We start from the raw sequence: 115,343 nt of genomic DNA, 5'->3' as shown, positions 1-115,343 counted from the left end.
ACGCGTCTGACCCGGTTGAAACGCCCGAGAACCACAGACCGAACGCATCGTCGTCGTCACGCGAGCCAGTCTTCGACATCGCGGACTCTGCGTCGAGTCGCCACTGCCCGACTCGCTGTGACGGTTCGTCCTCGACCTGCTCACACGCGATACGACGCGTTTCCTCGTGTGGACAGGGCAATCGTGAGAGTGCGGCCACCACCCGTGTGACTTCACCCTTGCTGACGGAACCTCTCACGGATGGACACTGCTTCGACGAAAACTCGGACGCCACCTGTTCGCTACTGCGGTCCAACTACTCGTGGCCATGCGCGCTGCGCTTTCGGAACTGGACGTTGAGCACCGTCGCCCGGCCTCTCTGGTCCTGGTTCGTCGGCAACGTACTCCGTCACGAGGCTGCGAGTCGCTGCCAAGCTCGACAACCCCGATACGTGGCGCCGACGTTGCCCTCGTCGAAACCGACGACGACGGGCAGCGGTCCGGACAGTCGAGCTACTGTGAGAACAGAATCGATGGTCGCTGGTTCGAAAAGCGAGAAAAGAGCGCCAACCGCGCGGACGAGGGGATGTACGCGCGGTCGTCAGAAGAACGGACGAGAGCCTTCGGGTTCGTCCTCGGGGAGCGTGATGAGGTTCTCGCGGCCGACACTGATCTTGCGGATCTGGTCGTCCTTCTCCATCTTCGAGAGCAGACGGCTCACCTTGGACTTCGACCAGTCGGTCTCCTCGATGATCTCCTTCTGCTGGAGTCTACCGCCGTTATCGCGGAGTATCTGCTTGACGCGGCCTTCGTCGGTCATCACCGCCATCGGGTCGTCGGTGCCCGACGGCGGGACCGGTTCTGGTTCGTGGTCGGGAACCGGTTCCGTGTCCGTCGCCGACATCGAGGAGGAGTCGTCGACGTCTGCCGACGCCGTCACCGCGCCGTCGTCGGTGCGACGCCGGTCGAGTAACCGGTCGACGGTCGACTGGAGACCAGACGTCTCGAACCGACCACCCATCGAGAGCGCAGCGACGGCCAGCACGAGCAAGCCGACCAGGAGGAAGCCCCACGGTGAGAGCGCACTCGTCGGGCTGGTCCCGATATCTGACTCTAACTTGTCAGAGAGCAAATCGCCATCCGTGTCGCTCTCGATCGGGCTCGTCCCGAGTTCCTCGAGTTCGGTGCTGTCGTTGAGGCCGTCGCCGTCGGTGTCCGCGAGCGTCGCGTTCGTCTTGCCTTTCAGCTCTTCGAGGTCTTCCAGTCCGTCGCCGTCCGTGTCCGCTTTCGCGGGGTCGGTTCTGACCTCGTTCACCTCGTCGGCGTCGGTGATACCGTCGTTGTCGGTGTCGGGCGAGGTCGCGTTGAGGCCCATCTCGAGTTCGACGCTGTCGTTGAGGCCGTCGTCGTCGGTGTCGGACTTGTTCACGTTCGTGTCGCCGGACACCTCCTGCGGGTCTTTGAGGCCGTCGTCGTCGGTGTCTTTCGACAGCGGCGAACTTCCGTAGTTCTTGACCTCTTCACCGTCCGGCAGCGTGTCTTCGTCGGTATCGGAGACGGTCAGATTGGTACCGGCCTCGATCTCTTCCGCGTTCGTGAGTCCATCCGGCTCGATGTCGCCATCCTTCGAGATGACGTACACGTCGAGCGTCGTCCAGTCGAACACGGTGCCGTTGTTCTTGGCGACGACCGTAACGTTCTGCGCTCCAGTAGTGTTGAACGGCCACTGTTGAGTGGTGAGTTCCACCGTAGTCTCGTTGCCTTCGAGCGTCGCCTCCGTACAAGGCGCACGGTCGGAGCTAGTGCCGGGGTCGCCACTCGGTCGTTGCAGGCACACCGTGACCGGTTGCGAGGCGTTCTCACTCGCGTTAGCAGCTAGTCGAACGTTGAGCGTCTGGTTGGCGGACTGCCACAGGAACGTCCGGTCGCCGCTCGTGTTGTAGTCGACAACGGCGTCACCAGTGAAGTACGCATCTGCGACGGAGACCGACGCAGGGGTCCGCTCGCTGGCAGTGCTACTGGCTGCCGTTTCGGCCCCAACTGGAACCGCTGCCCCAGCGACGACGAGTAACAGGCAGACGAATATTCGACCGATGGTAGTGTACGAACTCATACTCCTACGTGGGTGTCGACCGCGCGCGGTGGTCTAATGTCATCTCTCACGTCTCGTGGTCTCGACTCAGTTGGCCGTCTCGCGGCCTGCGAGGACCATCGTGCCCGTGAGGAGCGCGAACAGTGCGACGACGCTGAGCGCCGCGACACTGCTCGAGAGACCGGTGATGCCGAACTCGGTGCCCGCGAGTAGTGCGACACCGAAGCCGGTCGCTGCGAGGTTGTAACGCGTCCAGTTCTGGGTGGTCTCTGCGAGCTCGACTTCCTCGTGTTCGTCGTCGGTCGACGGCGTGCCGAGGTACGGGTCGAGTTCGTCGGCGAGCTCACAGCGCTCGACGATGCCACGGTCCTGGTTGTAGTCGATGACGCCCTGTTCGTCCAGCGCAGGCAAGTGAGACTGATAGAGAGCGATGTACACGCGCTGGCGTTCTTTGGAGGTGAGTCGCTGGACCGTGGTGTCGTGTTCCCACGCGGCGACCTGTTCTGCGATGTCGCGCATGCGTACGGGGTCGTCGACGCCCTGGAGGTAGCGGAGGACGTCACGGCGGCGGCGGTTCTGGAGCAGATGGAACATATCGTCCTTCGTAAAGTCGTCCGCGTCGTCAGAGAGAAGCTCTTCGGGGACCTCGGTGGTTCGTTCCCCCTCGTCTACTGTGGCGCTCATTGGTTCATCCGATACATTTGAGACAGCGATAATAAACCCGGTAAGCCATCCCACCAAACAACCGATATGTTGTCTGTTTCAGACTGTTGCAAACAATCGGAACTGACTGGTTATAGTCTAAAAATTGCTTCGCTGGGCGCTCTAAACGATGTTTGGGATTTCGACAGCGTTCGTGTTCCTAAACCAGACTGTTCCGACGTTATCGCTGTTTTCAGCCCCTAAGGACACCATTTTATTTCTTTTTACGCGCGGCAAATTTTTCTTCCCAAATCGGTTTGGCATCTAGAGGGGGGTGGATTATAGTCGGCGGTAGGCGATACCGGCTGCTCCCAACGTGTCTTGGTCGAAGACCCCGGGTACGTCCACGACGAAACCATCACCGTTGAGACCACCCAGATCGGCGACGTCGATGTCGTCGAACGCGTCGTGGCCCGTCCCGACGATAACGCCGTCGTAGCCCTCGAAGGAGACGTCTTCCTGGACCTCGACGCCGAAGTTCGTTCGGACCGCGTCGTCGTCGGCGTGGGGGTCGTGTGCGACGATTTCGACGCCGTACCCCTGCAGGTCCTCGATGATCTTGTCGACCTTCGAGGTCCGAATATCGCCGACGTTACCCTTGTAGGCGACGCCGAGGAGCAACACACGGCTGTCCTTCGGGACGTTACCGGTGTCGTTCATCGCCTTGCGGACGAGTTCGGCGACGTGGCTGGGGACGTACTCGTTGATGTCGCGCGCTTGCTCGACGAGTTCGGGGACGAAGCCGGCCTGCTCGGAACCGTAGGCGAACAGGTGCGGGTCGACCGGGATACAGTGGCCACCGACGAGGCCGGGGCGATACTCGTCGTGGAAGTTCCACTTCGTGCCCGCCGCCTTGAGGACCTCGCGTGCGTCGAGTCCCATGTGTTCGCTGGCGATGGCGAGTTCGTTGACCAGTGCGATGTTAATGTCACGCTGGACGTTCTCGATTGCCTTGGCAGCCTCTGCGGTCTTGATGTCGGGTGCGCAGTAGACGCCCGCGTCGACGACCGTCTCGTACAGCCCGGCGATCTGTTCGCGGGCGGCCGTGGTGTTGCCGCTGACGATCTTCTGGACGTCGCGCAGGCCGCGACCGGCGTCGCCGGGCGAGACGCGCTCCGGCGAGTAGCCGACTTCGAATTCCTCGCCGAGCGTGAAGCCGGAGGCCTTCTCGATGGCGGGGACGAGTTCTTCGCGCGTGACCCCGGGGTAGACGGTCGATTCGAGGACGACCGTCGTTCGCGGGCTCATGTGTTCGCCGACCGTCTCGCCCGCGCCCGTGATGTAGTCGAGGTTCGGCGTCCCGTGGCCGTCGACGGGGGTCGGAACCGCGATGATGACCACGTCGGCCTCGCCGATGGCCGTCGGGTCGACGGTGAACGTCGCCTCGGTCGCGGCGATCTTGTCCGCGCCGAAGTCGCCGGTCGGGTCTTCGCCGTTCTGGAACTGCTCGACTTTCTCCGCGGAGACGTCGAAGCCGATGACGTCGCGACCTTCCTCGGCGAACGCGAGTGCGAGCGGCAGCCCGACGTAGCCGAGCCCGACGACGCAGATGGTTCCCTCGGTCGCGAGGTCCGTGTCGGTGGCGCTGGTCGCGTGACTCATCGCGTCGCACCTCCGGCGGTATCTCGTTCGGTCGTACCCGCGTGCGCGTACTGTCTTTCCGTCGACGTGACCCGCCGCGGAGCGGGGGTGGTGTGGCGTGCTGTCGGTTGCATCCGTACGAAATACACTGGTTCCCACCCCTTTCATTATACGTCGCCATAGCTTCGCTTACACCTTCTGTAACGCCGATTCTCACCGTCCCGCCGCGTTCGGAACGGCTGAAACAATCGGTCTTTCACTTATCCAATCTATAATAATGGGCCTATGGTGCCGGTGTTCAAACGAAGCCAGACCAGGGTTGGGCCAGTCTCCCCACCCGGAGGCACGCAAACGATGATACCAGGTTCACGAAACGGCGAAAGCTCGGTCGTCCCGAACGCCACGACCCGGCTCGACGAAGCGGCGAGCGAACACCTCGTGACACTACTCACGGATGGGCTCGAGCGCCAGGGCCGTCGAGAGGACGCACGCGTGCTGATCCTCGGCATGGAACAGGGTCTCGGTTCGAACACCCCCGAACTCGTCTTGCAGGTCGTGATGGACCTGCAGGCACGTAGTATCGACGCGACCGCGTACTCGACCGACGAGGCCGCGCAGACGCTCGCGCCGGGTGACGACGCACCGACGGATTGTTACGACGCTATCGTCCTCTTCGCGCCGCTGAGCGCTATCGAGGGCGTCGGACTCGACGACCTGCTCTCCTCGGAAACGGAGGGACAGCTCCTCGTCGACGTCGTCGGCTCGGTCGAGCCGGCGGCAGTCGCACAGCGTGGTGGCATCAGCGTCACCTACGGAGGGCTCTGATGTACGGGGATAGTTCGGTCGCCGTGGTCGTCCCGGCGTACAACGAGGAGAATCACGTGGCCGACGTGCTACAGGATATCCCGGCGTTCGTGGACAGAGTGTACGCCATCGACGACCAGTCGAGCGACGGTACCTGGGACGAAATTCTCCGTGTCGCGGACGAGGAGGCGGACGAGCAGACCGTCACCGACGGTGGGACGGCCTCCGAAGGCTACCCGACCGCTGACGACACCGACCATCCGACGATTCCCTCCCCGGACCTGGACGGGGTGGAGACACCGACCGATGGACGAATCGTCCCCATCAAGCACGAAGTGAACCGCGGCGCGGGCGGTGCGCTCAAGACCGGCTTCGAGCGCGCGATGGAAGACGAGATGGACGTGACGGTGACGCTCGACGCCGACGGCCAGATGGACCCCGGCCTGATGGACGGTTTCGTCGAACCCATCGCCGAGGGCGAGGCCGACTACACGAAGGGCAACCGACTCGCACGCGCGGAACACCGTGCGAAGATGCCGACGTTCCGCCTCGTCGGCAACTGGATGCTCTCGGTCCTCACGAAGGTCGCCAGCGGCTACTGGCACGTGATGGACCCACAGAACGGCTACACCGCCATCTCGCTGGACGCGCTCGAAGCTATCGACCTCGACGCGGTCGGCAACGACCACGAGTACACGAACGACATGCTCGTCCAGCTGAACGTCGAGGAGATGCGCGTCGTCGACGTCCCCATGGAGGCGAAGTACGGCGACGAGGAGAGTACTATCTCGCTCACCGGTTTCGTCCCGATGACCTCGATGACGCTGCTCCGCGGGTTCTTCCGCCGACTGTACGAGCGCTACGTCGCCCGGAACTTCCACCCGCTGTCGCTGTTCTACGGCATCGGCGTGGTGGCCATCGTCGCTGGTGTCATCCGAAAACTGCTCTCGGACGACGACGACACCTCGCTGCTCGTCGCGCTACAGGGCGTCTTCTTCGTCCTCGTGGGGATGGCGCTCGACCACTACGAGAACGCGACCAACGGAGGTGACGACCGATGAAGGTCGTCGTCACGATTCAGCATCCGGGTCACGTGCACTTCTTCAAGCACGCCATCGAGGAACTGAAAGAGAGCGGCCACGAGGTCCACGTCTTCGCTCGCGAGATGGGCGTCAACGTCGAACTGCTCGAAGCGTACGACATCGACTACGAGTTGCTGGCCGGTGAGTCCGACTCGCTCACCTCGCTCGCGTTCGTCCAGGCCGTCTACGAGGGCAAACTGCTCAAGCGCGCCCGCAAGATCAAGCCGGACGTGATGATGGCCATCGGCGGCGTCGCTATCTCGCACGTCGCGAAGCTCGTCGGCGCGGAGAGCATCGTGTTCTACGACACGGAACACGCGAAGCTCATCACGTCGCTCGCGTACCCCTTCGCCGACCGCATCGTCACGCCGGACTGTTACGACGGTCGCCACGGCGACAAGCAGTTCACCTACCCCGGCTACCACGAACTCGCGTACCTGCACCCGGACCGCTTCGAGCCGGACCCGTCCGTGCTCGACGAGGCCGGACTGGACCCCGACGACACGTTCGTCGTCGGCCGATTCAACGGCTGGGGCGCCTCCCACGACATCGGCGAGGGTGGCTTCAGCGACGTGCGCGAGGTGTTTGAGCGCATCGAAGACGCCGGCGCGGAGATGGTGTTCACCTCCGAGAAGCCGCTCCCGGACGACCTCGAAGAACACCGGATGACGGTCGACCCCGACAAGATGCACGACCTGCTCTACTACGCCGACATGTTCGTCGGCGAAGGGGCGACGAGTGCAGTCGAGGCGGCCGTCATGGGCACGCCCGCAGTGTACGTGAACACCTTGACGATGGGCTACACCCGCGAACTCGAAGACGAGTACGGGCTGCTGTACAACTTCGACGGGCCGAACCGCCACGAGGAGGCGCTTCGCAAGGCGGAGTTCGTGCTGGAGAATCACGATCCAGCGCGCTACAATCGCCGCCGCCAGCACCTCCTCTCGGAGAAGGTCGACGTGACGAACGTCATCTTAGACGAAGTGGTCGACGGCTGGTCGAAGACGGACAAACCCGACCAGAAGGCGGTCGGCGCACACGTCTGAGGGGTCGCCCATGAAGGTTCTCAACCTCATCACGTCCACTCGGACGTTCTTCGAGACGCAAGTCGAGACGCTCGAAGACCGCGGGATCGAGTGTACGACCATCGCGGTCCCCGGGAGCTACTCGGCGGACGACCCGCGGACGGTCGAAGACTACCTTCGGTTCGCGCCCCGGGTACTGAAGTCGTCGCTCGACGACTACGACGTGATTCACGCGAACTACGGCCTCGTCGGCCCGTACGCCGTCTGTCAACCTCACCGCCCCATCGTCGTCACGTTCTGGGGAACCGACCTGATGAGCGAGATGACCTGGCTACGCAAACTCAGTCAGTTCAGCGCGCGCATGGCCGACGAGGTCGTCCTCCCGAGTCACGCGATGGCCGACGCCATCCCGACGAACTACACCCACATCCCCTTCGGCGTCGATACGGACATGTTCCGTCCCATCGACCGCACCGAGGCGCGTGAGCACATCGGCTGGGACCCCGACGAGCGAATCGCGCTGTTCCCCTACGACACGGACCGCGCCGAGAAGGACTTCGACCGCGCGGAGCGCCTCGTCGCGCAGGCCGAATCCGACCTGACGCTCAAACCGCTCCACGGGGTCGACTATGCCGACATGCCCTACTACATGAACGCGAGCGACCTGCTGTTGCTCACGTCGAAGCGCGAGAGTGGCCCGATGACCGTGAAAGAGGCCGCCGCCTGCAACCTCCCCGTCGTCTCCACTGACGTGGGCTTCGTCTCACAGGTTCTCGACGATGTGGACAACTGCTACATCTCCGACGCCGACGCGGAACTCGCGGCCGGCATCGACCAGGTCGTCGACTCAGACCGTCGGTCGAACGGTCGCAACTCGGACGAACTCGTGAGCCACGACGAGATGGGCGACCGACTCGTCTCGGTGTACGAGTCGGTCGTGGCGTGAGTCGGGTGCGGGCGGTCGCTGGTTCTCTCGGTATCGCTCGTCATCAGCCGTGAGTGGTCCGGTGACTCTCGTCGTGCCCTGCTGGGTCTGGTCCTGCCAAATGAGTAGTGACCGTGCGTGGGCGCGCGAAGCGTCGTCGACGGTCCTGAACCCTGTCCCAATTTTTCTATCACCGAATCGACACCCGATGGTGTGGGTGAGTCAGCGACGCTGCCCGACTCTGTGACCTCGGCCAGTGGGATGAGTGGGGAGGGGTTATTCCTTTGCGTGTCGATACGCGCCTTAGCCTCGAAATAGTCTGGCTTACCACAATAATATGTGATATGTTGGGGTTCGAACGTGACTACTATGGGTGACGATTCCCCTCGCCTGACCCGGAGACGATTCCTGACGACCACCGCCGCCGTCGGCGGCACAGCCCTCACGGCCGATGCATTCGCCAGCGTCGGGTCCGGTTCGCGTTCGGCACCGGCTGCGAGCGGGGCGGGCTGGCCGCAGTTCGCTGCCGATTACGGAAACACCGGTTTCGGTGCCGACACGAACGGTTTCGACGGTCGATACCAGCAGGAAGCCTGGGCGTACGAGTACGACGCGTCCATCTCGGCCTCGGAGGCGCAGCCGGTCGTCGTCGACGACACGGTGTACGTGACCACGTACGACGGGACGCTGTTGGCGCTCGATTTCGACGACGGAACGACGCAGTGGACGAAGTCACTCCCCGGCGAGACGAAGGGGACGGTCGCCGCCCACGACGGCGTCCTCTTCGTCACGACGAAGGTCGGGGTGCTGGCTATCGATACCGACACGCAGGAGACCCTGTGGCAGTTCGACCACGGGAGCGTCGCCTCACCGACGGTCGTCCCCGCAGGCATTGAGGGCGTCGAAACCGGACGGACACTCGACACCGCGACCGTGTTCGTCGTCGCGATGAAAGAACCCGGGTCGTTCGACGAAGACGGGGTGTTCGCGGCGTTCGCGCTCGACGCAGTGACAGGCGAGGCCCACTGGTCGGCGGAGACGTACGAGTTCCGCACGGTGCCCGCCTACACCGACGGCGTCGTCGTTGTGAGCGAGGACGCCCGGGACGCCGTGACCGGGGCGAAGCTCTGGACCGGCGAAGCTGGCCAGTTCAGCGACTCGACCGCCGTCGACGGCCGCGTGTACACGCACAGCTTCTTCGGAACCTTCGCCTACGAGGCCCGGACCGGCACGAAATTGTGGGGAGAGAAGGGCAACGAGCAGCAACCACCAGACGTCCTCAGTATCCCGAACTACACGCCAGCCGTCTGGAACGGCATCGTCTACGTGCTGGTCAACGAACTCGCGACCGACATCGAGCGGCCAGTCCTCGTCGCACTCGACGCGGAGACCGGCGAGGAGCAGTGGCGATACGACCAGTTCGCACCGAACCGAGGCGGTGACCTCGCCGGCTCACCGACCGTGGTCGATGGCGAAGTGTACGTCACGGGCGTGTTCGCGGCGACAGTCGGCGTGCTCGTCTTCGACGCAGAGACCGGCGAGGTCGTCCACGCTAGCTGGAGCGAAGACTACCTCCCTTCCGGTGGCGCACCGACCGTGGTCAACGGGCGCGTGCTGTACCAGAGCGTCAGTGAACTCCCCATCTTCCCCTACGACGCCGCCTCGGACCCCGTCAACGACGAGGGAACGCCCGCACTCGTCGCGGTCGAGGCCACCGACGAATCACCGGCCGAACCACCCGCAGAGCCGTCACTCGTGCCCGCCCCCGACGTCGGCTGTACGTCGTGGGAAGGGTCAATCGACGTGCCTGTGACGGTGACGTTCGACGGCGACCACCCCGACGGCTACCGAGACCAGTTCCTCTACTTGCTCGACGCGGGCGACGACGGAACTATCGACGCGGCGGGTTGGGTTGGTCGCCCCGGCGACTACTCCTACCCATCCGCCACCCGACCGACCGACCTCTCACTCGCGCTCACTGAAGGCGAACACGAGATTCGCGTCGTCGCCATGGACCGCTACGGCCAGACGACCGAGACGGTCACGACGCTCGACACGCGAGAGGCCTGTGGTCCCGGTGCCAATTACAGCATCGAGTACGAGCCACAGACCCCGACGGCCGACGAGCCGGTAACGTTCGTGGCCGACGCGACCGGCGAACCCGAAGACGGGACGACGTTCGAGTGGCGGTTCGCCTGTGGTGACGGGGTCGACCGCACCGGGCAGGAAGTCACGGTCACGTTCGGCTCTTCCGGGACGAAAGACGTGGACTTGGAAATCTTCCGCGAGGGTGACCGCTCGATTCCGAGCGAGACGGAGTGGACGACCGTCGACGTCGAAGCGCGGTAACGAACCCACTTCGCCGGCAGTCACTCGACACGACGACTTTTTCGAGCAATCGGACTGGTGACTCCGCCGAGAACAGTTCGCTCAGAGAACGAACAAAGAGCACGGTCGGGAGGCGGTACGACCGAGAGAATCAGAATTACTCGGAGAGGACTATACTCGCCCAGCCTGCGGGTCGAGCAGCCACGTGTGCGATTGCTCGTCGGCGTCTTCCATCGCCAGGTCCGTCCACTGGCGGAAGTCGTTCATCCGCAGTTTGTGTCGCACCGGCAGGTCGTGCAGGTGACGGTGGTTGGGGAACAGCTGCTGGTCTAAGTCGTAGCGCTCGAAGATTTCCCGGCGGTCGGGCCACGCGGGTTCGAACGATTCGAGCAGCGGCGTCTTGCGACGGATGAACCGCTCCATCTCGTTCCGGATGAACGAGTCGGTCGGCCGGTCCGGCGGGCGGTTGTCGAGGATGTTCGAGTCGATGCGCCGGAGCGCGTCGAGGAACGTCTGCGTGTTGCGGTACTTCGGCGGCGCGGTGAGGTGCCAGTCGATGAGCTCGGTGTCCGCGACGAAGAACGATTCGAGGTAGTTGTCGAACAGGTGTCGCCGGAAGGGAATCGACGGCTGGTTGCTGATGCCGGCGACGGCCATCACGTTCTGGATGTCGTCGGCGCGTGATTTCGCCTTCTCGACTTCGGTGGCGACGGCGTCCTGGACGAACGCGTGTGGGTCGTCGCTCCAGAGGCCGGTCTGTTCGACCAGCGCGGTGCTCGCGTCGCGGTCGTAGCCGAACTTACCGAGCAGGCTCTCGACGGGGTCCGGGTCGGATTCGAGTCGCGGGAGCGGGAACGGTTTTCCGAACACGTCGACAGTGTCTCGCTGGAGGAAGTGGCCACGGATGAAGGTGTCACACAGCAGCCCGTGGTACATCGTGTCGACCTCGATGCCGTCTTCGTAGCCGGCGTGGTGGATGTGCAGCGACTCCTTGATGCCCTGCGAGTACGGAACCTTGTTCTCGTACGCGGCGAGGTACCGTTCGGACGGTTCGAACACGACGTGTTCGGCCCCGTACTGTTCGGCGACGTCGGCGGCACCCTGTGTCTCCTGTGCGGTCGACCGACCGACCGTGTAGGCGGCCTCGATGTCGTCGATAGCCGAGAGCAGCACACGGGAGTCGTACCCGGCAGAGAGTAACACACCCTTGCGGCCGGGGTAGTGCGACCGCCGCTCTAACGCGCGTTCGAGGCGGTCCGCGAGTTCTTGGACGTAGTCGAACTCCTTCTTCTCGTGGACGAAGCGGCGCAGTTCCACCACGTCGTTTCGGGTGACGTAGCTGTCGAGGGGTGCGCGATGTACCTGTTCGAACGCGGCTTTCTCACCCAGCGTGACGCCGAGGTGGAGGAACTCCCGGACCGCCTGCTCGTCGACGGTCGGGTTGGCGACGGTTCGAGAGACGGTCGCCGCGTCGGTCCCGAACACGCGGTAGCCGGGGTCGTCGGTGTAGTAACACTCCCACGACCGGATCGGGTCGGTGGCGACGATGGCCGCGCCGTCGCGTTCGACGATCGCGAGGAACGACCCGTTCAGGTCGGCCAGTGCGTCGGTGCCACGTTCGCCGAAGGCGTCGAGTAGCCAACTTGCGGCGTCGGTGCCACGCTCTGCGGGGGTGAACACTTCACCCCAGATGACACAGCAGCCCCGGTCGTCGTCGGCGACCGCGCTCCGGTTGGGCATGCCCAGCGCCGGGTCGCGGATACCGACCGTCACGGCGTCACCTTCGACGACGGCGTCGAACCGTCGCCCTGTCGTCTGTGCTTCGAACTCGTCTCGCTCGCCGTAGATACCGAACAGTTCCTTGTTCATGGAGCGGTCTCGTGTCGTCAGCGTCGCTAGCTCACTCATCGCCGTCACGCCCTCGTGCGGGTCACGCACGGTTCTCCCCCCTCCCACGGGTCACGGTGTACGCGAGGACGACAGTTCCGAGTGCCAGTGCACCGAGCGTGACTGCCGTCCCGCGCTTTCGCTGACTGGCACCGCGTGCCGCCGCAGCGAGGAGGCCGGGGAAGTCTCGCGGGCCGAAGGTGGCCGTCGCGAGATGGGTCAGGCTCTGTACCGGCCGTCCTTCCGAGAGGTAGTGCTTCGTCACGAAGAGCCGGCGTTGGCCACGGATGTCTGCGCCCTCGGCTTCGAGTCGTTCGACCGTCTCGCCGTACTTCGACAGCAGGTGTTCGTTCGCTTCCTTGTACGTGTCTGCAGAGGGGCTGCCGGTGTCGTGACGAATCATCAGCGGCTCGCGGACGTGTGCGAGCTTGCCAGCCATGACGACCCGCAGTGCGAACTCGGTGTCCTGGAACCGGTCGAGCTCCTCGTCGAAGCCGTCGACCTCACGGGCGACGTCCGTCTTCACGATGAGCGTCGACCCGGCCCCGGTGTGGAGTCGGTCGGCCAGAATCTCCTCTACGAGCACCTCTTTCCCGCCTTCGGTCGGGTAGTCACCGTCGTCGAGGGTGGCGAGTAGGTCGGCGATGCGGCGCTTGACGCTCCCGCTCGCGTCGCCGAGTTGGTACTCCCAGTCGCAGTAGGCGGCGACCCAGTCCTCGTCTTCGTTCTCTAGTCGTTCGAGTTGTCGTTCTAGCTTTCGCGGTTTCCACTCGTCGTCGGAGTCGAGGAGCGCGACGTACTCCCCCTCGGCCGCGTCCAGTCCGGTGTTCCGGGCGGCGTTTCCGCCCTGGTTCACTTCGTGGAGAAGCGTCCGGACGCGTTGCTCGTCCTCGTATTGTTCGAGGACGGCCTGCGTGTCGTCGGTCGAGGCGTCGTCGACGACGATGCACTCGACGTCGTCGACGGTCTGTGTGAGCACACTGTCGATGGCTCTCGTGACCGAGTCGGCGCGATTGTAGGTCGGGATGACGACGCTGACTTTCGGCATTTGCTATCGCTTCGATTTCCGGGGTTATCGTTATCGGTCAGTTAAGTGCGTGGGACGGAGAAATCGGTCGATGGGACGGTCCTAGAACGGTCTAAACGAGGGCTTAGGACTCGCATCACTCGCCATCGATGATGGTTCGGTCGATGAGTTGACTGAGTGCGTTTCGGAGTCGCTGGGACAGCCCAGAGGTCGAGATACCGAGCATTTCAGCGAGTTCGTTCTGCGAGATTCGTCGCGGCACGTCGAAGTAGCCCGCGTCGAACGCGGTCCGAAGCGTCGCGAGTTGGGTCTCGGTCATGCCGAGGAACGCTTCCTGCTCGGAGCCGTTGGTGTACAGCCGTCGGATGTGGAATCGGATGCCGCTCTCGCGACAGAAGTCACGAAACGCCATCAGCGAGTCCCGCGAGGGAATCTGTAGGCGGACGATCCAGCCACCGTCGCTGCTGCGCGTGTCGAGCATCCGGATGTCGAGTTCGGCGGTCTTCGGCGTCACGGTCACCGTGTCCGGTTTGACCGACACTCGGTACACCCGGTAGCCGTCTTCGTCACCGACGAGGGCCGGGTCGTCGACGGTGTGGTCCTCGACGAGCGCGCGTTCGAACTCGTCCATCGGCCCACCGGTGACGGTGAAAAAGAGCGTCTGTGAGTCGGGGGCGACCACGGTCTGGTACTCCGGCCGGATGGTGACGTTGGGGACGGTCGCCACCGTCTGCGCCAACAGCATGTCGGGGTGGACCAGATGTATCTCCGCGACCAGCGGCGCGCCCTCTTCCTGGACGAGTCGCGGAATCTCTTCGCGGTCCGCCTCGGAGATGTCTATCAGGACGGAATCGCCCCAGTCGCCGTTCTCCTCGTCGTTCGGGTCGTTCGTACTCATTGCCATCGGTCGAACACGGTTTCGAGCAGCGCCTGTTCAGCCGAACGAAGCAGTTTGTTCGTCTTCACGCCGTCCGCGTCGACGAGGGCTGCGACTTCACTCGCACTGTATCTGCGCGGCCAGTCGAAGTATCCTGCGCCGTAGGCGGTTCGAAGCAGTTCGTACTCTCGGTCGGTGAGTTTGCGCCGGAGGTCGGCCAGCACGCCGTCCTGTGTGCGGAGTCGGTGCGTCGACTGGCGACGGGCGACGAGTTCGACGCCGTCACTGCCGGTCGAACAGCCGCGGACGAACTCGTCGCCGTCCGTCTGCACGGGCACGTCCACGGCGAGGTGGACGCCATCGTCACGCGGGCTAATCGACAGGACCTCCCCGTCGAACTTCGTGACCGTCTGTAAGATGGGGTCGGCGGTGACGACGTGGAATCGCCCGGCCTCGCGGTCGACGACGTGGAAGTCGGCCACGTCGGGGTCGATACGTGCCAGCCCTTCGGCCACCTCGACGGTGCCCATCGGGACGCGGACGAACGCGCTCGTGCCTGCCGCGCCGTCGAGTGTCTCCTCGACGACGACCGACGTATCGAGGCGGCGCGCCAGCGTCGGCAGGAACGTCCGCGGTGTCGTCACCTGACAGTCGAACTCCAGTCTGGCCGCAGTCAGCGCTTCTTTGCGGACGTTCGCCGCGTCGATGGCGTACGCCGCCGTGGTCGCCAGTTCCCGGACGACGGTACCGACCGCGCCCTGGAACGCGCCGATTTCGTCGGCGTACACCGAGAGGACGCCGTGTTGCATGCCGTCGAAGGCGACCGGGACGCTCACGATGCTCTGGTGGTTACAGCGGGCGGCGACCGACTGCCAGCCGTCGCCGTGTTTCTCCGGTGGGATGTGCGAAACTTCGACTGCCTCGCCGTGGTTCGCGGCGCGAGCGGTCGGTTCGTCACCGTCGATGTCGACCGTCGTCTCTGCGAGGTAGTCGCCGTCGCCCGCCCACGACCGGGGGGTCACGCTGTCGTTGACCGCGTCGACGCGGCCGATCCACGCCAGGTTGACGCCGTCGACTCCCGCGATTCGTTCACAGAGGACTTGTTCGATGGCTTCCGCGGACTCGGCTTGCACGAGTTCGTCCTCGATGGCTCGCGTCTGGTCGGCGAGGTCGAACAGGAATTCGCGACGCTGACCTTCGCGCCGTCGCTGCGTCGTCGTCGACGTGGCGTCACCCTCGCCGAACAGGGCGAGTTCACCGACCGACGCGAGCAGTCTGGCCATCTCGACGCCGCGGGTGTCGAGGGTCGAGGACGACCCACGAATCACGACGACGCCGCAGTCTTCGATGGGTGCGACGACGGCCCGCTCGTCGGCCGTCTCGTCCGGGTCGCAGATGAGCGTCTTCTCGGTCGTGAACGCCCGGGCCGCGTCCGATTCACCGTCGAGCGGGAAGGCGGGTGCAGGGTCGTCGCGCTCGCCGCCCGTGTACGCGGTCAACTGGAGTGCGCCGACGCCGGGGTCGTGGAGGTAGACGTCGACGGTCGCGTCGTCGAACAGGTCACGCCCGGCGTCGACCAGTCGGCGGCTCACGTCGACCGGTGTCTCGCCCGCGAGTACCCGCCCGGCGACGCTGTCCGGGTCGAGCGCCCCGAGCGACTCGTCGCGCGCTGGGCCGAAGCTGGCCTGTGCGTCGTCGATGGCTCGCTCGATTCGACCGGCGAACACGTCGTTTCCGGTCACACCGTGCCAGACCACGTCCGTCGCGCCGGCAGCCAGCGCGTCGTCGACCGTGAGGCTGGCTGCGTCGTCCACGACGACGAACAACGGCGTCTCGCCCAGTGCCCCGCGCAGGCTCTCGATGACCATCGCGGTGCGGTCGCCCCCGGCGTGGGCGTCGACGATAGCGCAGTCGACGTCGAACGGGAGCGACGACCAGTCGGCGTCGGCGACGACCGAGTGTGTCAGGACCGTCGGGTCAGAGAGCGCGGAATCGAGCGTCTCGACCGGTCTCGTGAGTCGGCCCTCGTCGCCGACGAGGAGCAGTCGTGGGGACGTCGACCTGACGTGAGTCCGCGATTCTCGGCGACTCGGCTCTCGGCGACTCATCTGTCCGCACCTCCCGCAGGAGCCACCTGCGCCGTGGCGATTCGCGCCGTCGGGGCACTCGCCTCGCCCGTGGTGTTCGAGGCGGACCGCACCGCCGCGGCGTGCTGGTCGGCCGAGCGGCCGGTCGACGCGGGGACACGACCGGGAGTGTACGCTACCATTGCTGTTTCGTGCTTGGACGTATCACGCCGTTATTATCCGGCGCATTAGGATAGCTTACAGTGTGGGTAACCGGACGAAACGGTCGGTCTCCGGTGGTCGTAGGGGAGCCGTGACGAAACGCGATCGAACCGTGACTATAACAGACCTTTTGCGGTCTTCGTGGCGTAGGTAACGACGGGCTTCCCCTGTGGCAGCGTGTACAGGTCACCCAGTTCGTCGGGGCGACGCGGCTCCTCGCCGCCGATTATGGAGTCGACGGCTTCGGGGAGCAGTCGCTGGGACTCGGTGTACAGTCGACGCCGGACTTCGCCCCACGTCTTCGCGTCGTCGATGCGAACCTCGTCGTAGGCGTAGATTTCTCCGGCGTCGAGTTCGTCGCTGATGCGCTGGACGGTCATGCCGGCCGTGTCCTCGCCGTGGACGAACTCCCAGAACCCTGCGGGCTGGCCGCGGTACTCTTCGAGGTTGCCGTGGTGGTAGCTCAGGACCCCGTAGGTCGGCGCGGTCAGCGCGTCGCCGACGAGGATGCCGAAGCCGAAGCGGACCGCCACGTCTGTCGGTTCGAGTGCTTCGACGCCCTCGTCGGGGAGTTCCTGCCCGAAGCCGGGTGTGTCGACCGGTTCGCAGTAGAGTCGTTCCGCGTCCGCGAGCGCGGGCACGTCGTCGATGGACACCTGCTGGGCGTACTCCGGCGTGTTCTTGAGCGAGATGGCCGCCGCGAAGGGTGCCCACTCGCGCAGTTCCTTCAATCGCTTCACCGTGTCGACGGGACTTCGCTCTGCGGTGCTGTCGTCGATGACGAGTTGGGTCACGGTCGCGTCCGTGCGCGATTCTACCTTCTGAATGGCGTGCGCCATCCAGCGCGGGAGCGTCTCGCCGTTGAGCAACACGCCGACTGTCGGCCCCTCAGACATACGACTGCACCTCGCGTTCGGCCCGCACGCGGTCGTTCAGCTCTGCCATCGTCAGCACTTCGAGGTCGGTCTGGTTTTCGAGCGTGGACAGTTCCGTGAGGAAGTCGCGAATCGCCTGGAACTGGGCTTCGTTCGAGAGGTCGTACAGGTGCGCCCACAGGTGGACCGGCGTGTCCTCTTCGACCGCCAACTCGGCGGCACGACGCAGGTACCGGGTGTGCAACTGCTTGCGCTTGTCCTCGTCGAGCGGGAGGTAGCGGAACGCCGGGTGCGTCTCGCGCCGACCCGACGGGAGCAGCGCCGAGGTCAGCGACGGGTACTCGGTACAATAGGTGTACACCACGTCGTCTTTCACCTCGATGGCTGGCTCGAACGTCGGGTGCGGCCCGAACATCAGGCGCTTGAACTTCCGAGGCGGCGAGAGCTTCTCGTCGCGGTGCATCCGGATGATTTCGATGCCCGCGTCGCGCAGGACGTGATTCGGCGGCTGTTCGTGCTTCGGCGGGACGAACGATTTGGTCTGCTCACCGAGGACGTGCTCGTGGACCGTCTGCGCGCGTTCTAGGTCCCAGTGGATGGCCTCGTCGCTCGCCTCGTCACACGAGACGTGCGAGTACGAGTGGGTGCAGATCTCGTGGTCCACGTCCGTCTCCTTGATGGAGGAGACGATGTCTGGCGCGTAGAACAGCGGGTCAGTCTGCCAGTCGGTGCCGGGGTCTTCGTCGAACCAGCCGTCACGGTGTGGACTGTAGTGGTCGCCACTGCACGCTGCGTGGAACAGGTGGCCCACCACGTCGAAGCTGAACGGCACGTCGACGTCGTCGCAGTGCTGGAGGAGTCGCTGGAGGTACCGCGTCTCCTGTTCTCGACGGTCGCTCACGCGCTCGTACTCGTCGATGTCGTGGACGCCCCAGCCGAGTTCGATCTCCAGGCTCAGGGTGACGATGCTCATCGACATCGCCTCCGAAGCAGGCCGTTCGTGTGATTCATCACTCGGTTCTACGTAGTCCGGGGCTTTCGTTATCTACCTCGTAGATGGGCTTACAGCCCGCATAATAAACGTCGCTGCAGCCGTCTCTCCGAGCGAGCGACATGAACTGGGAGCCTCTGCTGACCGTCGCCGTCGCCCTCTGCTGTCTCCTCGCCGTCTCGACAGCGGCAACGACACTGGAGTCCTCTATCTCGACGGACCCCGACGACGTCATCGACATCGACTCGGAGAAGACGCCGCTCGGGGAAGACGGTGTCAGCAGCCTCAAAGACCAAGTACAGTCCGACGGGACACCGAATTCGAGCAGTTCCGAGGACGGTGACGAACAGCGAACGACCGCGAAACCGGGCGAGGGCGACGAGTCGATGCAGACGAGCGACCCCTCCGGTAGCGATGACGACGAGTCGATGCAGACGAGTGACCCCTCCGGTAGCGACGGCGGCGAGTCGAAACCGGCCGACAGCGGCACGCCGAACGAAGAGCAAGCCGGTGGCGACGGCACGCCGACCGAGCAGCAAGCCGCAGGCAGCGGCGCGGCCGAATCGGGTGGTGGCAGTGCCGGACCACCGTCACTGCTGGAACTGTTGATGCAACTGCTGCGCGAACTCCTCGCGCTCTTGCTCTCGCTCGCGCCGGTCCTCTTCGGCCTGCTCTGCCTCGGTCTGGCTGTCCACCAGCGAGAGCGGCTGTGGGCCTCGATTCGGGTCTATCTCGAACGCTGGGGACTCGTGGACCCCGCCGATGAAACGGTCGAATCTCCCACTGTTTCGTCGTATCCCGCCCCGCAGAACGAGGTCGCCGAAGCCTGGTACGAGTTCGCCGACGCGCTCGGCTTCGGTGACCAGATTTCGCGGGCACCCCAAGAGTGCGCCGCCGCGGCGCGCGACGCAGGTGTCGACGAGGAGACCATCGCCGACGTGACCGAACCGTTCGAAGAGGTCCGGTACGGGCAGCGTCCAGTCACCGACGAACGCTGTCGCCGGGCGAAGAACGGGCTCGAACGCTTCCGCGCGCAGCACGGAGGTGGCCGATGAAACGCGCTCGGATGGCGGTCGGCGCGATCGGGCTCTTCCTCGGGCTCGCCGCCATCACCGCGGTCGGCACGCCCCTCGGTGGTGTCGCCACCGACGCGCTCGTCGCGGCGCTCGGAAACGACTATCTCGCCGCGGTCGTCATCGCTAGCCTCGGCGTCCTCGTCGCCATCCCGATTCTCATTTCGTCGCGGTCGGGGACGCTCGACCAGGCGAGTCTTCCCGCACCCGAAGTCTCACTGGCGATGCCCGCCCCGGGCGACGACTTCGACGACGCGCTCGACTCGTCGGTGCTGTTCGTTCCGTACCTCGACAGCGACCGGAAGGACGAGGTTCGCAGTGAGTTACGCGACGCGGCCATCGACGTGCTCGCGCGCACCTCGGCGTCCAGCCGACGCGATGCGATTTCGCAGGTCGTGTCGGGTGAGTGGACCGAGGACGCGGCCGCGGCGGCGTTCCTCGCGGACGGAAAGCGCGGATTCGAATTCGGAGCTCGCGCGAGCGCGCTCGCGCGCGGTGACAACCTGTTCCAGCACCGAGCGCGCCGAACTGCTCGTGCTATCGTCGAGCGGGCGAACGGAGGTGGCGCGTGAGCCGAACCAGAACCACCCGTCGCTGGCGGGGCGTCGTCGCCATCTCGCTCGTGGCGAGTGCGGTCGGTGTCGTCGCGGACCGGCCAGACGTGCTGTTGCTCTCGGTACTCGGCGTCGTCTTCGCCACCTACCCGCGACTCACGTCGGCCCCGGAGCCGACGCTCGATATCGACCGCCGCGTCAGCGACGACGACCCAGAACACGGTGACCTCGTCGACGTGACCGTCACGGTCACCAACACCGGGTCGTCGTACCTGCCCGACGTGCGCGTCGTCGACGGCGTCCCGCCGATGCTCACCGTGGTCGACGGGATGGCCCGGCGGGGGACGAGTCTCCGCCCCGGGTCGTCGGCCACGTTCGAGTACACGGTCGAAGCGAAGCGCGGCAAACACACGTTCGACCCGGCGACCGTCCTCTCGCGCGACCTGAGCGGGGCGCACGAACTGGAGACGACCATCGCCGCCTCGACCGAAATCGACTGTACCAGTGGCGTCGACACCGTGACCGCGCGGTCGCAGACGCTCTCGCGTAGTGGCCAGATCGCCGCGAACGAAGGCGGTGCAGGCATCGAGTTCCACCGCACTCGCGAGTACCAGCGCGGCGACCCGATGAACCGCATCGACTGGAACCGCTACGCCAGAACGGGCGAACTCACGACGACGGAGTTCCGCGCCGACCAGGCCGCGAGCATCGTCTGTCTGGTCGACGCCCGCCCCGCGGCCTACCGGGCGCTTCCCTCGGAACCGCACGCGGTCGCGCTGTGTTCCTCCGCCGCCGAACAGCTCATCACGGCGTTCCTCGGCGACCGCAACATGGTCGGCCTCGCCGCGTTCTCCGACGAACTGGTCTGGCACCCGCCCGGGATGGGCCCGGACCACTTCGCCAGCGTCCAGCAGATGCTGTCGACCCACGAGGCGTTCTCCTCGCACCACTCGGACGAGGACCCGGCGATGGACAAACTGCTCGCAGACCTCCGAATGCGCATGGAAAAGCAGTCGCAGGTCGTGTTGCTCTCGCCGCTGTGTGACGACGGCATCGTCGAGGCCGCCCGTCACCTCGACGAGTACGGTCACCGTGTCACCATCGTCAGTCCCGACGTGACCGGTGGTGATTCGCTCGGCAACCAGCTCGCGAAGGTTCGTCGGACCAATCGCCTCCGCAAACTGCGGAGTGCGGGCATCCCGACGCTGGAGTGGCAGAGCGACGAACCGCTGGCGACCGCACTGGCCACGCAACAGAAAGCCAACCAGCGCGGCGGCAAAGGGGGTGTTCCGGCGTGAGTAACGCCACCGAAACGACGCCGATTACGGTCACGCACCGACCGACTGCCGTCTCGACGGCTGCTTCGGTGCTGGCCGTCGTCACCGTCTCGTTCCTGCTCGGGACCGCGACCGACACGACGTTCCCCGTCATCGTCGGCAGCGTAGGTGTCGTCATCACCGCGCTCGCGCTCTGGATCGCCAGCCACGACGAGTTCGCCATCGGTCTCGTGGTCGGACTCATCGGGCTCCCCGTCGCCCTCGCCGGAGTCGCCCTCGCGTGGGCTGGGGTCGGTCGCCTGACCGTCACGCTCGCGCTCGCCCCGACGATTTTGGGTGGCCTCCTCGTCGCTGCCGCGGTCATCCCCAGAAGCGGCACCGGGTCGCGCCTGCTGCTCAAAGTCGGTGCCGCCGTCGTCATGGTCGGCATCCTCGTCGCCGGCATCACCAAACAGGTGTCGTTCGGCGAACTCCTGCTCGCTGGCGTCGTCCTCGTCTTCGCGTGGGACGCCGGTGAGAACGCGATGAACGTCGGCGAACAACTCGGACGCGAACCGAAGACGTGGCCCGTCGAAGCCGCCCACCTCTGTGGTACCGCCATCGTCGGCGCGGTGACCATCGGCCTCGGGCAGGTGACGAAGGGCCTCGGGACGCCGGGGCTCCCACTCGGCCAGTTCGCACTCCTGCTCGTCGCCGTCGTCGTGCTGACCGCGGCGCTGCACGAGTAACTGGCTGTCGACCGCTTCTTCACGAACTCTCTGGCGTGCGCTGTCTCAGAATCGCTCTGCGATTCTGATGGCCAGTGGGAGCTTGCTCTCACGCTGGCGAGTGTGTCCGCGCCTCGGCGCGGACCACGAGATGTAGCCGCGCGAGGGATGAGTCAGTCGGAACGTAGGCGTTCGAAAGACCTCCGGTCTTTCGTGATGACGAGAGACCGCTGGTCTCTCGGATCATGACGACTGGCGAGTCGGATGGGGAGGCTGTGGCTGCGGTATCTATCGTCGTGATTCGTGAACTGCTTCGTCCAACCAAGAACCGTCTCAGCAGAGTCGTGATTCGTGAACTGCTCCGCCACACCGCAAACCCCGACGACAGAAGTTTCCCACCAGCCACAGAGCGTTCACGCCCGGCGTAAACGCACTAGCCGCCACTTTCTCCATCCGTCAGTGACTCGACCAGTACATGCAGTCTCCGCTCGACCCCGCCGAACTTCACGACCACTCGGACATCACGACGAGAACAGAGGCCGCGACCGTCGACGACGAGGCGTTCGCCTATCGCGAAGCCCACGCCGGGATGGCCATCGTCGGCGTCCCGAGCGATACTGGCTCGGTCCTACTCATGCGGAGCCCCCACGGGTGGCGACTCCCCTACGTTCCCGTTCGCCGCGACGCGGACTGGCTAGCGGTCGTCCGCGAGGCGGGCGCGGCGATGACCGGCGAGGCGGTCGACTTCGCGGCCGCAGAACGAGTGTGCGAGATTACGTACCGGCTCGACGGCGAGACTGCCTCGACAGCAGCAGTCGAACACGACGACGAGAAACGGAATGACGAGAAACAGGTAATCGGCCACGACGTGGTCCTCCGCGCGTCGCCGGTCTCTGGCGAACCGGTCGCCGCCAACCCAGTAGTCCACCCGTGGGGCGAACTGACGCTCTCGTGGTTCGACTCGGTGCCCGACGACGCCTACGCCGCGCACGAGGACACGGTACCGGACATCCGGTCGATTCTCGGATAGGCGCGGTCGTCTCGGGTCGTCGAAATCAGTCGCTGTGACTTCCGCGCTGGCTTCCGCCGTTCGACTCCGTCTCTCTGTTCTCTCGCGGCACCGGCGTCTGGTCCAGCACGTCGTTGAGTACGTCTGATTTCGTCACGTCGTTCACGCGAGCGTCGGGGGTGAGCACGAGGCGGTGGTCGAGGGCGGGATGTGCCACGGCCTTCACGTCGTCGGGGGTGACGTACGAGCGACCGGAGAGGGCGGCCCACGCGCGAGACATCTCGTACAGCCGGATGCAGCCACGAGGAGAGACACCGACCGTGACGCGGGGGTCGTCGCGGGTCGCTTCGACCACGTCGACCATGTAGCGAGACACGTCTTCGCTCACGTCGACCGTCTCTGGGACGGTCTGCATCTCCTTCAGGTCGCCAGGTTCGATAGCCCGGCCCGCTTCCGGCTGTTGTTCGTCGCGCTGGCCGCGGCGCATGAGCATCTCGACGCCGCCGTCGGTGTCGGGGTAACCGAGACTCGTCTTCACGAGGAAACGGTCCTGCTGTGCTTCGGGCAGGGGGAACGTCCCCTCGCCCTGTTCGACCGGGTTCTGCGTCGCGAGGACGAAGAACGGGTCGGGCAGTTCCCACGTCTCGCCGTCGACGGTCACCTGCTGTTCCTCCATGGCTTCGAGCAGGGCGGACTGGGTCTTCGGCGAGGCACGGTTGATCTCGTCGGCGAGGACGACGTTCGCGAACAGCGGCCCTTCGTTGAACTCGAACTCGCCACTTCGCTCGTTGAACACGTAGGTCCCGGTCACGTCGGCGGGCAAGAGGTCCGGTGTGAACTGAACTCGCGAGAAGGACAGGCCGAGGGCGTCGGCGAAACTCCGTGCGGTCAGCGTCTTGCCGGTGCCGGGGACGTCTTCGAGGAGGACGTGGCCGCGAGCGAGGATGGCCGTGAAGATGGTGTCGAGGACGGACTGGTCGGCGATGACCGCTCGTTCGACCTCCGACAGGATGTCGTCGGCCTTCGTACCGGTCTGATGAACGTCCATACGCGCAGTACAGGCTATGGGTTCCTTATTATCGGCGACCTAGACGGTAGTTACGGGAATTATGGGGAGGATAGAGAGATGGGCATCCCAATCACTCTTCGTCGATTATTCGTCGATTAGTGCTTCTCGGCACTCCTCACTACAGAACTGATGAATTGTCAGCGAGTCGTCTCCCTCGTCCTCACGGATGGCGACGGTCGGATGCCACTCGTCGAGCGGCACGTCCGCCCCACAGGTCGAACAGGGGGCGGTGTCGTCTGGTTTCGAGTCGAACGCGGACGTGTCTGTCGGTCTGTTAACCATATCTCGTCAGTCTCGTGCTCGTCTGCACTGCACTCGTGTCACCACGGACTCAGTCTAGGTGGCTCGGGTCGCGTCCTCGCGTTGCCTCCTCGAACGACTCGACGGTCACTTCGATAGTGTCGTCAGCCGCGACGTCGATGGTCACGAGGCGGTCCTCGAACGGGAACGATATCGTTCCACGTCTTCCATCGCCGGTCCGCGACTCGAACAGTCGCGTGAGTGCTGTGGTGTCGATGGCATCGTCGAGCCGTGTCTCCAGTGCATCTGGAGGCACGTCTTTCGCGTCGGATATCGTCTCGGCGACGACGACCTCCAGTGACGGCCCATCGTCGTAGCCGTCTGTAGGTGCCCGAACGGTTCGTGCCATTCTCCGTCTCGTCATTTGGCTTCCTGCCGTATGACCCTTTCTCGAAGATAATTAATTTTCCCCCGCCGGTGGGGCTATATGTATAAATCGCCTCGCTCAGTTCTCGTCGCCGCCGAATAATGCCTCGAAAACGGTTCGCTCGCCAGCACGAATGTGACGGGTCACCGTCGGCTGGCTCACGTCGAGGATATCGGCGACGTCTTCACCCGAACTCTGGCGGGGCCACTCGAAGAAGCCGCTGTTGTACGCGGTCTCGATGACCTCCACCTGTCTGGGCGTGAGTTCGGTGAGGATGTCGTTCTCGAACGTTTCGCGAGTGAGGACGGGTTCGTCGCGTTCCTCACGACCGCGGAGTTCGGTGGTCCCGAACTCGTCGTCGAGGAGGCGACTGACCGCGCGGAGGTCGGCGTTGCGTGCCATCCGGAGGCGGAGCGTGGCCTCGTCGTCGGTGAGAACCAGGTGTTCGATGCGTGCGCCCCGTTCGACCAGCGTGGTCACGACCGTCGCTTCGGACAGGGTGACCTCCACCAGGGTCGTCTCGTCGTCAGCCGAGACGACGTGGACCTCGTCGACCGGGTCGGTCTCTCGAATCGACGTGCAGAGGGCGTCGTCGTCGTCCTCAGCGCTGACGGTCAGGAAGACGTGGTAGCGTCCATCCTGTCGCTGGACGACGTTCTGTAGTTCGAGGCGGCCATACCCCGGCGGGATGAATCCGACGTGCGGTTCGCCGAGGTCGCTGATGCGGAAGTCGAGTGCGACCGACTGTTCGCTCACCAGCGCTTCTTTGCGTTCGAGCGCACTCAGGGCGAACGCGACGAGCGACCCGACCTCGTCGAGGACCGCGACAGTCACGTCGTCGAACACGTCCGGCGTGTCGTCGTACAGCGTCAGCGTCCCGTAGTCGATGCCCTGATGATGGAGCGGAACGCTCGCGCTCGACCGGAACCCGCGTTGCAGCGACTGCTGTCGCCACGGGCCGTCCGTGTCGCTGTCGACCAGACTGTTGTACACCTGTCTCTCGCCCGTCTCGTTCGCTTCGAGTGCGGCCCTGTCGTTGGTCTCGCCGTCGTCTCCCCGTATCACGTCGAGTAAGCCGCGTCCATCGCCGGCACTCGCGGCTGGGACGAGGTCACCGGTCGTTCCGTCACACCGCCCAGCCCACACGAACGCGAACGAGCCAGTGTCGACGAGTGTCTCACAGACGGTAGCCTCGATGTCTTCTCGCGAGTTTTCGTACAGTGCTGCCCGGACGACACCACGGAGGACGTGGTTCAATCGATTGATGCGGTCGAGTTGGCGCTCTTTCGCTTCGAGCTGTTCGTGCTGGACGCGGAGCGAACTCTCGCGGTCGACCCGGTCGAGTGCCGCCGTGGCCGTGGCACACAGCATGTCGACGAGCGTGTAGTCGCAGTCGTCGAACACGCCGACGGTCTCCTCGACGGCGACGAAGACGCCGTGCGTCCCGAGTGGGACCACGAAGACGCTCGCGACCGGGGCATCCTCGTCGACCGCCGTCAGGTCACTCACGATGGTGGGTTCGCCCTGGACGTAGGCTTCCCACACGGGGCTGTCGACCTCCGCAGTCAGGAGTACACTGTCCCCCGGTGGCGTCTCCGGGTCGGTCCCGGTGAGTCGTTCGAGCGACCCGTCGACCGCGTCGTAGGTCGCGACGTAGGCCGAGGAGAAGCCGAGGAGTTCGTCGACGGTCTCGACGACGAGTTCTCCCACGTCTTCCGCGGTCTTGGCGGTCGAGAGTTCTTGAGACCGGCGGTTGAGTGCTTCGAGCCGCCGCGCTCGCTCGGTTCTGTCGGTGATGTCTTCGAAGGTGAACACCGCGCGGTCGCTTTCTTCCTCGGCGAGCAGTCGGCCACTCACCGAGAGCCAGCGGTGGTCGCCGTCGGGGCGAGTCATTCCGAGCGTGACGCCGTGAACCGGTTCGGCCGTCTCGAAGATGCGAGCGAACGGGAGGCTCTCGTGAGTGAGTGCCCCGCCGTCGGCGATGGCCTCGCTGTCGGGTTCGGCGTGTTCGAACTGGAGCGTGTCCTGTGTGAGTTCAGACTGACTGACGCCGGTGAGCGTCTCGAGGAACTCGTTCGCGAACAGCGGCTCACCCGACGCGTCGACCACGGCGATGCCGACCTGTGCGGTCTGGAGGGCGTCCTGGTCGAGCGTGGTCTCGTCGTGACCCACGCCACTGGCCGCGTCGTCGGTGAAGTGTGTCGGGTCCCACTCGCCGTCGCCGTCTTCGGTCTGTTCTTCCTGCACTCTAGCGAGTGCGTGCTGGAGGAGGGTCTCGGCGTGGTCGCCGCTCCGGTCGACGACCGTGGTAGCACCGGCTTCGAGTGCGGCCTCGACGGTGGCGGAGTCGGTCGATTCGAGGTAGGCGATGACGGGAACGTCTGGGGTCCGGTCTCGGAGTGCGGCGACGACGTTTTGGCCCATCTCGTCGTAGACGACTGTGGTGACGACCGCGTCTACGTCGGTCGATTCGACGATTTGTTCGTACGTAGAGATATCAGAGACGGTTTGAACGCTCGGAACCCGGAGTTCCGTCTCGACTGGCGTGCCGTCCGACTCGTCAGTCAGACCGTCGCATCGCTCGGTGAGATAGACGAGAGAGAAATCCGTGAGCATCCTATGGATAACTAGTATCTCACGCGCACGATGTATCAGTCGTCTCCCTAATTGGTTACGCCTTTCGTGAACAATCGACAGGTTGCGGGCTGATGGACGGCACTCAACACTTGCCCCTTCGATATGAGTGACTGGCGCTGCGAACCGCGCTCGGCCGACCGGTGGTCGTCACCCAACGGCCCCATGGTCCACGCTGTAATCGCCTGCACTGGACGCATTCGCAGGCTACGTGCCACCCGATACGGGACGCCTGCCGAATTAGAATTGAACCGACAAGGGACCGCTGACTGATAGAACGCACGACTGCAACCGGACTAACGAACTCGACCAGTTTCAGACTCGGGTTCGAACTCCCTAGATAGTTCGTTCCGTGCTCGAATTGCGTGTGTGACCGGCGTAGATCAGTGCTGCTCAGTACCCATCATTCGTCCCGCGGTGCGAACGCTTATCCCCTGCCATCCACTCTACATTTAGATGGACGATGTTTTCGCCGGGAGTCTCATGTCTTCGCCAGTCCACACAGTGAGTACCGATACGTCACTTCGAGATGCCGGGCGTCTGATGCTCGAACACGCTATCGGCTCGGTCATCGTCGTCGGCGACGATGAGCAACTCGAAGGGATTCTCACTGCAACCGATTTCGTCGGCGTCATCGCGGACGGAGACCCGAATCCGAACGCGACCGTCGGAGCATCGATGACTGCAGACGTTATCACGACCACCGTGAACGAACCAATTCGTAGTGTCGCGGACCTGATGATCGAACACGGCTTCCACCACGTTCCAGTTATCGACGACGGCGTCGTCATCGGTGTCATCACGACGACGGACCTGACGGCGTACATCTCTCACGGAGAGGCACCGAGTTCGAACGAGAGAGACGAGTAAATCCTTCGATAACAGGGGCTACGTATCGGTGGGAATACCAGTCCTTTTCCCTCGCCGCGGTGTTACTGTAGTGTGTTCTTCTCTCCCGCTTCGTTGGCAGCTCAAGGGGTAGCCTCGACGTCCGTAACGGTCGAGATGCTCGTCGTTTTTGCGATTATCCTGCTCGCGCTCGTGTTGTTCGCCACCGAGTGGTTCCCTATCGACGTCACCGCAATTCTGGTGATGGTGTTGTTGATCATCTTCGAACCCTGGACACAAATCTCTCCACGGGAAGGAATCTCGGGATTCGCCAATCCGGCCACGATTACAGTTCTCGCGATGCTCATCCTGAGCACTGGCATCAACCGAACCGGTATTGTGCAGTTACTCGGCCGGAAGATGGCGGCGTTCGCGGGGACCAACCGACACAAGCAACTCGCGGCGACGATTGGCATCACCGGCCCCATCTCGGGACTCATCAACAACACACCGGTCGTCGCGATTCTGGTCCCCGTCATCAACGACCTCGCACACAACGGGAAGACCTCGCCGTCGAAGCTGCTGATGCCACTGTCGTTCGCCTCGATGCTCGGCGGCACGTTGACGCTCATCGGGACGTCGACGAACATCCTCGCGAGCGATATCTCGGCGCAACTCGGGGCGGAGTCTCCCGACCTCGGTCTGCACGCGTTCGGGATGTTCGAGTTCACCAAGCTCGGTATCATCGTCTTCGCGGTCGGGTCCCTCTATCTGCTGACGGTCGGCGTTCGACTGCTTCCCAGACGGATTCCCGCCGACGAGGACCTCGTCGAAGAGTACGCCCTCCAGGAGTACCTCGCAGACGTTATCGTTCCTGCCAACTCGACGTTGATCGGGCAGACAGTCGAGGAAGCGCTCGGCGACGACGAACTCGACATCGACGTGTTACAACTGATTCGATACGGCGAGCGATTCTCTGACCCACTCGCCCGCAAGGAGATTCGCAAGAACGACACGCTTCGGCTCAGGACGAACCGGGAGACGCTCGAAGAGATCATGGACACCGAGGGACTCACGCTGTCCGGCGGTCCTCGGACCGAAGACGACCTGCACCCCGGTGAAGAGGAACCGGTCCTCGTCGAGGTGGTCATCCCATCGGGGTCGTTCCTCGTCGGCGAGACGCTCGCGAGCTCGACGTTCCGACAGCGGTACGACGCGAACGTCCTCGCGTTCCGAACCCGTGGTGACGTCGTCCGGGACCGGTTCGAGGACATTCGCATCCGGGTCGGTGACACGCTCCTCGTGCAGGCCCCGCCCGATAGCCTCACCCGCCTCGTCGAAAACAAGGACTTCATCGTCGCCCACGAGTTCGACGACGTGACGTACCGGAGCGAGAAGATTCCGTTCGCAGTGGGAATCATCGCCGGTGTCGTCGCACTTCCGGCACTGAACCTCCTACCAATCGTCGTCTCTGCGTTAACAGGGGTGGTGGCGATGGTCCTCACCGGCGTCCTGAAACCGACCGAACTCTACTCGTCGGTCGAGTGGAACGTGATCTTCCTCCTCGCTGGCGTCATCCCGCTCGGTATCGCACTGCAGCAGACCGGGGCTGCGGCGCTACTCGGAGATGCCGTCGCCTCGACTGCGGCGTTCTTACCAGCTATCGGTGTCCTCTGGGTGTTCTACGTCGCGACTGGACTGTTGACGAGCGTCATCAGTAACAACGCGAGCGTCGTGTTGATGATTCCTGTCGCGGCCAGTGCGGCCCAGTCGATCGGTGCGAACGCGTTCGCGTTCGTCCTCGCCGTGACGTTCGCCGCCTCGACGGCGTTCATGACGCCGGTCGGCTACCAGACGAACCTCTTCGTCTACGGGCCTGGTGGCTACAAATTCTCGGACTTCATCCGCGTCGGCGCGCCGTTACAGTTGCTGCTCTCGGTCGTCACTGTCCTCGGCATCGCGTTCTTCTGGGGGGTTTGAGAACAGTCACGTTCCGACGCCGACTGAGAGACCACCGCTCCGCCATACCCTGTCCACGCGTTCGTGTCACGGGTGTAACAACACCGGTCCTGCTGATAGCGACCGATCGGACGAGCGTGTCCGTATCGAAGGGTCATCGTCAGCATACCCGTCGCTCTGATTCACTGTCCGAACGTTGATTCGTCTCGCCGTCCTCCTAGAATTATGGCAGAGTTTCCAGACGAGCGTCAGCTCGTCCTCCGTGCGCGGTCCCAGTTGGAGCAATGGACGAGAGATGCCCGGAGAGAGGCATACGCTGAACTGTTCGAAGGCGACCAACCGATTCTTACCGAAGCGGAACTCCGTCTGCTCGACGCGCTCGACTCCGAATTGGAGCGAGAGGGCGGCGATGGCGTCTGGGGGACTGACCAATACGGAATCCACACGGCTGGAACCTCGAGTTCGGATATCTCCCTTGGGGTGGTCTGTGTCTATCACCCACAGATCACCAAGGACTCTGTCCTTCGCGGGCGAGACGAACTCGACGACGAGACCGAAGAGCGACTCAATGCAGCGCTCTGGCAGTATAGTGAACGGGTTTCGACACGCATCGAAGTAGCACTCGACGAGTTCATCCGCCAAACACAGCGCTAACCCAGTGCTTCGTCGATTCGGCTCGCTCCTGCTGAATACGTGCCGCGGCAGTGACTACTGGCTGGTTCGCTCGTACTTCGCTTCGCTCTACCCCTTGGACCGGTCCTGAAGAGACGTGCTCGTGAGGTCGATGACCGACTTCGTCCCTGGTGGTGTGTCCGACGCATCAAGGGCGGATACTGGCTCGATGTGCCAGAGTCACTGCTCTCTGTCACTCGACCTCTGAGCGTTCACGGTTCCGCGTCCAGCACCGTCGTCATCCCACACGAACGGACGATTCATCTGGAATCGGGATGGACCGTCATCCGCCGAGCCACCAGCCATACAGATGTTCTTGGGGTTCAGCCTCGGGGTTCTTCTTCGACTGTCCGTACGTCTTCCCTTTCAGGACTTGCCGTTCGATTGCGTTCGCAGCCAGACGGAGTGCGTGGGTGGCTCCGTACCCTTCTCCATCGGCGGTGAAGTAGCCGCGGTCGGTAACGAGCCGAATCCGTGCCAGTACCAGCGGGATTCCCCGCGATTGTTCCTTGTGCTCGTGGAGTTCGATACTGGCCTTGACCACGCTCATGTCGCCGTACTTCGCAGTCACGCTCTCGATCAACTCGGCGACGTCGTCGTAGTCCATCCCCTCCAGTAAGTCGAGACCGAACACTTGCACTGCACGCCGGTCGTCACGTTCCCAGGTGAGTGCCTCGATGATGTCCGTCTTCGTGATGATTCCGACTGGTTCGTCGCTCTCGTCGGCCGTGACGACGAGCGAGGAAATCTCTCGCTCGAACATCGTTTCGACGACGTCGTCGAGCGGTGCGTTCAGACGAACGGTTGCGACCGTCTCGGACATCAGGTTTCGTACCGGGAGGTCGAGTATCCGGTCGGAGTCGCCCTCACGGGCACCGAATCCGCCGTGACTCCCGCTTGTCCGTCCACCGCCACCGAAACTGCCTGCCGACCCACCCTGGCTCTTGCTGCCGCCGCGAACCGTGAAGTCGATGACATCGTAGAGGCTCACTATCCCCACGAGGTCGTTCTCATCGACGACGGGTAGGTGTGCGATTCGTGCCTCTCGGAGCGTGTTGAGTGCTTTCCCGACCGTCGTGTCGGGGGTCGCGCTGACCAGCTTCTCCGTATACGCGTCCGCCACAGTCACGGAGTCGAGGAACGGCCGGACGGCTTTGAGGACGGCATCTGCAGTCACTACACCGACGAGTTGGCCTTTATTCAACACGGGAAGCGTCTTAGCGTCGCTCCCGATCATGAGTCGCGCGACCTCTCGTACGTCTTCTGTCCGTTCGACCGTCGGGACGTGTTGCACCTGAGACCCTACCTTGGCCGAGGGCTGTATAGACGAGGAGGCGAGCTGTCGGCGGCTGACGATGCCCCGGTACTCGTCACCGTCTGTGACGACGACAGCGTCGAGTTCCTGGTTCTCGAAGGCCCCAGCGACCTTCGAGAGTGGTGAACCGATATCGAATTCGGTGAAGTTGGTCGAAAGGACTTCTGAGATATCCATGTATCCTCTAGTGGGAGGGCTGCTGGACGGTTATGCTTGTTCCACCGTCTGCGTTCTGCGGTGGCACCGCTGCGCACTGACTGCGAATGGGCGTCTCTGGTGGAACACGCTCTACAGTGGGCAGTGCTGCACAGCGGCGAGTATTTGATATAGCGAAATGAAGTTTATCCAGACTCTGCGGTCTCGCGATGTTCTGTTCGTCTTCAAACAGACTCTACCAGTCTGTGTGTACTCGAAATCTATTCAAAATTCTACTGTTCTGTGCTTCCTGCTGAATCCGGCCGACTCAGAAAACCAGCCGAACTCCGCGAGTCGGCTTCTCCAGAACTGAGACCGGAGAATCTGGCCCAAACCCCGGCAATTCTGCAGACCCGTCTTCACCACGCGAACCCCTGGGGTCACGTCCCGAAAACCGGGTTCCAGGATTCGGCGGTCGTGACCGACCCGACCACGCGACCACTGGCCCCGCGGCACAACCTTGAAACACCATCCCGACGAAATCGCGCCAGTGACAGTCGGGGAGTCAGATTCGACCGCTGCCGACGTACCGTGGACCACGCTCGACCGCGAGGGCCTCGTCGACGCCTACCAGCGCGTGGTCGACCCCATTCTGCGCGCTGACGGGTTCGACCCCGGTACTCACAAACCGACCCACGACTGGCTCCGCGACCACGACTTCGGCACGCTCGTCTACGCCCTGCGAACCTACCACGACCTGACCTTCGGCGAGTTCTGGACCGACGACCTCGGCAGAAACGAGACCGACACCGGCCACGCGTGGGCGACCGACGACGAGCGGACCGTCGACGCCCTCGACTCGTTCCTCGACTCACGCCGGACCAGAAAGGGCCTCGCCGACTCCTCACTCGACACCCTCAGATACCGCCTCGACCGCTACGTCCAGGCGTACGCCGCGGCCAACGGCCACACCGACCTCGTCTCGCCGGTCGCTCGCGACGGCGACGTCCCGGTCCACGAGGCCGTCGACGAGTGCTGGGCGGCGTTCGACCACCTGCACTCCGAACTCGGTTCCGGCCGGACGAAACGGCGCATCCACGGCGTCGTCTCGAACTGGTACGACCACCTCGTCCGGCGACGCTGGGCGCGAGCGAACCCCGCGAGCGGCCTCGACGAGGAGTTCGACTGGCGGGCCGACGCCGATTCCGACCCGCCACACCTCGCCGCCGAGCAGGTCCGGGTGCTGTACGAGACAGCGGCCGACGACCGCGAGCGACTGCTCGTCCTCGCGCTGTGTGCGTGGGGCCTGCGCTCGGGCGAAGTCGCGCGACTCCACCGCTCGAACGTCGTGTTGGACGGCGACGGCGTGGCTCATCTCCGCTTCGAACGCCGGAAGAACGGCCCCGGGCAGGTGTCGCTGCTGTACGGTGTCTCGCACGTCGAGCGACGGCTCGCTGCGTTGGCTGACGAGGACGACTGGGCCGGCTACCTGTTCCCGTCGCCCCGGGCCGACCGCGACCACGTCGGGCGCTGGACCGTCTGGAACTGGTTCACCGACCTCGCCGATAGGGCCGACATCGAGCAGGTCGCAGGCGAATCGCCGGTCCCGCAGATGGGCCGGCGGTTCTGGTACGACGCGTACTCCTCGGCACTGGAGCAAGTCGCCGCCGGTATCGAAGACGTCGCCGCAGAACAGGGCAGTTCGAGTCCGGCAGTCGTCCTACAGAACTATCTCTCGGAAGAACGGGTTCGCACGCTCAGGCGTGACCACATGCGAGAGCGCCTCGCTAGCGCGTTCGACGGCGTCGCGTGAGCTACTCGGTGCTGAGAACGGCTCCGGGGCCGGCCGGCCTGTCAGAGGCACGGCGTGGCCGGCCAAGCGGAACCAGAAGACGAGGCCGCGGTCTATCGATGACCAGGCGCGTGGCGCCGCCAAAGATGGTGGAATCCAGTAACGACGCGGCGTTGCGCCCGGTGGCCCCCAACCCCCCGGTTGCACGACCTGACCGTCAGCCTCTGTTTTAGCATCACACGCATACGGGTTCAACTCACCGGGTGACCGAGTTCGTCGGACCGTGACGTACCGTGTCGGTGACCCCGCCATCGCCCGCAGACCGTGCTGTCAGCGTTACTACCGCCCAAGGACCAGCTTCACGCCGACCAGTCTGGTTAACATCTCGTTGGGAACTAACCCGCGGTCTAACGGGAATCCTTATTATTTCAGTGCTGTTCTGTTATTACATGACAGTCGTCAGCGTCTCCATGCCCCAAGAACTCCTCGACCGTATCGACCAGTTCGCCGACGAACACGGTTACACCGGCCGCAGCGAGGTCATCCGAGAGGCCTCGCGGAACCTGCTGGGCGAGTTCGAGGACAAGAAACTCGAAGAGCGCAACCTGATGGGCGTCGTCACCGTCCTGTTCGACTACGAGTCGACGAAGGTCGAACACCGGATGATGAGTCTGCGCCACGAACACGAAGACCTCGTCGCCTCGAACGTCCACAACCACGTCGGCGACCACTACTGCATGGAACTGTTCATCCTCGAAGGCTCGCTGGAGGACATCTCCGCCTTCGTCGGGAAGATTCGCGCCACGAAAGACACCCTCTCGGTGGACTACTCGGTCATGCCCATCGACGAAGTCGGCTCCATCGCCTGAACACTGCTGCCTGTACCTGTGGACCCACGAGGAGTGGAAAACAGTTCGACAGACTGAACGTTGCCTAGGCAGTCCACTACAGTCCCCTGCATCTCGTCCTCGACTACGGCGGCGTCATCGTCCAAAACGGGGACGACGAGACGCCGTACCGAGAGCCCGACGTGTGGATTTCGTCGTTTGCGGAGCTTCCGGACGTGCTCGGTAGGGACGGAATTCAGTCGACTCGCTAGTGGCGAACGCGTATTTTTCGGAGTAGCAGAGTGGAACGGCGCACTACACGTGTATCCCAAAGGTTAGCAGTAACGTCGATATGATGAGGTACAGGACAGACAACCCGAAGAACCCTACGACTGCTAGTATCACGACCGTCTGGAGAGTTGAATGCCCAGAACCCGTCGCATCTCTCTCCGTTCCAGCATCGCTATCTACGTATCCCATCGACTGGAGGGCTGACATCCCGGAATCTCCGTCCGCATTCTCCATTCTCGCCTCTGTATCCCCATCTATGTCTGTGTTTCCAACACTATGCGCACTCCCCAGTCCGCCACTACCCATCCCTCCGTCATCTCCGTCCATACATATGAAATTTCCCCGACACCAATACGGGTTTTCCGAGGTCTGCCTCCGACTCCAAGGCGCACTAGAGACGCGCTGCGTTCGTCTGCTGCATGCAGCAGGAAATCACTGCCAAGTTCGGCTCAGAATACGGGGTGACGCGACGGACCAAGAATTCTGCGTCTGATAGTGGCGTGACCTACGTCACGCAGAAACGCGGGTCAATACAGGAGATAGCGGCGAGCTGCTTCGCCCATCGCCAGCAGGCCGCCGATGGCGAGCCCGATGACTGCCAGTCCCACCGGTTCCGTCGCCGGGAAGGTGTTCTGGTAGGCGAACGTATGGACCGTTCCCTGTTTGTTCACTTTCATGTGCTTCGGTTCCAGCGCGAACTGGGCCGTACCGGGAAGCGGCTCGCTGGTCTCTAACACGTACTTCTTTCCATCGAGCGCACCGTCGACGATGCGTTGTTCCTGCGGCGTGAGCGTCTCGTATTCGTTGACCCGTTGTCCGTCAGCTACTCCGTCTGAATCCTGCTGGAACTCGTACTGGAGTGCAGGGAGGAACAGCGCTATCGAGGCGACGAGCATGAACACGCCGAGAAAGAACAACCCGTACTGAATCCGCTTTCGTCTGGATTGCGCCGACGAAGCGACTGTTCGAGCCATAGTCCGAACTGATTGGCCGATGGTGATAAGTTTTCTTCATATCTGGTGGTTTTATTATCGGTTCGGCATCGGTACCACGGTCTACGTCCGTCGAAAACAGCCGTCTCAGTCAGGCGGTTGCTGCCGACCAGCGCCTCAGAGCCGACCGTCACGCGCCGCCGCGCGGATGGCCGTCTCGGCGACGTTGCCGCCGTACTCGGCGGTTCTACCGATGCTGTCGACCGCGCGCGTAAGCAGGTACTCGTCGGCCCCGGAGGTCTCGAACAGCGTCTGGTCGACTCGTTCGACCGTCGCCAGCACGTCGTCGCGGCGGTCGAGTGCGGCGTATGCTCGCTGCACGTCGCCGTCGCCCAGTACGACGCTCGTGGCCGCTTCGACGACGTGTCGCGCCTCTGCTGCAGCCGCGTCTATCTCTGCTGCCATCTCTTCGCTCGGCGTCCCGCCGAGTCGGTCGGCCGTGGTGGCGATGCGCTCGGCGTGGTCGGCGACGCGTTCGAGTTGTCTGGCCGTCCGGTAGAGGACGAACAGTCGATTTCGCCCGACGCCGAGTTGGTCCACTTCGGCGAGACTGGTCAGCGACCGGTTGAAGTGGCGATGGACCATCTCGTACAGTCGGTCGACCTCGTCGTCGCGTTCGACCACTCTGGCTATCTTCCCCGCGTCGCCCGTGAGCAGCGCGTCGATGGCCGTCTCGTTCATCGACAGCGCGATGCTCCGCAGTTGGAGTACGGACTGGAGGACCGACACCTCGGCCGCGTTGATGAGGTTCTGCACGACGACCTCGTCCGTCGTCTCGGTGACGATCTCCATCCCCATGAGGTCACGGACGGTTTTGACCACGCTTCGGCGCTGTTCGGGGGTGAACTCTTCCTCGCTTCGCAGCACGATTTCGTCGTACCCGGTGACGTAGGCCGGGCGCAACAGCTCTCCGACCGACCGCTCTCTCGTCTCGTCGACCGCCAGTTCGATGCGATTCAGGTCGCCGCCGTCGTGTCGTTCCGTCTTGACGACGAGCGCGTCGTCCAGATGCGTGTGCAGGTGGACGACGGTCCCCGCTTCGATGCCCTGTTCGGTCGCCCAGTGCTTCGGTATCGACACCGTGTACGTCGACCCGCCGACCTTCTGGACCTTCCGCGTGTCCATCGTCGAGTCGGACGCGTCCGTGTGCGGTTCGGAGGCCATCGTGGCTGGATTACCCGAACTTGCCCGTGATGTAGTCTTCGACGCGTTGACTCTCCGGATTCTCGAATATCTTCTCCGTGTCGCCGTATTCGACGAGTTCGCCACCTGTCAGGAAGACGGCCGTCTGGTCCGAGATACGCGCCGCCTGCTGCATGTTGTGCGTGACGATGACGACCGTGTAGTCCTCGGCCAGCGAGTGGATGAGGTCCTCGATTTTCGAGGTGGCGATGGGGTCCAGTGCCGATGCTGGCTCGTCCATCAGGATGACGTCCGGGTCGACGGCGAGACAGCGTGCGATACAGAGACGCTGCTGTTGCCCACCGGAGAGGCCGAGCGCGTTGTCGTCGAGACGGTCGTTGACCTCGCTCCAGATGGCAGCCTGCTTCAGCGAGCGCTCGACGAGTTCGTCTTCCTCGCCCTTGTTGTCGCGGCCCATCAGCCGGGCGAGCAGGCCCGTGTTGATGTCGCCGTGTTTCCGCGGGCCGTAGGCGATGTTGTCGCGGATGGACTTCGGGAACGGGTTCGGGTGTTGGAACACCATGCCGACGCGCTTTCTGAGTTCGACGAGGTTCGCACCGTCCTGGTAGATCTCCTCGCCGTCGAGTTTGACAGAGCCGTCGATACTGGCGCTCTTGATACGGTCGTTCATCCGGTTCAAGCACCGGAGGAACGTCGACTTCCCACAACCCGACGGCCCGATGAGCGCGGTGACGCTCTCCTCGGGGATGTCCATCGAGATGGACTGCAGGGCGTGGTCGTCGCCGTAGTACACGTCGAGGTCTTCGACCGACATCTTCGCGTCGCCCGCGAAATCGTACTCCGTCCACTCGTCTTGGAGTTCCTCCGAGGTCTCGCCGGAGACGGTCTGGCTCTGGCTGGAAAGCGGTTCGTTCTCTTGGTCGGTCGACATGCTTGTCGTCTGGTTCTCGTTCTTACTCATGGTTCAGCTTTCTGCGGAAGTAGATGCGCGATGCGACGCCGATGGCGTACAGGCTGAGGACGACGACGAGCAGGACGAGTGCCGTCCCCCAGCCGAACTGTGACTGCGTGAACTGGGTGCCCGGTGCCTGTCCCGCCGTGATGGTCGTGTACAGTTGATACGGAAGCGCACTCGATGCCTGCATGAGTGCCTCGTTGGTGACGAACGGCGGCGACGTAGTGAACTCGAAGCCAGACAGTATACTCGTCTTCTGGCTCGGGAACGGCTTGCCGCCGGTCACGAGGAGCAGGGGTGCCGTCTCGCCTGCGATGCGGCCGACACCGAGGATGATACCGGTGATGACGCCGGGCATCGCGGCCGGGAGGACGACGCTTCTGATGGTCTGCCACTGCGAGACGCCGAGTGCGGCGCTCGCGTCGCGGTACTCGTCCGGGACGGCTTTGAGCGACTCACGGCTGGTGATGACGACCAGCGGGAGCAGCATGAAGCCGAGGACGAGCATCCCCGAGATGAGGGACTTCGAGTTACCGAAGCGGGGCACGAGGAACGCGGCCCCGAACAGCCCGTACACGATACTCGGCGTACTCCACAGGCCGTTCGTGGTGATCTCGATGCTGTCGGTGAAGCGGCCCTGTTCGGCGTACTCGGTGAGGAAGATGGCCGCACCGACGCCGAGCGGGACCGCGAGTGCGATGGCACCGACGATGAGCCAGAGCGTCCCCAGCACTGCCGGGAGGATGCCCGGAACGACGACCCCGAGCGGGGCCGCGTTCATCACGAACGGGATGTCGATGGGGAGGACGAGTGACGTCCCAGTGATGTCGGTGATGATGGGGATGCCGACGCTGGGGCCGACACCGAGGCCGACTTCGACGCCGGTGCCGACCGTGCCGAGGCCCTTTTGGACGATGAACGCGATGAGCAGGAGCAACACGGCGAGCATCGCCGCGACGACCGTCGAGACGAGCATGTACGCGCCGCGCTGGCGGCCACGGGTACCGAACCCTTCGCTGGCCTTGCCGGACGACCACGCGGCGAAGAGGCCAGCGAACGCCGACAGCAACGGGATGAACACGGTCCCGGTCGCAGACGCGGAGAAGTCCGACGGGCGGAACTCCCACGCGACGGTCATCGTGTCCGTGAGGAAGACGAGGCCAAACCCGGCGATGAGGAGGCCGGGAACGAGCGTCGACCCGATGTCCTCACGCGGCAGTACCGTCACTGCGAGCACGACTGCGCCGGCGACGACCGCCGCCAGGAACCAGCCGATGGTGCCGAGTCCGAGCAGCTGTGAAGCGACGAGACCGCCGAGGACGAACCCGGTGCCGCCGAAGGCGATGCCGGGGATGAGTCCCGCGGTCGTGTCGGGCGTCGTGTCGGCCATCTCGGCGCGCGAGACCAGCCCGAGACCGAGCGTGGCGAGGCCGAGGACGACGAGCAGGACGCCGAAGATGTCGACGACCGGGAGGCCCGCGAGCGAGGAGTCGATTTCGACCCACTCGAACAGGGCGGCCCAGCCGAACGCGAACGTCGCGATACCGAGTGCGACGGCGACGTTCGCCGCGTTCTGATACGCCGACTCGTCGTCGAGGACGAGTTTGCCAGTGTGTTGTGTATCGGTGCTCATTCGTTACCACCCAGCTTCGCTTTCATGCGGCGCTCGATGAGCTGTGAGCCGATGCTGATGAACAGCACCGTGACGAACAGGAGCACGCCGGCGAAGAACAGCGCGCTGAGTTCCATCTCGCCAGCGTTCCCGTAGTTGAACGCGATGAGACTGGTCAGTGCCTCGGTGTTCTCCGTGAAGTCGTACAGCGGTTTCGGGACATTCGGACTGTGTGCGAGGATGACGGTCGCCGCCATCGTCTCGCCGACTGCACGGCCGACGCCGAGGAGGACCGCCGCGGAGACGCCAGAGAACGCGGCCGGGACGGTGATGCCGCCCATGGTCTGCCACTCCGTCGCGCCGACGGCGACCGAGCCGTCTTTCATCGAGTCTGGAACGCTCGACAGCGCGTCCTCGGCGACCGACACGACCGTCGGCAGTGCCATGATGCCGACGACGAGTCCGGTGAGGAACAGACTCCCACCGAGGACTGCCGCGTTGAGGTTGGCTCGCATGTAGTCGCTCAGGATGAGCCAGCCGATGAAGCCGTACACGATGGAGGGGATACCGGCCATCAGTTCGATGCCGGGCTTGACTATCTCCCGTGCCCACGCGGGTGCGATTTCACTGACGAACAGCGCGCCAGCGATGCCGAGGGGACCGGCGACGAGCGTTGCCACGAACGTGACAGCGATCGTCCCCCAGATCATCGGCGTCAGCGAGATGATGCCGCTGGTGGGCTGGTAGTACGGCGGGCCCGACTTGTACAGGAGGTCGAAGCCGTGTTCCTCCCAGGCTGGGAGCGATTCCAGGAAGAGGAACACGGTGATGAGCCCGAGGATCGTTACTGTTGCAATCGTGGTGATGAACGCGAGTCCTTTGACCGTCGCGGCCTGGGTCGTAAACCAGCCGTAGACGACGGTGACGGCGAAGGCTAGCAGCGGAAACGCTGTCCAGTTCGCCTGAAGGACGAAGCCTGCGAACGTGACGAGGAGTGTCACGAACATCAGGCCCCACACCACGAACGCACCCTGCTCTTCTTGCGAGAGCAGGTTCTGCGCGCGTGTTTGGACGGTTTCAAACATGTTTTTGCTGTAGTACTGAAAGAAAGACGGTTGGCGGTCGATGTCTGCGCCAGTCTCGGTGGCTACTTACTCGTACTTCGACGCTGCGACCTTCCCGCGCTCCTCCTTCAGGCGCTCCTGCGGGAGCTTGAAGTAGTTGTTCGGTGCGACGAACCGCTCCTGACCGAAGTCGCTGAGCAGGAAGTTGAGGAACGCGGCTTCCTTGCGCGAGGTGTCCTCCCACGTGTAGCAGTGAAGGTCACGCGAGAGCGGGTAATCCTTCGCGCCGAGGTTCTCGCCGTACGTGTAGGTCGTCCCTTCGACCTTGAGGGAGATCGGCTGGACGCCTGCATCGACGTCGACGAACGCGAGCGCGATGTACGCGATTGCGGCGTCGGAGCCAGCGATTGCCTGCTTGAGCTGCTGGTTCTGCCCGAAGCGACGGTCGGGGTTCGTCTGGGCTTCCGGGTCGCCGAAGACGTTCGCGCGGAACGCCGTCGCGGTACCGGACCCGGTCGCGCGACCGAGTGCGACGATTTCCTTGTCCGGGCCACCGACCTCGGACCAGTTGTTGATGTCGCCCTTGTAGATGCCCTTCAGCTCCTCGATGTCGATCTGCTCGACGCCAGCGTCGTAGATCGCCTTCGAGACGACGATGGGCTGGCCGTCGACACCGACGACGTGGTCGATGAACTTGTTGAGCTTCTCGTCCGAGGCGTCCGGGAGCTCGTCTGCGACAGGTGCGCTGGAGTCACCGATGTCGACGCGCCCCTGCGAGACACCTTCGACACCAGTCCCGGAGTGGCTCAGTGCGACGTTCGTGAGGAACGGCGGCTGCGAGCGGTTGCCCGTCGCTTCGTAGCCGTACAGACCCGCCCAGTAGTCGGCGAGGCGCTTGTCCGTGCCGACCTTCTCGGCGGCCTCCGTCGGCCAGTAGTCACCGTCGCCCTTCTCGGGGTTGGAGTTCCAGTAGGAGGCACCGGTGTTCGTGATGGGGAAGACGGTCGAGGAACCGTCGGCGGTCAGCGGCTGCGTGTCCATGCCGCCGGAGTTGTCTCCGCTTTCAGTCTCCTCGGTGTCGGAGTCGGAGTTCCCGCCTTCGTTTCCGTTCCCGCTGTCGGTCGGGGCGTCGGTGTCTTCACCGTCGCTGCTTTCGGTACACCCTGCGAGGGCTGCGACGCCAGCAGCACCTGTTGTTGCGATAAGCTTCCGACGCGATACACCGTCCACCAGACGCGTTTTCTCGCTCGTCATCGACTAAGCATCGACCAGATTGTTGTAAAGCAGTTGCTAATAGGGCTATACACCGCAAATTCGGGGGTATAGAGAAAATAGAAAACAATCGATAGGATGTGACACACATTCACATAATAGTCGGCTATATATCGTTCTGATTTCGATCACGTACCCCGCGATAGCCGGTGCTGGGTGGTCGCTGCCGTCGAAGAAAACCCACCGTCAGCCGCGGACTCTCTCGCCCGTCGTCACTCCGCTCACTCCCGACGCGCCTGGTCTTTCACCGCTGTGAGTCGCTCGCGCTCGCGCTTCTTGCCGATGATGCGCTCCATCGCTGCCCGGTCCAGGTCGTACCGGCCGGACTCGTCTCGGGCGACGACCGACTGCTTTCGCAGTTCGGTCAGTGCGCTCTGAATCCGCTCTGCGTCCGTGTCGACCACCTGTTCGACCGCCGCGACGGTCATCGGTGCTTTCTCGCTCAGCACCGCGATGGTGTCCCACGTGTAGCGCTCGTTGCACTCCGCCTCGCGAATCGCTTCTTCGACGCGCTCCTCGACCGGGTCGGTGTGGACGAGGTTGACGAGCGAGAGGGCACTCTCGTCGTCGCCATCGGTCGAACTCGTCGACGAGCGTGCCGGTTCGGAGAAGCGCCGCTGAAGCTGTTCGAGCGCCATCTCCAGGAAAGAGATGCGGTCACGCTGGTCTTCGATGATGTCGGTGTCACCGCTCGATTCGCGCAGTTTCTCGGCGTCCTCGCGCAACTGCTCGTTCCGCGCTTCGAGGCGTTCGACCTCACCTTCGAGTTCGCGGACGCGTCGCCGGAACTCGTTGCGTTCCACCTCGATTTCGGCGTTCGACTTCTCCTCGTCCGGTTTCCCGTCCTCGTCCTCGGCCGTGGGCAGTTTTGACTGCTCGGTCGGCGCCTCGATACCGGTGTTCCCCGCGAGGGCGTCGGCCATCTGCTTCGCCGCTGCCGAGATGTCTTTCGCCCGGTCGAGTTCGTCTTCGAGCGTCTCGATGCGTTTGTCCTTCTTCGCGATCTCGTTCTCCAGTTCGATGATGCGGTTCTCGCGCTCGGCCTTCTCCTCGCTGATGTCCGAGAGGTCTTCGACCAGCGTGTCGCTCACCGACTTGAGTTCCGGACGCTCGAAGTCGTCGAGTCCCGGCGTCGCGCCCGCGTCGAACGTGCGCTTGCGCCGGAACTGGATGGTCCGGATGTCCGCCTCGGCCCAGTCGGCCATCATGAACGCCTGTCCAGCGTTCATGTCTGTAATGCGGTTCTCGTACTCGCTGCCGAGGATGCGCCCGACGACTTTCGTGTCGTTCTCCCAGGTCAGTCGGTGCCAGACCAGCCAGTTCGCCTGCGTGATGAAGTCCTTTTTTACGTCGGCCGGACGCTGGCTGACGCCGACGACGCCCAGTCCGTGCTTGCGCCCGCGCTTGCCCACCTTGATGAGCATCTTGCCCGTCTCGTCCATCCCACCGCCCTCTGGGATGTACTCGTGGACTTCCTCGACGACGAGCAAGAACGGCTTCTTCAGCTTCTTTTCCTTCGCGAAGAGGTGCTTCGTCGTCTCCAGAATCAGTTCGTTCGCGACCGACTCGTCGAGGTAGCCGGACACGTCGAGGATGATGGGGACGTTCTCCTCCAGTGCGATGTGTGCCATCCGCTCGGCGTGTTCTGGCGTAATCTGGATGTCGCACTCCTCGTCCGCGCCAGCGTGTAATAGTTCATATTCCTCTTTTAAACCATAATATTCGCCATCTGTATCAACAATGAGGAGGGGGAAACCAGATTCGAGTAATTCTTCGGCTAAAACACTCGCTGTGTTCGACTTTCCCGAACCTGACTTGCCCGTCACGAATCCGCGGCCGGTCAGCATCTCGACGACTGGCACCTGCACCGTCGACCCATCCATCGTCTCCCCGATTTCGATCTGTTTTGTGTCGCTCATGCGGCCCGTTAGGGGCACCTCTTCGCGTGCCTACCTGTATCTTTCGTGCGAACTACCAGTCTGGGAGTCCCGACTGTGTACACTGTGTACACTGTTTAGACTGTGTACGCTCCGGAACGTTCGGTTTCGTCGTCGACGAGGACGGAGGCTACCGACCTCAGAAGGTTCATGTAGCGGTGCTCACTGTGTTTTCGCATGGACCGTGAGACGCTGGCACAGGCGCTGTCGTACGCCGACCTGACCGAGTATCAGGCGGAGGCGTACCTCTGTCTCCTCGACATGGGCGTCTCGCCCGCCATCGAGGTCGGTCGGGAGAGCGACGTGCCAGTCTCACAGGTGTACGACGTGTTGCGGAGTCTAGAGTCGAAGGGGTACGTCGAGACCATCGACCGCGAGAAGCTGTACGTGCGCCCCTGCGACCCGGACACTTCGATGAGTGCTCTCGAATCGCGCGGCGAACTGCTCCACGACGCCGCCGACGAGATTCGCGAGCGCTACCGGCAGCCGAACCGGATGGACGCGCGAGTCGGCGTGACCAAACGCGGCGAGACCGCCGTCGAGAACGCCCGTGACCTCATCGGCGACGCCGACACCGTCGTCGAACTCGCCGGGACCTACGAACAGATCCAGCAGCTCTTTCCGGCCCTTCGCGCGGCACGCGACCGGGGTGTGGTCGTTCGTGCGTCGGTGTACGCCCACGGTGACCAGACGCCACCGGAGGGGTTCGACCCGACGGGCGCGCTCTCGGAACTTCGGGCGTGCAGTATCCCTGGGCCGTTCCTCGTCATCGTCGACCGGCACCGAACCTGCTTCGCACCGAACACCCGGTCGGACGAGGATTACGGCGTGATGATCTACGACCGTATCCTCCCGTTCGTGTTCCACTGGTACTACCTCACCTGTCTGTGGAACCTCTACCCGACGCTGTACGCGGCGGACTCGGACCGGATTACCTACGTCACGATGGAGGAGTTCATGTGCGACTGCCACTTCCTCTGGGAGGCGGGGTACGAGTTACAGGTCGTCGTCGATGGCGTCGACATCGAGGGCGAGTCGCGCCGGACCGTCGAAGGACTCGTGGTCGGGCTCTCGCACTTCCACGACGACCAGAACCTCCCGCGACTGGCGCTCTCGGACATGGGCGCGTACAAGAGCGTCGTCCTCGCCACGGGCGATGGCGTGGTCGAGGTCGGCGGCTGGGGGGCCGTCTTCGAGGACATGGAGATGCGGACGATGTCACTGGTCGGCATCGACCCCGGAACGACGGCGTTCAGCGACCGCTAAGCGAGCGACTCGTCGTGGGCGACGGACCGAAGAAAAACCGCGCGAAAAGTGTGGTGACAGGTTCGTACTCGTGCCTTCTCAGTTTTCGCCGACCACCTCCAGTGACGTTTCCTGTTCGTCACACCAGAGGGTGACTGAGCCAGCTTCGGGGCGACTCGTGCCGTCGGGGTGGACCACATCGAAGGTGTCAGCAGGTACCTCGAACGTCACGGTCGTCTCGTCGCCAGGGTCGAGCGAGACGCGCTCGAACGCGACCAGCTCCCTCACCGGGGTCACGACCGACGAGTAGTCGCGGCCACCGAAGAGCTGGACGACTTCGTCACCGGCCCGGTCGCCCGTGTTCGTGAGCGTCACCGAGACCGCTGTGGACTCCCCGGCAGCGACCGACTCCTCGGCGACCGAGAGGTCGCGGTACTCGAAGTCGGTGTAGCTCAGGCCGTGGCCGAACGCGAACAGCGGGTCGTACGACGGTAGGTGTTCGTCCTCGCCGATGGGCGAGGGGTTCGGGAGGTGGTTGTGTCGAACCGGCAGGTGACCTTCTGACCGCGGGACCGAGATGGGGAGTTTCCCACTCGGGTTGTTCGCGCCGAAGAGCGTCTCGGCGACGGCGTGGCCACCCTGTGCACCCGGATAGTACGCCTGCACGATGGCATCGACGTGCTCGGCAGCCCACGAAATCGCCAGCGGGCGGCCCGTGACGAGGACGAGTGCGGTCGGCGTCCCGGTGTCGACGACGGCTTCCAGCAGGTCGCGCTGAGACTGGGGCAGGTCGAGTTCGGACCGGTTCGGGAAGTCGTCGGTCGGGCCGGTCACGTCCTGCGGGCCGAACTCGTGGATGTACCAGTTCTCGCCGAGGACGACGACGGCGGCGTCGGCGTCTGCAGCGGCTTCGGCGGCCGACTCGCGGTCGGCAGTTGCGTCGTCGCCCGTGCTGTCGATGCCAGCGCCCGGTTCGTACCGGACGGTCGTCTCGTCGGCGACGAGGTCTTCGATGCCCTCGCGAATCGTCGTCCCGGCGAGTTCGTGTTCTTCCTTCAGGCTCCAGCCGCCGACCTGATTGACGAGCGAGTCGGCGTTCGGCCCGGTGACGAGCACTTCGCTCGCGTCGGGGTCGAACGGCAGGCAGTCGTCGTCGTTCTTGAGCAGCGTCATCGACTTCCGCGCGGCTTCGAGCGACACCGACTGGTGGTCGCTGTTGCCGAGCGTCTCGGCCGAGTCGTCGGGGTCGACGAACGGGTCGTCGAACAGGCCGAGGTCGGCCTTGAGTTGGAGGACCCGACGGATCGATTCGTCGAGGGCAGCTTCGTCGACAGTCCCCGATTCCACGAGGTCGGCGAGATGGTCGACGTGGTCGATTTCACCGAGCGAGTGAACGTCGACACCGGCGTCGAACGACCGCCGAATCGCCTCCCGCGGCGTCGTCGCCACCTTGTGGTCGTCGTGAAGCATGTTCACACCGTTCCAGTCCGAGGCGACGTAACCATCGAAGCCGAACTCGTCGCGGAGCACGTCGGTCAGCCAGTGCTGGGAACCGTGCGACGGCTCGCCGTTGATGGAGTTGTAGCTCGGCATGATGCCCTCGACGCCCGCGCCGATGACCTTCTCGAACGACGGGACGAAATCACGGTAGAGCGACGAAATCGACCGGTCGACCGGGGCGGTGTCTTCGCCACGCTCGGGTTCGCCGTAGGCTGGGAAGTGCTTCGCCATGGCAGCGACGTGGACCGGCGCGTCGTGGATGCCCTGAACTTTCGCGGCTGCCAGTTCCCCGACGAGGTAGGGCGATTCGCCGAAGGTCTCGAACGTGCGGCCCCAGCGAGGGTCGCGGGCCACGTCGCAGGTCGGACCGTAGGTCAGACTCGACCCGGTCGCGGCGACTTCAGTCGCCGTGACGGACCCGACTTCTGCTGCGAGCGAGCGGTCGCGAGCCGCGGCGACGCCGAGGTTGTGCGGGAAGACCGTCGTATCCTCGACGTAGGCGTTCCCGTGGATGGCGTCGACCGGGATGAGGATGGGAACCCCGAGGCGGGACTCCTCCATGGCGACGCGCTGGAGGTCGTTCGCGATTTCGACGACCTCGTCGGAGGCCCGGTGCGGGGAGGCCCCGTAGCCGAACGGCGTCACGAAGCCGAGGCTGTGTTCGCGGACCATCTCGGCGGCGTCGTCGACAGTGCGGGTCTCGCCCATCGTGCCGACGTAGGTGCCGGCGAGTTGGGCGGCCTTCTCTCGAATCGTCATCTCGTCTATGAGCGTCTCGACGCGGCTGTCGGTTTCGTCTCGATTCGTCTGCGGTATCTGCGAGTCGTGTGTCGTCATACTGTCGTAGTCGTGGAGGTCGTATTGCTCGCCCCGTCGGTCACGGTCACGGCGACCACGTCGGGGGTGTTCTTCGTCTTGAGGTCGGTCGTCCCCGACGCGCTCGCGCCGGAGACGGTCGTGGTCGTCGAATCGAGAGTCGACCCGCTGGCGTCACGGAGTTCGACCGTCACCGACTGGAGGTCGCCATCGTCGTCGGCGACCGCCCAGTCGACGGTGGCGTCGGTCCAGGGACCTCTCGAACTGGTCGTCACCGAGACGGACTCGACGGTTGGGTCACTCGACCCGCCGGAGCCGCCATCGCCCGAGTCACCACCTTTCGTCGCCAACTGATTCGCCGGCACGGAGAGCGATGTGCCATCGGAGAAGGAGACGGTCGTCGCGGTGTCTGCGGCGTTGTAGGCGACGTACGTCTTCGTCGAGCCGTCGTCGAAGACGGCCGCGAGGGGCGTGTCCGCGGTGACACTCGCGTCGACTGCACCGAGGCCCTCCATGGCCGACACCCACCGGTAGGTGTGCGCTTTCGACTCGCCGAACTCGACGGGGTAGGAGGCGGCGTCGGCCTCGAACAGGTTCCGGGCGTCGGCGGGGTCGCTGAACGAGCGGTACGACCACAGCACGTCGGGCCAGTAGTCGAAGCTGTCGCCGCCGTTGGCCGCGACGAGTTCGTCGTAGGTGGCCGCCGCGGCCGCCTGGTTGCGGCCGAGTGAGAGCGTGTGGCCGCCGACCGGCAGGACGTTGATGCCGTGGATGGCCTCCACGTCGTCGGTCCACCAGGTGTCGTACTTGTAGCCGCCGCCCCAGACCATTCCGGCGTAGCTGTAGTCCCAGTCGGTGGGGTGGTTCTGCTCGTCCACGTCGTACCAGTACTCGTCGACGGCAGCCGTTTCGTGCGCGAGCAGATACGCGCCGAGGTCACGAATCGTCGTGTCGCCGATGTACTCGCCGTACATGAGTACGGCGGCGTAGGCGTTGACCGCCTCAGAGGAGGACTCCTGGTTGTTCCCGAGGTCGAACGCCGGGTTCCCGGCGGCCCACGAGTGGCCCTCGTAGGGCGCGAAGTTCCGCAGGAACGGGAACATCGAATCGTCGCGCGAGGGGTTGGCGAAGTCCCGAATCAGCAGGTCGACCATGCCGCCCCAGTTGCCGTCGTCTGCCCACGTCGGGTCGGTCCGGGCGATTTCGGCGGCCGCCTTGACGTAGTAGCCGTAGTGGAAGTGGTGGTCGTTCAATTCGGGTCCGGAGCCGAAGGAGTCGTTGTAGCCGATGAGCGTGCCCCACGTGTCGTCGTAGTAGAACACGTCTTCGGAGGTAGAGGACCCAGAGACGGTCGCGTCGAGCCACGTCTCCAACTCGTCCTGCATCGCGCCGAGGAAGGCGTCTGCGGCCGTGGTGTCGCCGACCTGTTCGGCGATTGGCCGCAACTGCAGCAGGCGTTCGTAGTTCTTCCCGGTCCAGTACGTCCCGTCGCCGGGCTGTTCCGGCCCGGTGCGGACGAGTGGCGATTCGGCCGCCACGTCGTCGACGTAGCCAGCGAGTCGAGACTGGTCGAAGTCACCGACTGCGGGTAGATAGGGCACGATGGGTGGCAGGGAAAGGGTCGTCTCGAACGACGAGCCAGTCGTCACCTGCATCGTCCCGCGCGGGGAGGCGAACGTCTCGCCGGAAAGCGTCGCGTCCGTGTGCTTGTGCTGATGCGGGTACAGCGCCGCGATGGTCCCGCTCGTCGAGGACTCGGCGCGGGCGGCCGTCTCGAACGAGAACGTCGTTTGTACTTCGGCACTCGCCTCGTCGTAGCTCCACGAGACAGTCGTCCCGGTGAGCGTGTTGTACGCGTAGGATTCGTAGCGCGAGAGTGCCGCGGTGGTCGCCTCGGGCAGCACGGCGACCGTGAGGTAGCTGTTGCCGGCGAGGCCGCTCGAAAGGGTGGCCGACCCGATGCCGGCCCACGTCGCGCCGCTGGGCGCGAACAGGCCGTAGTGGTGGCCGTTCACGGTCACGCCGAGGACGTTGCCTTGCTCGGCCCACACGTCGGGCGTCGCGGCGAAGGAGAGTTCGGCGTCGGCCCCGCTCACTTCGGCGAAGACGAAGGGTGAGCCCTGCGCCATCGTCGCGTCGAGCGTCGGCGTGCTGGCGTCTCCTGCGCCCCAGCGAACGTCGACGTGCCAGTCGCCGTAGCCTGCACAGCGGGCGTCTGCGAACGACCCGCCGGTGGTCGACAGCGTGAGGTCGGTGCTGTCGTCCATCTCCGCGATGTTACCCCGATTTTTGTCGCCGTTGGCCTGCGTGAAGTTCCATGCAGTGGGGTACGAAAGGTCGAGTCCGGCACTGGTCGGCGTGCCGACGAGCGGATGCGCCCACATCGGTGCGCCGTACTGGTCGCGGAGCAGGTTGCTCCACCAGTCGTTCGTCGGGAACGGCGCGGACAGGTCTGCCGTCGCGTACACCTGTTCTGGCGGCGTCTCCTCTCCCGAGGGAACCGTCGTGGTGTAACTGCCAGCACCGACCGAGACCACGGTTGCGGCCGCTGCGTCTGCGGTTTCGGTCGTCGTGGTGCTGGTCGCCGACTGCTGGCCGTCGTCGGTCGCGGTCGTCTGTTGCGGCGTAGAGCCGGAACAGCCTGCGAGTCCGACGGTACCGAGGGCGCTGGCCCCGGCGAGATACCGTCGCCGAGAGAGCGTCCTGTGGTCGGATTGGCTGTCTTCGAGCGCCCGTCTGTCGTCGTTGCGTGTCATCAGCGTTCAGCTCCGTCGAGCGGGTCGCTGTCCCAGTACGCGTCGTCTTCTGTCGCGCGATAGCACGCGACGCGATGGTCGCCTGCACTGTTGGCGTCGGTCATGGCCGGAGCGGCACTGCGACACTGCTCGGTCGCGTTCGGACACCGGGTGTGGAACCGGCAGCCTGCGGGCGGGTTCACCGGGTCCGGGATGTCGATTTCGCGGACCGGCGGCCCGGTCGTCTCCTCGTCGATGCCCAGCTCAGGGGTGGCCCACTTCAGCACCTTCGTGTAGGGGTGCTGTGGGTCCTGGAGCACCTCGTCGACGGGTCCGATTTCGACCAGTTCGCCGAGGTACATCACGCCGAGACGACCCCCGGCGTGTTCGGCGATGTAGCGCGCGTTCGAGAGGTCGTGGCTGATGAACAGGAACGAGGTGTCGAACTGTTCTTGCAGTTCGAGCATCAGGTCCATCATCTCGACGCGAAGGCTCACGTCGAGCGCGCTCACTGCCTCGTCCGCGAGGATGAGGTCGGGGTTCATCAGGAGCGCGCGAATCAGCGCGACGCGCTGTTTCTCGCCACCCGAAAGCTGGTGTGGGTAACGGTGTGCGTAGTCTTCCGGCGGCGACATCCCCACCCGTTCGAGGAAGTGGAAGATGCGCGCCTCGCGGTCTTCCGAACCGAGCCCGGACTGCCAGCGCTTCAGCGGGGCCGACAGCGAGGACAGCACCGTCCGGTTCGGGTTCAGCGACGCGCCGGGGTCCTGATGGATAATCTGGAGCGAGCGGCGAATCTCCTCGAAGGAGACGTCTGCGTTCGACCGCCAGCCCTTCGCCTTCCAGATGTCTTGGCCGCGGTAGCTCACACTGCCGCCGGTCGGTTTCTGGAGCCCGATGGCGGTCTTTCCGAGCGTGGTCTTCCCGCTGCCGGACTCACCGACGATGGCGACGACGTCGTTCTCGCCCACGTCGAGGTTGACGCCGTCGACGGCGCGAACCGTTGGCCGGTCGGCGAACGGGTTGAGGCCGCCGCCCTCTTTCTCGAAGTGGACGTCCACGTCCGAGAGCGAGAGGACCGGCTGGTCGGCGTTCGTCGAGCGAGTGTGCTGCTCGTCGAGGCTCATCGGTTCACCCCCGTCGACAGCGGAATCTCGTCGTCGACCTCGTCCCAGTGATAGCAGGCGACTTCGTGCGTCGCAGCGACCGCCTCGACCGGCGGCTTCACCTCGGCGCACTCACCGGTCGCCAGCGGACAGCGTTCGTGGTACGGACAGCCGGCCGGGACGTTGACCGGGTCGGGTGCGGACCCATCGATGGGACGCATCTCCGACAGCGGCGCGTCGAGGTTCGGTGTCGCGTTGAGCAGTGCCCGCGTGTAGGGGTGTTTCGGGTCACGGACCATCGACTCGGTGTCGCCGATTTCGGCGAACTCGAAGGCGTACAACACGCCGATTCGGTCTGCGAGCTTCGTCACCAGCGGCAGGTCGTGGGTGATGAACACCATCGTGAGGTCGTACTTATCGCGGAGGTCGGACAGCAGGCTGATGATGGAGCGTTGCATGAGCAGGTCCAGTGCGGCCGTCGGCTCGTCCATCACGAGCACTTCCGGTTCGAGGACCAGCGCGAGTGCGATGAGCGCCCGCTGTTTCATCCCGCCCGAGAGTTCGTGCGGGTACGAATCGAGCACACGCCCGGGGTCGAGATACAGGTCGGCGAGGAGTTCTTCGGCGCGCTCGATGCCCGCCGCGACGTCGTAGTCGTGGGCGTCGAGCGTCTCCACGAAGTGCTCGCGGAAGTCCATCGTGGGGTTGAACGAACTCATCGCGCCCTGGAACACCATCGAGATGTCTTCCCAGCGGCGCTGTCGAAGCGACCGTTTGTCGAGGTCGAGCACGTCGACTGGTTCGTCTTCCTCCCGTGGATGGAACGTGACGCTGCCCTCGGTGCGACCGGGGTCGACGACGGCGTTCAGCAGCGCCGACGCGAACATCGATTTTCCAGATCCGGACTCGCCGACGATGCCGATGATTTCGCCGCGTCTGATGTCGACTTCGACGTCGTTGAGGACGCGCGAGGTCCCGCGGTCCATCTCGAACGCGACCGTGAGGTCACGACATTCGAGGATGACGTCTTGGTCGCTCGACCGTGCCGTGGCCGAATTCATCGGAGTAGTGCGGCTCATAGCCCACCACCACCGATGGTCGTCTCCTTCGCTGCTGGTTCGTCTGCTTCCAGTTCGTCGCCGCCGATGTTGGCGTGCCGGGCCCGGACGCGGGGGTTGAACACCCGGTCCATCCCCTGTGCGAACAGGATGAGTCCCATGGACAGCAGGATGATGCAGATCATCGGGGTGAGCAGCCAGTGGGCAGCGTCGAGCGTGAGCATCCCACCGTTCTCGTTGGCGAGCTGGAGCGTGACGCCCCAGTTGACGATCTTGTTGAACGGCAGCAGGCCGAGGAAGTACAGGCCGACCGAGGCGAAGATGACGCCCCGCATCGCGTTGACCATGTTGATCATCACGAACGGCATGACGTTCGGGACGATTTCCTTGGCGACGATGGTCGGCGTCGACAGGCCCATGGCCCGCGCGGCCTCGACGTAGGAGGTCGAGCGAATCGTCAGGACCTGCGAGCGAATCGCTCGGCCCATCCCGGCCCACGCCTGGAGCGAGAGGACGACGCCGAGGACGACTGGGTCCTCTGGTTTGAGCAATGCGACGAGGATGAGCAGCAGGGGCAGCCCCGGCAGCGTCATCACGATGTCCATGATGGTCGAGAGGACCTGGTCGACGCGACCGCCGCTGTAGCCGGCGAGTGCACCGACGCTCGTGCCGAGGAAGGTGACGAACAGCCCGGCACTCGCGATCATCTTGAGCATCTTCGGGGTCGCGTGGACGGTCTGTTCGAGGATGCCGCGACCGACGTTGTCGGTCCCGAGCGGCCAATAGAAGGCCACCCACGGCACCGAGATACCGAACAGCGACGTGTTCGTCAGTTCGTACCAGTTTCCGCCGACGATACCGCCGTCGAACGGTCCGACGAGGATGCCCGCCTGGGCGACCCGTGGTTCGACCACGAGGGACGGCCCGATGAGGCCGACGACGATGAACCCGAAGACGAGTGTCGCACCGATGCGGGCACGCACGTCGTTCCAGACCACGCGGGAGGGGGCGACGACCCAGAGGTCGAGCACCTTTCGGGAGCGCTCGACCCGACTCAGCGAGGAGTCGGCGACCGTCCCGAAGCCGCTGGTGTCCTCCGGGAAGGTGCTCGTCTTGTTCTCGCGGCTCACGCGGAATCACCTCCGACGGAGACGCGCGGATCGACGAGGCCGTAGGTCAAGTCGGCGATGAACGCACCGACGACGACGGCGAGCGTGATGAGGACGAACCCGCCCATCATCAGTGGGTAGTCACGCGCCTCGACGGCCTCGACGATGTAGTAGCCGAGTCCCGGGTAGGTGAACACCTGTTCGAGGATGGCAGAGCCGCCGATGACCGCGCCGAAGGCGAGCAACAGGCCGGTGTACATCGGCAGGATGGCGTTGCGAGCTACGTAGCGCAGCGCGATGCGAGTGTCAGAGAGTCCGCGGAGACGGGCGACGCGCAGGTAGTCCTCACCGAGGACCTGGATGCTGTTGCCACGCATCGCCAGTGCGACGCCCCCGAAGCCAGTGATGACGACGGCAGCGATGAGCAGGCTCGCGTGGTAGACCGCGTCGGCGAAGAACTGGAAGGTCGCGACCGGCCGGAGCGGGTCGACGATGGGCAGAACGTCCGAAGCGAGGCGACCGCTCGTGGGGAACCAGCCCAGCTGGAAGCCGAACACGTAGAGGAACAACAGCGCCGTCACGTAGTTCGGCGTCGAGTTGAGGACGATACCGATGCCGGTCGTCCCGATGTCGAAGCGACTCCCCTCCTGATACGCCATGATGGCTCCGAGGGCGATGCCGACGACGAACATGAGCAAGATGGCGACCGAGAACGCGAACACCGTCCACGGGAGTGCATCGCCCAGTATCTCCGCTACTGGTGCGTTCTGACTGATGGACCGGCCGAAGTCGCCCTGCAGGATGCCGGCCACGTAGTCGACGTACTGCTCGTGCAACGGTGCCGTGAAGTCGATGTTGATGTAGTTTGCGACGCGGCGGTTGATCTCCTGTTGGGAGAGGTCCGGGTTGTTCCGGATGAGTTGGCCGCGAAGCTGGTCGGCCGGGTTCCCCGGCATGAGTCTGACCAGCCCGAACGAGAGCGTGACCACGACGAACGCCGTAAAGAGCGCTTGTCCGGTCCGCTTGACGAAGTACTCGTACATCGGCTTACTCGGGCTTGGCCGTGAGCTTCCCCTCCCGGGGCAGGTAGTACTGCGGCCAGTCGACGATGGCGTCCTCGTCGTCTTTCGTGACGGTGTTCCAGTCGTCGGTGGTGAGCCACGCCTGGTCGACCTTCTCCATGAGTGGCGCCATCGGCAGGTGGCGGTTGACGATCCACGCGAGTTCCTGCGTCTTCTGCTTCGCCTCCTCGCCAGTGAGCCCGGCGAGTTCCTGCAGTTCGGGCTCTAATTCGACCGTCTGCTTCTGGCCGTTCGGCTTCCCGAGCGGCGTCACGTCGACCTCCCGCGGGAACTTCAGGATGTCCCGAGAGCGGGTGCCGTTCAGCAGTTTGTTGAGCGAGAAGTACGGGTAGAGCTTCCCGTCTGGCCAGCCGAGGCCGGCGACGCTGTACTCCTGATTGCCGTAGATGTCGCCCCAGTAGGACTGACTCGGGTTGAGCGAGGCCTCGATGCCGAAGTCGTTGAGGTCCTGCACGATGGACTGGCCGCCGGCGGTCCAGTCGTTCCAGCCTGCCGGAATCTTGTACGGGAACTTTAGCGTCTTCCCGTTCGAGTCCTTCCACGAGCCGCCGTCCTTCGAGAACCCGGCGTCTTTGAGGAGCTGTGCGGCCTTGTCCGTGTTCGGTTCGTACTTGTCGAACGACGAGAGCGAGTCGCCGAGCCAGTCCTTGTAGCTGCCGTCGAAGTTGCCCGGGAGCCCGGACGGCACGTCGACGGGGACGTGCATCTTCCCGCCTGCGGTCTGTGCCAGCTTCTCACGGTCGATGACGTACTGAACCGCCCGCTTGACGTTCTGCTGGCCGTAGTGCTCGTGGTCGTGGTTGAACATGATGCCCATGCCCCAGTTGGCGGGCATCGGAATCTCGCGGATGTGGTCGCCGTACCCCTTCGAGATGTTCGCTGGGGTGAAGACGTTGTCAATCCCGTCGACCGTGTCGGACTTGAGCGCCTGCCACTGCTTCTGGTTCGACTGCAGGTAGTCCCACCTGAAGCGCTTGAAGTTGATCTTGTCGGCGTCCGGGTGGTCGTCGAATCGCTCTGCGACCAGTTCCTGATTCCGGGCGTGGACGAACTTGAACGGGCCGGTGCCGACCGGCTTGTCGAGCGTCTTCTCGGTCATTCCAGGCGCTTCGCCGTCGCTTTCGTAGGCGTCGAGGAACTCCTGGAACTCGCTCTTCGGCGTGTCGAGTGCGATGGGCTTCAGCGAGTAGAGGAACACCTCGTCGGAGACGGCGCGCTCCAACCCGAGTTCGACCGTCGACTCGTCGGGGACGTTCACGTTCTCGGGGAGGGCGATGTTGCCGACGGCTGCCCCGTTGTACATCTCGAGTTTCAGCTTGAACGCGACGTCCTCGGCGGTGACTGCGTCGCCGTTGTGCCAGTGGAAGCCGTCGCGAACCGTGAGCGTCACTTTGTCGCTCCCGATGTCCCACGACTCCAGCACGCCAGGCATGAACTTGCTCGTCGCCTCGTTGACGTAGAGCAGGTTCTCGAACAGCGCCAGTGCTGCACGGTCCGGGTACTGCTGGCCGTAGGGGTTGAACTGCATGTCCTTCGGGACGTTCGTCGTGGCTGTGACGAACGTCTCGTCGGTCATTTCGAGGGATTTGGCGTCCGTCGTTCCGGTGCCGGTTCCGTCGGTACCGTCGCCGCCACCCCCGCCGCTCCCGTTCTCTGGGTCGTCCGTGTTCGACCCGGCACAGCCGGCCAGACCGGCCACGCCAGCCGCACCGGCGGCTTGCAGGAACCGCCGCCGCGTCTTTCGTAGGTCTCGTGCTCGCTCGTCCGTGTGATGTTCGGACATACCCCGACAATACTTCTCGGGGTATGTATGTATTTTTGATGATACTTATGATGTAGTGGCCCAATAAATAATTGTGCTGTCACTTGTTGCGGCGGTACTGCCTTCGCGAAAATAGCCGGCCAGCCGGTGTATCGACGGGAAAGAAGCGATTCAGGGTTCGTAGAACGGAATCCCCTGTCGAATCGCGACGACCAACCCGAGCATCGTCAGTATGATAACGACGAGCGACGCCTGCGAGATGGCATGTGCGGGTGTTCCGGGTTCGGTGAACTGGAACCCGACGACGAGGAGGACGAGAAGGATGGTATCGAGCGCGAGGAGAACCGAGAGGAAATTCTGGCGCATACTGGCTCCCGCGAGAGCCACGCTGAAAAGCGTATCGCCGCAGTCGCCCGACTGTTCACCCCAGTTCGAATCGGACTAACAAATTTCCTGACACTTTTCTACCGGCAACGAATTCCGACGATGACGTGGGTCTCACCGAGGACAGCGACGCGTATCACGACAGGTTTGCAGGGCGCAGCGAGTCGGCCTGTTCGTCGTCCGGTTCGACCGGCAGCGTCGGCTTGCCGCCGCGCAACTGCGGACGAATCCAGTCGTGAGTCAGAATCGTCCCTTCGGTCACCGCGTCGCCGGCCTCGTCGACCACGTCGATACCGTCGTCGCGGAGTCGCTCGACCGATACACGCTCGCCGTACGCGCGGATGTCACCGTAGGCGATGAACCGGCCGTCGTCGCCCGCGGCGGTCAGTCCGACCGACCCGAGCGCCCCGATGACGCCCTCGCCGGTGCCGCCGTACTCGTCGAGGAACACGTCGGTTTTGGCCGCAACTTCGTACGCGTCGGTCTTCCTGACGACTGACTCCTGTGCGCGGTGCCCGAAGTCGGTCACTGCCTGGGGAACACCGGCCGCTGGTGTGACACAGAGGCCGGGGTCGGCCACGTCGGCCATCACGTCCTGTAGGTAGGCCCCGGCGTCGGCGACGATGTCCTCGACGGGCGGCGAGTCGGTCTCGAACACGAGGCAGGCCGCGCTGTTGTGGGTCGTGTAGGGGACTCGCGGGTCCACGAGGAACTGCTGGCGGACGCTGCCGACCCAGTCGAGGCCGTGGTCGGCGGCCAGTTGCGCGCCGAGGTTCCGACTGACTCGGCCGGTCCCGTGGTCGCTGTCTATCGAATCGGTGTCGTCGATGCCGACGAGCAGGCGCATCACTCCCTCTCGTCGGCGAATCACTTTAGTCGTTGTGCGCGAAGCGATATTCCAATGACGGAACAACGCTCGCGTCGGCGATTACTTCGGGGGATTGGCGCGCTCGCAGTGGGCGGGGGAACCGCACTGGCTGGCTGTAGCACACAGTCTGATTCGCCGTCGACGGGCGGTGGGGAGACCACGACCAGCAGTGCCGGAGAGACTGGCGACGACACCACCGACACGGAGTCGGGGACGGAGACGCCCGAAGAACGTACCGTGACCGACGCCGTCGGCCGGAGCGTGACGGTGCCCGGGACCGTCGAGCGGGTCGTCGGCCTCGGCTCTGGAGCGCTCCGCTTCGTCGCGTACGCGGGCGGTGTGGACCGAGTCGTCGGCGTCGAGCAACTGGAGACCTCGGACGCCGACCGGCCGTTTCGCCCGTACACACTGGCGAACGACCGACTGACCGGCTTGCCGACCGTCGGGACGCGGAAGAGTCCGGACCTCGAACGTGTGCTCCAGACCGACCCCGACGTGGTCGTGGCCGGCTACGCGAGCGAGTCCGACGCGGACACGATGCAGGAACAACTCGGCGTGCCCGTCGTGGTCATCAAACCGGGCGGACTGACCGCCGACCTCCGCGAGTCGTTCTTCGACTCACTGGACCTGCTCGGGACGATGTTCGCCACCGGCGACCGTGTGAGCGAACTCCGCGGCTACGTCGAGGAGACGATGGCCGACCTCGAAGAACGGGCCGGGCAGGTCGAGACGAAGCCACGCGGCTACGTGGGCTATCTCGGCCGCGGCAAGCACGGCCTGACTTTCACCCAGCCGAGTTACGTCCCGTTCACCTTCGGCGGCGTCAGCAACGTCGCGGCCGATGCGACGGGTAGCGGTGACGGTGGTAGTGGTGGTGGCGGTGGCGGCGGTGGTGGCGGTGGAGGCGGTGGAGGCGGTGGCGGCGGAGGTGGCGGTGGCGGCCAGAAGGGAGCCACGCGCATCGAAATCGACCCCGAGACGCTCATCAAGTGGGACCCGGAGACGCTGTTCGTCGACCTCGGGACCGAGTCCTACGAAGCGCTCGACGCGCCGGAGTATCAGGACGTCACGGCCATCGCGAACGACGACGTGTACGCCGTGATGCCGACACGAGATTACGGGACGAACTTCGGGACGGTTCTCGCCGACGCCTACGCGGTCGGGGCGGCAGCTAACCCCGACGCCTACGACGTGGACCCGGTCGCAAAGGCTAACGAAATCTACGAGATGTTCGTCGGCGAGGGCGTCTATCAGGGCGTCGTCGACGCCTACGGGCGTGGCTACGGCCCGATGTCCTGACCGTGGCCGACGGCGATACCCCCGGAACTACCCAGTCGCAGGCGGGCGGCACGAGTATCGACTCCGCGGCGGCGGTCGACGCCGACCCCGTCGAGGCGTACGAACAGCGTGTCCGCCGGAAGCTCCTCGTGGTCGCTGGCCTCCTCGGACTGTTGCTCGTGCTGGTGACGTACACCCTGCTTTCGGGGCCGATATCGATTCCGCTGGAGTCCCTGCCGTCCATCCTGCTCGGTCAGCAAGAGGGCACCGCCTCGCGGGTTATCTGGAACATCCGACTCCCCAGAATCGTCGCTGCGGTCGGGGCCGGATTCGGCCTCGCTATCGCCGGAACTGTCCTCCAGAGTTTGCTCCGCAATCCGCTCGCGTCGCCGTACACACTCGGTATCTCGCAGGCGGCCGCGTTCGGGGCAGCCGTCGCCATCGTCGTCTTCGGCGCCGGGTCGTCGACGAGCAGTTCGGCGGTCGACTGGGTGCCCTACCTGACGACTGCGGCCGCGTTCACGAGCGCGCTGCTCTCGACAGGGGCCATCCTCGTCGTCGCCAGACTCAGACGGGCGACGCCCGAGACACTGGTCCTCACGGGTATCGCGCTCGGCGCGTTCTTCGCGGCGGGGACTTCCACGCTCGAATACTTCGCCACGAACGTCCAACTCGCCGCGCTCATCGCCTGGAAGTTCGGAACCGTCTCCGGAGCGACCTGGGACGGGAATCTGGTGCTCTGGACGACGGTCGTCGCGGCGAGTTTGTACTTCGTCCGCCGCGCGTGGGCCTACGAAGTGCTCGACGCGGGCGACGACACGGCTCGGTCGCTCGGCGTCGCAGTCACGCGAATTCGACTGACTGGCATGATCGTCGCCTCGCTGGTGACGGCCGTCGTCGTCTCGCTGTTCGGCGTCATCGGCTTCGTCGGCCTCGTCGTCCCGCACATCGTTCGCCGGGTCATCGGCGGCGACGAGCGGTTCCTCGTCGTCGCGTCGAGCGTCGCTGGCGGCGTCCTATTGCTCGCTTCGGACCTCGTCGCGCGGCGGCTCATCGCCCCGGTCGTCCTGCCGGTCGGTATCGTCACCGCCTTCGTCGGCGTGCCGCTGTTCCTCTACCTCATCGTCAACGGGAGGGAGTACTGGTAGGATGATTCGCCTCGACAACGTCACGGTCGGCTACGACGACCCGGTCGTCGAGAACGTCTCCTTCACGGTTGAACAGGGCGAGTGCGTCGCATTGCTCGGCCCCAACGGCGTCGGGAAGTCGACGCTCCTGCGGACGGTCCTCGGGCTGCGGCCACCGATGGGGGGAACGGTCACGGTCGATGGCGACGACGTGACGACGCTCGCCCGCGGGACGCTCGCGGGCCGACTGGGCTACGTCCCACAGGCCGAATCTGGCGGGCTCCCGTCGACTGTCTTCGAGACGGTGCTGACCGGCCGGAAGCCACACACGTCGTGGCGACCGACCGCTGCCGACCGGGAAGTCGTCGGCGACGTGCTGGCACAGGTGGGCATCGAAGACCTGGCGATGCGCTCGCTCACCGACCTCTCCGGCGGCCAGCGACAGCAGGTTCGGTTGGCGCGGGCGCTCGCACAGCAACCGGACGGCCTCGTCCTCGACGAACCGACGAGCAGTCTCGACCTGCGCCACCAACTCGACGTGCTCGACCACGTCCAGAGACTGGCCGACGACGGACTGGCCGTCCTGTTCGCGTTGCACGACCTCGAACTGGCGATGCGCTACGCCGACACGCTCGTCTTCCTCGCGGCCGGCGAGGTTGCCGCAGTCGGTGGCCCGGACGTCGTCACTGACGACCTTGTGAGTGAGGTGTACGACGTGGCCGCGCGGGTCGTCGAGGTCGATGGGCACACGGTCGTCTTGCCAGAGAAGTACCCCGAGTAACTGTCTACACGTTCTACACGGTGTACACAATGTAAGTTGTGTAAGCGGTGTGCTGTCGTGCGGTCACAGCAACATAGTCGGCCCTCGACGCACCTCGATGACGGTCACGACAGGGGGATGACCGCGTCTTCTGCCGGATGTCTCGACTGCCTCGACCTTCTGGACTGCCGACACCGTGTTTCCGGTGTAAACGTTGTGCGCTGTGCACACTGTCCGAACATTGTGGACATTTTCGTCTGTTTGGCGGCTCACTTGCGAGTCGCGTGGTCGCTACACTCCAAAGGCAGTCTAGAAATTTCACACTGTGTAGAACGTCTGAAAAGTGTAGACTTTCCTTGTGGCTGTGGGTACTAAATCTCAGTCACGGCGCGTTTTGCGCCCTGGAAAGTGTACACATTTCAAACGGTGTATAATTTGTAAACGGTGTGAGATTCTTGAACGGCCTGAACAGTGTGGACCACGTACGATGTTCAGGCGGTGCAGGCTGTGTTGGACGTGCTGACCGTCTGGGCGTTCTGTGGGCCGTCGCTATATCTGGTGCAGCAACACTGGACTCTCCGATTCCCACCGACCGTTTCGAGTGACGCTGTGTAGAATGTCTACACTGTGTAAACTGCTTCCCGTTGCGGCGGTCTGCCCGGCGAAACCGCAGACGATTTTCAATCACACTGTCTAAACGGTCTACACAGTGTAAACTGTCTGAACTTTCAGCGGTACCGTTAAGTCGTCGGCCTCAGTCGTACTGGCCGTGAGAAACGCCCGCACCGCCCGGACGGTCGACACAGCCTCGACAGTCTGCACGGTGCGAACCGTCTACACTGTGTACACTTCGCCAACGATATGACGACACCACGCGCGGTCAGCGTCGCCCTCCAGAAAGGCGGCGTCGGAAAGACCACGATAGCCATCAACCTCGCCGAACGACTCGCCAACCGCGGCCACGACGTGCTGCTCGCAGACCTCGACCAGCAGGGGAACGCGACGGAGGGCGTCGGACTCGCCGACGCCTACAAGGCCGACGTCCACCTCGGAGACATCCTCGACGGAGACGGGTCGGTCACGCTCTCTGACCTCATCCGCGAGGCTGAGGACTTCGACGTCCTGCCCGCACACGAGGACTTAGACGGCGTCGAGAACATCATCCGGAGCGCGACCTTCGGCCAACTCTGGATTCGCAACAAGGTCATCGAACCACTGCTCGGCGACGAGTACGACTACATCGTCGTCGACTCACCGCCGAATCTCGGTCCACTCTCTGATGCGTCGCTCATCGCCAGCCAGCACGTCATCGTGCCGCTGCGCATGAGCGAACCCAGCGTGAGCGGGTTCGAGCGGATGTTCACCCAGCAGATGCTGCCCATCCGCGAGGAACTCGACCTCGACATCCTCGCTATCGTCCCGAACGCGACCTCGGGAACGAACGAGGAGAAGCGCATCATCGCAGATCTCGAAGACTCCCAGTTCGGCCAGTACCTCCCCGAGTTCGCCCGGTCTGCTCACTTCGACGACTCGGAGTCGCCGGGGCCGGGAATCCGTGAACGAATCGCGTTCCGGCGCTCCTGGCGCGAGGGCCAGCCCCTCGGTCGCTACGACCCCGAGAACGACATGCTGGACAGGCTCGACCAGCTTGCGGCCGTGGTCGAAGCCGGAGGTGTCGCCGATGCCTGACGGGAACCGCTTCGCCGGTCTCGGCGACGCAGTCGACGAGGAGGACGAACCGGAGTCACCCACCGAAGAAGCGAGTTCGGAGTCGACCGAGTCCGAGCAGGCGTCCACGGACTCACAGCCTGGCGAGTCGGAACTGGAAGAGACCGAACCAGAAGAGCAAGCCGACCCTGCCGCGTTCCCGTTCGACGAGACGACGAAGAAGACTGTCTACGTGCGTGAGGACGCCATCGAGCGACTCGAAGACGCACAGGCACTCGTCGACGCCCAGCTTCGAACCGAGCACGACGTGCGGAATCTGACCGGGAGAGAGTTCTACGACGCGGTTTTCCAGGTTGCAGCGGGTGATACGGACGCACTTATCGACCAGATAATCGACGAGCGCGACGAGTAGCGATATATCGCATTTCGATATACCTTCTCCGTGCACGTGAAGACGTGTGTTTTCGGTACGACGACGAATCAGACCGTACCGATTCCATAATTTTCTCTATTGGTGAACGAATGAAATTGGGTGGATTATGGGCTATATTCGGCCAAAATCAATTCTAAACCCCGTCCATCGGTTCAATCGTCCGAGACAAACGGACCACCCCACTATGCCATCCTAGACGCGATACCACTCTGGGTCGGTACCGCGGTACTGGTCGGGAATGTCACCGATTCCCCAGCCGGCCCCGGTCGTCTCGATGTAGGAGTACAGTCGTTCGTCGTACCTGTACTGATAGCCGCCGTCTTCGTGGGGGTAGTACAGGCCCACGGCCATGTGTCCCGGCGGCTGTACCAAGATGGCGTCGTAGCTGAACGGTTTCGCCTCCAGAATCGACGCCAGCATGATAGAGGTGTCCTCACAGTCGCCCTGCATGTCGACCAGCGTCTCCATGATGAACTTCGTGTAGTCGTCGAAGCCGGTACTCACGTCGTCTTCGACGTACGGGAGGCGCTGGACGAAGTCGATGGCGAACTCTATCTTCTGGTGGTCGGTGGTGAAGCCGTTCGCCTCCGCTGCGTCGGCTAGCAACCCCGCGAGGTCGTCGGCCGCACCTTCGTACAGTTCGACGCCGACGTACTCTCGCCGGGCACGTCCTCGCGACCGATTTCGGGCGATGTCGTACGCAGACTTGAACGAGAGGAAACTCACTCGCCAGTTCTGGCCCTCGGTCCGACCGGTGAGAGTCTGTAGGTACGCGCCTTCGATGGATTTCCGCGAGTAGTTCTCGTGGTCTACGTCGTCGAGTCTGTCCTGTCGGTCCGCTGGACGAATCCGGTCCGCATCGTGGTCGACGACGAACGGGTCGGTCTCCATGACGAGTTCGGAGTTCGCCGCGCCGACGTCTTCGACCGTCGCGTCACCAGAGACGAGGACGGAAACGTAGTGCAGTGTTTCGTCCGGTGGGGCGGCATCGAGCGTCAGTTCGACCGCCACGGACTGGGGGCCGTCCGAACGAACGAACCGGTCGCTCGTTCCCTCGGCGACGAGTTTCCCGTGCGGGTAGACGAACGCGGCGACGTATATCGTCGCGAGTTCGCTGTCGAACGTCGGCTTGCTCGGGTAGGTCTCGACGGTCACGCCGTCGATTCCGTACTCGCTGACGTGGGTCTGGTGTTGCCAGTACTCGTCGACGACGCGGATAGTCCCGTCGTCCATCTGGCGCGAGTCGGGGTCCGAAGCAGGTGGGACCTCGGCATCCTCGGCTGCGTCTTCGGGCGACGGTGCCGGTGCCGGTTGCGTGGTCGCTCTGGTCACCGACAGTCGTGGGACCTTCTCGGCCGCGTACTGGACCTCCGGGTCTTCGTCGACGAAGTTGTCTCGGTCGAGAATACGAGAGTAGCTTCCGGGGTCGTCGACCGGCGGCTTCTGCACTCGTCCCAGACAGCCGCTGACGAGTGGGAGGCTCGTGGCGAGCGCCCCGAGCAGATGCCGACGGTTCATGTTAGGAGACGTTAAAAACCCGAGGGTTATAAAGAATACTGTTGACTATTCACATTCATACCGTCTAGGACGCCCTAAAACGCCGCATTCGGCGGCGCTGTTGGAAATCCCCGATGGAAACAATGTCTTCGCCGTTCGCCGATTCTGTATTTTGGACAGGTCTGGAAGCAAGCAACTTTGCACAGTAAGTCGGCCATATCGAGCCTCGATACGGCAACAATCTTGATACTCGTGTACCGCCGACGTTGGGGACGACTGACTGGCCAGACCCTCATGTATCCCCTATTCGTCGCGGAAAACCTGCCCTGGTGGCTCGCGGTGCCGCTGCTGCAGCTGTTGCTGCTCGTCGGCGGCATCGTCATCGAGAAGACGTACGTCAACCGCGTGACCACCTTCACGGGTGCGCTCGCGCTGTTCGTCCACGTCGTCGTCGCCGGGGGTGCAAACTTCTGGGTCGGCCTCTACCTCGACTTCGGCCTCGTCCTCGGCGTCCTCGGCCTGTTCGCGTACGCACAGAACATCCCGGTGAACCAGAAGGCGGTGACGACGCTCGCGTACTTCGGCTACGCGCCGCTCACGATTCTCGTCGTCATCGCGCTGCCGGACTGGCTGTTCCTCCTCGCTCTGCTGCTCGGCGGCGCCGTGAGCTACCAACTCGCCGCGTTCTTCGACCCGGACAAACCCTACTACTACGGCCACCCTGAGGAAGAACGCGAAGAAGGTGGCGTCGGTGTCGCAGCCATCGTCTCAACCGTCAGCGACCAACTCGACGACGCCCGTGACGTGGTCGAGGAGGCGTTCGAGGACAACGACGTGTTCAAGACTGAGCCGAACGACGTCGAAGACCCGTCCTGAGTCGAGCCGATTGTTCTGTGGTGACGCGACAGGTGCCCATCAGCGCGGCGTCGTTGGACTGGCATCTCTGACGAACACCATCCCGTCGAACTCCGTAATCGCGTTGTGAGGTTCGAGAACGGTCGTCTCGTCCGCCGGGTCGACGATACCGGCGACGAAGTAGTGTGGCCGTGGTTCGTCGAGCCACGCTCGAAGGTGCGACGTGTCTGCGAGTGACCGATAGTCGAGGAACGCCGTCGAAGTGTCGACGTGCGCGAACAGTGACGGGACCGCGTCGGCAGGTGCCTCGGGCACTTCCATCTCCTGCCTGCTGTACTGCTGTCCGTCGAACTCGAACGCACCCTCGCTCGAAACCGTCATGAGTCCGCGAATCGTGCCGTCGCCGAACTGCAAGCCGAGGGCGTAGTACCGGTCGCCGTACTGGCGAGCGAGTCGGTCACCCATCGTCTCGGCGTCACCCTTAATCCCGCACAGTTCGCCCGTCTTGACGTGGTTGTTGTGTGCCCAGAGCGCGATTTGCGCTCGCGATTCGTACTGTCGAATCCACTCGACGGTCCCGGCCATATACCGGTCGCGGACGCCGTGCTGTGTGTTCCTGTCCGTCTCCATCCCGGCACGTGCGAACTCACAGCCCCACTGGAGCGTCCAGACGAGTTGTTTCGCGAGTGTCGGGTCTAGTCCGGGCGACCGTGGCTGGCCCGGGCAGTCGGCGTCGGCTTCGAAGTGTTCGTCGAGTCGCTGGACGACCTGTGCTGCCATCTGGAGTCGGTCTGTCTCCACGTCGTAGCCGTCCACTATCCCGTCTGCAAGCGTCGTCAACGACGCTACCAGGTCGTCGACTTCCGACCCGACATCGTGTTCGTCGACATACTCCCGAAGGGCCGCTGCTGCTCCCGACGGCGACTGCACGTCGAACCCGTACACGGCGATTCGGTCCGACAGCGGCTGGTCCTCGTTGAACGCGCGCATCCAGCGCAGCAGGCTGCCCATCTCCTCGGTGTCGTAGATGGTGAGGACGAGTTCGTCCAGTGCGGATTCGAGGTCGCCGATGCCGTGAACGACGTAGTCGTGGAGGGCGAGTGCTTCGGCGAACTGCGCTTCGAGACCGAACAGTCGGAAACCGTGCTCTCGAACGAGATGCTCGAAGACTCGGTGTTTGACACGGAAGAACTCGCTGGTGCGGTGTGTCGCCTCACCCATGCCGACGATGTCGATGTCGGCGAACGCGGTGAGTCGGTCAGGTTGGTCGTCGGTATCGGTGACTACGCCCTGCTCACCGAGGTCGATGGCTTGTGTTCGAAGACTGTGCATCAGTTCGTCGCAGTGACTGTCTTGTGTCATTGGCTGACCGCTGACGGGCGGTGGCCGGCCACGCTGGGGACGATGCTGCAGCTATGGCCTCTGAGAAGACAGAACCAAATTCTAGGCCGCTGATAAAAAGTATGCCGGAGTCGTCGCGTCGACTCGGAACTCGGCTTCGACGCCTCTCAGTATATTCGGCGTAAATCCTATGTCGTTAGTCAGACGTAGTACGTAGTACGATGGTAGACGCCAAGGACGCAGTCGGCAACAGCGACAATATCACCGTCACGGTGGGCGACAGTCATGTCGTTGCGACCGACGAGGCGACGGGCGTCACGAGCCAGGGAAAGACGAAGCCTGAGGCGTTGGCGAATCTCGCGGAAGCCTTAGAGCTCTACGGACGCCCTGTCGCTGACGAGGACGACGTGACAGATCCATCCGACGCCCCCTGGTTGTGAGTTCGATTTTGGCGTAAGTGCGGTTGTAGGTACACCTGTCCCTACTTCCCCTCGCCTTTTTGTTCAACACGCGTGACGTACTGGATATAGTGTCACGCGGAACGTACTCCGGGAAAGAAATCGTGAAAGCCCTTCAGAAGTGGCGTTTCAGGCGAGTCGGTCAGACCGGGAGTCACGTCAAACTCCGGTACATCCATCCTGAGACCGAGGAGAAGCGGACCGTAATTGTGCCGATGCACGACGAACTCGACACTGGCACGCTTCAGAGCATCGCTACGCAGGCAGGAGCCGACGATTTTCAGGCATTCCTCGATGCGATTGACGAATTGGTCTAGAACTGTCTTTTGAGTAGTCGGCCAATGATTCTCACTCCTCGACTGAACGACGGTTCACGCCTCAGAGCCGTTCGCGGAGCGTCTCGTACAGCACTTCTTCCCGGTCGGCGACCGCGAGCACCGCCTCACCAGCGTCCGCGTAGGCGGCCCGACTCTCACTCTCGTCGTCGGCCAGCCCGGCCCGTTTGAGGTGCTGTCCGACTGCCGACCAGTCGTCGGCGATAGCGCGTGCGTCTTCGGCGAGCGCCGCGTCGACGGCGTCGAGTTCGTCCGTCATCGCGTCGAGGAACGGGGCGAACAGGCCGCGGAACGCGCCGCCGCCGGTCCCGCGCTTCTCGACGTTCTGGTAGGCGAAGCGGGTACACCACGTCGCGTCGGGGAGGTCGTCCCAGTCGGGGAGTTCGCGGCCGAACGCACGCATCCCGTCGAGGCCGTTCTGCGCGTCGCCGGGGAACGAGAGCGAGTCCGGGTCGAGCATCGTCTGCGTCGTGAGTTCCAGGCCGTCGCGGGCAGCGTCGGCGACCGACCGGGTCGGTTCCTCACCGAGCGGGGCGAGCCACGGGTTCTCGATGGCCCCGAAGAAGCCGTGGTCGGAGGCCCACGCCGCGGCGAGGTCAGAGAGCGGGAGCTCTTGTACCGCATCGAACTCGCTGTCGGCCAGCGTCACCGTCTCGGCCGCAGCGTCGTGCCCGACCGCGACGACCACGTGCGGGCTGAAGTGCACGTCGGAGCCGAAGTACGGCAGGCCGAAGATGTCCACGAACAGGAGAACAGGCCGCCCCGAATCGAGGTGGTCGCACACGTCAGCCCACGCCGCGTCGAACGACTGGCCCTCGTTCTCCGCGTAGTCGATGCCGAGGTGGTCGTAGAAACCGCGTTCCAGCCACGGCGACCGGCCGACGAACTGGCGTGTCGGTGAATCCTCGTCTTCGATGTAGCTGAACCCGAGACCGCCGCCGATGCCGAAACAGACCGGTTCAGACAAGCCCCACTCCCGAAAGTCCGCCACGTCGCGCAACGACGTGGAGCCACAGTGGGCCCCCGTCGCGTGGTCGAATCCGCTGAGCATGCATCGAGAGAGTGGGGCCGGTGAGAAAATCGTGCCGAATACCGCCGACGGGTCTCAGAACTCGGTGACGACTTCGATGCCCTCGGTTTCGTACTCGGACATCGCGGCGAGTCGGTCCGGTACCTCGTCCAGCGAGACGCGTCTCGTGACGAGTGCTGCGGGGTTGAGGCGGCCAGACGCGATCATCGTGAGGAGTTCGTCGTAGCGCGACGGCGGCATCCCACGCGACCCGAGGAAGTCCACGTCCCAGCGAGTCATCGAGTCGATGGGGAGCGACACCTCACCGCGTTCGGCTTCGGTCGTCAGGCCGAGTTGGACGTGCGTGCCCCGAGTCGCCAGACAGGCCACGCTGTTCCGACACGTCTCGGCCCGACCGAGCGCGTCGACCGACACGTCGGCCCCGCCGCCCGTGGCGTCCTGAATCGCTTCGGGGACGTCCTCGGCCCGTCTCGCGTCGACGGTGGCGTCTGCCCCGAGGTCGGTCGCCAGTGAGAGAGGGTCGGCCCGCACGTCCACCGCGACGACGCTCGCGCCGAGGGCGGCCGCGATTTGGACGCAGGCGAGGCCGAGGCCACCGCAGCCGTGGACCGCGACCCAGTCGCCGCCAGCGACATCGGCGCGGTGCGAGAGTGCGTGAAAGGCGGTGACGTATCGACAGCCGAGTGCGGCCGCGTCCTCGGTGGAGACGCCGGGCGGCAACTGAACGGCGTTGAAGTCCGCGTGCGGGACGTGCACCTGTTCGGCGAACGCGCCGGGTGCCGACGACTCGAACCCGAGGGCGTACCCGTCCTCGCAGACGTTCCCGTGGCCGTTGCGGCACTGCGGACAGGTCCCGTCGCCGAGGTTGAAGGGAACCGCGACGCGGTCGCCCGGTTCGACTTCCGTCACCAGTTCTCCGACGGCGGCGACGGTCCCCGCTGGTTCGTGGCCGAGTACCTGCCCGAGGGGGACCTGGTCGTCCGCCCACTCGCCGTGGCCCTGCCAGGCGTGCCAGTCGCTCCGGCAGATACCGCAGGCTTCGACCGCGACGACTGCTCCGTGTGGGGCCAGTTCCGGTGGGTCGACGGTCTCGACCGCCAGTGGTTCCGTGTAGTCTTCGAGCACGAGCGCGCGCATGCCGGAGGCGACCCAGTAGAGGCACATAAAATTTCAGCCCCAATAGTCAACTTTGTTTTATGTCTTGAGAAAAACCTAACACTCTCGTGGCCGACTCTGACACAGAGACGACACAGCCACTGTGCTGTGTCACCTACCGATGGTCTCCACCTACGAACATTACCGAACAACGACAGATTCGACCGATGTGACCGCACCCGGCATCTACCGCGTGGTCGGGACGACAGTCGACGCAGTGACACTCTTGCGTCTCACCGACGGCGACGACCGGCGAATCGCGAGCGGAGAACTCGCGTCCGTCTCTCCGGAGCGGTTGGAAACCGCGTTCGAACCCGCCGGCAACCCCGACGACGAGTTCAGGGCGATGGAGACGCTTCGCGGGTTCGGGAACTGGGTGTACTGGGAGGTCCACATGGTGTTCAGCTTCCTCGCCCGTCTGTTCAGGCTGCTCCCGGGGGTCGGCTCCGGAAACACCCGGCGCTGAGCGTTTCTGCGACCGACTCCACCAGTCTTCACGGTCCTGCGGGCTGAACTACCGCCATGACCGACATCGCCATCACGCCCGTCCCCCGCGGCCACCTCGTCGCCGACGAGTCGTTCGTCTTCGAGGGCGCGGCGGTCGCTACCGCGTCGAACCCCTCACCAACCCACGAGCGCGTGCGCTGTCCGGTGTACAACGTCGTCGTCGAGCACCCCGACGCGACGATTCTCTGGGACACCGGCTCGCACCCCGACGCCGCCGACGGCCACTGGCCCCCCGACCTGTACGACGCGTTCACCCACGAGGGCCTGCGCCCGCTCGCGACCGACCTCGACTCTGTTGGGTACAGCCTCGACGACATCGACGCCGTGATTCAGAGTCATCTGCACCTCGACCACGCGGGCGGCCTCGAAAACTTCGCAGACACCGGGGTTCCGGTGTACGTCCACCGCGACGAGTTCGAGTTCGCGTACGTGAGCGCGAAGACTGACCACGGCGACGAAGCCTACCTGGCACCCGACTTCGACCACGACCTCGACTGGCGACTCGTCTCCGGCCGCCGGTCGACGCCCTTCCCCGACATCGACCTCGTCCACCTGCCCGGCCACTCGCCCGGTCTCGTCGCCACCGTGATTCGCCGCGACGCTGGCACCGTGATTCTCGCTGGCGACGTGGGCTACGTCCGTGAGAACTGGACCGAGCGCCGACCCATGGGCGGCGCACTGCTCTGGGACAAATCGGCGTGGCTCGACAGTTGCGAGCGACTGGACGATGTGGCCGTGCGCGAGGACGCGATGGTCGTCACCGGCCACGACCCCGACGCCGTCGAGAAACTACGGCAGTTGTGAATGGTGTATGTCCTGCGGGTGATACGACGTGGAGCGCATCGGTCGAACTAGCGTGATAAATCGGGGAGAATCGCGGGCCACAAGTAATTTGGCCCCGAGCATTAGTACCCATCTCTCGTTGTACAGAGTATGATAACTCAGGAAACTACGAACGACCATGCGGCACACGACTGCTCTGTCTACCACTGGGACAAGCAGCACAGCGAATACCGGTGTATCGACTGCGACGCGACGCAGTAACAACTCTATTCTTCAGTCTCCGACTTCGTCAAGGCGAGTCTCTTTCACCTCGTGACTGCACAGCGACCACTCCATATTGGTGAGTATTGTCCCGGTTCATCAATAGAGAACTCCCACAGGACAAATCCGTCGTTTGCTAGTTTTATCAAGTCACACTCTTTGGTAGGGACAATAATTCTGAAGTATGGGCATCGAGATACATTATCACGAAAGGTGCGGAAAGTGTGGTAATATTAGGGAATTTTTAAATTCAAGATATATCGACTATGCTGGATACTTCTTTCCGCCACAGAGCGAGAGGGTCAAAGAGATCGTTGGTGATGGTAACAAGCCGGTATTATTCCCGGACAGAGAAAGTGACGAACCGATAGTAGGGCATGGATCAATAATGGAATGGTTGACCCGAAATCATTCGGATTAGAAGGCAATCAATGTGGCCGAATCAAATATCGGACTGTGTTTAGGTAGTCTTCAATTGGCCCGAGTGGGACCCAATCATCCTCATCTACGGTTCTCCCCCGCTCGGTAGTAGTCCAGTGCCCGCTGAACTTTCGCCGTCGACGCGAGGTCCTGCACCTTGTCCAATTTCTTCAGTTCCGTCGCGGCCCACGACCGCCCTTTAGCCAACCGGCGTCGTCACCGCCCGATACCTGTCCGTCGACGTGGCACGATGCCTATCCTACGAGCCAGCCTTTCTGTCACTGAGGACGTATGGCAGCAACACAGCGACCGACCAACGTCGAGATAGTGCGGGGATTGTACGACCCGTTCAACGAGGGTGACCTGGAGACGGTGCTTGCGGCGATGGCGGACGACATCGAGTGGACCGAGCCGGCAGGGTGCACCAGTGGTGGGACGTACGTCGGCCCCGACGAGATACGGGAGAAGGTCTTCGAGGTCTCCATGCGGGAGTTCGACCCGTTCGTGGTCGAACCCGAGCGGTTCATCGACGGCGGGGACACTGTCGTCGTTCTCGGTGTGTTCCACGCGACGACGCAGGGCACGGAGATAGAGAGTCCGTTCGCACACGTCTTGGAGCTCAAAGACGGCAAAGTCACGCGCTTCGAGAACTACACGGACACGGCGCTGTGGCAGTAGCGTGCCCTGTCCGCCTGTGGTTCTGTTTTTCGCAGTGTGCTGTCTTCATCGTCGAATCCGCCAACTGACTCCGCGCCTCGGGTCGTCGTCGAGGGCGGAGGACATAGCGACCGCTCGCAGTGCAGAACGCCCGTAGAATGCTTCACTATAAGCCGTTATCACCAGAACTACTTAAAGGAAGAGCGCGGGGAGCGCAGGTGTGCCCAGTTCGGATATCGCCACACAATCTCGGAAGCCGTACATACTCGGTAGCCGATATTTTTATCCCGGCGGGTCGTCGAACAGTAGATGGATAGGCGAGGGGGCTGTCCACCGAGGGACACCCGGTTTCGACACCGGAGCACCACTGTGTTCCTCACCTTCACCATCCCCACGTGTGGTCGTTCGCGGTCGCACGTCTTTCCCCTCTACTTTCGAAGGTCTTCACACGGAGAGCGTCGCCACTCTGCGAGTCGCGACTGTCCCGAGGTAGTGTACTGCCGTCAGCGTCGGCGAGTCAGTGGCGGGTTGACGTCCCGACTCAGGCTCGCGGTAGCGTGACGACGAAGTGGGCTCCGTCGTTGTCGCCGGTTTCGACGGCCACGGACCCGCCCCAGCTGGTGACGAATTCCTGGACGAGGTAGAGACCGAATCCGCTTCCCGGGCTGTCGAAGCCTTTCTCGCCCCGCTGGAACACGGCTTCTCGGACGTCCGCACCGATGCCCGGCCCGTTGTCGGAGATGTGGACTGCCACGTCGTCCGGTGTGGTGTCGACTGTGACCGCGATGGTCGGCGTCTCCGTGTCGTTGTGTTGGACCGCGTTCGCGAGCAGGTTCTCGAACACCAGCGAGAGGAGGTCGTCGGCGAGGACGGTGACCGAGGGGATGTCCGCGTACTCGTACACGGCTTCGTCGTAGGCGTCGTCGGCCTTCGTTAGCTCGTGCCCGAGGATGTCGTCGAGCGCGACTGCTTCTCGTTCCGGTTCGTCGTCGACGACGACGTTCATGTACGCTCGCATCATCTCGACGTGGTCGATCATGTCCTCGACGCGCCGCTGAACCGTCTCCAGGTGCGTCGCCATCTCGGGCTCGACGTGCCCGTCGAGGAACTCGGTCCGGGCCGAGACGACGTTGAGTCCGTTGAACAGGTTGTGTCGGATGATGCGATTCACGAACTCCAGTCGCTCTCGTTCGTGGGCGACCTGTCGTTCGGTCTGTCGCTCGTCGGTGATGTCGCGGACGCTGCAGACGAAGCCACCCGACGCCGTCTTCGAGAGCGAGTGGTCCTCGACGAAGGTGGTCTGGTCTGCCCTGAGTCCCGTCGTCTCGCCGGTCCAGGTGCCGCCGTCGTCGACTCGCGGAAGGATGTCGTCGTACACTCGTCCGATTTCGTCTGCCGGGTAGAGGTTCTCCCAGTGCATTCCGAGCATCTCCGCTGGGTCGTACGCGTAGAGGTCGGCGTACGTGTCGTTCACGTAGATGAACTCCCCGTCGGCGTCCACCAGACTGATTCCTTCCTGTGACGTGTTCAGTGCCCGGTAGATGCGGTGAATCTCCGCCTCGGACGGGTGGTTCTCCTCGCTCACAGTCGGGACGTTGGCGACCGCCGTTCGAATCCGGTGCGCGAGCAGATCGACGCACTCGCCCGGTGGGAGGTGGACGAAGTCCGTCGCGCCGGCCGCGAGAGCCTCCGATGCGAGTCCGTCGATGGGCTCCCGTGCGACGAGGACGAACGGGAGCGTGGGATACTCGCGCCTGACCGCTTCGAGGACGTCGAGTCCGTCTCGCTCTGAGAGTTGGTAGTCACAGACGACACAGTCCAACTCCTCGATTTGCAACGGCTCTAGGTCCGCTCCATCGTGTATCTCTGTGACCGCAAACCCGGGGCGGTTCGCGAACGTGTCCGTCACTGCTTCGTCGTCATCCGTCGCGGAGACGAACGACACTCGAATCTGCTGTCGTTCCGCCTCGCCCGGAGGAACACCACCGGAACGTTGTCGTTCCAGTAGTTCTTGTTCCTCTGTCATACCTCCGTATCCGGACCTCGCCCTCCTTAAATGCCGGTCCCTAACCGATTGGAAACCCGTCGCCAGCGGGACCGACTACGTGCTGTACAGTGCGTCGGCGACTCGGTCGACTGTGCCCGTGAGTTCGCACTCGTGTCTGGACTATTCACTGTCCGTAACGACGGCCGATTAGCCCACAGAAATTATTACGATTCCGAGAATGGTTCCGGTATGCTACCACAGGACACCGCGGACGACCACGCCGGGCACGACTGTTCCGTCTACCACTGGGACAAACAGCACGGCGAGTACCGGTGCATCGACTGTGACGCCGTACAATAGCGCGTTCGGGCACGTTCAGGTTCTGCGCCGCGGGTGGTCGGTGAGCGCTCGCGTCACCGTCACGACGTGCTCAGTTCGTGGACCGACGTGGTGACGTTCCAGTTTCGCCGGGTCGCGTCGACCCCGAGTTTCTTCCCCACGTCGGTGAAGCGCCCGTCACCCAGTGCGTCCTTGTCGAGTTGACTGTACACGGTCTGTCCGTCGACGACGAACTGCTCGGCGTCGGTCTGCCCGGCTAACAGCGTGTCCACTGCCTCGGTCTCTGGTTCTGTGTCGAGGAACGTGACGTACTGTTTCGTAGTGTCGGTCCTCGGTTCGTCGAACGGGAATCCGGCGACGATGTCGTCGAGTTCGTCGGCCGTCCTGACCAGCACCGAGACGTCGTAGCCGAAGTCGTCCGCGATGGCGGCTTCGAGGTCGGTTTCGAGTGCTTCGGTGCTCGTCTCCGCCGCCTCGAACACGACGTTGCCGCTCTGGATGTACGTCTGCACGTCGTCGAGGCCGAGCGATTCGAACGTCTCGCACAGGTCGTCCATCGTCATGCGGTTGTGCGCGCCGACGTTCACGCCCCGGAGGAACGCGACATAGGTGGGTCGGGTGTCTGTCGCCATCGTGTGTTCTGCTCGACTAGTCACTCTCGGCTGTCATCACTGTACGCCCGTACAATAGCGAACGAAGTGGTTTACAGAACGAGTACTGTCGCCGCCTTTCAGCAGACGAATGGAGTCGAACACCGGCAATAGTTATCGATTTGGCCATGCTATTTAGTAGCTACCCACACATTCTTCTTCCATGCGGATCGAAAGCACGACACCCGACCCTGAGCCCCACAACTGCTCCGTCTTCCACTGGGACAAACAGCACGGCGAGTACCGCTGTATCGACTGCGACACAGCACAGTAGGTCGGCTCTTCCTCGCCTCGTGCAGACTGTCCGGAACCGGTGAATCGCACCGAACACACACTGCCTTCTCGACGATGCAGTCGGCACCCCCTGCCACTTCTGTCCGACCCCGAAGCGGCGCGTCTCTCCCGACGACTGGTCAACTGTGCTACAATCTTCGGACCTCGTGAACCATTATCTAACACATGCCCAGTGATAGCCAGATTCCCCCACAGGTGAAACTAATTTCAGGAAAATTCTATCAGTCGAGACTGCCATCCCTCGAACGGGAACTTGGTGGCTTCTCGCTTCGGCCCTCCACGGTGGTCTTCCCCCACCGTTTTCCTCGCACCTGACGAGCAGTAGTCACTCAGTTTTTAACCGGCTGCATCACTTGTACGCGTATGGCGGGGCCTGACGAGTCCAGACTGCTTCCCGAGGGCGTTTCTGACGCGGAAAGTGCGCGGGCGACGGATGCCTTCGCTGCGCTAGGGAACGAGACGCGACTCGCCGTTTTGTTGGTACTGTGGGACGATTACGAACCGTTCGGCGGAGACAACTCGGTCACGTTCTCGACGCTCCAAGAGCGAGTGGGCGTCGACGATAGCGGGCAGTTCAGTTATCACCTCAATCAACTGCTCGACGACTTCGTCGAGGCGACCGATGACGGCTACAAATTGCGTAAAGCAGGCCACAAAATCGTTCGGACGGTCGTCGCTGGTGTCGGTCTCGAAGAACCAGCACTCGACACGACCGATACCGACCTCCCGTGTGCGCACTGCGACGCGCCGACCGTCATCAGTTACGAGGACCGGACACTCAGCGTCGCCTGTCCCAATTGTGGAGACGCTGGCGAGACCGATGACGACGGAGTCCCATTCACGCTGATGGAAGTGGACTTCAACCCCGCCGGAATCGCCGGACGGACTGCGGATGAGGTGCTCCGGGCGAACTCGTTCAGGGTGAACCGGCAGAACGCGATGCGACTGTTCGGTATCTGTCCGGAGTGTTCCGGTGTCGTCGAATCCTGGTTCGACATCTGTGAGTCCCACGACACAGCGGGGACACAGCCGTGTTCGGACTGTCAGTATCACGAACAATTCCGGGTCCGCTTCGTCTGTACGGCGTGCAAGGATTCGATGGAGGCACCGACACCGATGGTTGCAGCGGTCCATCCAACGGTGCAGTCGTTCCATATCCGCCACGGGTATCCCACAGGATTCGCTGCCGAGACCGTTTCCTTTTTCGACCAATTTAGCGAATACGAGGAGGCGTTGACTCACGAGCACGAAGTGGTCTCGGAGGACCCACTTCGCGTCAGTGCGGCAGTCACCCACGACGACGGCAGTCACATCCGGGTCGTGTTCGACGAGAACGTCGATGTCGTCGACATCGAGGAGTCCGAGTAGCACGGGCCGCGCGACCAGCCGCCCGCATCGACGGCGGCCCCGACACCTAAGCCACCCCCGGTCGAACCCCGGTTCATGACAGGGGACCACACATCGACACCGTACGGTCGGTACCGGCAGACAGCGGTGTTCACGACCGGGATGCTCACGGGGGAGACGCCACCGATTCCACCGTCGTACGAGCGGCTGCAACTCGCCGCCGAGGAGGCGCTCTCGGGCGAAGCGTACGACTACGTCGCCGGAGCGGCGGGGTCGGAGTCGACGAAGCGACACAACCGGTACGCGTTCGAAGCGTACCGAATCGTCCCGCGGATGTTGCGCGACACGAGCGAGCGGGACCTCTCGGTGTCGCTCTTCGGGACCGAGTTCGACGTGCCGCTCTTGCTCGCACCCATCGGTGCGCAGGGAATCATCCACGAGGAAGGTGACCTCGCCAGTGCGCGCGCCGCCGCCCGCGCGAACGTCCCCTACGTCTGTTCGACGCAGTCGTCCGAACCGCTGGAGGACGTGGCGGAAGCGCTCGGTGACACGCCGAAGTGGTTCCAGTTGTACGCGAGCGAAGACCGCGAGTTGACCGAGAGTCTTGTCGGGCGCGCCGAAGCGGCCGGATACGACGCCATCGTCGTCACGCTGGACACGCCTCACCTCGGCTGGCGCGAGCGCGACGTCTCGCGTGGCTTCCTGCCGTTTTTGGCCGGTGACGGTATCGCCAACTACGTCACGGACCCGGTGTTCCGTGACCGGCTGGACCAGCCCCCGGAAGCGAACGAACGTCGCGCTGCACAGGAGTTCGTCGAGGTGTTCTCCGACGCGTCGCTGACGTGGGAGGACCTCGAATGGCTCTGTGACCTGACCGACCTACCTGTGGTGTGCAAGGGGATTTTGCACCCCGACGACGCCCGCGAGGCGGTCGCCCACGGGGCGGCCGGTGTACTCGTCTCGAACCACGGCGGTCGGCAGGTCGACGGCGCGGTGGCGGCGCTCGACCAGTTGCCAGAAGTAGCTGCTGCTGTGGGCGACGAAGCCGCCGTCCTGTTCGACTCCGGAATCCGTCGCGGTGCTGACGCTGTAACGGCGCTCGCACTCGGCGCAGACGCGGTCATGCTCGGTCGTCCGTACGTCTACGGCCTCGCGCTCGACGGCGAAGACGGGGTCCACGAGGTGCTTGAGAACGTCCTCGCGGACCTGGACCTGACCGTCGCACTCGCGGGACACGACACGGTCGCGGCCCTCGACCGGTCGATACTCGCCGAGGGTGACCGGCCCGTGTGATTACCTCGGCCACCGGAAGGCATTTTTTTCTCCGTGGCTGAACATCAATCAGATGAAACGACGCGCGTTCCTCGCACTCGGGACCTGCTCACTGGTAGGTCTCGCCGGGTGTACAAGCCCTTCAGATAGCGGAGACACTGCGACATCCCAGACAGGCACGACTACCGCGACTCAGACGGAGTCGGGAGGGTCCACGACGACTGGCGAGACGACCGAGACGGCGCAGGAGATCGGTGATGACGGCACGACGACCGGCGCGACGGAGTCGGACCAGACCCCGAGCGACGTAACGTCGAATCCGGACGACCCAGAACCGGCGGACGGCTACCCGCCAGAGCAGGACTCGCCACCGGCCGAGCGGCAGATCGACACGAGTTCGTACGAGACCCTGACGTACGAGGGGCAAGAAGTCAAACTCGCGCCCATCGAGGACGTCTACTACTGGTGGGCGCGGCGCGAAGCCCGTTTCGCCGACGCCCGCGGGACGAACCAGTACCGGGACTCGCACATCTACGGGGCCGTGAGTTCACCTGCTGGCAGCCCCATCGCCGACTCGGACGTCGCCGACTGGGGGAAAGACCAGCGTATCGTCTGTTACTGCGGCTGTCCGCACCACCTCTCGTCGATTCGTGCGGCGGAACTTCAGGAGGCTGGCTACTCGGACGTGTACGTGCTCGACGAAGGCTACTACCAGTGGCTCCGTGACGAGTATCCCGTCGTCGGGGAGGACACGTCGTCACGAAAACTCTACCGCATCCAGGGTCAAACCAGCTCCAAGTACGCCGGCGAGATGGTGTGGGCCCGTCACGTCGGGAGTGACAGGATGGAGGCGGCACCCGTCCAAGGTGACGGGTCGTTCGAACTGCACATCCGATTCGCCGACGTCACGCCACGGTCGGAAGTCGTCGTCGAGACCCCGGCGTTCAGCGTCCGTGGGACGCTCTCTGAACTGTCGTCGACAGTTGTCACCCAGCGTCTCGGCTGAAACCGGGTTTTAGCCTTCCATCACGAAGTAGCCGACCGTCTCGTCGACGTGGCCCATCTCATCGTCGTCACTCCGCTCTTCCTGCAGGAACGCGTCGACCTGTGACTGCGTCAGGTCCGAGTAGCGTACCGTGACCGTGTTCCACCCGTTGTAGGTCATCGGTGCCGCGAGGAACACTGCGCCGCCGTAATTGTCCGAGAAGTCGATGGTCTGCTCGTCCTCGTCGAGCGTCGTCGTGCCGACCTCGTAGTCCCGCCCGTTCATCGTGCCCTGCCCGGGTTCGAACGCGGTCCAGCCGGCCATCTCGCGACTGTACCACTCGCTGTTACCGTCTTCCCGGTGGAGGCGGAGTTCGAAGCCGTCACTCGTGACGTTACGAACCCGCGTGATGAGGGGAACGTCGTTGTAGTCGCTCTGGACGCCCGAGAGGACGACCGGTGCCTCGTCGAAGTCGGCGTCGAACTCGACGTACTTCCAGTCGCTGTCGGCGTGGGTTCGGCCCGCCTCGATGTCCTTGCCGTCGTCGGACTGGTAGACGCCAGCGTCGAACAGCAACAGTCCGGCCTCTTCCTCGTAGTGTTTGTCGTTGAGGTACTTCCACTCCTCGACGCGCCCATCGACCGATTGATTGCCGACGTTCGCCAGCCGCGGGTGTGCGGGGTCGGCACCGGCGTAGGACAGCGACGACGAGACGAGGACCGGGTGGCTGTAGTAGTCGTTGAAGTCGACGTTCTGCCAGTACTCTTCGAGCACGTACTTCTCCGCCATGAACTTGACGTCGGACTGTACGGGGTCACTGGTCTCCGGGGTGCCGCGCACCTGGTCGTTCGCGTTCATGATGAACTCGACCGTGTAGAGGTGCCACTGAATCTGTTCTTCGAGTGGCGCTTTCTCGGTCGTCTCGCAGATGTAGCCCGGTTGGTTGAGGATGCCGGAGACGCGGTGCATGAGCATGTCGCGGTCCGCGTCCAGTGTGTTCCCCATCTGGTATCGCATGTCGCCCGAGAGGTCGAAGTCGTGGTTGACGTGGTCGACCGCCGACTCACCGAAGTGACGGGCCGGGTAGCGCATCGTCGGGAAGAGCGCCTGCCCGACGCCGCCGTCGCCAGACTGGTAGATGCCGCGAGAACTGTGGAGGTCGAGGACCCAGTCGGGGTCGTGGTCGGCGACAGCGTCCCAGATTGCTTCTGCGAGTTCAGACTCACAGCCGTCGCCGCTGGGCGGGAACTGCCGGTTCAGGTCGTCGTCGTACGGTCGCTCGTCGGCCGCAATCGCCGTCACGTTCGCGCGGGGGAGAACCACCAATTCTCCCGTCTCAACGCTCCACGTGGCGATTTGGTCCGCTGCGAGGAAACCCGACTTCTCGTCGCCGTGAATCCCACCCACGACCATCGTCGTCGGGCCCTCGACGCCGGACTTGTAGTGATGTACCGTCGTTTCGTGCTCCGTGCCGGACATGATTTCGTACGAAGTCCGGCTCGGGCCGCTAGCTGCACTGACGCGTCCTGCACCAGAGGACGAGCCGAGCAGGCCAGCACCGAGACCGAGTGCCGCCGCACCGCGAACGAAGTTCCGTCGTGAGAGTCCGTCAGTTTCAGTACCGAGATTCCTTTGTTCCATCCCGTCAGATTGTATCGGACACAGCACCATAAATCTTTCAATAAGTAGGTAAGTATCGCAGCTTCATATGTGAAGCCTACAAGTAGGGTGTCGAATATTGGTGTCTCGTATGGGTTTGGCGCGCGTCTTCAGAATCGTGCTGAGGTGAGTGTATTCTGATACATTTAAATCAAATATTTGATATTTATTGCTGTCGCTACCGACTAGTACTGGGTATGCTATCAGCCGGAAATGAGCCGTTACTGTTCGGTTCGGGTCCGTTTCGTGCGGAAGAATGTCGTTCTCGACCGTCAGTACGACTGTGACACGAGGATGCTCGTCTGCCGTCCGGCTGCACTCTCCCAGACGACGCGCACCTGCTGGTAGGCCGTCGCCACGTTGTACGGCACCGTGAGCGACGTACCAGCCGAGACCGTCTGGAACTCGTCGGCGAACTGCGTCTCGCTCGGCCCGCCGTTGGTCATGACGGTGAGGCGGTCCGCCGGAACGTCGTCGCCGGCCACGTGGTGGATAGTCACCGTCTCGGCCTCACGGTCGAGGTCACACCGCCACGTCGCGACTGGCGTGAGTTCGTCGTCTGGACCGCCGAAAACGTCGGCGTAGCGGTCGTACGGAATCTCTCCGTCGAACCGTACGAGTCGTCCCGGTCGTGCTGGTTGCAGTGGTTGACTGGTTCCCAGAAGTCGAGATTTGCTGTACTGAGAGTGGTCGATTCCACGTTGGATGGCGGCGACCACCCGGTCGCGGTTCACGGTCTCACCCGTTTGGAACCGGACTATCCTCGACTGATAGGCAGCGTCGTCGCCGTGAGAGATGATGTGTCCCTGTCCGGCCACTCCACGGGGCCCATCGGAGCCAGACCGATCGGCTTCTGGATCACTCGTCCACACCGTCGCCAACGTCGGTGACCCGATGGTGTCGGTGAGGAACCGAAAGTCCTCGTTGACCTCGTGGTAGCGTGGAATCTCGCCACGCTGGGCGTCGATGACCGTCTCCAGATTCCGCCGAGGAGCGTGACTGTCGGTACTGGTGAGGACCGCGTCCGCAGCGAGCGCGGCGACGCCCATCTGGTGCGTGTAGAATTCGTAGCCGCCGTAGCGGTCTCTCCGTTCGAACCCGGTCGTTTCGAGCGTTTTCCGGACCGAATCGGTGTCGTACGACCCTTCGACGACCGTGATCGGTCCCATTCCGATCGTCGTCACGGCGTCGATATCGTCGAACGAGAGGCCGAGGTGGAACCGACCCATTCGGCTGAATCCACGCAGGCCCGCCCCCAGTCGGTCACCGCTTCCGGGGAGTGACTGCTCGTGCTCGCGGAGCGAAGTCGTATTGAGGACGTTGAAGAGGTAGCGGTGGTCTGGCTCACCGTCCCGTGTCGGCAGTTCAGTCGGGTCCGGGAGCCACTGGCGGTACGTCGGGTCGCCCGTCTCGGGCAACGTGAAACCGTCGTCCTCTCCACCGCCGAGTACCGACCGAGTCGTGTCACCGCCGAAGTACCCAGCGACGCCGACACCCAGTGTGGCGAGGACGCCAGCACCACCGAGGCGCAGGAGGGAACGCCTGTCAGTTCGCATAGATACACAAACGATATTGTCCCAATACTTAACATTTCGCCTCAGCGGCGATAGCGCTCGCCCAACGTCGCCGCGAGTCGTCGCTCGACAGGCGTGAACCCGAGTCTACGGAGCGAGAAAGCGTAGACGGCGAGACCGACGAGTGTCCCGACAACTGCGGCGGCCGCCCCCGACAGCAATCCGCCGACGGCCGCTGTCACCAGCACGAACGGGACGGCGGCGACGAGCGGTCGCAGGTGCAGACGAGTGAACGGCTGCAGCCCTTCGAGGCGGTAGAGGACCGCGACCTCCAGCCCGTTGTTGATGGTGAGCATCAGGACGTAGCTGGTGACCAGTCCATCGAGACCGAACTGACTCGTGAGTGGAATCGCCGTGACGACGAGGAACGCGGTGATGGCGGTGTTGATCGCGAGCAGTGCCCGCTGGTTGTCGGTCATCGCGAGCAGGATGCCGACGCTGCCGGCCGCACACGCGCCGTACTGGGCGAGGACGAACCACGGGAGCAACGGCGCGTACTGGACGTACGTCGGCCCGAAAAGCCCCATGACGGTCTCGCGGTAGACGACGACCGGGACCGAAATTCCCGTGACGCCGACGAGGACGAGCCGGCTCGTGACGTGGTACAGACGCGCCAGCGACTCGCGGTGGTCGTCCTCGTTGAGCGCCGCCGCGACCGGCGGGATGAACTGGTTGATGCCCATCAGGGGCAGGCGGACGAACGACCCGAGGAGGACGCCGATAGCGAACACGCCGCCGGCGACGTTCGAGAGGAACACGGCGATGAGTGGGTAAAAGCCGAGTCGCTGGATGGTCGTGGCGATGCCGCCGACGAACAGTGGCAGCGTGTAGGCGAGGTAACGCCGCCAGACGGTCCCCTCGCCAGGGCTCCGCAGTCGTGGGCGGAGTCCTCGCTCACGGACGAGCCAGCCAGCCGCGACGAGTCCCGTCACCCCCATCGAGGCCAGAACGCCCGCAGCGACCAGCGCGAGGTCGTCGAAGACGAGGACACCAGCGACTGCCACCCCGACCTGTGCGAGCGGGAAGCCGACCCGAATCGTCAGGTTGAGTGGGACGACTTCTTCCAGCCCACGGAACACGGCGGCGACGGCGAACAGGAACGCGGCCGCCGGCATCCCGAGCGCGAAGATACGGAGCAGTCGGCGGAACTCGGTGCTCTTTCCCGTCAACTCGGTCAGGGTCGGCGCAGCGAAGAACAGGACCGCACCGAAGAGCGCCGCAGCCGAGAGGAGGAGTGCAAGTGCGAACGTGACGAGAGCGTCGCGTTCCTCGGTCGAATCGACAGTCGGCAGGAACCGACTCAACCCGCTCTGGAAGCCGAGGGCGACGTGGAGAGGGAACCGCTGGAGGCGACGAGCCAGCGCGAACAGGCCGTACGAGTTCGCCGAGAAGCCGTTCGTGAGGATAGCCGTGAAAGCGAGCGCCAGTCCACGCTCGGCGAGGATGCTCGGAATGGACACTGTCGCGCCGTGGGCGACCCGCTCCAGTGCGTCGTCGAGGCGTGCTTCGACGGTTTCGGGTACCGGGGCGGTGCCGCCGCTACCGGTGTGACCGTCGGCTGCGCTTGGCGTGTCGCTCACCGAATCTGACGACGGCTGGTCGGCTGTCCCGGCCTCCGGCGCAGCGTCCGAAACCACGCTCGTCACTCGCGCAATCGTGGCTAAAAAGTCGCTGATGTCAGCCGGCGAGCAGCGCAAGCGGACTGACCGGTTGGCGTCCCAACCGGTCGCGTGGCGCGCGTCGTTCACGTCTGGAGACAGGTCAGTACTCTCCTGCTTTCCGTCGTCTTCTATTTCCGATGGGTATCACCATCAGACGAAAATGACGGCAGTTTTTTGCGTTCCCACTGATGCGGCGTTGGTATGCGACGACGTGACTTCCTATCGTCACTGACGGTCGCGGCTGCGGGCACAGCACTCGGGCACTCGGCAACCACAGGGGCACTCGCTGCGCCGGGTAGCATCTCCTCGCTCGAATTCGACTCCTCGGCGAGCCTGCTCGATTCCTCGGGCGGAACGCTGACGGACGACTCCCGTATCGCCGTGAAGGCGGAGACGACGGCAGACAACGAAGACAGCGACGGGAACGGCGATACGACGTTCTACCCCTCGGGGACGGACATCCCGCTCGTCGCGGTCGACGACAGCAACGCGGGGACGGTCGTCGGCTTCGGCGCGACGCTCGTCTCGGACCAGGCGAACTTCGAGAGCGACAACGAGGAGTTCGTGCTCAACGTCTTCGACGCGTATCTGGGAGGGTCGGGCACTATCCTCTACGACGAGGGCCACGACGCCTACCACACGCTGACGGACTTCTCGAACATGGAGAACTACGCCGAGACGCAGCAGAACTACACGGTCACGGATACCTCGGACCTCTCTGCTGACCTCTCCACTGCTGACGCGGTGTGGCTCACTGGCCCCGCCACCGCGTTCACGAGCAGCGAGAAGCAGGACCTCGCGAACTTCGTGGCGAACGGCGGGCACCTGTTCATCTTCGACCGCGCCGACTACTCGAACTTCGACGAGACGGCGAACCTGAACGACATCGCGTCGAGCCTCTCGCTTCCGTTCCGGTTCAACGACGACCAGGTCACGGACAACACGAACAACGGCGGCGCGTACTACAAGCCGACGACGACCCGGTTCGACACGTCGTTCGACTTCTTCGACGACCGGCCGGGCATGGAGATAGACCCGAACACGACCCACACGGTCGACGTGGTCGGCGTGAACGACGGCGACACTGCGACGGTACGATTCGACTCCGGACGTGAGGAGAACGTCCGCATCCTCGGGATGGACACACCCGAGAAGGAGCAGTACCAACAGTTCGAGCGCACCCAAGAGTGGGAAGGAATCGAGTCGCTCTCGTACCTCGCCGACTGGGGTTCGAACGCGACGACGTGGGGCCAGAACGAGCTGTCGGGGAAGACCATCGACCTCTCGTTCGACGACGCCGAAGACGGCATCTTCGACACCTACGACCGCCTGCTCGGCTACATCCACTACGACGCGACCGGCGACGGGACCCGCGACGACTTCTACAACCTGCGAACCGTGCAGAACGGCTACGCCCGCGTCTACGCCTCCGCGTTCAGCAACTACCACCAGTTCTACGACGCCGAGACCACGGCCCAGCAGAACGGGACTGGCCTCTGGGGTCAGAGCGACCCCGCGAACAGTAGCGAAATCCGTAACCGCGCCGTCGACGACCTGTTCTTCCCGAGCGCGGCGAGTGTGAAGACCAGCGCCGGAGCCATCGACGCCTCGCGCGTACCGGTCATCGCAGAGTCCGCTGCGACCCAGACTGGCAGCCCGAGCGTCTCGTACTCGGACATCCCGCTCGTCGGCGTGGACGAAGGCGCGGGCGTCGCGATGGTCGGCTCGCCGCTCGTCGACGAGGGCTACGAGCAGGCCGAGGACTACGCGGTCGACACCTCGACCTACGAGAACTTCGTCTTCCTCACGAACCTGCTCGACTCGCTGACGGATAGTACGGGCAAGGTGCTCATCGACGGTGGTCATGGCCAGTTCACCGCCGACTACGCTCTCGCAGCCGAGGACGCGGCGTACTACCAGCGCTACCTCGAAGGCGTCGGCATCGACTTCGACCAAATCAACGAGTTCACGACCGCGAACCTCTCCGGGGCGCGCTCGCTCATCGTCACGTCGCCCGCGGATTCGTTCACCCAGAGCGAAGTCGACGCCGTCTCGCAGTTCGTGGCCGACGGCGGTTCGGTCGTCCTCGTCGGGGCCGGCACCGCGACGAACGCCGCCCGGACGAACCTCAACTCGCTCGCCAGCGACCTCGGCAGCGACCTCAGATTGTCGGACGACCAGGTCGAGGATTCGACGAACAACGTCAACTCGGACGCGGCCGTCCCCACGACGACCCGCTTCGACACGTCGTTCTCGCTGTTCGACCCCTACGGGACTGGCAGCCTCGAACTCGTCAAGGTCCACGCCGACGCCGAAGGCTCGGATTCGTCGAACCTCAACGACGAGTACATCGTCCTCGAAAACGTCGGCACCGGCCCGGTCGACCTGACCGACTACACGGTCGAAGACGCGGCGGCACACAGCTACACCGTCCCGAGCTTCACGCTCGGTGCGGGCGACATGGTCACGATTCGGACCGGCAGCGGCACCGATTCCGAAACCGACCTCTACTGGGGCCGTGGCTCCTCGGTGTGGAACAACTCCGGCGACACCGTCATCGTCTCGGACTCGACCGGGACCGAAGTCGTCAACCGCACCTACGAGGGCAGCGGCTTCGACGAGACCGACGACGGCGGCAGCGGCAGCGCGAACCTCACGGTCGCGAACGTCCACGAGGACGCCGCCGGCAGCGAGTCGAGCAACCTCAACGACGAGTACGTCGTCTTCGAGAACACCGGCAGCGCCGCGCTCGACATGACCGGCTACGCCGTCGAGGATTCGGTCGGCAAGCACTACGACTTCCCGAGCGGGTTCACGCTCGACGCCGGGGCCTCGGTCACGCTCCACACCGGTAGTGGAACGGACACGAGTTCCGACCTCTACTGGAACGCGAGTTCCGCGGTCTGGAACAACTCCGGCGACACGGTCTACGTCTTCGACGACACGGGCGCGACGGTGCTGAGTCACTCGTACTGAGCGAACCAGTCACTCCGACTCGGCTGCGCTTCCAAGCCTAAGCACTGCCCGCGCAACCAACGTCCCTCCCGCCCATCCAATTCCTGCACCGACGAACACGACCGGGAGCGCGAACAGGATGGCGAGAAATCCAAAGACCAGTGCAAACCCGGTGAAGACGACCACACCGGCGGCGTTATGCAGTCGACTCGCCGAATCCGACGCACCGATTGCGACGCCGAAGACGACTGCCGTGCCAAGGTACGCGACGACGATCATTCCCAGCTGGGTCCAGAGGAATCCCGACAAAAACGCCACCGTCGCTGACCTGTCCGCTTCTTCCCACCGGGCGAGGAGAACCGTCCCGAGTAGAGCGACGACGAACGGCGGGAGTACCAACACGACTGCGTGGAACCACGGCTGGTGGTTGAAGATGTAAAAGCCGGCGTTCGTCGCCGAGGTCAACAGCGACGGTTCTTCTCCCGTGAGGGCCGGGACCACCACGTATCCCAACAGTCCGACCAGAGACGAAACGAATCCACCGACAACGCCGACCGTGAGTGGTCGATTCTCGACCACTGCAGAGCGTACCTGTCGAAGCATTCAGATATCGAGACTCATTTCTGTTGCTTCAATCTCTCACCTAACCGACCAGTAAAACACCCGTAGCGAATGGAACCGTCACCCGAGTACGTCGTCTTCGACGACACGGGCGCGACGGTGCTGTCGCACTCGTACTAAACACAGAACAAGCCGTAGAACGTCGGCCCCACTACAGGCTGTAGGGGCGCGGGGCCACGTCACTCGGTCGGGTCGTACGCCGCCAGCACGCCGCTGCTCGCCCTGTCCGAACTCTCCCAGACGATTCTGACGCGTCCGTCCACCTCGCCGGATAGTTCGAGTGTGTCGCCCGGTTCGACCGTCTCGGCGCTATCCACGAACTGCTCGTTCGCGGGCGTCCCGTCGACGAGGACGGTTAGCTGGTCGGCTCGAATCGTCTCGCCAGCTTCGTGGTGAACCGTGACGCCCCCGCTCCCGACTCCGTCGAAGTCGAACCACCACGTGGTGACTGGTTGCAGTTCTGCCGTCGCGGTGCCAGCGAACTCGGCGTAGTCGTCGTACGCGACACGGCCGTCGAGCCGGACGAACCGCCCGTCTGTCGTGACTGTGTTATCCTCGTACTGGCCCTGTCTGGACTGGTCGTCGCGGATGGTCGCTGCGGCGGCCGCTCGATTCTCGTCGTCGTCGTCGGCCCGGAAGCCGACGACGTGGGACTGATACGCGGCGTCCGACCCGTGGTAGAGGCCGGTCGCGTGGCCGATGGACCCCACGTATTCGCTCGACATTCCTCCGGTGTCGGTGACCGGGTCGCTCGTCCAGACCCACGAGAGCGTCGGCGAGCCGAGCGCGTCGGTCAGGGCACGACAGTCCTCGCTGCCCTCGTGGTACCGCGGGACGTCGCCGCGTTTGGCGTCGATGATGGTTTCGAGGCTCTCCCGGGCGGTTGCCGTCGTCGGCTCCGTGCTCGTCAGTATCACTCCTTCGCTGAGCGCAGCGACGCCCATCTGGTGCGTGTAGAGCTGGAACCCACCGTGGGAGCCAGCCGCCTCGAACCCGCTCGACGTGAGCCGTACCCGGACCGCCTCGTAGTCGAGAGAGCCGGTCAGAATCGTGTTCTGCATCCCCACCTTCGTCACGGTGTCTATATCTCGGAACGAGAGGCCGAGGAAGAACCGGGCTGCGCGAGCGAACAGCCCGCGAACGCCGACGCCTAGTCCGTCACCAGAACCGGGGAGTTGTGACTCGCGTGCGCGCAGTCGTTCGAACGAGAGGTGGCTGAAGTCGTAGTGGGAAGGGATGGCCCCGTCACCTGTCGCCGGCAGTTCGCCCGGGGCCGGGAGCCAGTCGCGATACGTCGGCGCACCAGTCTCCGGAACCGAGACAGCACTGCTCGACGACCCACTGCCGAGGGCGTTCTCGAACGACTCACCGTTCAGACAGCCGGCGAGGCTGGTCGGAACCGCTGCCGCCAGCCCGACCACACCAGTTTTCAGGAGGGAACGTCTGTCGGTGTTCATAGATATCCTGAACAGACCTTCTCACAATCGGTAATAATTGCTTCCCCCGACTGGCGATACGACTCTAGTTCTGGCTACTCGTCCAGCCAGATGGCGAGTTGGACTTCGTCGACCAGTTCCCCGTCGACGCAGTAGTGCCCTTTTCGCGTCGATTCGACCGCCCACCCCTCGTCTTCGAGGAACTCGATGGCTCGTTCGTTCGTCGCCGGGAGGTTCTGGTACACCTTCTGGTAGCCCTGTTCGCGTGCCCAGTCGAGGCCGCGGTCCATGAGGGTCGACCCGAGGCCATTGTCGCGGTACGCTTCCAAGATGCCGACCGTCAACTCGGCCGTGTGGTCCATCATCGGGGCGTGTACCGCCTCGACGTGGAGCCAGCCGACGGCCTCGTCGTCGACGGTCGCCACGAAGAACACGCGGTTCTCACGTTCGTTGTGACGCACGAGCACGTCGTCGCGGTCGACCGTTCTCGCGAGTCGGCGCGCCACGACGTAGCCCTCGTCTGCGGCGACCGTCTCGACGACACCGACGATACCACCGATGTCCTCCTGTCTGGCGGGGCGGACGACCCCCTCGGTGGCGTCGCCCTCGCCCTCGGCTTCGTCGCTGTCTGTATCTGTGTCGAGTTCGACCGTCGTCGGGTCGGTCGCCATCGGGAGCGCGACCCGAAGCTTGCCCTCGTGCTCTTCGAGATAGCCGTCCTCTTTGAGTGTCGACACGTGTTGGTCAAACTCGTCGAATGGCATCGGGACCGAGGGGTCGAGGTCCGGTCCCGACCGGGCCGGCTTCGAACTGCTCTGTGGCCGTATCAGTACGTTCTGTCGGACGGTTATCGACTCGACGGCCCCGCGGCGCTCGACGTAGTCGTATATCTGTCGTCGCCGCTCGTGTCCGAGTTGCTGAATCCGGCTCATGCGTACTACGACTCGCGATACTGTCATAATTCTTGGTCCAATTCTCCGCATCGACGTCGGTCGCCGACGCCGAGGCAGGACCAGTCCCGACGATGGGCCCGGTCGATGTCGTCAGTTCGATGGTCTGCACGGGAAGAATTTTCAAAAAGGGGTTGTAGTGGATAAATCCTCAGACGCCGTAGCGATATCATGGTAAACACTAACTGGCGTGCCGTCGCCATCGGCTTCGTCGTCATCGCAGCGCTCTCGCTCATCGGCGCGTACGTCGAACAACTCTCCGTCCTCGCGACGGGGCTGGGTGCCGTCATCGGCGGTGCCGCAGCAGGCTACTACGCGAACAGCGGGATGAAAGACGGGGCGTGGAACGGCTTGCTCGCGGGGTCCATCGGGGCACTCGTCGTGCTCGCGCTACTCCTGGTACTCGGCCTCGCGCTCTCCGTAATCACGCTCTCGTTCGGTGGCGCGCTCGCGACCGTCGGTATCGGTCTCGCCAGCTTCCTGATCATCGCGTTCGCCTCACTACCGGCCATCGTCGGCGGCGCACTCGGTGGCCTGGTGAAGCACGGCGAGACGAAAGAGACCGGCCGACCGGCGGCCTGAACAGCGTATTTTCGGACGGGGACGGTCACCGTGATTCGAGTTCGTCGACGACCGTCGGGAGCGCCGCTTCGACCGGTTCGCGAAGCACGATATCGGCCTCGCTCGCGTACTGTGTCTCGTCCAGATTCACCACGACGAGCGTCGCTCCGTTTCGAAGCGCCGTTCTGGGTAGCGACGCGACCGGCTCCACGGTCAGCGACGATCCCGCCGCGATGAACACGTCTGCATCCTCGGCGCGTTGGCGGGCAGTAGGAAGGGCGCCCATCGGCAACTGTTCGCCGAAGAGGACGGTGTCCGGTTTGTAGGTGCCGCCGCAGTCACAGGTTGGCGGCTCAGGGCTGTCGTCCGCGTTGGTGTCTCCCGATTCGACCTGCTCGCGGGCGCCCTCGACCGGAATCACGTCGCTACACTGCTGGCAAGTCGCGCTCGTCCCAGTTCCGTGCAGGTGGACCAGTTCTTCAGAGCCAGCGCGGGCGTGCAGGCCGTCGACGTTCTGCGTCAACAGCGCGTTGAGGTGGCCCGCGGTTTCGAGGTCGGCGAGTGCCTCGTGAGCCGGGTTCGGCTGCACGGCCTCGTCGAACAGGTGGTTGTGAATGGTCAGCCAGTCCGCCCAGAACTCGCCCGGGAAGGCCCGGAACTTCCCGATGGTCAGCGCATCCTGGTCGAACTCCTGCCAGATACCGTCGTCACTGCGGAAGTCGGGGATGCCCGACGCGGTGGAGAGGCCAGCACCGGTCAGCGCGACTGTCGTCTCCGCGGCGTCGATGGCGTCGGCGACCAACGTCTCGTCGTCCATACGAGCAGGCAGGGGAGTGCGAGCCAAAAGCGTTCAGTCGGCGGCAGAAGCGAGTCGGGAGAACGACTATGTCTGCTGTGTGCCACGTTTCGGTATGCGCCGCCGAACGTTCGCCAGTGCTGCCCTCCTTGGACTCGTCGGTACTGGTGGTTGTCTCTCGCGCGGTGACGATGGTGGTGTCACCACCGACGTTCGAGTCCCCGAACAGGTCACCGCGGTGGAATTCGACATCACAGACAAGGGTGCTGGCGACCGCGGACCACCGATAGTCGAGTTTCGCCCTGACCAGTCACAGGTCGTCGTCACTGGCACGATGTCCGCCGGGAACCCCTGCCACGAAGCGCGACCCACCGACCTCTCCTACGACGACCCGTCGGAGACACTGAGCGTCGCCGTCGGCGTCGAACAGGTCCGTTCTGGCGACTGTCCCGACTCACTCGGTACCAACACGTACGAACTCCGTCTCAGCCTCGAACCGCTTCCCGACGTCGTCACCGCGAGACAGACTGATAGCGACGACGACACCACGGAGACGACGGAACAGCGGCCCACGTAGCGTCCAAGCACCTGCAGGCGTCGTTTCCCAACATCTATAGCCCTCGGTGGCCCAGCAAGGGTATGGAATACGATACACTTCTCGACCGCGCGTTCTCGGAACTGCCGGACCGACCGCGAGAGGCCGGTGACCGCCTCAAAGTTCCGGACGCAGAAGGTGAGACTGACGGGGCGTTCACACGCCTGACGAACCTCAACGCCATCGCCGACGCCCTCGGCCGTGACGCCGACCACCTCCACCGGAGCATCCAGCGCGAACTGGGTACCAACGGCCAGTTCGACGGGACCCAGGCCCGCTACAACGGGTCGTTCACCATCGCCGACTTCGAGGAGGCCGTCGACGCGTACATCGCGGAGTACGTCACCTGTGGCGAGTGTGGCCTGCCCGACACCCGCCTCGTCCGCGAGGACGGCGTCGACATGCTGCGCTGTGAGGCGTGTGGTGCCTTCCAGCCCGTCTCGAAGAACTCCCGCAAGGGCCAGACCCAGACCCAGAAGACGCTCGAAGAAGGCCGGACCTATCAGGTCCAGATTACCGGCACGGGCCGCAAGGGCGACGGTGTCGCCGAGCGCGGCAACTACACCATCTTCGTCCCCGGCGCGTCGAAGGGTCAGACCGTGACCATCTTCATCGAGAACATCTCCGGCAACCTGGCGTTCGCGAAGCTCGCGTAAGCGCTCTCCCTTGCATCTTTCTCACTGTTTTCGCTTCCCTGAGCGCTAGCTGGTGTCGAGTTCGCCGACGAGGTTCGTGCCGACGACGACGGCCCCACTTGCGACCAGCGACAGCCCCGCGAATACTGGAGCCGCGTCCGTGCCACAAGAGTTGCAGGCGTCGGTCCAGTGGATGTGTCCCGAACTGTAGCTGAATGAATCCCACTCGACGCCACCGTCGCCGGGACAACCGGCCTGTGTACAGCCGTAACCGGCGAAGCCGACCAGCAAGACGGCGACGCCGAGACCAACCGCGAGAAAGCCGAGTGTAGACTGTCGCATCTGCCGTCGGTTCTCGGGTCGCCAGCATGAACCTGTTCACTGAACGATTACATCGAGAAAGATCGTACACTAGACGGAAACGCTACGCACCCGCACTCGCCACGTCCCCGTCCAGCCGCTGGTAGAGCACGTACGAGTAGACCATCGTCACGGCCGCGGTCACGAGCGCCGGGACGACGACGAAGAATATCGCGTACTCGCCGAAGGCGAGGCCGACGATGCCCAGCACGGCGGAGGCTTTGAACAGCTTTGCACCGAGGTCGTGGGTCTTGCGCCAGACCTCGTCGTTGCTCAGGGTCCACGGCGTGCGGATGCCGACGAACCAGTTGCGCTCGGCTTCTTCGAGTAGGATACCGACGTAGTAGAACATCCCCGCGACACCGGCGACGATGAGCGCCGTGAAGTCGAACTCGTAGCCGAGGTTGAACGCGACGATGCCCGCGTGGACGAGGAACATGTACGCCGCGAAGACGACGACGAACCAGTCGTAGTGCGCGCGGAACGACTGGATGTTCTCACCGAGCGGGTCGATGCGCGGGATGAGCGCGAACAGGAGGACCAACACGCCAGAGAGCGCCGGAATCAGGAGTAGTCCTGCGGTCTTCGACATGGTGCCGTCCGGCTCACCGGCGGCGTTCCAGTGCGAGACGATTTGCTCGGGGAGGTCCGGAGCCGCGAACAGGCTCACGAGTCCAGAGAGCAGGACGAATCCGGCCGCGATGGCGAAGCGCTGTCTGGTGTTCATATCTGTTGATACGTTCGCCGAGGTGATGAAGATATGCGGCCTGCAGACGCGAGTCGAGTGAATCGAGGCCTGGCCTGTGTTCCCTCGATAGCGCGATATTTCTAGGAAATGTCTGCATCTGGAACCAAAATAGTTTCGTAGAACACCCGTGCAGTCTTTCGGTTAGTCGGCACAACTTTCCAACACGTGCCAGATATCCGTGGAGTAGCTTATGCATCGAGAGCGTCTAGTACGTGTATCCGACGCGGTCTCTACTCACCGCGCGACGGCTCGGCAGTCGTCGACTCCCGTGGACGGACCGCCTCGCCGCACACGAACACTACAACACGCGGATACGACGGCCGAGGAGGCCCGAACCGGCAGGTCGGGTGAATGGCGATACGACTACACCACACTACCATACAAGCCATGAAAGCAATCTGCGAAAACGACCTCGTCATCGACTGTGAGGGGTACAAAGCGATCGAATCTGGCGTCATCCTGATGGGTGACGAAGAGCGAAAGGAGGTCATCGCGTTCATCCCGGACGGGAAACTGGTCTACTTGCTCCCGGACGACGTGGTCGAACTCGAACACGAGAAGCTCGGGCTCCCGGCACCTGAGATAGACTCACCCGGCGAACTGGAGTCCCGGCTCGAACAGTTCGTCGGTGAGATGGACAGCCTCCGCGAGAGCCTCGACCAGCAGGTCGCAGACCTCATCGACGAAGGCGCGACAGTGGAAGAGGAGGACGTCGAACGACGAGAGCGGATACACGAGCGGCGTCGGACCATCGACCGACAGCTCCAGCAGGTCCGCCAGCGCAGCCAGCAACTCCGGCAGCTCTCCACAGCGGAAGAGGCAGAAGGAGCAGAAGTAGCGGAAGTAGCGATGGCTGAGAACGGAGAAGCGGCGGGACCGACCGCGTCGACCGTCGACGAACTTCGGACCGAGATGGACGAACGGTTCGCGGCCATCGAGTCGAAACTCGACCAGGTCGCGGCGGCGACCGGTACCGAAGCTGCCGAGGAGTCTGACGCTGCAGAAGCCGAATCTGCCGCGGCCGACGAGAACCTCGAAGGCATCAAGGGTCTCGGCTCGACGTACAAGAAACGACTCAACGACGCGGGTATCGAGACCGTGGGCGACCTCGCAGAACAGAGCCCGGAAGATGTCGCCGACGCGGCGAGTACGTCGAAGAACCGCGCGAGTGAGTGGATCGACCGGGCGAAAGAACGCCTCGAAGCAGAGACGGTGGCAGCCTGAGCGACTCGTCTCTCGACACAGTTTTTCGGTGGAGCAGGCGGCGTTTCGTGGGTCGAGCGACACCAGCGATGCTACCGGCGACGCTACCGCTACGGAGAAGGGCGACGCTGCAACGACGCTGCAAAAAATGTGGAACGTACTGCCGGTCGTTTCAGCATTTTCGAGGTGGAGCCTCCGGCCTCAAGGACCGAGGCACGTAGCGCCGAGGGAGTAGGGTGGGGTAGTTTACCCGACGTCCGGCTCCGCGAGTGCGTCGTTCAAGCCGTCGTTCCGCAGGTCTTCGGTGAGTTCCTGCCCGCCTTCACCGTCGATGACGCCGTGGTCGTCGGGAAGCTGTTGTTCGGTGAGTGTGGTCTCACCCGTGAGTTCGACGAACAGTCGTGCAAGGTCGTCAGACTTCGTTGATTCGTTGGTCGACATCCGTCACAGGATACCGTGTGATAGTACTTAACACGCTGGCTTGCATACTAAACCATGAATCTTGTGGCCGATTTCAGCTGTTTCGGAGCGCCGCTGCTCCACGTTCGATCGACACGAGTGGGTCGGCCGGGTCGTCGTTCTCGTAGATGGCCCATTCGACGCCAGCGTCTCGGGCGGCGTCCATGCAGGCAGGCACGTCGACGATGCCGTCGCCGAAGTCGACTGCATCACCTGACTCGTCGACGTCGAAGGCGTGAACGAGCGGAATCCGCTCGCCGTAGCGGTCGAGGAGTGTCACCGGGTCGTGTCCGGCCGCGGCGACCCAGCCGAGGTCGACCTCGAACGAGACGCGGTCGTCGGTCGCAGCGAGGAGTCGCTCGAAAGCCGGAGTTCCCTCACAGTCGACGAATTCGTGGTCGTGGTTGTGGTAACAGAGCCGAATCCCGTGTGTCTCGAGCCTGTCGGCGAGCGTTTCGAGTTCGCTGGCGGTGGATTCGACCGCCTCGGGCGAGGCGAAGTGTGCGTCGTCGAGATAGGGGAGAACGAACGTGTCGCAATCGAAGCGGTCGGCGAAGGTGACGAGGTCGTCGAGGTCATGGTCTAACTCCTCAGCAGAGACGTGGGCGGCGACTGCGTCGAGACCAGTCGCGTCGAGTGTTTCGAGGACGGCGTCAGTGTCAGTTTCCGCGTCGCGGACCCGGTAGGCGAACTCGACGCCGTCGTAGCCGGCGGCGGCGACGTGTTCGAGAATGTCGGGGAGCGGCTTCTCGACCGCTCGCAGTGTGTACAGTTGGACGGCAGTTGCGACCATACCGGTCGGTCTCGCGGACGGGCGAAAGGGTTTGCCCGAGCGGCGACACTGGCCAGTGCCGATGCGCGACCGTAGACGGAGTTGCGCCTCAGAGTTCTTCGATGTCCTCGACGACGGCCTCGGGGTCGTCGAAGTCGACGGTCGCACCGCCCTGCAAGAACTCGTCCTCGTAGGTGTCCTGGCCCCACTCGGCGATGGCCTTCTGGAGCACGGTGAACCCGTTCTCGGTCTCGTCGCCGACGCGCTCGACGACCGTCCACTCCTCCGATTCCGGGTCGAAGCCAACGGCGTAGCCGCGGTCGCCCGAGATGAAGAACACCGCGTACACGCGGTCGATTTCGGGGACGTAGTTCCCCGGGACGACGGTGAGGTCGGCGTCCTGTTCGGCGAGCGCCTGCACTTCGCCACCGGTCAGCGGTCGGGCCGGGAGCGACTCGATGGTACCCATGCGAGAGCATGGGCGAAGCGGCGGGAAAAGTTCGGTGTTCCCGGTCGGACGCGACGCCAGTACCCCAGCACCAATGGCACAGCGCCCGTGACTCGGCGTCCATGTCACGTGAACCCTCACCACCGGTTGCCCGAGGCGGAACACACTTGTTTCGGTTCGAAATAGCATCACTGTGAACAGAGTCCCGAATCCGATTCGACTGCTCATCCTCGGAATCGGGGTCGCACTCGCCCGGGCGGGGCTCGTCTCGCGTGAACACGTCCGCCGGACGACGGACCTCTCGTGGCCCCGCATCGTCACGGGTATCGCCCGAATGTCGAAGAACGCCGTCGACGTGGCGATGGTCGGTATCGCCGTTGGGTCAGTCGGTATCGCGGGCGTCGGCCTCGCCTCGCCGTACTGGGGCATCGCGTTCTCGCTCGGCGGCGGCTTCGCGGCCGGGACCATCGCGCTCGTCTCGCAGCGATTCGGTGCGAACGCGAACGACCAACTCGGCCGGGCAATCCTGTCGAGCGCAGCCCTCGTGGTCGCCATCACCCTGCCGGTGATGCTCGCGTTCTTCCTGTTCCCGGTCGAGTTGCTCTCGATTCTGACCGGCGACGCGGAGACGGTCGACCTCGGCGCGCGCTACCTGCGTGTCCTCTCGTTCGGCGTCCCGTTCGCCGCGCTCAACCTCATCGGGAGTCGCATCTACATCGGCGTCGACGACGCCTGGACGCCGATGCTGCTTCGCTCCGGCGGGGCAATCACAAACATCGTCCTCAACGGCGTGTTCATCTTCGGCCTCGGGATGGGCGTCGACGGCGCGGCGCTCGGGACCGTCGTCTCGAACGCGCTCGTGACGTGTACGTTCGTCGTGGCGCTCGTTGCGGGGAGACTTCCCCTCGTCGGTAGCCTGCCTGTGCAGGTCAGTCCGAATCTGGCCGACGTGGACCCCGGCGACCTCCGCCAGATAGTGGACATCGGCCTCCCCGTCGTCGGCCGGAACCTCGTCTGGACCGTCGCGAAGTTCCCCATGCTGTTCATCGTCGGCCTGTTCGGCCCGACCGTCCTCGCCGCCTACGTCATCAGCCGGCGCATCTGGGGCCTGATGAACACACCCGGGTGGGGCTTCGCACTCGCCGCGAGCAGCCTCGTCGGGCAGGAACTCGGCGCGGGCGACGAAGCCGCGGCCGAGGCCTATGCAAAGGACATCATCCTGTTCTCGGTGGCGACCTACGCCGTCTCGGCCATTCTCGTCGCGATATTCGCAGAACCCATCGTCCGCTCGTTCGTCGACAATCCGAGCGACCCCGCGGTCCCCATCGCAGTCGCACTGGTGTACGCAGCCTGCGTCGCCGTCATCGCACAAGGTGTCAAGGCGGCCGCTGCCGGCCCGCTCGACGCCAGCGGCGACACGAGTTGGCCGTTCTACAGTCAGGTCATCGGGATGTTCATCTTCTCGCTCCCCATCGCCTACCTCGGTGCGACTTCGTCGCTGGGACTGTGGGGGCTGTACCTCTCCTTTGCGGCTGAGACGATCGTCCCCGCGGCCATCAACTACCAGCGCTTCGCCACCGGGAAGTGGAAAGCCATCAGTCGGGAGTATCGGCCGGATTCGCCTGTTGCCGACGATTGAACAGACACGACTGGGCTGCTTCGTTTACCGTTCGGTGACTCGGTTGTGGCAGTCCTATCCGCGTAGACAGCAGTGAAAGAGAATGTTTTAGAATAGAGAAATTCACGAATTCAGAATAATTAAGTACGATTATGATAAGCAATGGGCATGTTCAATGGTGCTTGGAGTCAGATTCGCCGGGCCCTCCCGATACGAGACCCGGACAGACAAGGGTCAAATCGGCTATTCGCCCTCTTTGCAATCACATTACTAGTTCTCTCACTGGTCGCGACACCGCTCGCGGCACAGCCTCCGAGAGACAGTTCCGAACTGAATCCTGACAGCCAGGCAGTCGACGACGGTGCGACGCCGCTGCTTTCGACCGCTATCGACGAAAGCGTCGTTCCGCAACGTGCACCGCACTCACTCTTCGTCAGTGCCCGAGCGACCGTCGACACTCTGGAGTTCACTCACCGGGGACAGCAGTCGCACCTCGGGCGGGCCAAGTCCCAGTACAGCGACGCAATCGACGGATTCGAGTCCCCGGCAACCGCCGACGTAGGATCGCTCAACGCGGCGGCACAGGCCACACGCGCGCTACGCGCTCTCGTCGCAAGCAGTAACGGGAACCGAGCCCTGAACGACTCGCAGAAAGCGACCATTCGTACCGCCTCACAGACGACGGTTGCTGCCACGAGTGTAACCGCTCACTGGCGACTCGACGCCGCCGAGCGAACCCTCGCCCGGCACGAGGACAACCTGTCGAAGGGGCAGCAGCGGAGTCTCGAAGCCAACATCGAGAACGCTCGCCGAGCCTACGACCGGGCCGAGCAGACCCTCGGCAGCGTTGACGCGGACACGAAACTCCGGAAAACACTGGGACAGCGAGCCAGCGCCATCACGCAGTACCGGGTCGGCTACCGACAGGCGACGCAGGTGTTAGACCGACTCGATCGACTCGGCGTCGGTTCGAGCGGTACCGACACCGACGGCGACGGTGTGCTGGACGACCGCGAGGCGGAACTGGGGACGAACGCCTCCCGCGCAGACACTGACGGTGACGGCATCGACGACGGTGTCGAGACCGCCGGTGGGTTCCCGATAGACACCGACGATGACCTGACCATCGACGCGCTCGACGGAGACAGCGACGCGGACCGACTCCCCGACTACGTCGAAGGAACGAGCGATACGGACGGCGATGGCATCGAAAACTTCCGAGACGTCGACGACGACGGTGACACGATACCGACGCGGACGGAAGTCGAAGACGGCCGGCAACTCTTCCCAGATTACGACTACGACGACCAGCCCAACTGGCTCGACACCGACGCTGACGGCGACGGACTCGGGGACGCTGTGGAAGGAACGGTCGACGTGGACGACGACACCGTCCCGGCGTACCTCGACAACGACCGGGACGAGGACGGCCTCCCCGACTTCTACGAAACGAACGTCACGCACACCAATCCGGAGGACAATGACAGCGATTCGTCAGTGACAAACGCTGAAGAGGCTGGAAACGGCGTTATCGATGGGATGGAGGACGCCGACGGCGACTCGCTCGGTGCCTTCCGCGAATACACGTTTGGAACGGACCCGTTCGATGCAGACACGGACGACGACGGCCTCTCCGACTGGTTCGAACAGCGAACCGAAGGCCTCGACCCGCTCGTCGCAGACACGGACGGCGACGGCGTCCTCGACGGTGCGGAGGACCCAGACGACGACGGCTTGAACAACAGTGCCGAGGAGGCCGCACACTCGTCATTACGGGTCGCGGACACCGACAGTGATGGCATCCACGATGGTCCCGAAGTCGAGAACGGAACGAATCCGGTTCTGGTCGACTCCGACGACGACGGCCTGACCGACACCGAAGAACCGATGCTCGGAACGGACCCGACCGACCCGGACACCGACGACGACGGGATTCTCGACGGAGACGAGACCTTCGAGCGAACCGTCACTGACGAGACGATGGGCGTCGCCGTCGACCTGCGCGGACAAGGCGCGCTCGAGGCGGACATCACCCCGAAGCCGTCGTTCTTCACCGGGACGAACGCGACCGCGGGGCCGACGTTCCGCATCCAGAACCGGACTGACTTCGAGAACGCGACGGTCCGCATCGACATCGACGAGTCGGTTCCCGAGTCAGACTACGAGAACCTCTCAGTGTACAAATGGAACGGCTCCGCCGAAGACCGCTGGCACCGGGTGAACACGACCATCGAGAACGGGACCGCCCTCGCCACGGTGTCGTCGTTCTCGTTCTTCACCGTACTCGACACGGACGAGTGGACCGGCTACGTCGACCTCGGCCCGGGCGGTGGGAACGCCAGTCCGCTCGGGTTCGCCGACCTCCCGAACTTCCAGTGTACGAACGCGTGCAACGTCACGAACGAGACGACGCTCGTCCTCGGTGGTGAACCGAGCGCTCGCAAGATTACCATCGAGCAGGCTGGCGAAACGTTCGAGGTCGTTCCACTCAGCAACGGGCAGACCATCGAACAGTTCTACAACTACGGCGATTCTGAAATCAACTCGCCGCTGCCGGTCGCCAAGAGCGACGTGAGTCGGATGTTCTTCTGGGCTGGCCCGGAGGGGCTGAGCCTCGTGTTCATCCACGACAAGCCGCGGGACGGGTCCGGTGCCGCAGTCTCGATGGACTTCGACAACCTGCCCGGTGAGGGTTACTGGGTCGTACGCGACGACAGCGGTGACTTCGGCTACTACGGCACGTCGCCCGACTGGTCGTGGAACCGCGACAACACCGACGGCGGCGCGTTCCGCGGCGGCTTGACGAACACGTCCGTCACCATCACGCCGTACTTCAACGACGCGGCCGCGCGCTACCCGCTCGAACCGGGGACCATAGACCAGTGGCAGGTCGCCACCGGGCGCGCGACCGACCCACGAAACATCTCGCTCGACATGAACCAGCCGGTGACGCTCCACGTGCCGGATGCACCCGAGACGAGTACCGGTGGCGACGACGATACGAGCGACCGCGGAACCGCGACGTTCACGCACACGGTGGCAGCGGAGACGCAGGGGCTCACAGTCGCCTACCAGACCGAGCAGACCGACGTGGACCCGGTCGCGACGCTCACTGCGACTGACGAGGATGGTACGACCGTCACGAAGCAGTTGACCATCGGGACGGTCGGCACCGTCCAGGAGACAGTGAACGTCTCCGGCCTTCGTGGCGACGTTGACTTCACGGTGAACGTCTCGGGCGTCAACGCGCGGGTCCAAATCGTGCCCGAACAGGCTCGTCGTGACACGGACGGTGACGGCCTCTCCGACGCACACGAACTACAGACGTGGACGATGTCGAACGGTCCGGGGGATACGTTCACTACGTCCCCGTACGTGGCCGACACCGACGGTGATGGCCTGAACGACAGCGAAGAGGTCACGTTCGCCCCACAGGGCGAGGGCGAGGACATCCGCTACGTCGCCAAGACGACCTCGAACCCTGCCAAGTACGACACGGACGGTGACGGTATCTCCGACGCCGTCGAACTTGCCGGATGGGAGACCACCATCGCGAACGACCCAGGTGTCGCGAAGGACTACCTCGAAGCGGTCCGGAACGACGACCCTGGTGCCGAAGGTCTTCTCCACTCCATCTCCGTCGGCTCGTCGCCACTGCTGACCGACACCGACGGCGACGGCCTCTCCGACGGGACCGAGAAATCACTCGGTCTAGCGCCGTCGGACGCCGACACCGACGGCGACACGATTTCCGACGCTGAAGAGTACAGTAATCAGTGGTACGCTCGTCTGCACGACTTCCGACCGCCGCGGACGTCCGGCTGGGTCGACACGGACGGTGACCGCGAGCAGTACCGCGTCACCATCACGCTCCACGACCAGAGCGGCGTCGGCACCGTCGACGTATACAAAGGTGGAAAGCGTGCGAGTCAGGACTACTACGGTCGCGAGCACGTCTTCGAAGACCAGATAGAGTTCACCATCGACCGCGACGCAGTCGACCAGATTGGGACGGCCCTCTCTGGCTACGTCACGCCCTCGACGGTGAAGGTCGTCGCACGTGACATGCACGAGACCCGCGTCGAGCGCAAGTTCTACGGCCCGAACAACTTCGGCAAGATTGCCGAGGGAATCGCGCAGACCTCGTTCCCGTTCGGTGGGGTCGGCACGTGGGTCCAGACGAGCAGCGTGGCGTTCTTCGGTGAGGTCTCCGGAGCCTCCCAGAGCGTCAACGTCTTCGCCACTGACCTCACTCGCACCGCCTACGTCGCCACGCATCCGAAGAAGTACGACGACGCTGCCAGACAGACGGCGCAGTCGCTCGGCCACCTCAAGGACATCGCACTGCAGTCCGAGAAGCGCCATCAGGCACTGACCGCCATCGTCCAGTACTACGGAGACCGGCGACAACAGCTGAACCCGTTCGAGGACGGTGGCAAGTATCAGGAAGCGTTCGCCATCGGCTACAGCGTCGGATACGCTGGGTCGTTCCTCGTCCCGGTGTACGCCGAGGCGAAAGCGGCACAGGCCGCCGTTCGCCTCCCATACGTGGCGACGCTCGTCAGGTCTGCTGGAACGGTGAAAGCGTCGATAAAGGGTGCCGCCATCGGGAGTGCGATGTGGACCGGTGGTCGTATCGCGAACCGACTGCCGGACGTGAACTTCCGCGTTGGCAAACGCATCGACGACGTCGAACTCGGTGACCGGGCGAAGAGTGTCGTCGGACAGACTGCGGATACGCTCAGGCGGACACCGCTCCCCGAACAGCGGCGTATCCTCCGTCTCACTGACGATGCGAAAGGCAGAGAGGTGTTCGACTGGCTGACCAGCAAACCCGACTCCGACCGGTACGCGAAGGGACTCACCTACCTCCGACGGACCGGCGAGACGGGGAAGGACCTGCTCTCGAAATTGCAGCCAGAACCGCGACAGTACCTGCTCGATCTTCGTGACAAGGCCGCACTGCAGCGCCAACTCACCGAAGCGTACGCCAAGGGCGACGCTGACTTCGGCGACATCGGTCGGACGGTCAAACGGTACGATTCGCTGGGTTCGAGCGGGAAAGCGGCATTCCGAGACATCGTCGAAACCGAAGGGCCCGATGCGGTGGCTGCTGCGGGCCGCATCGACGCGGTGTCGTTCACCTCAGTCATGGAGAGCGACCTCCCGGTCGAAACGAAAGCCAGAGCGTTCGACGCGCTCGACGATGCAGACGACATCGAAGGCGTCAGGCGGTTCCTCGACGTCACCGACGAGGACGGCGTCGAGTTCCTCGCGGAGATGGGGGAGAGAGATGTCAGAGGGCTGTTCTCCAGTGGATGCAGTCCGGCCCGCTTCAGCGCGACTGGTGTCAGCTCGCAGGGCGACGTGGACTTGCAGACGGTTCTCCCGGAGTGTCTCACAGTTGGCGACCTCAGCGACGAGAAGATGCGGACGCTCGCTGGTGAGCAAGACGTGGTCGACTTCGTTTCCACGTCCGAAAGTCACGGACTCGAACTGCTCGAGGCACTCGACGAGAACCAGATCAGACGGCTCCTCGACGGGGACTACGACTTCGAGACGTTTGGCCGCGAGTTCGGCGAGTTGAAGCAGTCAAAACGAGACCTGCTGACGGAGAGTCTCGCAGAGGGTGATATCGACATCGACGCCAACGCCGGTGGGTTCCAAGAGCTCGTCACCGAAGCAGACGAGCTACAGACCAGCCGCGTCGAAGACCTCGTCGACGACTTCCGCGCGTTCGACGACGACACCGACGAGGCGGCACTGGAGCTACTGGACCGCACTGCGGGTTCGAACGCCGGACAACACCTACTCGATACCCTCGGCCGCAACGAGGTCAGACGGTTCCTCCAGCTTGAAGTCGACGGCGTAGACATGGACGGCGTCCGCGCACGACTCGCATACAGCCTGCAATCGGAAGGGTTCGACGCAACGGACATCTCACGATTCACCGACAGCGTCGAGACACTCGAGGGTGTCGACGGGTTAGCCGAAGGACTGAACAAAATCGACGGAGCAGAGCGTTCGAACTCGGCGTTCAACGTCATCAAAGGGACCGAATACGAACTCGACATTGCGGCACACAGTGATGCATTCGACATCGGTGATATCGACCAACTCGAATGGAACGAGCAGACGCTTCGATACGACGACCTGGACTCGGCGACCATCGAGTCGCTCAAGGACGACGTTGCATTCCCGGATGCAACGAATGACGAACAGAAAGAGCAGATTATCGAGGAGGCGATGAACCCGTCGGAAAAGACGGGTCTCAACGACAAGGACACCGAACTCGATATCGTGCTGAAAAACGGTGACTACTACGAGGCGAAGAACAAGAGAACTCTCGACTGGGAAGACCTCCAGAAAAAGGTGATTCGCTACCGTGCTCACCAGCTAGAGGGGGACATCCCTGCCGACGGGACGATGTATATCGACTCGAAACTGGACAGCGCGTACACCGCTGGCGTGGACGAACTCGTCGATGGAACCTCCCTGCTGAAGAAGGTGACAGACGAGAGCGAGTCTACGCTGCTTGGGGCAACGGGCGATTCCACCCACTGGAAAGACCTGCTACTCAAGATGCACCGCCGGGCCGGGTCGGACCAGCGAACGTTGTCGGTCTCTGACAGCACCCCAGACGAATCGCTAACGGACGGCCTGCTCAGAGATTCACGGAGTCGCTGCGTCGTGAGTCCGTAGCCCGAGCGGTCTCAGTCGGGGTTTCACCGGGGAGTCCATAGATTCATACCACATCGAGCTGCGATATATACAAGTCATGAGTTCGTCCATTCGACTCGTTTTCGTCTACGACCAAGAGGACGATTGTCGCGTCCTCGAATCGGTCCAGACACAACTCGAAACGCTCGACAGTGTCGAGGAGACGATGCTGGGCGACGACATCCTCTTCGTCACGAACCGCGCTGTCGAGATGTACAAATCGTCGTGCCACCAGACGGTCCCTGACGGTGCTGACTACCTCTCCACGATGACGCCGTTCGTCTCTCTCCGGTTCGCGGAGGGAGACTTCGAGAACGTTCGAGACGACGACACCGACTCGCTCGACGCCCTCTGTGACGTTCTCCGGGTCGTGTGGAACGGGACTGCACCGCGAGTCGCATACGCGATTCCTTCGCTACACCAGTCTTTTGCCGGGCTCCAGACACCTCCTGTCACCGAACAGAGCTTCCAGAACAGGCGCCTCGAGTACCTCCCGTGGATCGTCGTGCTGCCGCCAGCACTCGTCGAGACGTACGGCCGTGAGACGGTCCAGTCGGCACCCGTGTATCGAGCCGAGACACTCGACGACGGGTCGATACTCGTCATCACTAACGAGAGCCACGGTGGCCCAACCCCAGAGAAGCCATACACCGACGCTGGCGACCACATCGGCGTCGAGGCCTGGTTCGACCGGCCGTACTAACCGCGTGACCCCTCACTCCGTCACGACATCGGCGATTTCGTCCAGCGTCTCGATCTCGTACGTCGGCGTGACCGACATCGACACGTCTCGGTTGTGCGACCGCCGGACGAACACCGAGTCCATCCCGGCGCGCTGGGCCGCGACCACGTCGCTTTCGCTGTCGCCGACGTAGAGTGCCGACCCGCCGCCGAGGGCTTCGTGCGCGCGGTCGAGGTAGTGCGTGTTCGGCTTCTTCCGGTCGATACTCTCGACCGTCATCTCGCGGCCGTAGTACGTCTCGAACGCGTCGTCGAGGTCGAAGAAGTCGAGGACGAACTCGATAGTGCTGTGGTGGTTGTTGCTCACGACGCCACAGGGCTGGGGCAAGTCGAAGATGGCGGAGACGTCGTCGTAGCGGTCCCGTTCGCCCGCTCGGAAGGCGGCGAACTGCGACTGCTCGTCGAGTCGTTCGCGCGTGGACCACAGCGTTCCAGGGTCCAGCCCGTGGTGCGAACTTATCTCGGTCAGGGCGTCGACGGTGACGCCGCTGGCGAGCGCGTCGACGTGCTGGTCGGTTGGGTCTTCGACGCCGACTTCGGCGAACGCCGCACGAATCGCGCCAGCCTGCGTTTCGGCGGCGGGTGGGTCGACGAGCACACCGTCGTTGTCGAACAGGACCGTCTCGTACGCTGTCACGTCCGTGGGGTTTCTGGGGGAATGAATTGGTCCTTTCGCCGTCATCGCCGCATCGTCGCCTGGACGTTTATAAGCTACACACGGCCTAACGGCCGTGGTATTCAGCATGGACTCCCACTCTAACCGAATCTGGCACGGGAACTACCCCGTTCGTGGTCAACATCCCGCTGTTCAAGCGCACGCCTATAGGTGCGCCTCCTTCGCCCCCAGTTCGATTGCGAAGGAGTTTCAGACCAATGTTCTTCGCCGCGTTGTAGTCCGCGTGGTTCTCGTAACCGCACGAGTGGCACGCGAACGTTTCGCCATGGCGATTATCCTCGTGGGTGAAGCCGCAGGTATCCACCTTGCATCTTTATGAGTGAGTCGCCCCACGAGAGACCCATGACGGACGTGGTGATTCGGAACGCGGTCCCGGGGGACACCGCAGAGATACTCGCTGTGCAAGAGCGTGGGTGGAACGCGGCATACGGTGACTTCCTCGAACAACAGACTATCGAGCGGGCGATGGTAGCGTGGGGCGACCCCGAGACGACCAAAATCGCGGTCGCTCGTGACGAGGGTGCGTACTTCGTCGCCGAACTCGACGACGAAATCGTCGGCTATCTCAGCGGCACAAAGGCGGACGAAGACGGCGTGTCGATACTCGACGCGATATACGTCGACCCCGACCACTGGGGCGACGGTGTCGGTACAGCCCTGCTCGAGGCGTTCGAGTCGACCTGTGTCGAGTGGGGTCGGCCAGTCCTCGAGTTCCACGTCCTCGCCGAGAACGACGTCGGTCGGTCGTTCTACCGGAAGCACGGCTACAACGTGACTGAAACGCGAGAGAGTGGCCTGTTCGGCCAGACGGTGACCGAGTTCGTCTTCCGCGGGCAAATCGCTGAGGACGAACTGTATCAGTGATTGACCTCCTCCCGCGCCTGAAGACACGGGAATCAGCGGCAGAGCGCGACTGAACGGTCGCGGTCGGCGGCTACTCGACGCGCTCTAGAATCGTCGCGATACCCTGTCCGAAGCCGATGCACATCGTCGACAGCGCAGTGTCTGCCCCAGTGCGCTCCATCTCGTGGACCAGTTTCGTGACGAGCGCGCCGCCGGTCGCCCCGAGCGGGTGACCGTGCGCGATTGCGCCGCCGTTGACGTTCGTGCGGTCCCACGATGCGCCGGTCTCTTCGAGCCACGCCCCGACGACGCTGGCGAACGCTTCGTTGACCTCGAACAGGTCGATATCGTCGACGGTCATGTCGGCCTTGTCGAGGACGTTCTTCGTCGCTGGAATCGGACCAGTGAGCATCATCACGGGGTCGACGGCGCAGACTTCGGTCTGGACGATGCGGGCCATCGGCTCCCAGCCCTGTTCTTCCGCGACTTCGGCCGAACAGATGAGCATGGCCGACGCGCCGTCGACGATGCCCGAGGAGTTCCCAGCGTGGACGATGCCGTCGCCCTCCTCGCGGAAGGCAAGCGGCAGTCCGCCGAGGGTCTCGACGGTCGTCCCGGGTCGCGGGTGACCGTCTTCTTCGACCGTAATCTCGTCGCCGTCGAGTTCGGTTTCGACCGGTGCGAGTTGGCTCTCGTAGCGACCCTTTTCCCACGCGTCGCCCCAGCGCGACTGCGACTCCGAGGCGATTTCGTCCAAATCCTCGCGCGTGAAGCCCCAGGTCTCGGCGATGCGCTCGGCGCTCTCGCCCTGCTGGACGAGTTCGTCATAGTACTCGAAGTACGATTCAGCCATCGACCCGCCATCGGACCCCATCGGCTCGCGGGTCATGTGTTCGACACCGCCCGCGACGATGACATCCTCGAAACCGGCGCGAATCTGCGCGGCCGCGAAGTTCACCGCCTGCTGGCCGGAGCCGCACATCCGGTTGAGCTGGACGCCCGGCGCGCCGTGGCGGTTCTCCCACGACGCTCCCGGTCCGGCGTCCGAATCGACGCCTTCGCCCCAGCCAGCGGCCAGCGGCGCGATGCGACCGATGTTCAGTCCCTGGTCGCCCTTGGGTGTCACACAGCCGAGGATCACGTCGTCGACGAGCGCGGTGTCGAGGTCGTTCCGGGCTTCGAGTGCTTCGAGTGGTGCGGCTGCGAGGTCCTGCGGGTGCGTGTCGCGGAACGCGCCCTCTCGTTTGCCAAAGGGCGTCCGAACCGCGTCGACGATGACTGCCTCGTGCATGGCTGAAACTGGGAAACGATTTACTTGTTTCTTTCGGGGTGGTCCCACGTCACATTCGACTGAAACGCGATATATCGGTGTACATAGACGTGAAACGTCCGAAACGTCGGGACGAACCGTTCCGGGGCTGCAACGGACGCAAACGGTGGTCGCTAATCGACCCATAATAAAGCCCCTCTACCGACGACGAGTCTCGCATGAGGCACAGAACGATTACGACGGTGGCACTCGCCCTCGTCGTCCTGCTGGCGGGTTGCACCGGTGCCGCACAGTTCGAGACACGAACCGCTGACGACGGCGCAGGCGGGGCCGGTGGCGATGGTGGCGGCGACGACCTGCCCGATGCGACACACCGACAACCGGACATGGCCGAAGGGACACAGCCGAGCGAGGCCTACGACTCGCCCGCACCGCCGAACGTCCCGACGGAGAGTAATCTCGACGAAGGGAACCGCATCGAGTCGGTCGAACTCGTCAATACGGCCGGGTCGGAGAACGGCCTCTCCGACTTCGACGTGCGCGTCACTGCGAACACGATGATGGAGAGTATCGACCCTGCAGAACACGGTGACGCGGAGGGTGAACCGTACTTCATCGTCGCGGTCGACGGCTCGCGCATCGCGCGCTCTGACTACGTCGCGATGGAGGAAAACGGCGAGTTCGTCGTCCAGGTCCACCCCGACGCGCTCACCCAGTACAAGAACGGCCAACACGAGATAACCGTCTACCTGTTCGACCAGGACAGCGAGCACGACGACGTGTACGGGAAGTGGACGGGTACGTTCTACTACGAACAATAGCCGACTGAACAGTCATCTCTTGGGACAGTTGAGCGAAAAAATTAAGAGGGTATCCTGTGAAGTTGTGTATACATGACCCGTAACCTACCGGTCGTGGGCAACGAAGCCCGCACTGGCGGCGACCACCGCTACGCCGCACACGGAGACGAGGCCTCGACCTCGGTCACGGGTACGCCGATCTTCTAGCGCTGGCTCTACGACGCCAGCTGTCGCCGACTCGCGACTAGCTGGCAGCGCGAGACCAGCGTATCCGCACTCACTCCACCGCGAGTGACGCGTGTCGCTGTCGCCTTCGCGTCGGACGCATCGACTCCAGACCGCACAGTCACAGCTACATCCACCCCCAATGTCCGACACCACGTTCGACGCCGACGCCGCACAGCCAGCCTACAACCTCGCGTACCTCGTCGACGACCGCTCGTTCTGTTACCACGAGTACGCCGTCGACTCGGCCTACGACGGCGGGTACGTCGACCCGCGGACCGGCCGCGAGGACGCCCCGCCGGACTTCGGCGCGCGCCGGAGTGCCATCCTCGAGTTCTACGGCCACCGCTGCGGTCGCTGTGGCTGCGGCCTCGGAGACGCCACCGACGGCCAGCACGAGACGGGCTACCTGTACTCCGTCGTTTCCGCGACCGGCGAGGGCGACGAGTGGGCGCTCTCGAACCTCGTCGCGGTCTGTGAGCCGTGTTACACGCTGCTGACGACCGACTGCCCCGAGGGAATGGGCGGCTTCGGCGCACAGGCGGAGCGCGCGCCGCAGTTCCCCGTCTGGACGTGCGACCCCCGTGTCGCCGTCGAGCGACTGCCGCTGTCGGGCAAAGAGGTCTGGCTGCGCGACCAACTCGCGGCCCGCGTCGGTGCGGTCACGGCCGACGAGACGGTCTGCGGTGGCCCGGCGGTGAACGCTCCGGTCGCCCGCGACGCCTGCCTCGCGCGGAACACGAACGCCGCGATGGCAGTCGCCCTCGGCGAAGCGCTCATCCTCGACGAGCAGGGGCCGCTGTCGACGACGAACCGGCGGCTCACGGATCGCTGGGACCTGCTGACCGTCCACGAACAGGCGGCCTGTGAGGAGCGCGCGGTGAGCACGGAGACGGTCATCGGCGGCGGCGGGTTCGAGCCGTGTGTCGACCTCCAGCGGGCGTAACCCGACAATCACGGTTCGGCGACCTCGGCGGCTGGTCCCCGCTGACTATCGGTCCTCCATCCCACCTTCCCGGTGTCACACGTTCGACGCGTCTCGTCAGCTTTTCAGGAACCATCGGTTATTTCCGAACGGAGTTGCTTCCTCCAGAGACGATGGTCCTCCGGAAGGCACTTCTCGTCGAACTGTTCGCGCTCCTCGTCGTCCTCTACGCGGGCTTCGCCATGCTCTCGCCCGACAAGCACCTCTCGCCTCGTATCCTCGACTACGGCTTCCTCATCGGCCTCGGGGGACTGGTGTACGGCCTCGTCGGCGACTGGATAACCGAGTGACGACGAGCGCAGCGACCGACGCGGCTAAAGCCTGAAACCTCGAACTCGACTCGTGACACGACGTGTCAGACTCGGTCGCGGCGTCGAGTTCCGGCTCTCGACCGGCGAGACGGTCGTCGCGGACGGCGCAGGTGCAGGTATCAACGCCGACTGTACAGTCCTGAGCCACGCACACGCGGACCACTTGGTTCCGAAGTCGGCCGGGCCGGTCGTCTGTTCGCCCTGTGCGGCCGACCTCGCGGCGGCCCGCAGCGGGAGCACGCCGGAGCGACTCGAATCGGGCCACCCACTCGTCGACCTCGTCGACGCGGGCCACGTCGCCGGGTCGAAGGCGGCCCTGATTCACGACACGGCGGCCGACCGAGACTACCTGTACACGGCCGACTGCTCGGTCCGCGACCGGTTTTTCCTCGACGGGTTCGAACCACCGAGCGCGGACGTGCTCGTGATAGAGACGACGTACGGGAAACCCGAATACACCTTCCCCGAGCAATCCGAAATCGAGACCGAAATCGTCGACTGGCTGGCCGACACCAGGGACCGCCCAGTCCTGCTTTTTGGTTACTCGCTGGGGCGGGCACAACAACTCGAACTGCTCGCCCAGCGCGCGGAGCGTGAGCGGGTGTTCGTCTGGCCGACAGTCGCAGCAGTCGACGCGGCCATCGAACCGCACTACGACGTGACCTTCGAGGGTATCGAGTACGACGCCGACGCGGTCGACCTCGGCCCGGGCGACGCGCTCGTGCTACCGACGAACTTCGCGCGGGGCGACACCGTTTCGCGCCTGGTCGACGAGCGCGACGCGCTGAAAGCCGGCTTCTCCGGTTGGGCGGTCGACGACTCCTACCTGTACCGCGGTGGCCACGACGTGACGTTCCCGCTCACGGACCACTGCGACTTCAGCGAGTTAGCACAGGTCGTCGAAGCGGTCAACCCCGAAGTCGTCTACACCCAGCACGGATTCACCGAAGCGTTCGCCACCCACGTCACGACCGAACTGGGCTACGAGGCGTGGGCACTCAAGCGCGACCAGACCGCCCTCTCCGAGTTCTACTGAGGAATGACGTACGGACCATGAAAATACAGCCAAACGGGTCATGCTCTCCCGTAGCGAACGTAGAGTTGAATCGTCTCCTCCGGGGGTTGGACGTTCATACTCCCTGACACACGAGTCGATTCCGCCGTCGGCAGCGCGGCTGTGGCTGGGCTCGGACATCGTTACTGAGCCGTCGCTGGTATCCGGGGTGCCTCTGACTCTCGCCGGTTACACAGGCGGCCGACCGAGCCAGGCCACTGCCACGGTCAGTACACTGCCGCGTTTCTGAGAAATGTCTCGGTCGTGTTCACACCCGTTATTCACTGGCGACCGGCAGGTGAAGCGTCACCTCGCTGCCGCCGAGGTCGGACCGCGCGAACGACACTTGCCCACCGGAGGCAGAGACGATGTGGTCGACGAGCCACAGCCCCAGTCCGCTCGCGTGGTCGAGTTGCGTAATCTCGCGTTCGCCGAGCACCACGGCCCGTTCCTGTTCCGGGATACCGGGCCCGTCGTCGGCGACCCGCACGTCGACCGTCTCGACCGCCTCGTCGATGCAGACCTGTACCTCGGGAGACGCCTCGCGGTTGTGCTTGGCGGCGTTCTCGACGACGTTGACGATGGCGGTCTCCAGTTGTGGATGGGCCCGGACCATCGCCTGTTCGGGTGCGGTCAGCGCCGTCACCACGTCGGGGTACTGGTAGCGAACCGACCGAACCGCAGCGCGGGTCGCAGCCGTCGCGTCGACCGCCGGATTCCCGTCAGTTCGGGTGATTCGTTCGAGCAACTGTGCCTTCTCGCTCAACTCGACGACGGTGTTCGCAGCACTGAGTAACGACCGGGCGTAGTCGAGTTCGTCGCCCGAGAGCGACCGCGTGAGTGTCTCGGCGTACCCGCTGACGACGGTCATCTTGTTCCGGAGATTGTGCCGCAGGATGCGATGTAACACCTGTAGTCGTCGCTCTCGTTCGAGTTGGTCGGTCACGTCGGTGTAGACACCGAACGCTCGGACACCGTCGTCGGTCTCGCGGTACGGCACACCACGGAAGAGGAAGTGACGTTCGCCGTGCGTGGTCTGGCGGACGACTCGTTCGTGATTCGCCTCGCCGCCTTCGGCACGCTGGTCGAGTCGATGCCCCTCGTCGTCGCCCGCCGGGAGGACGAACTCGTTCAACGACTCACCGACGACCGTGTCTGCGCTCCACCCGAAGGTCTGTTCGAACCCGGGGTTCACCCGGCGGACGATGGGGTCACCGTCGCGGATATCTGCCTCGACGATGGCGTCGGGGATGGTGTCGAAGAGGAACGAAACGCGGTCGCGTTCGGCCGCGAGTCGTTCGCGGGTATCGGCGAGTTCCTCACGGTCACGGACCACGCCGACGGTGCCGACGAACGAGTCGTCGACGAACTGTGGTGCGATTTCTAGTTCGGCTTCGAGTCGTCGCCCGTCGCGCGTTCGCAACACAGTTTCGTACGTGTCGGTCTCGGCATCGCCCGAGAGAATCGACCGGATGTGTTCTCGGCCTTCGACCACGTCGGCAGCCGAGAGGACCACCGACACGTGTTTGCCGACGAGTTGGTCACGAGTGTAGCCGAGCCACTCGGCGAGCCGAGTGGTCGTCAGCGTGAATCGGCCCGCGTCGTCCAGCGCGTACAACATCTCCGGGACGGCAGACCAGATATCCGTGGAACCCTCACCGGGAATCGACGGCTGTGCATCTCCCGACTGTCCGGTGGACTGCATAGCCACCGACTCCGCCGGCTGCGCCGTCGAAACGCCGCTCACACGGTCGACGACAGCGTTCAGGGCTTCCTCGTCGGACCCGGAGACGTAGTCGGTCGCCCCGGCGCGGAACGCGGCGACTGCGGTCCGTTCGTCGGCTTCGGGCGTCCAGACGACGACCGGGACAGCGGCGGCTGCCGACGTGAGCCGAGTGACGACCCGTTCGGCAGCCGTCGCGTCCGCGACTTCGGCGACGGCGGCCACTGGAGCGGCTGAGAGCGTCGCCGGGGCAGTGACGACCGTGACTGGGTCGAACCCGCCGGTCGCCAGACGGTCTGCGAGCCGGGTCTCGTCCGCTGCCGTGGTCGTGACGACGAGGACGCTCGGGGACTGCTGCGACTGCATCGAGATACCGACACTTCGAAGAAGCGGGCAAAAACGGTTCGGGAGAACTCAGCGGCCGTATCAGACCGTGAGTCGTCAAAACGAACCAGTTCGGTACTGTCCGCTCTCCCCAGCCGCTGCGGTCACTCCGATATGCACCCGGGTGACGAGTCAGTTCGCTGGCGGTGCGACGAGGACCGGCCGCTCGGCATCGAGGATGACCGCCTGTGCGGTCGACCCGAACAGCGCCTTGCCAGCCGGAGACCGCTTTCGTCCGCTCACACAGATACAGTCTGCGTCGATGTCGTTCGCGTGGTCGATGATCTCGTTCGCGGGACTCCCGCTCGACTCGGCGAGTTCGCTGTCGATATCTGCCTCGTCGAGAACTTCCTGGACCTGTCGCACCGTACTGAGCTGCGAGACCGACGCTCCCTCCGGATTGTCCCGGAACACGTGGAACAGCGTGACGTGAATCTCGTCTTCACCGGGCATGTCGGCGACGGCTTCGGCCTGTGCGCGAGCGCGGTCCTCGTCCGAATCGACTGCAAGCAGTACGTCGTACATGGACTCCGATACACTCACGGGTGGCTTAATTTGTGGGGTGATAGCGGCTCACTCGACAGCCTCTGTCGCCACGAAGATGTACGGGTTGCCCTCGTAGCGGACGAACGTCTGGCGGTAGTCGACGCTATTCGTCCTGAGCCAGTCGAGGGCGGCCTCGACGTTTTCAGGTGGCTGGCCGGTCCCCGACCAATCGACCGAGCCGCCCTCGGCTAGCTGGACGAGCGTCGACCGTGCTGGCTCGGAGACGCTGTCGTTCAGGGAGACGACGACATCGTCGAGGTGGTCGGCGGCGAACGCCTCGGCCGAATCAGCGACCGGTTCGAGTTCGTAGTGGACCGCGTACCTGGCCGCGCCCTGTGACTGCCCACGGTACGCGATGGCGAATAGGTCGCCGTCCTGTCGCACGTAGTGCGTCTCGCCGTCGAGGAACCGTGACTGGTTGGCGTCGCCGTCGAAGACGTAGCGGAAACTCGTTGACAACGACCCGGAGTCACGGATTCGCTGCGATGGGGCACCGAAGGTGACGAGTCCCTGGTCGACCGACGGGAGGTCCTCGAACTCGACTGCTTGCTCCTGTGCAGTCTCGTACTCGGGGCGTCCCTCCCGGATTGGCCCTTCCAACCGCATCTTGTAGCCGGTGCCGGTCCGTTCGGTGGTCGCGGTGGCGTTCACCTGGTAGAACGT

The 115,343-nt window shown here is 63.9% G+C and carries 99 protein-coding genes and 1 pseudogene (1 of these 100 running past the window's edge); 44 read left to right on the top strand and 56 right to left on the bottom strand.

What is annotated here, in order from left to right; genetic code table 11:
• Positions 1-580: 580 nt before the first annotated feature.
• The 3 genes from ACSC1P_RS21150 to ACSC1P_RS21140 all read right to left on the bottom strand — a co-directional run bounded on the left by ACSC1P_RS21150 (position 581) and on the right by ACSC1P_RS21140 (position 4,375).
• Entirely contained in the window at positions 581-2,092 is a 1,512-nt protein-coding gene (locus tag ACSC1P_RS21150; RefSeq protein WP_435362203.1) for a helix-turn-helix transcriptional regulator, read from the bottom strand.
• Between the two features lie 66 nt (positions 2,093-2,158).
• Positions 2,159-2,755, bottom strand: a complete 597-nt coding sequence (locus ACSC1P_RS21145; RefSeq protein ID WP_435362202.1) for a DUF7344 domain-containing protein — start codon at positions 2,753-2,755, stop codon at positions 2,159-2,161.
• A gap of 297 nt (positions 2,756-3,052) precedes the next feature.
• Entirely contained in the window at positions 3,053-4,375 is a 1,323-nt protein-coding gene (locus ACSC1P_RS21140; RefSeq protein WP_435362201.1) for a nucleotide sugar dehydrogenase, read from the bottom strand.
• A gap of 333 nt (positions 4,376-4,708) precedes the next feature.
• On the opposite strand from ACSC1P_RS21140, the gene ACSC1P_RS21135 reads away from it, so the two are divergent.
• The 5 genes from ACSC1P_RS21135 to ACSC1P_RS21115 all read left to right on the top strand — a co-directional run bounded on the left by ACSC1P_RS21135 (position 4,709) and on the right by ACSC1P_RS21115 (position 10,539).
• Positions 4,709-5,179: a hypothetical protein gene (locus tag ACSC1P_RS21135; protein ID WP_435362200.1), complete on the top strand. Its 471-nt coding sequence runs from the start codon at positions 4,709-4,711 to the stop codon at positions 5,177-5,179.
• Positions 5,179-6,219: a glycosyltransferase family 2 protein gene (locus ACSC1P_RS21130; RefSeq protein WP_435362199.1), complete on the top strand. Its 1,041-nt coding sequence runs from the start codon at positions 5,179-5,181 to the stop codon at positions 6,217-6,219. Before ACSC1P_RS21135 ends, ACSC1P_RS21130 begins: the two co-directional genes overlap by 1 nt.
• On the top strand, positions 6,216-7,286 hold the full coding sequence (locus ACSC1P_RS21125) for a DUF354 domain-containing protein (protein ID WP_435362198.1): 1,071 nt from the start codon (positions 6,216-6,218) through the stop codon (positions 7,284-7,286). The genes ACSC1P_RS21130 and ACSC1P_RS21125 overlap by 4 nt, the downstream gene beginning before the upstream one ends.
• A 10-nt stretch (positions 7,287-7,296) precedes the next feature.
• Entirely contained in the window at positions 7,297-8,211 is a 915-nt protein-coding gene (locus ACSC1P_RS21120) for a glycosyltransferase family 4 protein (RefSeq protein ID WP_435362197.1), read from the top strand.
• 348 nt (positions 8,212-8,559) lie between these two features.
• On the top strand, positions 8,560-10,539 hold the full coding sequence (locus tag ACSC1P_RS21115; RefSeq protein ID WP_435362196.1) for an outer membrane protein assembly factor BamB family protein: 1,980 nt from the start codon (positions 8,560-8,562) through the stop codon (positions 10,537-10,539).
• 150 nt (positions 10,540-10,689) lie between these two features.
• Here ACSC1P_RS21115 and ACSC1P_RS21110 read toward each other — a convergent pair whose 3' ends face one another.
• From ACSC1P_RS21110 to ACSC1P_RS21080, 7 genes are all read right to left on the bottom strand, one after another.
• Positions 10,690-12,456: an asparagine synthase-related protein gene (locus ACSC1P_RS21110; RefSeq protein WP_435362195.1), complete on the bottom strand. Its 1,767-nt coding sequence runs from the start codon at positions 12,454-12,456 to the stop codon at positions 10,690-10,692.
• The gene (locus ACSC1P_RS21105; protein ID WP_435362194.1) at positions 12,449-13,453 is read right to left on the bottom strand and encodes a glycosyltransferase family 2 protein; all 1,005 of its coding nucleotides are present in this window, start codon (positions 13,451-13,453) and stop codon (positions 12,449-12,451) included. The genes ACSC1P_RS21110 and ACSC1P_RS21105 overlap by 8 nt, the downstream gene beginning before the upstream one ends.
• 115 nt (positions 13,454-13,568) lie before the next feature.
• Entirely contained in the window at positions 13,569-14,336 is a 768-nt protein-coding gene (locus ACSC1P_RS21100; protein ID WP_435362193.1) for a helix-turn-helix domain-containing protein, read from the bottom strand.
• The gene (locus tag ACSC1P_RS21095) at positions 14,327-16,417 is read right to left on the bottom strand and encodes a bacterio-opsin activator domain-containing protein (protein ID WP_435362192.1); all 2,091 of its coding nucleotides are present in this window, start codon (positions 16,415-16,417) and stop codon (positions 14,327-14,329) included. The genes ACSC1P_RS21100 and ACSC1P_RS21095 overlap by 10 nt, the downstream gene beginning before the upstream one ends.
• A complete protein-coding gene (locus ACSC1P_RS21090) occupies positions 16,414-16,578 on the bottom strand; it encodes a hypothetical protein (protein WP_435362191.1) in 165 nt (54 codons plus the stop codon). The genes ACSC1P_RS21095 and ACSC1P_RS21090 overlap by 4 nt, the downstream gene beginning before the upstream one ends.
• Positions 16,579-16,713: 135 nt before the next feature.
• Complete coding sequence (locus tag ACSC1P_RS21085; RefSeq protein WP_435362190.1) at positions 16,714-17,493, bottom strand: formyltransferase family protein; 780 nt, start codon at positions 17,491-17,493, stop codon at positions 16,714-16,716.
• On the bottom strand, positions 17,486-18,445 hold the full coding sequence (locus ACSC1P_RS21080; RefSeq protein ID WP_435362189.1) for a polysaccharide deacetylase family protein: 960 nt from the start codon (positions 18,443-18,445) through the stop codon (positions 17,486-17,488). Before ACSC1P_RS21080 ends, ACSC1P_RS21085 begins: the two co-directional genes overlap by 8 nt.
• A 140-nt stretch (positions 18,446-18,585) precedes the next feature.
• On the opposite strand from ACSC1P_RS21080, the gene ACSC1P_RS21075 reads away from it, so the two are divergent.
• The 5 genes from ACSC1P_RS21075 to ACSC1P_RS21055 all read left to right on the top strand — a co-directional run bounded on the left by ACSC1P_RS21075 (position 18,586) and on the right by ACSC1P_RS21055 (position 23,104).
• The gene (locus tag ACSC1P_RS21075; RefSeq protein WP_435362188.1) at positions 18,586-19,518 is read left to right on the top strand and encodes a DUF4129 domain-containing protein; all 933 of its coding nucleotides are present in this window, start codon (positions 18,586-18,588) and stop codon (positions 19,516-19,518) included.
• Positions 19,515-20,108: a DUF7269 family protein gene (locus ACSC1P_RS21070; protein ID WP_435362187.1), complete on the top strand. Its 594-nt coding sequence runs from the start codon at positions 19,515-19,517 to the stop codon at positions 20,106-20,108. The genes ACSC1P_RS21075 and ACSC1P_RS21070 overlap by 4 nt, the downstream gene beginning before the upstream one ends.
• Positions 20,105-21,388: a DUF58 domain-containing protein gene (locus ACSC1P_RS21065; protein ID WP_435362186.1), complete on the top strand. Its 1,284-nt coding sequence runs from the start codon at positions 20,105-20,107 to the stop codon at positions 21,386-21,388. The genes ACSC1P_RS21070 and ACSC1P_RS21065 overlap by 4 nt, the downstream gene beginning before the upstream one ends.
• Complete coding sequence (locus ACSC1P_RS21060) at positions 21,385-22,095, top strand: DUF7519 family protein (RefSeq protein ID WP_435362185.1); 711 nt, start codon at positions 21,385-21,387, stop codon at positions 22,093-22,095. Before ACSC1P_RS21065 ends, ACSC1P_RS21060 begins: the two co-directional genes overlap by 4 nt.
• A gap of 454 nt (positions 22,096-22,549) precedes the next feature.
• Positions 22,550-23,104, top strand: a complete 555-nt coding sequence (locus ACSC1P_RS21055; RefSeq protein ID WP_435362184.1) for a hypothetical protein — start codon at positions 22,550-22,552, stop codon at positions 23,102-23,104.
• Between the two features lie 25 nt (positions 23,105-23,129).
• Here the strand turns inward: ACSC1P_RS21055 and ACSC1P_RS21050 are convergent, their stop codons facing one another.
• The 4 genes from ACSC1P_RS21050 to ACSC1P_RS21035 form a co-directional block, all read right to left on the bottom strand.
• Positions 23,130-24,131, bottom strand: a complete 1,002-nt coding sequence (locus ACSC1P_RS21050) for an AAA family ATPase (RefSeq protein WP_435362183.1) — start codon at positions 24,129-24,131, stop codon at positions 23,130-23,132.
• A 105-nt stretch (positions 24,132-24,236) separates the two neighbouring features.
• A complete protein-coding gene (locus ACSC1P_RS21045; protein ID WP_435362182.1) occupies positions 24,237-24,434 on the bottom strand; it encodes a DUF7576 family protein in 198 nt (65 codons plus the stop codon).
• Positions 24,435-24,483: 49 nt separating this feature from the next.
• Positions 24,484-24,801 carry a HalOD1 output domain-containing protein gene (locus tag ACSC1P_RS21040; protein WP_435362181.1) on the bottom strand — a complete coding sequence of 106 codons (318 nt, stop codon included), beginning with the start codon at positions 24,799-24,801 and terminating at the stop codon, positions 24,484-24,486.
• A 96-nt stretch (positions 24,802-24,897) separates the two neighbouring features.
• Positions 24,898-27,435 carry a bacterio-opsin activator domain-containing protein gene (locus tag ACSC1P_RS21035; RefSeq protein WP_435362180.1) on the bottom strand — a complete coding sequence of 846 codons (2,538 nt, stop codon included), beginning with the start codon at positions 27,433-27,435 and terminating at the stop codon, positions 24,898-24,900.
• A 474-nt stretch (positions 27,436-27,909) separates the two neighbouring features.
• On the opposite strand from ACSC1P_RS21035, the gene ACSC1P_RS21030 reads away from it, so the two are divergent.
• From ACSC1P_RS21030 to ACSC1P_RS21020, 3 genes are all read left to right on the top strand, one after another.
• On the top strand, positions 27,910-28,323 hold the full coding sequence (locus ACSC1P_RS21030; protein WP_435362179.1) for a CBS domain-containing protein: 414 nt from the start codon (positions 27,910-27,912) through the stop codon (positions 28,321-28,323).
• A gap of 135 nt (positions 28,324-28,458) precedes the next feature.
• A complete protein-coding gene (locus tag ACSC1P_RS21025) occupies positions 28,459-30,261 on the top strand; it encodes an SLC13 family permease (RefSeq protein WP_435362178.1) in 1,803 nt (600 codons plus the stop codon).
• A 204-nt stretch (positions 30,262-30,465) separates the two neighbouring features.
• Positions 30,466-30,894, top strand: coding sequence for a DUF7539 family protein (locus ACSC1P_RS21020; RefSeq protein ID WP_435362177.1), 429 nt, complete (start codon positions 30,466-30,468; stop codon positions 30,892-30,894).
• A gap of 301 nt (positions 30,895-31,195) precedes the next feature.
• Here ACSC1P_RS21020 and ACSC1P_RS21015 read toward each other — a convergent pair whose 3' ends face one another.
• Entirely contained in the window at positions 31,196-32,404 is a 1,209-nt protein-coding gene (locus tag ACSC1P_RS21015) for a CBS domain-containing protein (RefSeq protein WP_435362176.1), read from the bottom strand.
• 508 nt (positions 32,405-32,912) lie between these two features.
• On the opposite strand from ACSC1P_RS21015, the gene ACSC1P_RS21010 reads away from it, so the two are divergent.
• A complete protein-coding gene (locus ACSC1P_RS21010) occupies positions 32,913-34,175 on the top strand; it encodes a tyrosine-type recombinase/integrase (RefSeq protein ID WP_435362175.1) in 1,263 nt (420 codons plus the stop codon).
• Positions 34,176-34,603: 428 nt separating this feature from the next.
• A complete protein-coding gene (gene nikR, locus ACSC1P_RS21005; RefSeq protein ID WP_435362174.1) occupies positions 34,604-35,023 on the top strand; it encodes a nickel-responsive transcriptional regulator NikR in 420 nt (139 codons plus the stop codon).
• A 273-nt stretch (positions 35,024-35,296) separates the two neighbouring features.
• Here the strand turns inward: nikR and ACSC1P_RS21000 are convergent, their stop codons facing one another.
• The 8 genes from ACSC1P_RS21000 to ACSC1P_RS20965 all read right to left on the bottom strand — a co-directional run bounded on the left by ACSC1P_RS21000 (position 35,297) and on the right by ACSC1P_RS20965 (position 44,229).
• Positions 35,297-35,599 (bottom strand): hypothetical protein, encoded by a 303-nt coding sequence (locus ACSC1P_RS21000; protein ID WP_435362173.1) that lies wholly within the window; start codon positions 35,597-35,599, stop codon positions 35,297-35,299.
• A 200-nt stretch (positions 35,600-35,799) separates the two neighbouring features.
• Positions 35,800-36,246 carry a DUF7979 domain-containing protein gene (locus ACSC1P_RS20995; protein WP_435362172.1) on the bottom strand — a complete coding sequence of 149 codons (447 nt, stop codon included), beginning with the start codon at positions 36,244-36,246 and terminating at the stop codon, positions 35,800-35,802.
• Between the two features lie 135 nt (positions 36,247-36,381).
• Entirely contained in the window at positions 36,382-37,428 is a 1,047-nt protein-coding gene (locus tag ACSC1P_RS20990; RefSeq protein WP_435362171.1) for a PhoU domain-containing protein, read from the bottom strand.
• Between the two features lie 10 nt (positions 37,429-37,438).
• A complete protein-coding gene (pstB, locus tag ACSC1P_RS20985; RefSeq protein WP_435362170.1) occupies positions 37,439-38,338 on the bottom strand; it encodes a phosphate ABC transporter ATP-binding protein PstB in 900 nt (299 codons plus the stop codon).
• A 22-nt stretch (positions 38,339-38,360) separates the two neighbouring features.
• A complete protein-coding gene (gene pstA, locus ACSC1P_RS20980; RefSeq protein WP_435362169.1) occupies positions 38,361-39,995 on the bottom strand; it encodes a phosphate ABC transporter permease PstA in 1,635 nt (544 codons plus the stop codon).
• Positions 39,992-41,059, bottom strand: a complete 1,068-nt coding sequence (gene pstC / locus ACSC1P_RS20975) for a phosphate ABC transporter permease subunit PstC (RefSeq protein ID WP_435362168.1) — start codon at positions 41,057-41,059, stop codon at positions 39,992-39,994. The genes pstA and pstC overlap by 4 nt, the downstream gene beginning before the upstream one ends.
• A 66-nt stretch (positions 41,060-41,125) precedes the next feature.
• On the bottom strand, positions 41,126-42,292 hold the full coding sequence (locus tag ACSC1P_RS20970; protein WP_435362167.1) for a PstS family phosphate ABC transporter substrate-binding protein: 1,167 nt from the start codon (positions 42,290-42,292) through the stop codon (positions 41,126-41,128).
• Positions 42,293-42,531: 239 nt separating this feature from the next.
• Complete coding sequence (locus ACSC1P_RS20965; RefSeq protein ID WP_435362166.1) at positions 42,532-44,229, bottom strand: ATP-binding protein; 1,698 nt, start codon at positions 44,227-44,229, stop codon at positions 42,532-42,534.
• Between the two features lie 195 nt (positions 44,230-44,424).
• Between ACSC1P_RS20965 and ACSC1P_RS20960 the strand changes: the two genes are divergently transcribed.
• Positions 44,425-45,513, top strand: coding sequence for a TrmB family transcriptional regulator (locus ACSC1P_RS20960; protein WP_435362165.1), 1,089 nt, complete (start codon positions 44,425-44,427; stop codon positions 45,511-45,513).
• A gap of 78 nt (positions 45,514-45,591) precedes the next feature.
• Here the strand turns inward: ACSC1P_RS20960 and ACSC1P_RS20955 are convergent, their stop codons facing one another.
• The 9 genes from ACSC1P_RS20955 to ACSC1P_RS20915 form a co-directional block, all read right to left on the bottom strand.
• Positions 45,592-47,829 (bottom strand): glycoside hydrolase family 3 N-terminal domain-containing protein, encoded by a 2,238-nt coding sequence (locus tag ACSC1P_RS20955; RefSeq protein WP_435362164.1) that lies wholly within the window; start codon positions 47,827-47,829, stop codon positions 45,592-45,594.
• A complete protein-coding gene (locus ACSC1P_RS20950; RefSeq protein ID WP_435362163.1) occupies positions 47,826-50,564 on the bottom strand; it encodes a glycosyl hydrolase in 2,739 nt (912 codons plus the stop codon). The genes ACSC1P_RS20955 and ACSC1P_RS20950 overlap by 4 nt, the downstream gene beginning before the upstream one ends.
• On the bottom strand, positions 50,564-51,670 hold the full coding sequence (locus tag ACSC1P_RS20945; RefSeq protein WP_435362162.1) for an ABC transporter ATP-binding protein: 1,107 nt from the start codon (positions 51,668-51,670) through the stop codon (positions 50,564-50,566). Before ACSC1P_RS20945 ends, ACSC1P_RS20950 begins: the two co-directional genes overlap by 1 nt.
• Positions 51,667-52,728, bottom strand: a complete 1,062-nt coding sequence (locus ACSC1P_RS20940) for an ABC transporter ATP-binding protein (RefSeq protein ID WP_435362161.1) — start codon at positions 52,726-52,728, stop codon at positions 51,667-51,669. The genes ACSC1P_RS20945 and ACSC1P_RS20940 overlap by 4 nt, the downstream gene beginning before the upstream one ends.
• On the bottom strand, positions 52,725-53,837 hold the full coding sequence (locus ACSC1P_RS20935; protein WP_435362160.1) for an ABC transporter permease: 1,113 nt from the start codon (positions 53,835-53,837) through the stop codon (positions 52,725-52,727). Before ACSC1P_RS20935 ends, ACSC1P_RS20940 begins: the two co-directional genes overlap by 4 nt.
• Entirely contained in the window at positions 53,834-54,859 is a 1,026-nt protein-coding gene (locus ACSC1P_RS20930; RefSeq protein WP_435362159.1) for an ABC transporter permease, read from the bottom strand. The genes ACSC1P_RS20935 and ACSC1P_RS20930 overlap by 4 nt, the downstream gene beginning before the upstream one ends.
• A gap of 4 nt (positions 54,860-54,863) precedes the next feature.
• Positions 54,864-56,681, bottom strand: coding sequence for an ABC transporter substrate-binding protein (locus ACSC1P_RS20925; RefSeq protein ID WP_435362158.1), 1,818 nt, complete (start codon positions 56,679-56,681; stop codon positions 54,864-54,866).
• Between the two features lie 150 nt (positions 56,682-56,831).
• Positions 56,832-57,026, bottom strand: coding sequence for a hypothetical protein (locus ACSC1P_RS20920; protein ID WP_435362157.1), 195 nt, complete (start codon positions 57,024-57,026; stop codon positions 56,832-56,834).
• A 154-nt stretch (positions 57,027-57,180) separates the two neighbouring features.
• Complete coding sequence (locus tag ACSC1P_RS20915) at positions 57,181-57,891, bottom strand: hypothetical protein (protein ID WP_435362156.1); 711 nt, start codon at positions 57,889-57,891, stop codon at positions 57,181-57,183.
• A gap of 54 nt (positions 57,892-57,945) precedes the next feature.
• On the opposite strand from ACSC1P_RS20915, the gene ACSC1P_RS20910 reads away from it, so the two are divergent.
• The 5 genes from ACSC1P_RS20910 to ACSC1P_RS20890 all read left to right on the top strand — a co-directional run bounded on the left by ACSC1P_RS20910 (position 57,946) and on the right by ACSC1P_RS20890 (position 63,157).
• Positions 57,946-59,211, top strand: a complete 1,266-nt coding sequence (locus tag ACSC1P_RS20910; RefSeq protein WP_435362155.1) for an ABC transporter substrate-binding protein — start codon at positions 57,946-57,948, stop codon at positions 59,209-59,211.
• Positions 59,212-59,213: 2 nt separating this feature from the next.
• A complete protein-coding gene (locus tag ACSC1P_RS20905) occupies positions 59,214-60,338 on the top strand; it encodes a FecCD family ABC transporter permease (protein WP_435362154.1) in 1,125 nt (374 codons plus the stop codon).
• A 1-nt stretch (position 60,339) separates the two neighbouring features.
• Positions 60,340-61,098, top strand: coding sequence for an ABC transporter ATP-binding protein (locus ACSC1P_RS20900; protein ID WP_435362153.1), 759 nt, complete (start codon positions 60,340-60,342; stop codon positions 61,096-61,098).
• 840 nt (positions 61,099-61,938) lie between these two features.
• Positions 61,939-62,766: a ParA family protein gene (locus tag ACSC1P_RS20895; protein WP_435362152.1), complete on the top strand. Its 828-nt coding sequence runs from the start codon at positions 61,939-61,941 to the stop codon at positions 62,764-62,766.
• Positions 62,759-63,157, top strand: a complete 399-nt coding sequence (locus ACSC1P_RS20890) for a DUF7970 domain-containing protein (RefSeq protein ID WP_435362151.1) — start codon at positions 62,759-62,761, stop codon at positions 63,155-63,157. Before ACSC1P_RS20895 ends, ACSC1P_RS20890 begins: the two co-directional genes overlap by 8 nt.
• Before the next feature lie 213 nt (positions 63,158-63,370).
• Here the strand turns inward: ACSC1P_RS20890 and ACSC1P_RS20885 are convergent, their stop codons facing one another.
• Positions 63,371-64,696 (bottom strand): hypothetical protein, encoded by a 1,326-nt coding sequence (locus tag ACSC1P_RS20885; protein ID WP_435362150.1) that lies wholly within the window; start codon positions 64,694-64,696, stop codon positions 63,371-63,373.
• Positions 64,697-65,014: 318 nt separating this feature from the next.
• Between ACSC1P_RS20885 and ACSC1P_RS20880 the strand changes: the two genes are divergently transcribed.
• Positions 65,015-65,551 (top strand): hypothetical protein, encoded by a 537-nt coding sequence (locus tag ACSC1P_RS20880; protein ID WP_435362149.1) that lies wholly within the window; start codon positions 65,015-65,017, stop codon positions 65,549-65,551.
• A gap of 39 nt (positions 65,552-65,590) precedes the next feature.
• Here the strand turns inward: ACSC1P_RS20880 and ACSC1P_RS20875 are convergent, their stop codons facing one another.
• Complete coding sequence (locus tag ACSC1P_RS20875) at positions 65,591-66,892, bottom strand: erythromycin esterase family protein (protein WP_435362148.1); 1,302 nt, start codon at positions 66,890-66,892, stop codon at positions 65,591-65,593.
• Positions 66,893-67,092: 200 nt separating this feature from the next.
• Here ACSC1P_RS20875 and ACSC1P_RS20870 point away from each other — a divergent pair, with 200 nt between their 5' ends.
• A complete protein-coding gene (locus tag ACSC1P_RS20870) occupies positions 67,093-67,311 on the top strand; it encodes a type II toxin-antitoxin system HicB family antitoxin (protein ID WP_435362147.1) in 219 nt (72 codons plus the stop codon).
• An 89-nt stretch (positions 67,312-67,400) separates the two neighbouring features.
• A complete protein-coding gene (locus ACSC1P_RS20865; RefSeq protein ID WP_435362146.1) occupies positions 67,401-67,646 on the top strand; it encodes a type II toxin-antitoxin system HicA family toxin in 246 nt (81 codons plus the stop codon).
• 61 nt (positions 67,647-67,707) lie between these two features.
• Here ACSC1P_RS20865 and ACSC1P_RS20860 read toward each other — a convergent pair whose 3' ends face one another.
• On the bottom strand, positions 67,708-68,715 hold the full coding sequence (locus ACSC1P_RS20860) for a BtrH N-terminal domain-containing protein (protein WP_435362145.1): 1,008 nt from the start codon (positions 68,713-68,715) through the stop codon (positions 67,708-67,710).
• Positions 68,716-68,769: 54 nt separating this feature from the next.
• Complete coding sequence (locus tag ACSC1P_RS20855) at positions 68,770-69,831, bottom strand: zinc-dependent alcohol dehydrogenase family protein (RefSeq protein ID WP_435362144.1); 1,062 nt, start codon at positions 69,829-69,831, stop codon at positions 68,770-68,772.
• Positions 69,832-70,018: 187 nt separating this feature from the next.
• Here ACSC1P_RS20855 and ACSC1P_RS20850 point away from each other — a divergent pair, with 187 nt between their 5' ends.
• From ACSC1P_RS20850 to ACSC1P_RS20835, 4 genes are all read left to right on the top strand, one after another.
• Positions 70,019-70,315, top strand: coding sequence for a hypothetical protein (locus ACSC1P_RS20850; protein WP_435362143.1), 297 nt, complete (start codon positions 70,019-70,021; stop codon positions 70,313-70,315).
• Between the two features lie 56 nt (positions 70,316-70,371).
• On the top strand, positions 70,372-71,160 hold the full coding sequence (locus ACSC1P_RS20845; RefSeq protein WP_435362142.1) for an N-acyl homoserine lactonase family protein: 789 nt from the start codon (positions 70,372-70,374) through the stop codon (positions 71,158-71,160).
• 424 nt (positions 71,161-71,584) lie between these two features.
• Positions 71,585-71,821: a hypothetical protein gene (locus ACSC1P_RS20840; protein ID WP_435362141.1), complete on the top strand. Its 237-nt coding sequence runs from the start codon at positions 71,585-71,587 to the stop codon at positions 71,819-71,821.
• 290 nt (positions 71,822-72,111) lie between these two features.
• Positions 72,112-72,498 carry a nuclear transport factor 2 family protein gene (locus tag ACSC1P_RS20835; RefSeq protein ID WP_435362140.1) on the top strand — a complete coding sequence of 129 codons (387 nt, stop codon included), beginning with the start codon at positions 72,112-72,114 and terminating at the stop codon, positions 72,496-72,498.
• Positions 72,499-73,018: 520 nt separating this feature from the next.
• Here the strand turns inward: ACSC1P_RS20835 and ACSC1P_RS20830 are convergent.
• Complete coding sequence (locus tag ACSC1P_RS20830; RefSeq protein WP_435362139.1) at positions 73,019-74,503, bottom strand: ATP-binding protein; 1,485 nt, start codon at positions 74,501-74,503, stop codon at positions 73,019-73,021.
• 380 nt (positions 74,504-74,883) lie between these two features.
• The gene (locus tag ACSC1P_RS20825) at positions 74,884-75,435 is read right to left on the bottom strand and encodes a DUF1697 domain-containing protein (RefSeq protein WP_435362138.1); all 552 of its coding nucleotides are present in this window, start codon (positions 75,433-75,435) and stop codon (positions 74,884-74,886) included.
• A 675-nt stretch (positions 75,436-76,110) separates the two neighbouring features.
• Here ACSC1P_RS20825 and ACSC1P_RS20820 point away from each other — a divergent pair.
• The 3 genes from ACSC1P_RS20820 (at position 76,111) to ACSC1P_RS20810 (ending at position 79,372) form a co-directional block, all read left to right on the top strand.
• The gene (locus ACSC1P_RS20820) at positions 76,111-77,115 is read left to right on the top strand and encodes an ArsR/SmtB family transcription factor (RefSeq protein ID WP_435362137.1); all 1,005 of its coding nucleotides are present in this window, start codon (positions 76,111-76,113) and stop codon (positions 77,113-77,115) included.
• A gap of 75 nt (positions 77,116-77,190) precedes the next feature.
• Positions 77,191-78,387 (top strand): alpha-hydroxy-acid oxidizing protein, encoded by a 1,197-nt coding sequence (locus ACSC1P_RS20815; protein WP_435362136.1) that lies wholly within the window; start codon positions 77,191-77,193, stop codon positions 78,385-78,387.
• Between the two features lie 52 nt (positions 78,388-78,439).
• The gene (locus ACSC1P_RS20810) at positions 78,440-79,372 is read left to right on the top strand and encodes a rhodanese-like domain-containing protein (RefSeq protein ID WP_435362135.1); all 933 of its coding nucleotides are present in this window, start codon (positions 78,440-78,442) and stop codon (positions 79,370-79,372) included.
• A 9-nt stretch (positions 79,373-79,381) separates the two neighbouring features.
• Here the strand turns inward: ACSC1P_RS20810 and ACSC1P_RS20805 are convergent, their stop codons facing one another.
• From ACSC1P_RS20805 to ACSC1P_RS20795, 3 genes are all read right to left on the bottom strand, one after another.
• A complete protein-coding gene (locus ACSC1P_RS20805; protein WP_435362134.1) occupies positions 79,382-80,992 on the bottom strand; it encodes a succinylglutamate desuccinylase/aspartoacylase family protein in 1,611 nt (536 codons plus the stop codon).
• 290 nt (positions 80,993-81,282) lie between these two features.
• The gene (locus ACSC1P_RS20800; protein WP_435362133.1) at positions 81,283-82,566 is read right to left on the bottom strand and encodes a hypothetical protein; all 1,284 of its coding nucleotides are present in this window, start codon (positions 82,564-82,566) and stop codon (positions 81,283-81,285) included.
• A gap of 41 nt (positions 82,567-82,607) precedes the next feature.
• Entirely contained in the window at positions 82,608-84,221 is a 1,614-nt protein-coding gene (locus ACSC1P_RS20795; RefSeq protein WP_435362132.1) for a hypothetical protein, read from the bottom strand.
• 225 nt (positions 84,222-84,446) lie between these two features.
• On the opposite strand from ACSC1P_RS20795, the gene ACSC1P_RS20790 reads away from it, so the two are divergent.
• Positions 84,447-87,221, top strand: coding sequence for a DUF4350 domain-containing protein (locus tag ACSC1P_RS20790; RefSeq protein ID WP_435362131.1), 2,775 nt, complete (start codon positions 84,447-84,449; stop codon positions 87,219-87,221).
• A 9-nt stretch (positions 87,222-87,230) separates the two neighbouring features.
• Here ACSC1P_RS20790 and ACSC1P_RS20785 read toward each other — a convergent pair whose 3' ends face one another.
• The 3 genes from ACSC1P_RS20785 to ACSC1P_RS20775 all read right to left on the bottom strand — a co-directional run bounded on the left by ACSC1P_RS20785 (position 87,231) and on the right by ACSC1P_RS20775 (position 90,189).
• Positions 87,231-87,779, bottom strand: a complete 549-nt coding sequence (locus tag ACSC1P_RS20785; protein WP_435362130.1) for a hypothetical protein — start codon at positions 87,777-87,779, stop codon at positions 87,231-87,233.
• A gap of 221 nt (positions 87,780-88,000) precedes the next feature.
• Entirely contained in the window at positions 88,001-89,278 is a 1,278-nt protein-coding gene (locus tag ACSC1P_RS20780) for a hypothetical protein (RefSeq protein WP_435362129.1), read from the bottom strand.
• 74 nt (positions 89,279-89,352) lie between these two features.
• A complete protein-coding gene (locus ACSC1P_RS20775; protein WP_435362128.1) occupies positions 89,353-90,189 on the bottom strand; it encodes a GNAT family N-acetyltransferase in 837 nt (278 codons plus the stop codon).
• A gap of 189 nt (positions 90,190-90,378) precedes the next feature.
• On the opposite strand from ACSC1P_RS20775, the gene ACSC1P_RS20770 reads away from it, so the two are divergent.
• Positions 90,379-90,789, top strand: a complete 411-nt coding sequence (locus tag ACSC1P_RS20770; protein WP_435362127.1) for a DUF5518 domain-containing protein — start codon at positions 90,379-90,381, stop codon at positions 90,787-90,789.
• Between the two features lie 25 nt (positions 90,790-90,814).
• Here ACSC1P_RS20770 and ACSC1P_RS20765 read toward each other — a convergent pair whose 3' ends face one another.
• Positions 90,815-91,585, bottom strand: coding sequence for an SIR2 family NAD-dependent protein deacylase (locus ACSC1P_RS20765; RefSeq protein WP_435362126.1), 771 nt, complete (start codon positions 91,583-91,585; stop codon positions 90,815-90,817).
• A gap of 94 nt (positions 91,586-91,679) precedes the next feature.
• Here ACSC1P_RS20765 and ACSC1P_RS20760 point away from each other — a divergent pair, with 94 nt between their 5' ends.
• Together ACSC1P_RS20760 and ACSC1P_RS20755 are read left to right on the top strand one after the other, a co-directional pair.
• On the top strand, positions 91,680-92,141 hold the full coding sequence (locus ACSC1P_RS20760; protein ID WP_435362125.1) for a hypothetical protein: 462 nt from the start codon (positions 91,680-91,682) through the stop codon (positions 92,139-92,141).
• 62 nt (positions 92,142-92,203) lie between these two features.
• Positions 92,204-92,815: a translation initiation factor IF-2 subunit beta gene (locus ACSC1P_RS20755; protein ID WP_435362124.1), complete on the top strand. Its 612-nt coding sequence runs from the start codon at positions 92,204-92,206 to the stop codon at positions 92,813-92,815.
• A 45-nt stretch (positions 92,816-92,860) separates the two neighbouring features.
• Here ACSC1P_RS20755 and ACSC1P_RS20750 read toward each other — a convergent pair whose 3' ends face one another.
• Both ACSC1P_RS20750 and ACSC1P_RS20745 read right to left on the bottom strand, forming a co-directional pair.
• Positions 92,861-93,136: a hypothetical protein gene (locus tag ACSC1P_RS20750; protein ID WP_435362123.1), complete on the bottom strand. Its 276-nt coding sequence runs from the start codon at positions 93,134-93,136 to the stop codon at positions 92,861-92,863.
• Positions 93,137-93,218: 82 nt separating this feature from the next.
• Positions 93,219-93,881 carry an SdpI family protein gene (locus ACSC1P_RS20745; protein ID WP_435362122.1) on the bottom strand — a complete coding sequence of 221 codons (663 nt, stop codon included), beginning with the start codon at positions 93,879-93,881 and terminating at the stop codon, positions 93,219-93,221.
• 408 nt (positions 93,882-94,289) lie between these two features.
• Here ACSC1P_RS20745 and ACSC1P_RS20740 point away from each other — a divergent pair, with 408 nt between their 5' ends.
• On the top strand, positions 94,290-95,126 hold the full coding sequence (locus ACSC1P_RS20740; protein ID WP_435362121.1) for a helix-hairpin-helix domain-containing protein: 837 nt from the start codon (positions 94,290-94,292) through the stop codon (positions 95,124-95,126).
• A 225-nt stretch (positions 95,127-95,351) separates the two neighbouring features.
• On the opposite strand, the gene ACSC1P_RS20735 is transcribed toward ACSC1P_RS20740, so the two are convergent.
• The 3 genes from ACSC1P_RS20735 to ACSC1P_RS20725 form a co-directional block, all read right to left on the bottom strand.
• A complete protein-coding gene (locus ACSC1P_RS20735; RefSeq protein ID WP_435362120.1) occupies positions 95,352-95,546 on the bottom strand; it encodes a hypothetical protein in 195 nt (64 codons plus the stop codon).
• A gap of 73 nt (positions 95,547-95,619) precedes the next feature.
• Positions 95,620-96,357, bottom strand: a complete 738-nt coding sequence (locus ACSC1P_RS20730; RefSeq protein WP_435362119.1) for a sugar phosphate isomerase/epimerase family protein — start codon at positions 96,355-96,357, stop codon at positions 95,620-95,622.
• Positions 96,358-96,445: 88 nt separating this feature from the next.
• Complete coding sequence (locus ACSC1P_RS20725) at positions 96,446-96,805, bottom strand: DUF7964 domain-containing protein (RefSeq protein ID WP_435362118.1); 360 nt, start codon at positions 96,803-96,805, stop codon at positions 96,446-96,448.
• 172 nt (positions 96,806-96,977) lie between these two features.
• Between ACSC1P_RS20725 and ACSC1P_RS20720 the strand changes: the two genes are divergently transcribed.
• From ACSC1P_RS20720 to ACSC1P_RS20710, 3 genes are all read left to right on the top strand, one after another.
• A complete protein-coding gene (locus ACSC1P_RS20720) occupies positions 96,978-98,423 on the top strand; it encodes an MATE family efflux transporter (RefSeq protein ID WP_435362117.1) in 1,446 nt (481 codons plus the stop codon).
• Positions 98,424-98,570: 147 nt separating this feature from the next.
• Positions 98,571-105,104, top strand: a complete 6,534-nt coding sequence (locus ACSC1P_RS20715; RefSeq protein ID WP_435362116.1) for a hypothetical protein — start codon at positions 98,571-98,573, stop codon at positions 105,102-105,104.
• A gap of 76 nt (positions 105,105-105,180) precedes the next feature.
• On the top strand, positions 105,181-105,825 hold the full coding sequence (locus tag ACSC1P_RS20710; protein WP_435362115.1) for a hypothetical protein: 645 nt from the start codon (positions 105,181-105,183) through the stop codon (positions 105,823-105,825).
• Between the two features lie 12 nt (positions 105,826-105,837).
• Here the strand turns inward: ACSC1P_RS20710 and ACSC1P_RS20705 are convergent, their stop codons facing one another.
• On the bottom strand, positions 105,838-106,500 hold the full coding sequence (locus tag ACSC1P_RS20705; RefSeq protein ID WP_435362114.1) for an HAD family hydrolase: 663 nt from the start codon (positions 106,498-106,500) through the stop codon (positions 105,838-105,840).
• Positions 106,501-106,585: 85 nt separating this feature from the next.
• Positions 106,586-106,846 (bottom strand): annotated as a pseudogene (locus ACSC1P_RS20700) (zinc ribbon domain-containing protein); the annotation flags it as partial.
• Positions 106,847-106,881: 35 nt separating this feature from the next.
• On the opposite strand from ACSC1P_RS20700, the gene ACSC1P_RS20695 reads away from it, so the two are divergent.
• Entirely contained in the window at positions 106,882-107,403 is a 522-nt protein-coding gene (locus ACSC1P_RS20695) for a GNAT family N-acetyltransferase (RefSeq protein ID WP_435362113.1), read from the top strand.
• Between the two features lie 70 nt (positions 107,404-107,473).
• Here the strand turns inward: ACSC1P_RS20695 and ACSC1P_RS20690 are convergent, their stop codons facing one another.
• Positions 107,474-108,673 carry a thiolase family protein gene (locus ACSC1P_RS20690; RefSeq protein WP_435362112.1) on the bottom strand — a complete coding sequence of 400 codons (1,200 nt, stop codon included), beginning with the start codon at positions 108,671-108,673 and terminating at the stop codon, positions 107,474-107,476.
• 197 nt (positions 108,674-108,870) lie between these two features.
• Between ACSC1P_RS20690 and ACSC1P_RS20685 the strand changes: the two genes are divergently transcribed.
• The 4 genes from ACSC1P_RS20685 (at position 108,871) to ACSC1P_RS20670 (ending at position 112,009) form a co-directional block, all read left to right on the top strand.
• Positions 108,871-109,473: a C2 domain-containing protein gene (locus ACSC1P_RS20685; protein ID WP_435362111.1), complete on the top strand. Its 603-nt coding sequence runs from the start codon at positions 108,871-108,873 to the stop codon at positions 109,471-109,473.
• Between the two features lie 346 nt (positions 109,474-109,819).
• A complete protein-coding gene (locus ACSC1P_RS20680; protein WP_435362110.1) occupies positions 109,820-110,623 on the top strand; it encodes a hypothetical protein in 804 nt (267 codons plus the stop codon).
• 152 nt (positions 110,624-110,775) lie between these two features.
• Positions 110,776-110,952 carry a hypothetical protein gene (locus ACSC1P_RS20675; RefSeq protein ID WP_435362109.1) on the top strand — a complete coding sequence of 59 codons (177 nt, stop codon included), beginning with the start codon at positions 110,776-110,778 and terminating at the stop codon, positions 110,950-110,952.
• A 52-nt stretch (positions 110,953-111,004) separates the two neighbouring features.
• Positions 111,005-112,009: an MBL fold metallo-hydrolase gene (locus tag ACSC1P_RS20670; protein WP_435362108.1), complete on the top strand. Its 1,005-nt coding sequence runs from the start codon at positions 111,005-111,007 to the stop codon at positions 112,007-112,009.
• 295 nt (positions 112,010-112,304) lie between these two features.
• On the opposite strand, the gene ACSC1P_RS20665 is transcribed toward ACSC1P_RS20670, so the two are convergent.
• From ACSC1P_RS20665 to ACSC1P_RS20655, 3 genes are all read right to left on the bottom strand, one after another.
• Complete coding sequence (locus ACSC1P_RS20665; protein WP_435362107.1) at positions 112,305-114,116, bottom strand: PAS domain S-box protein; 1,812 nt, start codon at positions 114,114-114,116, stop codon at positions 112,305-112,307.
• 150 nt (positions 114,117-114,266) lie between these two features.
• Entirely contained in the window at positions 114,267-114,659 is a 393-nt protein-coding gene (locus ACSC1P_RS20660; RefSeq protein WP_435362106.1) for a universal stress protein, read from the bottom strand.
• A gap of 48 nt (positions 114,660-114,707) precedes the next feature.
• On the bottom strand, positions 114,708-115,343 hold the 3' portion of the coding sequence (locus ACSC1P_RS20655) for a hypothetical protein (protein WP_435362105.1). 423 nt of this gene lie beyond the right edge of the window; the window shows 636 of its 1,059 coding nt (coding positions 424-1,059); its start codon lies beyond the right edge, outside the window — the gene reads right to left on this strand; the stop codon is at positions 114,708-114,710.

The organism is Haloarchaeobius caseinilyticus, from assembly GCF_051207395.1.
In the GTDB taxonomy this organism is placed as follows: Archaea; Halobacteriota; Halobacteria; order Halobacteriales; family Natrialbaceae; genus Haloarchaeobius.
This window is presented reverse-complemented; position numbering and strand designations above follow the sequence as displayed.

What these genes read in the sequence shown, in the direction of transcription:
- ACSC1P_RS21150 (WP_435362203.1), bottom strand. Translation starts at nt 2,092, where the DNA reads ATGAGTTCGTACACTACCATCGGTCGAATATTCGTCTGCCTGTTACTC.
- ACSC1P_RS21145 (WP_435362202.1), bottom strand. Translation starts at nt 2,755, where the DNA reads ATGAGCGCCACAGTAGACGAGGGGGAACGAACCACCGAGGTCCCCGAA.
- ACSC1P_RS21140 (WP_435362201.1), bottom strand. Translation starts at nt 4,375, where the DNA reads ATGAGTCACGCGACCAGCGCCACCGACACGGACCTCGCGACCGAGGGA.
- ACSC1P_RS21135 (WP_435362200.1), top strand. Translation starts at nt 4,709, where the DNA reads ATGATACCAGGTTCACGAAACGGCGAAAGCTCGGTCGTCCCGAACGCC.
- ACSC1P_RS21130 (WP_435362199.1), top strand. Translation starts at nt 5,179, where the DNA reads ATGTACGGGGATAGTTCGGTCGCCGTGGTCGTCCCGGCGTACAACGAG.
- ACSC1P_RS21125 (WP_435362198.1), top strand. Translation starts at nt 6,216, where the DNA reads ATGAAGGTCGTCGTCACGATTCAGCATCCGGGTCACGTGCACTTCTTC.
- ACSC1P_RS21120 (WP_435362197.1), top strand. Translation starts at nt 7,297, where the DNA reads ATGAAGGTTCTCAACCTCATCACGTCCACTCGGACGTTCTTCGAGACG.
- ACSC1P_RS21115 (WP_435362196.1), top strand. Translation starts at nt 8,560, where the DNA reads ATGGGTGACGATTCCCCTCGCCTGACCCGGAGACGATTCCTGACGACC.
- ACSC1P_RS21105 (WP_435362194.1), bottom strand. Translation starts at nt 13,453, where the DNA reads ATGCCGAAAGTCAGCGTCGTCATCCCGACCTACAATCGCGCCGACTCG.
- ACSC1P_RS21100 (WP_435362193.1), bottom strand. Translation starts at nt 14,336, where the DNA reads ATGGCAATGAGTACGAACGACCCGAACGACGAGGAGAACGGCGACTGG.
- ACSC1P_RS21095 (WP_435362192.1), bottom strand. Translation starts at nt 16,417, where the DNA reads ATGAGTCGCCGAGAGCCGAGTCGCCGAGAATCGCGGACTCACGTCAGG.
- ACSC1P_RS21090 (WP_435362191.1), bottom strand. Translation starts at nt 16,578, where the DNA reads ATGGTAGCGTACACTCCCGGTCGTGTCCCCGCGTCGACCGGCCGCTCG.
- ACSC1P_RS21085 (WP_435362190.1), bottom strand. Translation starts at nt 17,493, where the DNA reads ATGTCTGAGGGGCCGACAGTCGGCGTGTTGCTCAACGGCGAGACGCTC.
- ACSC1P_RS21080 (WP_435362189.1), bottom strand. Translation starts at nt 18,445, where the DNA reads ATGAGCATCGTCACCCTGAGCCTGGAGATCGAACTCGGCTGGGGCGTC.
- ACSC1P_RS21075 (WP_435362188.1), top strand. Translation starts at nt 18,586, where the DNA reads ATGAACTGGGAGCCTCTGCTGACCGTCGCCGTCGCCCTCTGCTGTCTC.
- ACSC1P_RS21070 (WP_435362187.1), top strand. Translation starts at nt 19,515, where the DNA reads ATGAAACGCGCTCGGATGGCGGTCGGCGCGATCGGGCTCTTCCTCGGG.
- ACSC1P_RS21055 (WP_435362184.1), top strand. Translation starts at nt 22,550, where the DNA reads ATGCAGTCTCCGCTCGACCCCGCCGAACTTCACGACCACTCGGACATC.
- ACSC1P_RS21050 (WP_435362183.1), bottom strand. Translation starts at nt 24,131, where the DNA reads ATGGACGTTCATCAGACCGGTACGAAGGCCGACGACATCCTGTCGGAG.
- ACSC1P_RS21045 (WP_435362182.1), bottom strand. Translation starts at nt 24,434, where the DNA reads ATGGTTAACAGACCGACAGACACGTCCGCGTTCGACTCGAAACCAGAC.
- ACSC1P_RS21040 (WP_435362181.1), bottom strand. Translation starts at nt 24,801, where the DNA reads ATGGCACGAACCGTTCGGGCACCTACAGACGGCTACGACGATGGGCCG.
- ACSC1P_RS21035 (WP_435362180.1), bottom strand. Translation starts at nt 27,435, where the DNA reads ATGCTCACGGATTTCTCTCTCGTCTATCTCACCGAGCGATGCGACGGT.
- ACSC1P_RS21030 (WP_435362179.1), top strand. Translation starts at nt 27,910, where the DNA reads ATGGACGATGTTTTCGCCGGGAGTCTCATGTCTTCGCCAGTCCACACA.
- ACSC1P_RS21025 (WP_435362178.1), top strand. Translation starts at nt 28,459, where the DNA reads ATGCTCGTCGTTTTTGCGATTATCCTGCTCGCGCTCGTGTTGTTCGCC.
- ACSC1P_RS21020 (WP_435362177.1), top strand. Translation starts at nt 30,466, where the DNA reads ATGGCAGAGTTTCCAGACGAGCGTCAGCTCGTCCTCCGTGCGCGGTCC.
- ACSC1P_RS21015 (WP_435362176.1), bottom strand. Translation starts at nt 32,404, where the DNA reads ATGGATATCTCAGAAGTCCTTTCGACCAACTTCACCGAATTCGATATC.
- nikR (WP_435362174.1), top strand. Translation starts at nt 34,604, where the DNA reads ATGACAGTCGTCAGCGTCTCCATGCCCCAAGAACTCCTCGACCGTATC.
- ACSC1P_RS21000 (WP_435362173.1), bottom strand. Translation starts at nt 35,599, where the DNA reads ATGGACGGAGATGACGGAGGGATGGGTAGTGGCGGACTGGGGAGTGCG.
- ACSC1P_RS20995 (WP_435362172.1), bottom strand. Translation starts at nt 36,246, where the DNA reads ATGGCTCGAACAGTCGCTTCGTCGGCGCAATCCAGACGAAAGCGGATT.
- ACSC1P_RS20990 (WP_435362171.1), bottom strand. Translation starts at nt 37,428, where the DNA reads ATGGCCTCCGAACCGCACACGGACGCGTCCGACTCGACGATGGACACG.
- pstB (WP_435362170.1), bottom strand. Translation starts at nt 38,338, where the DNA reads ATGTCGACCGACCAAGAGAACGAACCGCTTTCCAGCCAGAGCCAGACC.
- pstA (WP_435362169.1), bottom strand. Translation starts at nt 39,995, where the DNA reads ATGAGCACCGATACACAACACACTGGCAAACTCGTCCTCGACGACGAG.
- pstC (WP_435362168.1), bottom strand. Translation starts at nt 41,059, where the DNA reads ATGTTTGAAACCGTCCAAACACGCGCGCAGAACCTGCTCTCGCAAGAA.
- ACSC1P_RS20970 (WP_435362167.1), bottom strand. Translation starts at nt 42,292, where the DNA reads ATGACGAGCGAGAAAACGCGTCTGGTGGACGGTGTATCGCGTCGGAAG.
- ACSC1P_RS20965 (WP_435362166.1), bottom strand. Translation starts at nt 44,229, where the DNA reads ATGAGCGACACAAAACAGATCGAAATCGGGGAGACGATGGATGGGTCG.
- ACSC1P_RS20960 (WP_435362165.1), top strand. Translation starts at nt 44,425, where the DNA reads ATGGACCGTGAGACGCTGGCACAGGCGCTGTCGTACGCCGACCTGACC.
- ACSC1P_RS20955 (WP_435362164.1), bottom strand. Translation starts at nt 47,829, where the DNA reads ATGACGACACACGACTCGCAGATACCGCAGACGAATCGAGACGAAACC.
- ACSC1P_RS20950 (WP_435362163.1), bottom strand. Translation starts at nt 50,564, where the DNA reads ATGACACGCAACGACGACAGACGGGCGCTCGAAGACAGCCAATCCGAC.
- ACSC1P_RS20945 (WP_435362162.1), bottom strand. Translation starts at nt 51,670, where the DNA reads ATGAGCCTCGACGAGCAGCACACTCGCTCGACGAACGCCGACCAGCCG.
- ACSC1P_RS20940 (WP_435362161.1), bottom strand. Translation starts at nt 52,728, where the DNA reads ATGAGCCGCACTACTCCGATGAATTCGGCCACGGCACGGTCGAGCGAC.
- ACSC1P_RS20930 (WP_435362159.1), bottom strand. Translation starts at nt 54,859, where the DNA reads ATGTACGAGTACTTCGTCAAGCGGACCGGACAAGCGCTCTTTACGGCG.
- ACSC1P_RS20925 (WP_435362158.1), bottom strand. Translation starts at nt 56,681, where the DNA reads ATGTCCGAACATCACACGGACGAGCGAGCACGAGACCTACGAAAGACG.
- ACSC1P_RS20920 (WP_435362157.1), bottom strand. Translation starts at nt 57,026, where the DNA reads ATGCGCCAGAATTTCCTCTCGGTTCTCCTCGCGCTCGATACCATCCTT.
- ACSC1P_RS20915 (WP_435362156.1), bottom strand. Translation starts at nt 57,891, where the DNA reads ATGCGCCTGCTCGTCGGCATCGACGACACCGATTCGATAGACAGCGAC.
- ACSC1P_RS20910 (WP_435362155.1), top strand. Translation starts at nt 57,946, where the DNA reads ATGACGGAACAACGCTCGCGTCGGCGATTACTTCGGGGGATTGGCGCG.
- ACSC1P_RS20900 (WP_435362153.1), top strand. Translation starts at nt 60,340, where the DNA reads ATGATTCGCCTCGACAACGTCACGGTCGGCTACGACGACCCGGTCGTC.
- ACSC1P_RS20895 (WP_435362152.1), top strand. Translation starts at nt 61,939, where the DNA reads ATGACGACACCACGCGCGGTCAGCGTCGCCCTCCAGAAAGGCGGCGTC.
- ACSC1P_RS20890 (WP_435362151.1), top strand. Translation starts at nt 62,759, where the DNA reads ATGCCTGACGGGAACCGCTTCGCCGGTCTCGGCGACGCAGTCGACGAG.
- ACSC1P_RS20885 (WP_435362150.1), bottom strand. Translation starts at nt 64,696, where the DNA reads ATGAACCGTCGGCATCTGCTCGGGGCGCTCGCCACGAGCCTCCCACTC.
- ACSC1P_RS20875 (WP_435362148.1), bottom strand. Translation starts at nt 66,892, where the DNA reads ATGACACAAGACAGTCACTGCGACGAACTGATGCACAGTCTTCGAACA.
- ACSC1P_RS20870 (WP_435362147.1), top strand. Translation starts at nt 67,093, where the DNA reads ATGGTAGACGCCAAGGACGCAGTCGGCAACAGCGACAATATCACCGTC.
- ACSC1P_RS20860 (WP_435362145.1), bottom strand. Translation starts at nt 68,715, where the DNA reads ATGCTCAGCGGATTCGACCACGCGACGGGGGCCCACTGTGGCTCCACG.
- ACSC1P_RS20855 (WP_435362144.1), bottom strand. Translation starts at nt 69,831, where the DNA reads ATGCGCGCGCTCGTGCTCGAAGACTACACGGAACCACTGGCGGTCGAG.
- ACSC1P_RS20845 (WP_435362142.1), top strand. Translation starts at nt 70,372, where the DNA reads ATGACCGACATCGCCATCACGCCCGTCCCCCGCGGCCACCTCGTCGCC.
- ACSC1P_RS20840 (WP_435362141.1), top strand. Translation starts at nt 71,585, where the DNA reads ATGGGCATCGAGATACATTATCACGAAAGGTGCGGAAAGTGTGGTAAT.
- ACSC1P_RS20835 (WP_435362140.1), top strand. Translation starts at nt 72,112, where the DNA reads ATGGCAGCAACACAGCGACCGACCAACGTCGAGATAGTGCGGGGATTG.
- ACSC1P_RS20830 (WP_435362139.1), bottom strand. Translation starts at nt 74,503, where the DNA reads ATGACAGAGGAACAAGAACTACTGGAACGACAACGTTCCGGTGGTGTT.
- ACSC1P_RS20825 (WP_435362138.1), bottom strand. Translation starts at nt 75,435, where the DNA reads ATGGCGACAGACACCCGACCCACCTATGTCGCGTTCCTCCGGGGCGTG.
- ACSC1P_RS20820 (WP_435362137.1), top strand. Translation starts at nt 76,111, where the DNA reads ATGGCGGGGCCTGACGAGTCCAGACTGCTTCCCGAGGGCGTTTCTGAC.
- ACSC1P_RS20815 (WP_435362136.1), top strand. Translation starts at nt 77,191, where the DNA reads ATGACAGGGGACCACACATCGACACCGTACGGTCGGTACCGGCAGACA.
- ACSC1P_RS20810 (WP_435362135.1), top strand. Translation starts at nt 78,440, where the DNA reads ATGAAACGACGCGCGTTCCTCGCACTCGGGACCTGCTCACTGGTAGGT.
- ACSC1P_RS20805 (WP_435362134.1), bottom strand. Translation starts at nt 80,992, where the DNA reads ATGGAACAAAGGAATCTCGGTACTGAAACTGACGGACTCTCACGACGG.
- ACSC1P_RS20800 (WP_435362133.1), bottom strand. Translation starts at nt 82,566, where the DNA reads ATGCGAACTGACAGGCGTTCCCTCCTGCGCCTCGGTGGTGCTGGCGTC.
- ACSC1P_RS20790 (WP_435362131.1), top strand. Translation starts at nt 84,447, where the DNA reads ATGCGACGACGTGACTTCCTATCGTCACTGACGGTCGCGGCTGCGGGC.
- ACSC1P_RS20780 (WP_435362129.1), bottom strand. Translation starts at nt 89,278, where the DNA reads ATGAACACCGACAGACGTTCCCTCCTGAAAACTGGTGTGGTCGGGCTG.
- ACSC1P_RS20775 (WP_435362128.1), bottom strand. Translation starts at nt 90,189, where the DNA reads ATGAGCCGGATTCAGCAACTCGGACACGAGCGGCGACGACAGATATAC.
- ACSC1P_RS20770 (WP_435362127.1), top strand. Translation starts at nt 90,379, where the DNA reads ATGGTAAACACTAACTGGCGTGCCGTCGCCATCGGCTTCGTCGTCATC.
- ACSC1P_RS20765 (WP_435362126.1), bottom strand. Translation starts at nt 91,585, where the DNA reads ATGGACGACGAGACGTTGGTCGCCGACGCCATCGACGCCGCGGAGACG.
- ACSC1P_RS20760 (WP_435362125.1), top strand. Translation starts at nt 91,680, where the DNA reads ATGCGCCGCCGAACGTTCGCCAGTGCTGCCCTCCTTGGACTCGTCGGT.
- ACSC1P_RS20755 (WP_435362124.1), top strand. Translation starts at nt 92,204, where the DNA reads ATGGAATACGATACACTTCTCGACCGCGCGTTCTCGGAACTGCCGGAC.
- ACSC1P_RS20750 (WP_435362123.1), bottom strand. Translation starts at nt 93,136, where the DNA reads ATGCGACAGTCTACACTCGGCTTTCTCGCGGTTGGTCTCGGCGTCGCC.
- ACSC1P_RS20745 (WP_435362122.1), bottom strand. Translation starts at nt 93,881, where the DNA reads ATGAACACCAGACAGCGCTTCGCCATCGCGGCCGGATTCGTCCTGCTC.
- ACSC1P_RS20740 (WP_435362121.1), top strand. Translation starts at nt 94,290, where the DNA reads ATGAAAGCAATCTGCGAAAACGACCTCGTCATCGACTGTGAGGGGTAC.
- ACSC1P_RS20735 (WP_435362120.1), bottom strand. Translation starts at nt 95,546, where the DNA reads ATGTCGACCAACGAATCAACGAAGTCTGACGACCTTGCACGACTGTTC.
- ACSC1P_RS20730 (WP_435362119.1), bottom strand. Translation starts at nt 96,357, where the DNA reads ATGGTCGCAACTGCCGTCCAACTGTACACACTGCGAGCGGTCGAGAAG.
- ACSC1P_RS20725 (WP_435362118.1), bottom strand. Translation starts at nt 96,805, where the DNA reads ATGGGTACCATCGAGTCGCTCCCGGCCCGACCGCTGACCGGTGGCGAA.
- ACSC1P_RS20715 (WP_435362116.1), top strand. Translation starts at nt 98,571, where the DNA reads ATGTTCAATGGTGCTTGGAGTCAGATTCGCCGGGCCCTCCCGATACGA.
- ACSC1P_RS20710 (WP_435362115.1), top strand. Translation starts at nt 105,181, where the DNA reads ATGAGTTCGTCCATTCGACTCGTTTTCGTCTACGACCAAGAGGACGAT.
- ACSC1P_RS20695 (WP_435362113.1), top strand. Translation starts at nt 106,882, where the DNA reads ATGACGGACGTGGTGATTCGGAACGCGGTCCCGGGGGACACCGCAGAG.
- ACSC1P_RS20690 (WP_435362112.1), bottom strand. Translation starts at nt 108,673, where the DNA reads ATGCACGAGGCAGTCATCGTCGACGCGGTTCGGACGCCCTTTGGCAAA.
- ACSC1P_RS20685 (WP_435362111.1), top strand. Translation starts at nt 108,871, where the DNA reads ATGAGGCACAGAACGATTACGACGGTGGCACTCGCCCTCGTCGTCCTG.
- ACSC1P_RS20680 (WP_435362110.1), top strand. Translation starts at nt 109,820, where the DNA reads ATGTCCGACACCACGTTCGACGCCGACGCCGCACAGCCAGCCTACAAC.
- ACSC1P_RS20675 (WP_435362109.1), top strand. Translation starts at nt 110,776, where the DNA reads ATGGTCCTCCGGAAGGCACTTCTCGTCGAACTGTTCGCGCTCCTCGTC.
- ACSC1P_RS20665 (WP_435362107.1), bottom strand. Translation starts at nt 114,116, where the DNA reads ATGCAGTCGCAGCAGTCCCCGAGCGTCCTCGTCGTCACGACCACGGCA.
- ACSC1P_RS20660 (WP_435362106.1), bottom strand. Translation starts at nt 114,659, where the DNA reads ATGTACGACGTACTGCTTGCAGTCGATTCGGACGAGGACCGCGCTCGC.